Source organism: Paenibacillus macerans (assembly GCF_050565405.1).
GTDB classification, from domain to species: Bacteria; Bacillota; Bacilli; order Paenibacillales; family Paenibacillaceae; genus Fontibacillus; species Fontibacillus macerans_B.
In genome coordinates, this window is record NZ_JBNYYG010000008.1 from 57,672 (window position 1) to 140,286 (window position 82,615).

The following is an 82,615-nucleotide window of genomic DNA, read 5'->3' on the forward strand; positions in this document are numbered from 1 at the left end:
CATGGAGGAAATATTTTCGATATTGCCCGAAGCATTAAAGGAACGCTGCAAAATCCAGTTTTGCGGACCGACCGGGGCCGATGCGGTCGAAGCCGCGATCAAATTGGTCAAGCATGCGACGAATGGCCGGTCCATACTGGCCTTCCAAGGCGGATATCACGGTTCGACGCAGGCGGCGATGGCGATGAGCGGCAACCTGGATAAGAAACAGCATTTGCAGAGCCTGTTGCCCGATGTGCATTTTTTGCCTTTTCCGTATGAATACCGCTGTCCGTTCGGGATGGGGGGCGGCATGACCGCAAAGCTGAGCGCGCGGTATATCGAGAACCTGCTCGATGACTGCGAAAGCGGCATATCCGCGCCGTGCGGCGTCATCGTGGAGACGGTGCAGGGCGAGGGAGGAGCGATCCCGGCCGATCTGGAGTGGTTGAGAGAGCTGCGGCGCATGACGGCGGAAAGAGACCTGCCGCTTATCATCGACGAAGTCCAGACGGGGATCGGACGCACGGGAAGGATGTTTTCGTTCGAGCACGCGGGGATCATTCCGGATGTTATCGTCTGTTCCAAAGCGATCGGCGGAGGCCTGCCGATGTCCCTCGTAATCTACAAGGAGGAGCTGGATGTATGGCCGCCGGGCGCGCATACGGGAACGTTCCGCGGCAATCAGCTGGCTATGGCCACAGGATTGGCGACGCTTCGCTACATCCGCGAGCATGGGGTGCTCCTTAACGTGCGGGAACGCGGCAAGCAGTTCATGGAGAGGCTTGGCAAACTGAAAGAGCGATACGAAGCGATCGGCGATGTTCGCGGGCGCGGGCTGATGATCGGGGTGGAAATGGTCAACACCGCCGGCCGCAAGGATGGCCTGGGCCACTATCCGCCGCATGGAGAACTGGCAGCGGCCATTCAACGGAGCTGCTTCCAAAACGGTTTGATCGTGGAGCTCGGCGGCCGCAGGTCCGCCGTCGTCCGCTTTCTGCCGCCGCTCACGATCACCGAACGCGAAGCGGAGGACGTGCTCGATATCTTCGAGCAATCGGTGGCGGAAGCTCTGGAAGGAGCGTCCATAGCGTCCACTCCATGTTGAGCGGTGCTGGAATAGCGGGATATCCGATTTTATCTTCATAGCGAAAGAAGGTTGGCATCATTGTTGGGGACGGAAAGCAAGCTTCGGCCGGAGAGCCTGACGCAAGCGAACGCGCATACGTGCAAGCTGCTGCTTAACTGTTATATCCGCGAGTTGGGACGGGAGAAAAGCAGGCATATCCAGCTGAATGCCCGCACGCTGGACTATGCCGTTGCTTTCCCCGCCAGCGGGATTACGGTTTTCGGCAAACTTGCTTATCATTCGGCCATGGGGGAGCATGAATACGGCAGCATGCGCTGGTTCGGCGGAAACGGGGAAGAAGGCGCCGTCGAGTACGGCGCGCTGATCCGCTGGGTCGCCGGCGAATTGACCGACGAAAGTACTTTGGCGGGCGGAACCCCGGTAACGGACGCCCAGCTCCTCGACTTTACGGGAAAAGTGGACAATAGTTGCCGCAACCTGGCGTTATTTATCGAACGGGCGGCGGAGCATGACCTGACCGACTACCGCTCATCGGAGCAAGCATTGATCTACGGGCACCCGTTTCATCCCTTTCCTAAAAATACATCGGGTTTCTCCGGTCAGGACGTCTGGAACTATAGTCCGGAGCTGCGCTCCTCGTTCCGGCTCGGCTATTTTGCCGTCAGGAGGGACGTGTACCGGGAAGAGTGGGTGTCGGACGACGGCAAAGTGCCGCCGCATGAAAGCGTGCAGGCCCATCTGCGGCATATCCTTGGCGACAGCAGCGGCGAATACGCTCCGCTTCCGGTCCATCCTTGGCAATACAATCACGTGCTGGGTCTCTCTATTGTCCGCGATTATATCCGCGAAGCGAAATTGATTCCATTGGGCAGACTGGGGCCGACCGCCTATCCGACCACTTCTGTGCGCACGGTTTATATCCCCGATATGAACTGCAATATCAAACTGCCGCTCAATATGCAAATTACCAATCTGGTCCGCACCAACAACGACGAGCAAATGCGCAGAACGCTGGACGCTTCGCGTTATTTGCTGCGGCAGAGCGGCTTCGGCCCGGACTCCCCGGCCAGGATCGCTTATGAAACGGGCATCGGCACTTGCCGTTTCGAGGAGGAGGCATTGACCCGTTTGTTTACGGTTTTCTACCGTCCAATTGAATTCGACCCGGCATGCACCTACGTGATGGCCAGCCTGGTGGAAGCGCCGCGGCCGGGAACGCCGTCGCGCCTCATGACGATGCTCGGCGCCGGGACATTACCGATCGAAAGCTGGTTCGAGCGTTATCTGGAGTTGTCGCTGCTGCCGATCGTGCGCCTGGCCTGGGAGAAGGGCATTCATTTCGAAGCCCATTTGCAAAATACGCTGCTGACGCTGCGGGACGGCATGCCGGCCTCCTTCTTCGTTCGCGACTTGGAGGGCGTCAGCGTCGAAATCGGCAAAGCGGAAGCAATTGGTGCGGGGGTCAAGGCGGAAGCTGAAGAACCGCCTCCGTTCAGCCCCTTGTTCTATCCAAAGGAGCAGGCCTGGGCGAGGACAGCGTATTATTTTTTCGTCAATCATTTGGGATCGCTCATTCATTCCATCGCCCGGGACGCCAATGCTCCCGAAGAGCGGTTTTGGGGAATGGCGAGCGAGATGCTGGTGCGGGAATACGGGAGGAGCGCCAATGCCTTCGTCAAACATTTGCTGTCGGCCGACGCCTTCCCGGCCAAGCGTAATATGGTTAGCTGCCTGGGAGGAAACGGCGAAACGCCGTCTTACGCGCAAGTCGCGAATTTATTGAAAAGGAAGGAGTGTGAGGAAATTGGGGACCAAAGCTAGTTTGACGAACCGGATACCGGCCGGCTACGCCGACGTGGCGGAGAGAATCATGCGCCAGACGCTTGAAGCTTTATGGTTCGAAGGCATTCTCGACCGCTCGATAGCCGGCCGGACTTGGCTGACGCACGGTATCGGCGCGGACGGTCGACCGGTCGCTTACTCCTGCGAAGCGGAAGAGAAATATGCGTTCGGCCGGGTGAAAATCGTCAAGGGCTCCCTGCGAAGGGAAGGGGAACTTTGCAACGATTTGTATCTGTTTCTGGAGGAATTGCTGCTGGGCAATCTGCAGGGGGAACGGGTGGATTCTTTCATCCGGGAGCTGCTGGAAACGCTGGCCAAGGACAGCCAGTGCCGGGAAGCGCTGCCGGATTGCATCCCGGACGGCGACAGGCACTACGATCCGTTGGAAAGCCACATGACGGACGGGCATCCTTACCACCCCAGCTACAAGTCCAGGCTCGGCTTTACGCTGAAGGACAATCAGGCGTACGGTCCTGAATTCGATCGAGACATCCGACTGTTCTGGGTTGCCGTCAAACGGGAGATGACCGATTCAAAACTGGTTCCAGGTTTCACGGCGGAAGAGATGTACAGGGAGCATTGGACGGAACAAGAAGCTCGGCATTTCCACCGTCTTCTGGAGGAAGCAGTCGATGGAAGTGCGTATGTGCCGATCCCCGTCCACCCCTGGCAGTGGGAGCACCGGATCGAACCCGTTTTCACCCGCCAGCGGCTGAACCGCGAGCTTATTCCGCTCGGGTTCTCGGACGGCGCGTACAGGGCGCAGCAGTCAATCCGCACGCTGTCGCACAGAGAACGTGCGCAGGCTCCCTATATCAAATTGTCGCTTGGCATCACCAATACCTCCACCGGCCGCATTCTGGCGCATCATACGACGCAAAACGCCCCATTGATCAGCGAATGGTTGGATGGCCTTATCCGCAAGGACGAACTGCTGCAGCGGGAGCGGTTCGGCATTCTCAAAGAAATCATGGGTGTATCCTTCCGATATGACGGGCTGCCGGCAATTCAGCGCGACAGCGCTTACGGCTCGCTTGGAGCCATTTGGCGGGAGAACGTTACCGTTCATCTGAAGCAAGGAGAGGAGGCCTGGCCGCTAAATGCGCTGACGCTGGTACAACAAAACGGCGTGCCCTTTATCCGGGACGCCGTCCTCCGGTACGGGGTCCAAGCATGGAGCGAAACGCTGGTCCGCACATTGACGCTTCCCATGATCCATCTGCTGTACGCGCACGGCATCGCCTTGGAGGCGCATGCGCAGAACATCGTCCTAGTTCTGGAGGACGGTCTGCCAAAGCGGATCATCGTCAAGGATTTGCACGACGGAGTGCGTTTCGTTCCGGGCAAGCTGCGTCATCCGGACCGGGCGCCGAAGCTGCATCCCGAGCCGGAAGCGCACCGCAGATTCAACCGGTATTCGTTCATCCATGCCGAAGCGGCGTCGGAAGTAAGGGATTATGTGTACGACGCGTTCTTTTTTATCTGCATGACCGAGATCGCCTTAACACTGGAAACGTTCGGTCTTGCAGAGCGGGAATTCTGGAGCCTGTGCGCGGCGGTTATCGTCCGATATCAGCGGCAATTTCCCGAGTACCGGGAACGGTTTGAGGAATACGATCTGTTTGCCGACGACGCGTTGATCGAAGAGATGACCAAACGCCGGTTGTACGGCGATGGAGAGCTGTATTTCCGCAAAACGAGCAACCCGCTGCGGTCTGCGAGGGAGAGTCTGGCGCCGTCATGAGACCCAATATGCTGAAGGCGAAAATAAAAAGCAAGCAGCCGGTGTTCGGTTTATTCGTCTCCATACCGCATCCCGTGATCGTGGAGCTGATCGGACATGCCGAATATGATTTTGTCATTATCGATTTTGAGCACGCATCTACCAACATGGAGAGCGTGGAGGAACTGGTCCGCGCCGCCGAGCTAATGGAGGTGACCCCGCTTGTCCGCGTTTCGGGCGTAAACCGGTCCGAAATCCTGAAGGCGCTGGATTGCGGCGCGCAGGGCGTCGTCATCCCCCATGTCGAGCGGAGAGAGCAAGTCGAGGAAGCCGTCCGCTGGGCGTATTACCATCCGCTGGGGAACCGCAGCCTAAACAGCGGCCGGCCGGGCGCGTTCGCCAAATATTCGCTGACGGATTATATCCGGGAGGCCAACGAAACCGTCATGGTGGTGCCGATGATCGAAAGCGTGGAAGGGATCGGGCAATGCGAAGCCATTTTGTCCCATCCGCAGATCGCCTTTGTGCTTGAAGGGGCGGCAGACCTGTCGCAATCCCTCGGTTTGCCGTGGCAGGCCGGGCATCCGGAGGTACAGCGGCAGTTGGAACGGCTGCATGCGGCCGCGCAGAGCTGCGGGGTTCCGTACGCCGCCGTCGCGAGAAGCAGGGAGGATATGCGGCCCTTGGCCGAGCGCGGCGTGTGCATTTATGTGTTGGGTGACGACAGAAACACGGCGTTTCGCGCTTACCTGCAAAAGCGGAACGACTACCGGGATATGGGTGGATGGACATGAAATCACACGTATGGCAAGCGATCCGCAGGCTCGAAGCGGAAAGCCGGGAAGAACCTCTTTGCGCTTATCTGTACGACCTGAGCGGCATTCAGGCGCATGCACGGGAAATGCTGAAAGTCCTGCCGGAACGGACGGGGCTGTTTTACGCGATCAAAGCCAACCCGGACCGGCGCATCATCGAAGCGCTGTTGCCGTTGGTCGATGGATTTGAGGTGGCCTCCGCCGGAGAGCTGCTGAAGGTCAGGGAGGTGAGCCGCAGCGTCCGGATCCTGTTTGGAGGACCGGGCAAAAAGGATGCGGAGTTGGAGGCGGCCATTCGACACCATGTAACCTATATTCACGTGGAGAGCCTGCTGGAGCTGAGGAGGCTCATCCGCTTGGCGCATGGAAGGAGCGAGCCGGTCCGCATTCTGCTGCGCATGAATCTGAGAACGGGCACGCTGCCGCAGACCGGAATAACGATGGGCGGCCGGCCAACCCCTTTCGGGCTGGACGAGGAACTGCTCGAAGAAGCGGTCGCCGCCGTTCGGGAAGAAGGCCGTGGCACGGTCCGGTTATGTGGCTTTCATTTCCACTCGTTGTCGAACAACTTGCGGGCGGATCTGCATGCCGAGATGGTCGAGCTGTATTTGCGCAAAGCGGAAGAGTGGATGGAACGTTACCAACTGGACCTTGAGGTCATCAATGCGGGAGGCGGCTTTGGCGTCCCCTACGACGCTACTCCGGCGTTCGACTGGCCGCTGTTCGCTTCCCTGATCGCGCGGAGCGAAGCAAGGAAAAGGCTAGCCGGAGCCCGGCTGTGGTTCGAGCCGGGCCGGTTTATCGTGGCGGACCACGGTTATTACGCGGCGGAGGTCATCGACATTAAACCTTCGCATGATCGGAGGTTTGCCGTGCTGAGGGGAGGAACGCACCATAACCGGTTGCCGGCTTCCTGGGGCCATAACCATCCGTTTGTCGTCATGCCGGCGGACCGGTGGGCGTACCCTTTCGCTAGGCCTGAAATCCGGCGGGGTAAGGTGACGCTGGTCGGCGAGCTCTGCACGCCTAAAGACCGTTTGCATGCGGATGCCGACGTCGAGCATTTGCGCGTCGGCGACATCGTCGTGTTCGAAAAGTCCGGCGCTTATTGCTGGACGATTTCCCATCACGATTTTCTGGGGCATCCGCACCCGAAATTTTATTATTTGGCGGAAGGAAATGATCATGCACACATGGACGATTGAATCCGGCCGGAAGGCGGCGGAATCCCGGATTACCGCAGATTTGATGAACGCTTTTTTGAGCGAGCGTTTTGTTCGGTTGGACGACGATGCGTTCGGGCCGATATCCGCTGCTCCCGTACAAATCCGGCAGTTATACGGCGGCTATGAAGAACATTCCCTGGTCTATGCCGGTGAAATGGCATTTTTGATTGAGAATCACCCGAGGAATGGTGTTCAGTGGGTGCAGGGTTCCCCGATTTTCAAACGGGAGGGCGGAAGTTGGACGTCCATCGGCGCACCGGAAGAGCTGGCGGAAACCGCGCTGCATGCGGCGTTGTCGGAGGAGGATTACAACCACCCGGGGGTCACGGATTTTTTGGCCGGCGTAAAGGCGGCGGTCCGGCAGCTTGCGCTTAGTTTGACTCCGGCCCGTTTGGACGGGCTGCTGGCGTTTGCGCCGGCTTCGCCTTACGAATGGTTTATCAAAGGGGAACGAATCGCCGCGCTGCGCGACCGCCCGTTCCATCCGTCGGCCAAAGCAAAGGTCGGCTTTACCGATCAGGACTGCTTGAGGTATTCGGCGGAGTTCGGAGAACCGATCCGCCTTCGATGGGTGGCGGTACGCGCGGATTCGGTCGAACGGGGCTGCGCGGAAGGAAGGCTGTCCTGCCTGGGTCTGCTCGCCGCCGAACCGCGGGCCGAGTTGGAGAAGGAGCTGAGCCGGCGGGGATTGGCGCCGGACGAATACGTGCCGTTACCCGTGCATCCCTGGCAGCTGCAGCAAGTGATTTTGCCCCGTTTCACCCGGGAGATCGAGGAGGGAACGATCGTTGTGCTGGATGCGGAGGCCGGCGATTTCCTGGCTAGCTCCTCCCTTCGATCTTTGGCTCCGCAATCCGTGTTGGGTACCGGAATCTCATCGGACATCCATCAAGTGGCGATGCTCAAGCTGCCGGTCAGTGTGCTATCGCTGGGCGCCGCCCGCTACTTGCCGGTTGTGAAGCTGCTTAACGGCCTGGCGGGGGAGAAACTGCTGCGCCAGGCCGTCGCTTGCGACGGAACGCTGCAGGGCCGGGTTTTCTTATGCGAGGAGCGGCACTGGTGGGGATACATGCCGGCAACGATGGGGTTGTTCGACGACCATCCGCGCCATTTAGCCGCCCAGCTTCGTCTCTACCCGCAGGAGCTGTTCGAAGAAGACTGCAAGGTGATACCCATGTCCGCGTTGGGCGTCCATCAGGGAAGATGGCACATGCTGTCGGAGATCTTGGGAAAGGTGCTTTCCGGCGAGGAGGTATTAAGTTTCTATGCCGACCTGGCGCACTTGTTCTATGATGTGGTGATGCGCCTGTTCAAGATTGGGGTGGTCCCGGAAATTCACGGGCAGAATTGCTGCCTGGTCATGGAGGGCAAACGGGTGAAGGGATTGCTGTTCCGCGACCATGATTCGGTACGCCTTCATCAGCCGTACCTGGATCGGCATGGCATCGCGGATCCGGGTTACCGCATTCGGCCCGGTTACTCCAACAGTCTGTACAATGAGACGATTCACAAGCTGGTTTTTTACGTCCAATCGCTGGGGACGCAGGTCAATCTGGCTTCGATTATGGAAGCCTTGTCCAGCGTGTACGATCTTCCGGAGTCCCGCTTGTGGGAGGTCACGGAGCAGGCATGGAAGGAAGCGCTGCAGGGCGCAAGGCTGCCGGAGGCCGATCGCGACGAACTGTATCGGGCGATATTCGAGAGCGGGGAATGGCCGGTGAAGCTAGTCGTCCGTCCGCTGCTGGAAGCGGATGGGGTGCCGGGGGCGATGCCGTCGGGCAAGGGTAAAGGACACAACCCTTTTTGGACGCAAAAAAAATCGGAACTTGACAAGAAAATGGAGTAAGTAAGTCAACATCATAACGGACCGTAGAGACGTTATTTACCTATTTCCCGATCATTTCCCGTTGTAACGGACTCCATAGACTTTATTTGGCGCAAACGTCGGCCATATTGAAGGTTTTGGCCCAAATAACGGCTCTGAGGTCCGTAAGAAATCGGGCATTCCGCGTTTCGGGGCCATTAGGATCTCTGGAGTCCGTTAGCGCACGGGCGTAAGCTCGACCGGCCGGGCGGACGTCTCGGGGCGAGCGTCCTGACAGTGGGCAGCCTCGATCCTCGCCCCGACTCACGACCAGGCTCTTGAACCCTAGTCTCACGCTCGTCAATCCGCTCTCAAGCGCCGATGTTTAGGTAGAGTACTTTTTTGGTGAAGAACAAATTTTCCTTGACAAATAACGATGAGATGAATTAAGCTGATGAAAATTTAGGAAAACGAATGAAAGGAGCGTGAACGGGGATGAAATTAGCGGTGTATCCAATCGAGAATAAGAACCTTTTATCCTCGTCATGCGGCCGTTTCAGCATATCCAAACATCCACTTCATAAGGGATGAATGTAGACAAATAGCGTTATTTGTAACGTTATGGTTTGTTCGGATATAAGACCGCTGGGGAATCTCGGCGGTTTTCTTTTTTTATTGCTTTGGATGAATGTTCAAAAAAAGAGAAAAAAAGGGTTGACATCGCCAAGACCGAGTGATAAGATCATAAACGTAAATGAGGTAAATCGTTAAAGCGTTAACGTGACGATGCAATCCGTAAATCTACGCAGAAAGGAAGGGATAGGAAATGAAACAGCGCATTATAATTGATTTACTGGAGAAAAGCTATAACCAACCGTCAGATCTTTGGCGAGAGAACGGCAAATCATCCTGTCTCGATCCGATCGTCAGAAGCTTTTACGTACCACGCGTAGTCCGTCATATCCTTAATGGAGGAGGAGCGGTACTAGCGTGATTGTGAATCGCGGACCGTTTCGTCGATACATATACAGTACGTAAGAGGCTACTTGTACCTGGCAAGTGGTCCATTCGTGTTTGTCCATGCCGAGAGGATTGGGCTAGGGCAAGTCCTATGAATGGTGCCGCTTTGGGGAGGTAGTCTTTTTTGATCCATAATAACGAACGTACGTTTCGTTTTGTTTAGCATGGCCCCTTATCCAAGCGTGTAAGGCATCGGTCTTTGCAGCCGCGATCCCAGGTTCGAGTCCTGGAGGGGCAGCTTCCCAAGTACATAACTTTACGGTTCGCAAAGTGTGAGTGGGGCACTCGGCAGGGTTCAATATTGTGGTCCAACGAAACACAAGCTATAAAAAATCGGTGGGAGATTCACCCCCTCTTAGCAAGGATTTACCGTGTCCAATTCTGATGTCAGTATGGCCCGTCCACGTCATCTTTTTCATCCTGTGTGATCAAGCAGCGGTGATGAAGACATATTATGAAAAGGGAGCTTACCGGCTTTTTATTAAGCCGGATTCCGGAAAAATCTCAAAATGAAAGGAAGAAGCCAAGCTTGCAGTACAGGTGAACCCCATGAAAAGTAAAAGACGACAGTACCCATTGATTCATGAGACAACATTTCGGAATACGACGGAACAGAATCTTGAGTTTAGCGATGTGATGGAGCGGATATCCCGGTTCATCGCGAGCGATCCACGGGGCGCGTACGACCTCGTCATTACGACCGACGCGCAGACCCACCCGGGCCATACCAAGTTCGTCAGCTACATTGTGGCGTATCGTGTAGGAAGAGGAGCATGGCTGTGCAGCCGACAAGTGATTCTCCCCAGGGAAATTTATTCGGTTCGGGAAAAATTGTCTTTGGAAACGTCATACAGCCAAGAAATTGCCGCGCAATTCGGTTTGGCCGAACGGATCAGCCTCGAAAACCTGATCCTTCCTTATCTCGATCAAGGGGCGGAAATTCGCTTTATGGTCGATATTGACGGCGGCCGCGAGGCCAAGAACCAGACGGCAGCCTATCTTTCGGAAATGGTTGGTCGAATTGAGGCGATGGGTTTAATCGCAAGGGTTAAGCCTGAATCGGTGATGGTCAGCGTAGCCGACCGCGAAACCAAGAAACCGTACCCGTTAAGGGCGGCTTCAAATTCGTGAACGCTAAACAAAATAAAACGCGATGAAGTGGAGGCGGGTGAACCCCGCTTCTTTTTTTCGCGAAAACGAGGAATAAGAATGTGTGTTCCCCCTTAGGGCTTTTGTAGGTAGGGATGAATGCGATTCTTAGGTATTATATAGAAGAAAGACTTATATGATAATTTTGGTAGAGGCGTAAATTTACCTCTGGGGGAGGGGAACTACGTTTGATTGAGATTACGGAATCTTGGATTGACGCATTGGCGCCAAACAGCGCGGCGATTAAGAGCGGTCAGGAGTTGAACAGAAAAGGCAAGTATATCGAGCTGCACCGGTCCGAGGATGGGCAGGTGCTGTTTGGATTGTGCGCGGGGAGCGGGAAGACGCCTTACGCGCCGTCCGCGGATTTCGCCGCTGCGGACAAACCGGTCATGCGCTGCAGCTGTCCGAGCCGGCAGTTCCCGTGCAAGCATGTGCTGGGTCTCTTGTATGCCTATGCGGAAGGGAAGCCGTTCCCGGCGGCGGAGGTGCCTGAAGATTTGGCGGCCAAACGGGAGAAGGCCGGGAAGAGGGAAGAGAAGAAAGCCCAGGAGACCGCTGCCGGAGCCGAGGCCAAGCCGAAAAAAGTCAATAAATCCGCGCTCAAGAAAAAAATCATGGCCCAGCTGGATGGGCTGGAACTGCTTGAGAAGTTAACGCAATCTTTGATCCGGCGCGGGCTCGGGACCCTGGATACCAAAGATTTTAAGGTGCTCCAGGAGCATGTGAAGCAAATGAGAAGCCACTATTTGACCGGCGCGCAAATCCAGCTCAGCAAGCTGCTGCTGATCTTATCCGAGCGGCAAAATACGGAGCAAGCCTATGCTTTGGCTGCCGAACAGCTTGCCGTCCTTCATGCCTTCATTAAAAAAGGCAGGGCGCATCTGTCCGCAAGGCTGGAAGATCCCGAGCTGGCGCTGGATCATGAGTCTTCCATCGAAGAGTGGCTTGGGCATGCCTGGCAGCTGACCGAACTGAAAGAAGCGGGATTGGCCGCTCCGGGGACCGAGCTGGTTCAGCTTGCTTTTTGGAGTTATGACGATGCCGCCCGGCAGGAGTACGTCGACTGCGGTTATTGGATTCAGCCGGATAACGGGGAAATTCACTATACGGCCCAATACCGCCCCTATAAAGCGGCGAAATTAATGCGTGAAGAAGACAGCTTTTTCGAGGTTTCCGCCGTGCCGGAGCTATACCGCTACCCCGGCGATCTGAACCGGCGCGTCCGCTTCGAATCCATGACGGCAAGAGCCTTGGAAGCGAAGGATTTAGGCCAAATTCGCCGGTCTGCGGCTTCATCCTATACCGAGACGGTCAAACGGGTCAAGAACCAGCTTAAAAATCCGCTGGGCGACCCTAACCCGGTCGTCCTGCTGTCTGTAGAAAAGGTGGTCACCGATGCGGAAGGCCGGCTGTTTATTGCCGACGCTCAAGGGGATACGCTGGAGCTTCGCGACGTACTGGACGGCGGAACCGTTCATCTTATGACCTTTTTGCCGGCGGAGAGTCTTCAGGATATCGCTATGCTGGGTATGTTTCACCATGATTCTCCAAGCGGTCGGCTAGCGGTTCAGCCGCTCAGTATTTTAAACCGGCAAGAGCTGGTACGGTTGCTTTACTAGTCCGAGTGAACAATCTCTGCTACGAATAAGCCGAATTGGAGGAACTTACCTAATGAGTCAAGCCCTACTGTTTGAGCTGAACGAAGAAATCCGCCGTCTGTATATTGCCGGGAGCGACCTGGCGTCCGGGGATTATCGCTTGAAGCGGATGGTTCCGACTTTCCAACAGCTGGGAGAGCGGGCGCCGGTATTTAAAAAGCTGGCCGAAGGGATCGAATCGTTGATTACCGGAGATGGCGAAGCGGATTCGGCCCAGCGGCTGCAGGATATCAATTTGCTCCTTCAGTCGGTATTGCGCACCCAGGGGAAAGGGGCCGCGGAAGGTGAGACGGTCATGCTGCAGAACAAGCCCGTGTCTTTGAAAACGGGCCGCTCCTACCGCAAGCTGTCCCCTGTTCGAACCGCTTTGACCTCCCGGGGCGGCGGCCGGTATGAAATCATCGCCGAAGCCTACCGCGAGGGATTGTTTCAGGATCTTCGCCTGCTTCCGTTCGCCATGGAAGCCTTGAACGACCCTTATGCGGAAATTGCCGATTTTGCGATGACGTATATTTTGCCGTCCTATGACTCAGCCATCGTGCCTCATCTGACCCGCAGCTTTGAGCCCGCCGGGGGGAAGACTGAAGCCCGCAAGCTGACCGTCATTGCGATGTGCGGCGGCGAACAAGCGCTGCCTGTCCTTTATGAGGCCGCCGTATCGGGTTCCGACGAGGTGCGGACGACGGCGATTCGCCTGCTTGCGGGGCACGCCGAATATGAGCAGGCCCTGCTCGATTTCAGCCGCGACAAGAAGAAAAGCATTCGCGAAGCAGCATACCAAGCGTTGGCGGACAGCCACTCTACAAGCGCAGCCGAGCGCTTGTATGAAGCTTCCCAAGGGAAAGACAGCGAACTGGTCGGCCCGGCGTTAAACCGTAGCCAATCGGAACCCTTAAACGGATGGCTGGCCCGGGATTTTGCGGAGTTGATCCGTTCCGTGGAAGCGGGCGTGCCGGATAAGGAGCAAGCACAGGAAATTTCCATGCGGGCGAGACGCTATTTCTGGGTGCTTCAGCACAAGACGCTCCCTGCGCTGGAGGAGATCCATTTAAGCGTTCTGCGGAACTATACACACTACGCTTTTACGCTCGGTTGGACCTATTTAACGAACGAAGCGATGCAATACATACAAAAGACCGAATCCGCAGAAGGGCGTCAGCTGCTTGAAGTTGCGGTGGAAATTGAAATAAAAAAAACGGCCGGCACGAACGCATATGTGCGCGAAACCTTTGAAAAGGCGCAGTCGGCGCTGGCTCCGGAACGTCTGTATGAGGCGTTTGCCGGCATTTTGCGGGACCGGCTAAATGCTTCAGCCTTAAGCAAAAGCGCCAATTACTGCAAGCAATTGCTCGATACGATGGAGAACTTGATTACCCGCCGCAGCTATCAGGATGTGACGTCGGTATGGACGAATGAACGAAAAGGCTATGTCTATCAGGTGGATATGCCGTCGCCCGCGGAAATCGCCGCAAACTGGGACCCGCGCTGGCTGGATCATTTCATTGCCCTTGATCACTTGGCTTTGGTCAGTGCTTTCGCCCGGCCGGGACATGAGGGGGCCGCTTCCTATTTGCTTTCCAAGCTGAACAAATCGCCGGAATTTCGCAACCGTTTTGCCAATTTGGCGGTCATGGGGCTGGTTCGCGCGGGAATCCCGGAGAAAGAGCTTCATGAAGCGCTCGTCCGGGCTTTGGAAGACGAGCGGAATACGGAATGCCACGAAATCGAACCGTTTCTGTTCGATCAGCTATGCCTTCTTCCCGCCGCTTATGCGGACCGCATCCGCAAGGCCCTGCCCAAATTTGTCAACATCGGCGTAGAGCAGCTGGGACATATTTTGAAAATGATGGAATTAAAGGAGTGAAACGGTGATGAGTACGGAATCCACGATGCAGGAGATTATGCGCAAACCGGCGGAGCTGTTGTACCGGGAAGAATTGGAGGTATTGATCCGCGAAGATCAAGGCAAAATCCCGACCGGGTGGCAAATGTCCCCGCAGTCGGTGCTGAAATTTATCGTCGGCGGAACCGCAGGGAATCAGGTGATCACGCCGAAATATATCGGGAACCCGCGCCTGGTTGAAATGGCCATTGCCACGCTGGTGACTGACCGAGCTTTGCTGTTGATCGGCGAGCCAGGAACGGCCAAATCCTGGCTGTCGGAAAATTTGGCCGCGGCCATTTACGGCAATTCCGGGCTGGTTGTGCAAGGGACGGCGGGGGCGACGGAAGAGCAAGTCCGCTATTCCTGGAACTATGCGATACTGCTCGCGCAAGGGCCAACGCCGGAAGCGCTGGTAAAAAGCCCGATAATGCGTGCCATGGAGGCGGGCGGCATCGCCCGTTTCGAGGAAATTTCCCGCTGCGCCTCCGAGGTGCAGGACGCCCTGATTTCGATTTTATCGGAGAAGACGATTTCCATTCCCGAGCTTGGCAAGGAACTGAACGCGCGCAAAGGCTTCAGCCTGATCGCGACGGCCAACACCCGCGACCGGGGCGTCAACGAAATGTCGACGGCGCTGAAACGCCGCTTTAACATGATCGTGCTGCCCGCGCCGGCGGACCTTGAAACCGAAGTGGAAATCGTCAAGAAACGCGTCGGCGAAATCGCCGCGTCCTATGACCTGCAGGCGGCTGTTCCTGCGGACGAAGCGCTGCAAAAGGTTGTGACCATTTTTCGGGAGCTGCGCAGCGGCATGACGCTGGACAAAAAAGAGAAGGTGAAATCCCCGGCCGGGGTCATCTCCACGGCGGAAGCTATTCTGCTCACGAGCAGCATGGCGCTAGCGGCCAGCTTTGGCGGCGGAGAGATGACCGATGAGGATTTGGCCGCAGGACTGCAGGGGGCGATCGTGAAGGATGACGACAAAGACCGTCTGGTTTGGAAGGAATACCTGGACAATGTGATGAAAAAGCGCGGGGCAAGCTGGCGCGGCCTTTACAACGCCTGCAAGGAGATGAATCAATGAAGCCGGCTAGCGGCGCTGGAGTGCAACTCTTTGGCGTCCGGCACCTTTCTCCGGCCGGCGCTTATCATGTGGCCGAATTCCTGGATCGGGTCAAGCCAACGGCGGTGCTGATCGAAGGCCCTGCGGACGCTTCCGCCGAAATCGCGCATTTGACGAATGCTTCGACCAAGCCGCCCGTCGCGATATTGGCCTTCACCGAAGATGTGCCGGTCCGGACCGTGCTCTGGCCTTTCGCCGTGTATTCGCCGGAATATCAGGCCATGCTTTGGGCCCGGCAGCATGGAGCACACTGCGCTTTTATCGATTTGCCTTCGTCCTCCGCCGTTTGTTTGCAGGATGCCCGCGGCGGCGCGAGCTCGCGTCAGGAGGAAGAAGCTCGCGAACCGGAGGGGAGCGATGAGCCGGATAGCTCCTTATACGACAGGATCGCGGAAATCGCCGGCGAGTACGAATATGACGCTTATTGGGAACGCAGCTTTGAGCACAATTTACGTCCGGATGCGTATCGGCAGGCGATTCTGGCCTACTCCGGACAGATGCGGGAGCTGACGGAGGAGCGGGAGCAGCGCGGCCAAAGGCTCGAATACGCCTATAATGCGGTGCGCGAAGCGTATATGTGCCGGCAAATTGCCGATACGATCGCAGCAGGGCATACTCCCGAGCAAATCGCGGTTATTTGCGGGGCGTATCACGCTTCCGCTTTGCAGGACCTTTCCATCGCCATGGACGATGGAGAAATGGCGCAGCTCCCCTTCCGCAAGACCAAGCTGACGCTGATGCCGTATTCCTACTTGCGGCTCTCGTCCTTAACCGGGTATGGGGCGGGGAATATCGCGCCGTACTATTTTGAAATGATGTGGGAACAGATGCGGCGGGGCAAGCTGGAGGAGCTGCCTCATCGCTATCTGGCTTCCGTGGCCGGGGACTTGCGAAGAACGGGAACGCACCGCTCCACGGCGGAAGTGATCGAGGCGGTCAGGCTCGCCGAGTCCCTGTCGGCCCTGCACGGCGGCAGCGCGCCGACGCTGATGGACCTGAGAGACGCGGCCAAAACGCTCCTGGGCCATGGAGAACTCGCCGTGGTCGCCGAATCGTTCGCGCGAACGGAGGTGGGGACGGCGATCGGAGCCCTGGCCGAAGGCGTCAGCCAGACACCGATTCAGGACGACGTGAACCGCCAGTTGAAGCGGCTGAAGCTGGAGAAATACAAAACCGCGGTTGCCCAGGATCTGATCCTGGACCTGCGGGAAAACCGGCGGGTGAATTCCGAGGAAGCGGCCTATCTCGATTTGGACCGTTCTATCTGGTTCCATCGTTTGAAGCTGCTCGGCATTCGTTTTGTGAGAAATCAGGCCAGGTCCGCCGACCAGGCGGTTTGGTCGGAGCGTTGGGTCGTTCAGTGGTCCCCGGAAGTGGAGATCGAAGTCGTGGAATCGAATTTGCTGGGCGAAACCGTAGAAACCGCCGCGGCCTTCGCGCTGCAGCAGCGGCTGGAGGAATGCTCCACGATCAAGGAGGCTTCCGCGCTTATCTCCGTCGCCTATGAGTGCGGGATGATTCAGCAGATGGAAGCCGGCCGAATGGCCATGCAAAGCCTGGCGGTCGAGAGCCAGAACGTCGTCGAGATCGCGGCTGCGGCGAGAAACCTGTCTCAGCTGATCCGCTTCGTCGGCATTCGGAGAATCGATACGGCCCCGTTGATCCCGCTGCTTCAACAATTGTTTTTGCGCGCCGCTTTGTTTCTGCAAGATGCGAGCAGATGTAATGAGGAATCGGCGCAGGCCATGGCGGAAGCGATGAATGAGCTGAACCATATCGCTGCAGAACATAGCGACGAGGTAGATGAAGCGCTGTGGGTGCAGGAGCTGATTGCACTATCGGACAGGGATGATGCCCACCCCCGGCTGTCCGGTCTGGCGTGCGCGATTCTGCTTGAACGGGGGGAACTGACGGGCGAGCAATGCGCTGCCGAGGTTTCGCGCCGGCTCTCGCCGGGGATTCCGGCCGACCTGGGCGCCGGCTGGTTCGAGGGGTTGGCGATGCGCAACCGCTACGCGCTCTTGTCGCGGATGAGCCTATGGGAGCAGCTTAACGAGTATATCAGCGCGCTGGAGGATCACGAGTTTGTGCGGTCGCTGGTCTTTTTGCGCCGGGCCTTCAGCGTCTTCAGCCTGAAGGAAAAAACGATGGTCGCCGAGCTGCTCGGGGAATTGTGGGGCGTGGAACCCGAGCAGGCGGCCGAAGTCATGATGAATGAGCTTAAGGAGGATGAAGCCCGGATGCTGGACGAATTGAATGATTTTGATTTTGAGGATTTATAGACGATGGCGGGAACGGTAAAGCAAGCGGCTCTCACCCGCTGGCGGCTTATCCTGGGTGCGGCCGCCGAAGGGGAGCTTGGCCGGTACGGCAGCGGCGGGCAGGTGGGGCTCTCGGACGATGAGTTGATTATGGATCGGGCGCTCGCCGCCATTTACGATCAAACGGCAGAGGGCGGGGAAGGTAGCGGGAACGGTGCGGGGGCACGCGGCGCGGGCCACGGAAAATCCGCGCCCCGCCTCGCGCAGTGGCTCGGCGACGTACGGACTTTTTTCCCGGAAGACGTGGTCTCCGTGATCCAAAACGATGCGATGGAGCGCAAAGGCTGGAAGCAGCTTCTGTTCGAGCCGGAGGTGCTGGTCACCGTCAAACCGGATATCCACCTCGTCGGAACGCTGCTGTCGCTCAAAGGGAAAATTCCGGAGAAGACGAAGGACACCGCGCGTATGCTTGTGCAGGCGGTGGTGGATGATCTGGTCAAGCGGATGAGCCAGGAGCTGCGGAGAGCGGTCACCGGGGCGTTAAACCGCCGGCAGCATACACCGCTGTCCTCCCTGAGCGGCATCGACTGGAAGCGGACGATTCAGCGGAATCTGAAGCATTACGATACGGAGCGCAAACGGATCATCCCGGAAAGGTTCTATTACTTTGATCGCGCGAAGCGGAGCAAGGAATGGACGGTCATCGTCGATATCGACCAAAGCGGCTCCATGGCGGAATCGGTGATCTGGGCGTCGGTGGTCGGGTCCATTTTTGCCAGTATTCCCGTCCTGGATACCCGCGTGGTCGTCTTCGATACCGAAGTGGTCGATCTGACCGAACAATGCGCGGGCGATCCGGTGGATATGCTGTTCGGCATCCAACTCGGCGGAGGCACGAATATCGACAAATCGGTCGCCTATTTCGAACCGTTTATTAAAGAACCGAAGAAGACGCTGTTTATCCTGATCTCCGATCTTTACGAGGGGGGCAATCAGTCCCGTTTGATCCGGCGAATGCGGGAGATGAAGGAAGCCGGCGTCAAGACGCTTTGTTTACTCGCCTTATCGGATGAAGGGAAACCTTTTTACGATGAACGGTTGGCCAAGGCTTTTGCCAAAGACGGAACCCCTTGTTTTGCCTGTACGCCTGCGATGCTGCCGCAGCTGGTAGAAGGGGCGCTGCAAGGAAAGGAACTGTCGGAGCTGGTGAAACGGTTGGACAACAAGTGAAATAGAAAGAACCGGGAAGGTGAAGACCATATTAAGCGAGAACAATAAGAATAAGCTGAAGCGGACGGTCCGTGAACAACAATTTGAGCACATGCGATGGATTATTTGAAAGAGACGGTGCACCAGGGGATCCGCTTGTCCAAGAACGGAGCGGAAGATTACGCGGAAATTTGCTCGTCCCGCATCGGCGGAGATCCGGATCTGCCGCCGAACGCGGCATGGCCGCTGGATGAGGAACATGACTTTGTATTCCAGCTAGCCGGCGAAAATATGTATTCTTGGCCTTAAACAGCTATCCTAAGGAGGAGCAGGAAAATGACCAATAGCATTTTGAACTGGGAACGGGGACCTGGTTAAACCCGCCGTTGTCCGTCAGGCAGGAAGGGAATCATCTGAAGGTTATTCCGGAAAAAGGCAAGGATTTTTGGAAAAAGACGCTTTACGGTTTTGAATTTGAGGATGGCGCGGCTCTGCTGACCGATTGGCCCGTAGACAAGGCGGTGGAGGTGTCGTTTTTACTGACGACGTTCACCGGGCTATATGATCAAGCCGGCGTTCTGCTGTATCATGGACCCGGGCAATGGATCAAGGCAGGCGTTGAAATCAACGACGGAATTCCCCAGCTGTCCGTCGTAGTCTCGGACGGGTATTCAGACTGGTCCTTAACGGCTGTGCCCGAATGGGCGGGGGAAGAGGTAACCATCCGCGCTTCCATCATGAAGGATGCCGTCATTATACGGGCACGTACAAAGCGCCATGCCTGGCGTACCATCCGGGTGGCTCGGTTCCCTTCCCTTTCCGGGAATCAAGCAGGTCCCTTCGCGTGTTCGCCGACTCGGAACGGGCTGGAGGTTACGTTTACCCGCTGGGCTTATGCCGAGCAAGATCAGGATCTTCATACGGATCCGAAGACGGAATTTTAAAGTGAATGGATCAAAAATGCAGAAACGCATTTATATTTGATATGGATGTTGGATCATGGACTCATGTCGTTTATTGATATCTTCCGCGGAATATGATAAGATTCCTGTAACTTAAACGATGGGAGCTGAAAAGGATAATGGATTTTTCTTGCTAAGAATCATAAAACAGAAAAGCGAAAAATCTTCGCATGTTTTATCTTTCGTATGCAAGAAAGTTACTTATTCTTTTCACTCAAGCGGAATATTTCTGATCTGACTGACACGATACGTGGGTCGGATTTGCTGTATTTGAATTGAGCTGCGAGAAAGTAACTTTCTTGCGGCTCAATTTTTTTTGCAGGAGGATTGCTTCATGTCATTAATTAAAGTAGCGAACCTGACGTTCGCTTACGACGGCAGCTACGACAACATTTTCGAGGACGTCAGCTTTCAAATCGATACCGATTGGAAATTGGGTTTTACCGGGAGGAACGGACGGGGGAAGACGACGTTCCTTAATCTGCTGCTGGGCAAATACGAATACGGCGGGCATATTTCCGCGGATGTCGGCTTCGAGTATTTTCCATTCGAGGTCAAACACAAGGAATACAACACGCTTGACGTCGTGGAGGAAATCGTTCCGGACTACGCCCAATGGGAGCTGATGCGCGAGCTTTCTCTGCTGCAGGTATCCGATGACGTCTTGTACCGGCCTTTCGATACCTTATCCAACGGGGAGCAGACGAAAGTGATGCTGGCGGCTTTGTTCCTGAAGGAAAACAGCTTCCTGTTGATCGATGAACCGACCAACCATTTGGATATGGAGGGCCGGGAGCTCGTCAGCGCTTATTTGAACCGCAAAAGCGGTTTTATCCTAGTGTCCCACGACCGGGCATTTCTGGACCATTGCGTGGATCATATCTTGTCCATCAACAAGACCAACATCGAAATCCAGAAGGGCAACTTCTCCGATTGGCGGGAAAATAAACAACGCCAGGACAACTACGAGCTGGCCGAAAACGAAAAGCTGCGGAAAGACGTCAAACGCTTGTCGGAAGCGGCGAAGCGAACCAGCAACTGGTCACACGAGGTGGAAAAAACGAAAAACGGCACGCGAAATTCCGGTTCCAAGGTAGACAAAGGCTATATTGGGCACAAGGCCGCGAAAATGATGAAGCGCTCCAAATCGATCGAGCAGCGGCAGCAATCGGCTCTTGAGGAAAAATCGCAGCTGCTCAAAAACATCGAAACCTCGGAAAGCTTGAAGATCGCTCAATTGCCCTACCACAAGCACCAACTGGCCGAACTGGACCGAATCTCGATTTTTTACGGAGAGAAGCAAGTGTGCCGGGATATCAGCTTTACGATTGAGCAGGGTGACCGGATCGCGCTTATCGGCAGAAACGGCTCCGGCAAATCAAGCATCTTGAAGCTGATCCATGGCGAGGCGATTTTCCATACGGGGACGCTCCGTCTGGGAAGCCAGTTGAAAATTTCTTACGTCTCGCAGGACACCTCGCATTTACAGGGACATTTGACGGACTTTGCCGGAGATCACGACATCGACGAAAGTTTGTTTAAAGCGATTTTGCGCAAACTGGATTTTTCCCGGCTGCAGTTCGAGAAAGATATCGCGGATTACAGCGGCGGACAGAAGAAAAAGGTGCTGATCGCCAAAAGCCTTTGCGAAAAAGCCCATCTGCTGGTATGGGACGAACCGCTCAATTTCATCGATGTCATCTCCCGCATGCAAATCGAGGATTTGCTGCTGGAGTACTCGCCCACCATCCTGTTCGTCGAGCATGACCGGGAGTTTAGCGAAAATATCGCCACAAAAGTGATTCAACTGTAACGATAGACCTAAGAACGCCATTTATTTAGGAGGATGAAAAACATGAAGGACTTGTTGGTAATCGCAGATGATCAAGCGAACCTGTCAATCCGCTCGTGCGATGGCACGGTTCCACAACAAACCAATCGGAAACCGGAGCTTTATCCATCTATATATAGGGACACCTAGCAATTAATATAGTTGGTTAATGCAAACGCCAAGGAGCGCCGGTGGAACGGGCTTCTTTGGCGTTTTTTTCTCCGGTTCAAAGGAGAAAAGATCATGAAACCAACCTCCAAATATGAAAAGATCGGACAGATCCTCAAATACCTGGGGCAACCCGATTATCGATATCGGCAAATCGCCGATGCGATATTTAAACAGAGAGTCAGCCACTTTGAGCACATGTCCATGCTGCCGAAACGGCTGCGCGAAACTTTGATTCGAGAGCTGGGGAATCAGGTCTCCAGCCTGACGCCGGTACTGGAGAGAAGCTCTAGCCAAGTCAATAAAGTCTTATTTTCCATCCCCGGCGGCGAACGGGTAGAGGCCGTCAGATTAAGCTATAAACGCGGGTGGGAATCGTATTGCATTTCCTCCCAGTGCGGCTGCGGATTCGGCTGCCGGTTTTGCGCCACGGGAACGCTGGGCCTCAAACGGAACTTGACCGCGGACGAAATCGCCGACCAGTTGCTGCATTTCCATTTGAACGGACATTCCTTGGACAGCGTGTCTTTTATGGGAATGGGGGAGGCGCTGGCGAATCCGTATCTGTTTGAGGCGCTGCGCCTGTTGACCGACGCGGGGCTATTTGGATTAAGCCAGCGCAGAATCACGGTTTCGACGATCGGGATTTTGCCGGGTATGGAGCGCTTAAGGCAGGAGTTCCCGCAAGTGAACCTGACCTTTTCGCTGCACTCCCCGTTTGATGAACAGCGCAGCGGGCTGATGCCGATCAATGACAAGTTCCCGCTGCAGGAGGTGATGCAAGCGCTGGATCTTCATATCCGGGAGACGGGGAGAAAAGTATACATCGCTTATATCCTGCTTCGGGGGATCAACGATTCGGCGGAGCACGCGGAAGCGGTGGCTGATTTGCTAAGGGGAAGAGGGGAGTGGGAGCATCTCTATCACGTGAACCTGATCCCCTACAATTCGACCGACGCCACGCAGCAAAGTTATGGACAATCCGACCGAAACCAGGTCAACCGGTTTGTCCGGATTCTAAAGTCAAAAGGAATCCATGTCACGGTCCGAACCCAATTCGGGAGCGACATCAACGCCGCTTGCGGGCAGTTGTACGCGGCAGAGAAATAAAAGCCGGCAAGGCCGGCAACCTAATCTGTAGGCACGATAATTAACCGCGTTAATCGCGGTTTTTTTTTCGTTTTTCGCAATACCGATTGAATTTTGGAAAATGATCACGTAGTATATATGATAATGATAATCATTATCATATATAAGGTTACTACTTGATTTACAGAGGGGGTGAATTTTTTTGAATCACGAAGACACCAAAAAAAGCGGGATGGGCGGGTTCTATTACGCTTTTATGTTGTTGTTGATTTGCCTGATTCTGGTATCCGCCGTTTATTCCGTATCGATCGGTCAAGTCCGCGTTCCGTTCCGGCAAGCGATGGATATCATGGTCCATGGACTGACCAACGGCCATTGGGGATCCCTGGATCATGTCGACAGCGAGTCTTACTTAAACATTATTTGGCAAGTAAGAATGCCCCGCGTGATTTTTGCCCTGCTGATCGGCATGGGACTTTCTTTGTGCGGAGCCGTGATGCAGGCCGTCGTACAAAATCCGCTTGCCGATCCCTACATACTCGGCATTTCGTCGGGGGCTTCGCTGGGAGCTACGTTCGCCATTCTGGTCGGGTTCGGAAGCGGCGCGCTGTTATCCCAGTTCGGCGTAGCCTTCGGAGCGTTCGTCGGCGCCATGATCACTTCGATCGGGGTGCTTGTTTTATCCAGTATCGGCGGCAAAGCGACATCGGTGAAACTTGTTTTATCGGGGGTGGTCATCGGTGCCTTGTGCAGCTCTTTTTCGAGCTTGATCATTTATTTTGCCAATAATGCGGAAGGGATCAAAACGGTCACTTTTTGGTCCATGGGCAGCTTGGCTTCTTCCAATTGGGAGAAAGTCCCTATCCTGGCGGCGATCATTTTACTTGGATGCGGCATGTTTCTTTTTCAACACCGAGTCCTGAATGCGCTGCTGTTAGGCGACGAGTCGGCTGTAACCTTAGGCATCAATTTAAGCGCCTACCGCAAGATTTATATGATCGTTACCGCTCTGATTACGGGAACCATGGTTGCTTATGCCGGCATGATCGGTTTTGTCGGTCTGATCATCCCGCATATCACGAGGGGCCTATTCGGTGCGGATCATAAACAGTTAATGCCGGGTACGCTCCTGCTGGGAGGGCTGTTCTTAATCTGGTCGGACATTTTGTCCAGAACGTTGATTCATAATGTCGAATTGCCCATCGGGATCGTAACTTCCGTGATCGGTTCGCCCTTATTCATCTACATGATCGTTAAAAAAGGCTACAATTTCGGAGGCTAAACAAATGGAATTGACCGCGAATGAAATGGAAATCCGGATCGGTAAGAAAGAAATCGTCAAAAACGTTTCGATTTTCGTGAAAAACCAACAATTCGTAGGCCTGATCGGACCCAATGGATGCGGAAAATCGACGCTGCTAAAAAGTATTTACAAAAGCCTGGTTCCCCGAAAAGGCACCGTTTATTTGGGCGACATGGACGTGCTGAAATCCTCCGAAAAAAAAGTTTCCCAGCGCCTAGGCGTGGTTGGCCAATTTAATGAAATGAACTTTGATTTGACGGTGCAGCAAATGGTCATGCTGGGCCGAACGCCGCACAAAAAATGGCTGGAATCGGACAAACAGGAAGATTATGCGATCGTGGAGGAAGCGTTAAAGAAAACGAATTTGCTCGATTATCAAGACCGCAGTTTTCTATCTTTATCCGGCGGCGAGAAACAAAGGGTGATTTTGGCGAGAACCGTCGCCCAACAACCCCGGTTTATGATATTGGACGAACCGACGAATCATTTGGATATTCGTTATCAGCTTGAAATTTTGTCTTGCGTTAAGGAGCTAAACATCGGCGTGTTGGCGGCGCTTCACGATTTGGAAATGGCGGCCCATTACTGCGATTATGTCTATGCGATCAAACAGGGCGAGGTGTACGCTCACGGCACGCCGGAGCAAGTATTGACGCCGGAGACCATCGAGTCGCTCTATCAAGTCAAATGCCAGACCTATATTAACCCCGTGACGAACGGGTTAGGCTTCGCATATGGCATCTAAAAGGAGAGGAACCATTGTGAAAAAGAATCTATGGATAAGCATCGCTTTCGTTCTTATATTGATGTTAACGGCTTGCGGCGGTTCGGCGACAAGCGGCTCGGACGCACCGAAGGCTGAAGCGCAAAGCCATTATCCCGTAACGATCCAAAACTTTGCCAAGGCGGAAGGCGGCACGACTTGGGATAAGCAAGAGCAAATCTTTGAAAAAGCGCCGGAACGCGTCATGGCCAATACGAAACCGGCTGCAGAGTTGCTGCTGCATTTAGGTTTGGCGGACAAAATCGTCGGCGTTGGCGCCAATTTTGGCGCACCGGATCCATCGGTGGAAACCGAATACGCGAAATTGAACATTTTAAGTGACGAATACGTCGGTAAAGAAGTGACGTTGGGCACGAATCCCGACTTGGTGTTGGGGCGCGGCGGGTTATTCGATAATGCCGACTGGGGAGTAGGCACCGTGGGCGTGCTGAACGACATGGGGATCAAAACTTACGTGCTTGAATCTTCGGTTACCGGGGGAACGTATGACTCGATTTATAAGGATCTAGAGAATCTAGGGAAGATCTTTAGCGTGGAGGATAAAGCCCAAAGCTTTATTCAGGAGTTAAAGGACAGACAAGCCGCCATTGCCTCGAAATTGTCGAGCATTACCGAACAAAAAACATTCGCTTATTTGCATATGAGCGATCCCAACGAAGTGTATGTTTACGCGGCTCAAGACGAGACCTTCTTCAATGACGCCTTCCGGATGGTTAAATTGGACAATATTTTCAAAGAGGAAACCGGAGAGGTTAGCGTGGAAACGCTGATTGGAGCTGATCCGGACGTGTTAATCATTCCGAATTGGGACACTACCGACGGTGTTAGCGCAGATACAATTAAAGAGGCACTTTATTCGAATCCCAAATTATCCAGCATGAATGCGATCAAAAATAAACAGATTTATGCCGTCGATTACAACTACATGTTCGGATATAGCTACAACACGATCGACGGGATGGAGCTGTTGGCGAAAGAAATGTACCCGGACTTGTTCAAATAGAGGAGGCAAACGGATGTCGCAAGACTTGGAACTTTACGACGTTACGATTATTGGAGGCGGACCTGCCGGATTGTACGCGGCTTTCTACAGCGGAATGCGCGATATGAAAACGAAGCTGATCGAGGCAAAAGAGGAGCTTGGCGGCCGTACGCTGATTTATCCAGAAAAGATGATTTGGGACGTCGGCGGCGTTACGCCGATTCGCTGCGAGCGGTTGACGGAGCAAATGATCAAGCAAGCGATGACGTTTGATCCTATGCTCGTATTAGGACAGCAAATCTGCGAACTGGAGCGATTGGCCGATGGCACGATGATGCTCAAGGCAATAACGGGGGAACGGCACTGGACAAAAACGCTAATCCTTGCCTTGGGCCGCGGGGTGCTGAAGCTTGCGAAGCTGGACATCGAAGGGGCCGAGCGTTACGAAGTCGGGAATTTGCATTACACGGTACAGGAGTTGGAAATATTCCGCAACAAACGGGTGCTCATCTCCGGCGGCGGCGATTCCGCCGTGGATTGGGCGAACGAATTGGAACCGCTAGCCGCAAGCGTAACCGTCGTACACCGTCGCGAACGCTTTGGCGGGCATGAGCGCAACGTGAAGCGAATGCTGGAATCTTCGGTCCGCGTCCTGACGCCGTATGCCGTCAAACAGCTTCGCGGCAACGCCGGGGGTAAAGCGATCGAAGCCGTATCGATCGTGCGCGTGGATTCGGAAGGCGTGTTGTCGGAAGCGGTTGAATGGCTCGAAGTGGATGCCGTGATCGTGAATCACGGATTGCGCGGCGATTTCGGAAACATCGTCAACTGGGGATTGGAGATGGGGCAATGGGACATCCACGCGAACGAGAGGCTCGCGACCAACTTGCCCGGCGTATTCGTAGCCGGAGATGTGGCGCACCATGCCAGTAAGCTCCATTTGATCGCCGGCGCCTTCACCGATGCGGCGCTGGCGGTCAATAGTGCAAAATTGTATATGGAGCCTGATGCGGCAGCGGCAGCTTACGTTTCTTCCCATAATGCCAAATTCAAGGAGCGGAACATCGCGCTTGGAGTCGCGGAGGAGGACGCGTAAGGGGTGATTTTCAACAGCGCCACACCATTTTGGTGTGGCGCTTTTTAGATGGAACAGGTTATGATTCATAAATAAAAGCAGCTAAAGGAGCCTAAGCATGAAGTCTCAACTCTCTGACCGCATAAATATGCCACCAGGATTTTGGTCAGGATTACACCAATTAGGGATCGACGCTCGCGATGTAGCTTGCAAAGCCCGACTGCCGCTGACCATCATGTCTGAACCCGTCGTCACCAGCGCCCAATATTTTGCGATCTGGCAGGCGTATTCCGATCTCATGGGCGACGCTGCAACGGGAATCATCCGACTGGCCACCGCTTTTGAAACCGCCAAGTATCCGCCGACCGTCCTGGCGCCTTACCATGCTCGCGACTATCGCGACGCCCTGAACCGTATGGTGAGGTACAAAGGGCTTTGTCCTCCGGAAAGCTTAAGAATCAAGGAGGAGGGGGACGCTTGTGCCATCGACCTGGAATGGCAGGATTCCGGGCACTCAGGTCCGCCGCTGCTGATCGGGATCACACTGGCGTTTCTTTTGGAGCTTGGGCGCCGGGGCACGGGTCAGCCTTTGACGGCGCGCTTCGTCGAATTTTCGCAACCCATGGGCGATGTCCAGGCCCTTGAAGCCTACTTCGGCTGCCGTATCCGGATTGGCGGCAAAAGCAACAGGTTGATGCTGTATCGAAAAGATCTAGACCTCCCTTTTGCCTCGTACAACGAAGAATTGCTGGAGATCCTGACTCCCGCTCTGGACCGATCGCTTAATGAGCAGCAGCGCAGCCGTTCCATAACCGAGACGGTCAAATGGATCATGAAACGCGGCCTCACCGGAGGAAGCCCCGACATTCAGGCCGTCGCGAAGGAGCTTGGAATGAGCGACCGGACCTTGCAGCGCAGGCTTACTAATGAAAACACGAGCTTTAAGCATCTGTTGAAGCAAGCTAGACATGAGCAAGCACGGGAGTACTTAGCGGATCCCTCCCTCGATATTAAAGAAGTGGCTTTCCTAATCGGATATGAGGACCAGAACTCGTTCTATCGTGCCTTCCGCCTGTGGGAAGGGGATACGCCTTCGAATTGGCGTACTGGGCATTTATGTCAATCTCGAGATCAGAAGGACGGCTAGGAATACCGACGATTTATTAACTAAATTGGCGGGTTAAGCTAGAACTTTGGCGCAATAGGCTAGTTACTCAACCATTCAGACAAGGTAATATAATCCCTATCCGAAGTACAAGATTAAAAGGAGAAATGGATCATGGATATGGGATTAAACCATAAAACGGCTTTAATTACAGGATCAACGAAAGGGATAGGGAAAGCCATCGCCATTGAGCTTGCCAAAGAAGGCGTGAATGTACTCATTAACGGACGCCATGTTGCTGAGGTAGAACGAACGGTGCGAGAAATAAAATCAGATTTTCCGGCCACCTCTCCTCAAAATGCAGCAGCCGATCTTGCAGATGTCAAGCAAAGGGAAGCTTTATTCAATAAATATCCTGATATCGATATTTTGGTTAACAATATGGGGATTTATGAAATGATGGCCTATGAAGACGTTACCGATGAGGTATGGGAAAAATACATCCGTACGAATGTTCTTGCGGCAAATGGTCTATCGAAATTCTACTTGCCGAACATGCTCAAAAACGATTATGGCCGAATCATCTTCATTGCGAGCGAAGAAGCCGTGATGCCTTCAGGCCAAATGCCTCAGTATGCGATCACCAAATCCATGTTATTATCCTTGGCAAAAAGCTTATCCAAATTAACGAAAGGCACGGAAGTTACCGTCAATACGATCATGCCGGGACCCACCCTCTCCGAAAATGTGCAGCACATCATTGAGGGAATATACCCGGATAAAGAGTTGACCTTTTCCGATAAAGAGAAAGCATTTTTGGCGGCAAACTTGCCTCAATCCGAAATACAGCGGTTCATCAAGCCTTTTGAAATAGGCCGATTAGCCGCATTTGTATGCAGCCCTCATGCATCCGCGTTTAAGGGTTCTCCCATTCGCATGGATGGGGGGATGGTGCCGACGATTTTTTGATAACCCGAATATTTTGCCTGAGATCGTATCAACCTATCGGGATGGAAACCAACTTTCCAAACAAGACGAAAGGAGGCCTCCCATGACCCGATCCAAAAAAAGAGAAGCCAATGTAGCGAAAAGCCGAAAACAAGTCCAACACCCGCATGGTCCGATCAAATCCCTTGAGGAGTTATCGAACGAATACGATAGTGAGCATTCCGGGGCAAAGTCCGAGTAGCAGACAAATAAAAGCAGACCCTATGCCCGACATCAAGGCTTGGCGGTCTGCTATTTCTAATTTTAACGGAACTGGGCAAATCAGCGTTTGACCCACGCATGCTTTAGATCCATCTCCCGGATGCATTCATCCGCTGCTGAAGCACAACCGGCATATGCTGCGTTGGGCTAATGTTATAGCGGTTTCTATAGTAGTACATGACCCGTTCAATCTGAAAATGCTCCTGAACCTCCGGCAAGTCGGTCGCCATGGAGAAGCGTTGGCACATGAAACATCAGCCTCCTTTTTACACCATAGTGTTTGTCAAAGGAGGAAATTTATTCTTTAAGGTGTATTTTCGAGACTGCCGTACATTTTTTGAGCCAACTCCGGATCATCGTAAATCGCGATTTTCGAATCGATGAGCTGAAGGTTTTTCGTCAATTCCTCAATCTGCCTGACGACATGCTTGCGATGTTCGGAGAGCATTGTTTTTCGCTCATCGATCGTTTGCATCCCCTGCAAGCACCAATCCGCGTACCGCTTGATTTCTTTGATGGACATCCCCGTATCTTTCAGGCAGCATACCATGGCCACCCATTTGAGATCCGTATCCGTGAACGCCCGGTTGCCGGATTTATCCCTGCCAATAAAGGGCATGAGGCCTTCTTTATCATAAAAACGCAGCGTGTGAACGGACAGTCCGAACTTGTTCGCGACCTCGTTAATGGAATAATTCATTTTTTTCACCCTACCCCTTGACCTAGAGTTAACTCGAAGTACTATACTCACTATAGACCACGAAAACCAAGTTATCAAGTGGCTAAAAACGATATAAAAAGGAGACGGGATCGATGAATTCAATGCAAAAAATCGCGCTTGTAACCGGAGGCAGCCGCGGGCTTGGCAGAAATGCCGCTATCGCGCTCTCCCGCAAAGGAATAGACGTTATCATTACGTATCATACCCGGGAAGAGGAGGCGGACAAAGTCGTTAAGGAAATCGAAAACAACGGCCAAAAAGCCGCAGCGTTGCAGTTGGATACCGGGAACGTATCTTCTTTCGATGCATTTGTCTCACAATTGACGGACGTGCTGAACAACAAGTGGAGTCGGGAGCAAATCGACATTTTGGTCAATAACGCGGGATTCGGAGTACATGCTTCGGTTGCGGAAACGACAGAGGAGCAATTCGACAGCATGATGAATGTGCAGTTCAAGGGTGTGTTTTTCCTGTCGCAAAAGCTGTATCCCCGCCTAGCCGACAACGGAAGAGTCGTCAACATCTCAACGGGCTTGACCCGGTTCGTGATTGAGGGCTTCGGAGCCTATTCGGCGATGAAAGGTGCAATTGAGGTTTTGACGAAGTACATGGCCCAAGAATGGGGGAAACGAGGGATTCGCGTTAACGTGGTAGCCCCAGGGGCAATCGCTACGGATTTCGGCGGGGGGGCTGTCAGGGACAATCAACAGATGAGGGAGTTTGTCGCCTCGAAAATTGCGCTAGGCCGGGTCGGTGAAGCTGACGATATCGGCGGAGTTGTCGCCTCTTTATGCACGGATGAGATGGGCTGGGTGAATGGGACGCGCCTTGAAGTGTCGGGCGGACAGCTTCTCTAAAACTTTTCCAAAGCGCGCTGCGATCAGCGCGCTTTTCTCATTAAAGCCCCTCATCTCCAGGCATCTCCCCGCATAGATTTATTACATGATTTATATAAGGGAGTACATAAGGGAGGATTAGATTGCGGACACGGTTTAGCCTGGGAACGTCCAAAGCGATGGGCAGGTCTTCTTCGCGATTTCATCCGTAATGCAATCCCAAAAGAGGATGTAGTATAATAACCATAATCTTTCGCGGGTCCGATTATATTTTCAGTGAGGGGATTGGTGCATGCCATGAATTTTAGCGAATATCCATATGAGCGTCCGGATGTCAAAGCTTTCGAACAAAAGTTCAAGGAGCTCCTGAACGTATTTAGCTCTGCGGCTACTTATGAAGATCAGGATCGGGCCATGACGGGAATCAATAAGCTGCGGAGCGAGTTTGATACGCTTCAAGAAATCGCCAGCATCCGGCACACGATCGATACCAACGACGAGTTCTATAAAGCGGAGCAGGACTTCTTTGACGAGAGCGGTCCAATCGTACAGGAGTATATTACGGATTACTACCGGGCGTTGGTCGGCTCCAAATTCCGCGAAGATCTGGAGAAGAAATGGGGGCGCCAGCTATTCCGGCTTGCCGAGCTTTCGCTGAAAACGTTCAGCCCCGAGGTCATCGGGGATTTGCAGCGGGAGAACAAACTGACGACCGAGTATGCGAAGCTGATCGCTTCCGCAAAAATTCCGTTCGAAGGCGAAGAACGTACATTATCTCAGTTGATTCCGTTTCAGCAATCTACGGATCGGGATGTTCGCAAACGCGCGATGGATGCCTCAAGCGGTTTTATGGCTGAACATGAGGAGACCTTCGATCGAATCTATGATGATCTGGTCAATGTCAGAACGAACATCTCGAAGAAGCTCGGATTCAACACTTTCGTCGAGCTCGGCTATGCGCGGATGGCGCGTACGGATTACGATGCCCAAATGGTGGCGAACTTCCGGAACCAAGTGCTTGAGCATATCGTGCCTGTCGCCACGAAGCTGAAAGAGCGTCAGAAGAACCGAATCGGCGTGGATCGCTTGCTGTACTTCGATGAGAACTTTGCCTTCCAGTCAGGCAACGCGACGCCAAAAGGCGATTCGGCATGGATTGTGAACAACGGGGCGAAGATGTACTCGGAGCTGTCTCCGGAGACGGACGAATTTTTCACCTTTATGAAGGAAAACGGCCTCATGGATCTCGTCGCGAAAAAAGGCAAGCGGAGCGGCGGCTACTGTACCTATATCAACGAATACAAGGCACCGTTCATTTTCTCGAATTTCAACGGTACGTCCGGCGATATCGATGTGCTGACGCATGAAGCCGGCCATGCTTTTCAGGTATATGAGAGCCGCAGCTTCGAAGTGCCGGAATACGCCTTCCCGACTTACGAAGCATGCGAAATCCATTCCATGAGCATGGAGTTCTTCACTTGGCCATGGATGGACCTGTTCTTTCAGGAAGAAGCCGATAAATATCGTTTCGATCATCTGGCAAGCTCGCTCATTTTCATCCCATACGGCGTAACGGTCGATGAATTCCAACATTACGTTTATGAGAATCCGGAGGCGACGCCGGCGGAGCGGAAGCAAGCGTGGCGGGAGATCGAGCGCAAGTATTTGCCTCACCGCAACTACGCGGACAACGAATATTTTGAGCAGGGCGGTTTCTGGCAAAAGCAGAGCCATATTTTTAATTCTCCATTCTATTATATCGATTATACCTTGGCGCAAATTTGCGCATTTCAGTTCTGGAAGAAGATGCACGAGAATCGCCAGGCAGCTTGGGCTGATTACTTGCATCTATGCCAGCAGGGAGGCAGCCGATCGTTCACGGAGCTTGTGCGGGTCGCCGGACTGATCTCGCCGTTTGAGGATGGTTGCGTGACCTCGGTCATCGGGAGCATTGAAGAGTGGCTAAATCGTGTGGATGATACTGCGTTATAACGGATCAGTAACAAAGCGGCAGTCCAGGACATGGTTCATTGTCCGGGACTGCCGTCTGTTGTGTGTGAAATGATTGATTTTACCCGCTCTACGCCGCTTAATAAAAAAGATCACGTTATGACTTGATATTAGTTCTATATAGTAATATCCTATATGGTATAAAAAGGATGGTGATTATGGTTAGAGAAACACGTGGCGGGTTTTATATTTCTCAAATTAAACAGTTGAGCGATAGAATCTTTGAAAAATTACTGAGAGAAAATTCTATCGAAGAATTCAATGGGGCACAAGGTCGGATCTTATACGTGCTCTGGCAGGAGGATCATTTAACGATTACAGAACTTGGTGAGAAAACATCACTTGCCAAGACGACTCTTACGAGTATGCTCGATCGAATGGCCGAACAAGGCCACATCAAACGCAATCCAGATCTAAAAGACAGAAGACAAACACGAATTACGTTAACATCCAAGGCTAAAGCACTTCATGAAACCTACGAAAAAGTCTCAGCACAGATGAATGAACTATTTTACAAAGGGTTTTCGGATGAGGAAATTGATCGGTTCGATCACATGTTAGGTATAGTTCTTCAAAATTTAAAACGAAATGAGGAGTAATTTTATGGAACAAGTTACGCTGGAGCAAATCATTTCTTTAGTAAACGATGCTCGTACCATTATTGTCAGTTCGATTGATGAAAATGGCTACCCAAACTCTAAGCAGATGTTTAAAACGGTACATGACGGTATGTAAAAGTTCTGGTTCTCTACGAATACGTCATCCATACGAACAAAACAGTTTTTGGCCAATCAAAAGGCAGGAGTTGAGGATCCAGACTATTGCGTTTATGAATTTACGGCTACAAGCGGTAATTATTACTATAATTTAGAGAAACATATCTTCGCGATCGAGGAGTTAGACAACAATGCCGTATGCTAAGTTCAGCCGGTGAGGGAAAAGTCCAACACGACTCGCGTCACTTGTTAAGGAATCAAAGTATCATGTTGTTCTGAACAGTAGTTATAAACACTATTTTTCATGGACCACACGTTTGCGGGCTAAAGGCCGGAGCGCGATCCAATAGATGAAGCTGACCGCCAAATTACAAATAGCCAAAATATAATGCAGCCAGGTTACCGTGATCCAGACCGGAAAGGCTAGGGCGATCCCACCCAAGGCCAGCGAGTGGCCAAGCATCATGACCGGCTCGATCAAAGCATTTACGCGACCCATATGCTGCGGAGGAACAAGCTCCGGCATCCAACTGCCAAGCGCGATATTAATGGGAGCTATGATGATTCCAGCCAACAATACAAACATAAAATAAACTTCAACCCGACCGGTAAAGCCTAGTCCGACGATAATCAGGCCGGATATGGAAAGACTGGCTATCAGGATCGGCGCTCTTGTGAATCGGCGGATCAAATGAGGGCCAAGGATGCTCCCCAGAAGAAAGCCAATGCCCAGAAAGACGGTTACGAGCGAAGAATGAACGACGTACTGATCGGGACTTAGCTTATATTTCATGGCAAAGATGGGGAGTACAGCAAACACGCCATTGACAATACCGAAGAACAAAAATCCGCTAAGCAGCACGAGAAGCAGCCGATTTCCCGCGATATAATGAAGGCCTTGCCCAAAATCCTTCAAGAGAAGCGATAACCGGAGTTCGCGAATTCGGCTTTTTCCGTTGGGAGTCCGCGTCTGTTCGGGAAAATCTCCCGAGGCAAGCAGCGCACCGGAGAGCAGGAAGCTTAGCCCATCGATCAGGATAGCGCCTTGAATACCGATGAAATGATAGGCGGCCGCTCCCAAACTCAAGCCGAAGAGCATAAATATCCCTGTAATCATCTGATTTAGTCCCGAGGCTTGCACGTACTGATTGGGATCGATACTTCCTTGCAGCAACCCCATTTCGGCGGGACCGAAAAATTTGGATATCGAACTGCGCAGAAAAAGAACCAGGAAGCAGAGGAAAAGCAAATCAAGGTGAACTGACAGCAGCAGGAGCAAGGTTAATCCCGCTCGGATCCAGTCGCTGTAGGCGGCAATACGCTTGCGGTCGAACCGGTCGGCGATAACGCCGACGATCCAGAACACCGCCAAGGTAGGTAGCGAATACATCAGTTCTGCCATAGTTGCCAACGACGGCTGTTCGCTGTATCGGTCCACCAAATAGTAAGCGAATGCCATGTTCCCGACCACCGATCCCAACTGGGAGGCAAATGTGGCAATAAACAGTTTGCAGAACGTCGGATTACGAAAAAGCGTGATCATTTGAATTCATCCCGGAGATCCGAATTTTCGCCAGGCAGCAGCATACTTTTTAAATATTGCAGGAGGGCTTTAAATTGCATTTCGCTATTCGTTTTCTCGACGCCTACGGCGATGGAATGGGTCATGATGCCTTCCTGATAAGCCGCGGCGATTCTGGAAATGTCCATAATTTCCATAACTGGAGAAAACTCTCCGCGCTCGACGCCGGTCCGAAGCAGATCCGCAAATTCCGAGATTCCCTTTTCATAGCGTTTCAGAAGCAACTTCCGGCGCGTTTCATCACGCCAACCGATCAGGAAGTATTCATAGAAGGCGGCCATCAAGCCGCCTGGGGGAGAACGGCGAAGCTCCGCGAGAAACTGGGCGTAAATCGATTGGATCACTTCCCATATGGATGGGGACGAAGCCGTAAGCTCTTCAATGAACCGTTCATGCTCCGCATCCAAATGATCCAAAAGAGCCTCGAAGATATCTTCTTTGGTTTGGTAATACAAGTAAATCCAACCTCGGCTCATGCCGGTCTCCTCGATAATATCCTTTAGCGTCACCGGACCGTAGCCCTTTTCGGAGAAAACCCGCTTGGCCGCGTGGAGGATTTGCAAACTCCTTTGCTCTTTTTTGTTGTCCGTCAGTTTTGGAGACATCTTCAGCACTTCCTTTCTGATCCTATAAAATGAATCGCCTGTCACTTTTATAATAATGACACGCGATTCATTTTTCAATATAAATTTACGGAATCAATAACCAATCTCTGACGGAGAGGTGAGGGAGAGCATAAAAGAACATTTATTTACTATTAATGATATTCTTGCACACACAATATCTTCATATATTCGCCTATTTTTAAGCTGATAGGGTAATAGTTATTGACTATGGGGGAGGACAGACCTAATATGAGGGGGAGTTTGGTACCAGTACATATTTTTAGGAGGTAGTTTTGTGAGAAAAAAGACTATGGTTTCTTTGGCTCTGATGCTCTCCGTCTTCATGTTGGTCTTTACTTCAATTCCTGCAATGGCTTCTGAGGTTCCTGCCGACAAGTATACCTATGCATTGTCCGGCGAAGTAGGCACTCAGTCGGATAAATTCGAACTTGAAGTCTATGATGACAACCAGGATTTCAGAGATATCCTTGCCGAAGAAAACTATAAAATCGTTCTCGTTAAAGACGGCGCGGAAATCAAATTTACGCCCAAAGAAAAAATGCCTGCTGTAGTACGTTACTATACTGCTGATGGAGCTTATGGCGGCTCTCTGTTCTGGACCATAGACGGTTCGGAACAAAGCGTTAGCGAAATCGAGGCGAATAAAACTGCGACCGCAAAACTTCACAAGAGTTATGGCGGCTTTACCGGTAATCTTTATTACGTATTTAGTTTTGGCGATGCGGATCAGACCAGTAAAATGATTTACCTGGTTTCCGGTGGCGGAGCCGCATCGACTCCGGATTCTGATGAACCAACCTCGGACCCGGTTGATTCGACTACACCCCCCGCTGCACCGACTTCAGACTCTGCTGTAAAACCGGCAGTAAAAACGGCACCGGCTACTCCTTCGGTTTCAAAGGTTTTAGTGAATGGCAAACAGGTTTCTTTTGAGGCATATAGCATAAACAATAATACCTATTTCAAGCTTCGCGATATTGCTATGGCCGTGAACGGAACCGCCAAGACCTTTGAAGTGGGCTGGGACGCCGAGCATAACGCCATAAGCCTGACATCGGATGAAGCTTATACCGCCCAAGGAGGAGAGCTGAAGGTATCCGCAAAGCCAACGGCCAAAAAGGCATCCTTATCGACTTCAAAAGTTTACCTGGATGATCAGGAGGTACAGCTCACTGCATATACCATTGATGGAAACAACTACTTCAAGCTTCGTGATCTCGCACAGGCCCTTGACATAACGATAGCATTTGATTCAAAAACAAATACGATCGGCATCGATGCAACTGAACAAGACAAATAAAAATACTGTGGTATCATGATGAACAAGTGATACTAATTTCCTCCAAGCCCGAGTGATTGCTATTCATTCGGGCTTGTTTGCGTCTGAATCGCCTGAATATCTATTTGTATACAACTTGGTGACATCTTGGTGAAACGTTCTCCACATCTCTGGTTTAAGATTGTGTTCAGGCAGGGATCTTCCAAAGCTAAAGTCCCTGTATCTCTATCAAGGAAACACGCGAGGAGGCAAAATGAGCAATCGCAGAGACCGCGAACGAAGTCACCGCAAAAGCGGAAAGCCCGTCAAAGGAGTCTATATTCTACTGATCTTATCCGTATTTTTATTAGGTATCAAATTGGCTTGGAGTTCGGGGACTTCCATTACAAAGTTTAGCCCTCAGCTGTCGGAGCAATCCGAACTCTATTTTGAACAATTAGCTCCGTATCACAATTCTCACTCTGAAGAATTCAAAGAGGTTCCGCCGAAATCGCTGAATCAGAATCAGCAACAAATCGAAAACAAGATTTATTTCAACGGTTCATCGAAGGACGGAAAGCAGGTGGCATTAACGTTCGACGACGGTCCGGATAGTATCGTTACCCCAAAAATCCTGGAGGTATTGAAGGAAAATCATATCAAGGCGACTTTTTTCATATTGGGAGAACAGGCCGAGGCCTATCCCGACATGGTTAGACGAATCGCAGAGGAAGGGCATGTGATCGGCAATCACTCCTGGTCTCATCCGAGATTCGATGACCTTTCAATGAATGAGGCGATGAAACAGGTCGAAGACACGCAAAAAGTGCTCGAAGACATGATCGGATATCGTCCTATCCTGTTTCGACCGCCTTATGGCGAGCTGGGCGAAGATAAACTGGACCGGATCAACCAAATGAATTTGGCGGTTGTCAACTGGTCGGTGGATACGATGGATTGGTCGGGGGTGTCCTCGAAGGAAATTATGAGGCTGGTCCGTAAGGAGTTAAGTCCCGGAGGGATCGTTCTGCAGCACACCGCCAATGGAAAAGACCATCTTTCAAACACCATCGAAGCGTTGAAGCAAATGATTCCGGAATTGAAAGAGGAGGGATACTCCTTCGTGACGGTTCTCGAACTGCTGCACTTGCCAGCTTCGCAGCCTGAATGATGCGACTAATGAAGGGAAAATAAAAAAAGAACCTGGGCAACTTTACCAGGTTCTTTTGTATTGCGCGCAAAAAGGCGCGATGATATAATCAAATCACGACTGTTTCTCGCCAAAATGGCATAAATATCTTATCCTACACTTTAATAATACCATGCCGGTGAGTTCCTGTCAAATGTTTTTCTCAAATTAATGGTTAGGAGAGATGTTGAATGGGTTCGTTGGTTCTCGGCCTCCAGGAAATCGAAAAAACGCTGCTTCCGCTCGTTGGCGGAAAAGGGTTAAATTTAGGGGAATTATCAAAAATCGAAGGCATACAAATACCCGAGGGATTTTGCGTGACAACCGCGGGATATCAACAAGCCATCGAACAAAACGAAACGTATCATGCTTTGTTGGGTCAACTAACCAAGCTAAAAGCGGAAGATCGAGATCAAATTGGCGAAATCGGCGGGAAGATTCGGCAAACCATTTTGGAAGCAGAAATTCCTTCCGATGTTGTGAAAGCAGTGACTCATTATCTCTCCCGGTTTGGTGAAGAACTTGGCTTTGTCGTTCGTTCCAGCGCGACTGCCGAAGATTTGCCGCATGCCTCTTTTGCCGGTCAACAAGACACCTATTTAAATATCATCGGCGTCGATGCCATCTTGCAGCATATCCGCAAATGTTGGGCATCCCTGTTTACGGATCGCGCGGTCATCTACCGTGTGCAAAATGGATTCGACCACCGGCAGGTTTATTTATCCGTTATTGTGCAAAGGATGGTTTTCCCCCAGGCATCGGGAATTTTATTTACCGCCGATCCGATGACCGGAAACCGAAAGCTGCTATCCATCGATGCCGGTTTTGGGCTTGGGGAAGCGCTGGTGTCCGGCTTGGTATCCGCCGATGGTTATAAAGTACGGGAAGGGGAAATCGCCGAGAAGAGGATCGCAACCAAAACATTGGCGATCTATGGACGAAAAGAAGGGGGAACAGAGACAAGGCAGATCGATCCTGATCGGCAAAAGACGCAAACCCTTACGGATGAGCAAATTTTACGGCTGGCGGGCATCGGAAGACGGATCGAGGCTTATTTCGGCCAGCCGCAAGATATTGAATGGTGTTTGGCTGACGGCACTTTTTATATGGTCCAGAGCCGTCCGATCACGACTTTATACCCGATCCCTGAAGCGAAGACCCAAGAAAATCACGTCTATCTCTCTGTCGGTCATCAACAAATGATGACAGATCCCATCAAACCATTGGGATTGTCTTTTTACCTGCTAATTACTCCTGCACCTATGCGTATAGCCGGCGGGAGGTTGTTTGTTGATGTTGCACCCAGGCTGGCTACATCTGTCGGCCGGGAAGCTTTATTAAACACCCTGGGATCCGATCCGCTCATCAAAGGGGCACTCATGACCCTAATCGAACGAGATTTTATTAAATTGTTACCAAATGAACAAACAGCACCGGTTCTGAGCAGAAGTCATACAGATATGCTGGCACAATTCGAGAACGATCCGACCATCGTTTCCGATTTGATTAAGCGTTGTCAAGCCTCGATAGAAGAGTTAAAACAAAACATCCAAGCGAAATCGGGAGCGGATTTGTTTGATTTTATCCTGGAGGATATCCAGCAGCAATTAAAGAAGATCTTATTTGATCCGCAAAGCACGGCTGTGTTTATGTCTGCTATGGAGGCTTCATCATGGATCAATGAAAACATGTACAAATGGTTGGGCGAAAAAAACGCGGCAGATACGCTTTCTCAATCTGTACCGGGCAATATTACTTCGGAAATGGGTCTGGCGCTATTGGATGTCGCGGATGTGATTCGCCCTTATCCGGAAGTCATTGATTATTTACAACATGCAAAAGAGGATAATTTTTTGGATGAGCTGGTTAAGTTTAAGGGCGGACAGGAAACCCGTGACGCGATCCATGATTTTCTCGGCAAATACGGAATGCGGTGTACCGGGGAAATCGATATTACGAGAACCAGGTGGAGCGAAAAACCAATCACACTTGTCCCGTTGATTCTGGGCAACATCAAAAACTTGGAGCCTCATGCCAGCCGTCGGAAATTTGAACAAGGGCGGCAGGAAGCTTTGGCAAAAGAACAAGAATTATTGGATCGATTGAAGCCATTGCCGGACGGCGAACAAAAGGCTAAAGAAACCAAACGAATGATCGATCTAATTCGGAATTTCATTGGGTATAGGGAGTATCCCAAATACGGTTATGTTAGCCGCTACTTCGTTTATAAGCAGGCTTTGCTGAAAGAAGCCGAACAACTCATGCTAGCGGGCGTTATTCGTGAAGAAGAAGATATCTACTATCTGACGTTTGAGGAACTTCATGAAGTAGTACGCACCAATCAATTGGATTACCGGATCATCGGCAAACGAAAAGACGAGTATAAATTATTTGAAAAACTGACCCCGCCACGTGTGATCACGTCGGATGCAGAAATCATTACAGGAGAGTACAACCGAGAAACTCTCCCCGCCGAAGCGATTGCAGGTCTGCCCGTTTCTTCCGGAGTTATAGAGGGAAGGGCGCGTGTCATCTTAACCATGGAAGATGCCGATCTGGAAGAAGGGGATATCTTAGTCACCGCCTTTACCGACCCTAGCTGGACCCCCTTGTTTGTATCCATCAAAGGCTTGGTCACCGAAGTCGGGGGACTCATGACCCATGGAGCCGTTATTGCACGGGAATATGGCTTGCCGGCCGTTGTCGGGGTAGAGAATGCCACCAAACTCATCAAAGACGGGCAACGAATTCGTGTGCATGGAACGGAAGGGTATATTGAAATATTGTAGCTAAATGGCGAAGCCATCATGTAATCTGCGCAGGCAGTAAGCGTTCATGGCGAATTCGCGGAGCTCCTCGAGAATGATGTAGTTCGCCCATGCGCCAGCTCCGGTTCCGGCGCCTTCGGCAACCGCCATTTTTTGGTACAGGGCAAACAACTCTTTCGCTTCTTGATAGGCAGACTCCAGTTCCGGTGTGCACTGTACCGAACGGCTAGGCGTATATTCCGCGCCGAATAACGCCGTGCGCACGATCGATCGTATGGTGGTCGTCATGATGCTGTGTACCTTCGGGGGAATGTCCAGAATCGCATAGAAGGATGCCAGGTTCTGAGGCAAGGGATGGCAGCATGAATAAAATAATTGGGAAGCGTAAAATTTTCATTTCCATTAGTATATACGAAAGGGGAATGGAATAATGAAAAAACGGGTAATAACTCATGAAGCGCGTACGGACTAACACTAGAAAGGCGTGATCAAACGTGTATCAAAAATATTTAGCTTTCATGATGAAAATCTCGATTTTCGTCATGGTACTATCGCTTACAGCATGCTCAGGAGCAACTGAACCTTCCGTCAGCCCTGAAACTTCAACACCGGCTAATGAGGCGGTCACGGCTCCTGCGGCTGAGAACGAGAAAGCTCCCGAAGTGACGCGTCCCCAGATCGAAAATTTTGATATGATGACGGGCGAAGGGAACCAAACACTCACGGCCACGTTGCATCAAGGTGAAGACTTCTCCTTATACGTTTTCGAAAAGTTTGCATTCGACGCCGCCGAAGGACGTCTCTTTCTTAGCAGTAATCCGGAATACGAGGTCAAAATCGAATCGCTACCTGCAAATTATGATCTAGCGCAGCTTGAAACCGAAGGAAGAGAGGCATTGGAAAAGTTCGGCGAAGTATCCGATTTTAGTGGCGAGCTTGTCGAGCATCCCCTGGGTTCCGCTGAGCTCTATCTTCAATCCTCGAGCGGTGAAGGGATTAACGATTATATCGTATGGCTGTCAGAAACAGGTGACGCTTTCCTGTTCCGTCTTCACAATCCAAAAGGCGAGGAAGCTGCGGATTTTGCCGGTCCGGTCCTCGTCTCGTTATCAACGGTTCAAGTTGATTCATAATGGGCGAGGTTTTAGTGCCGAATGTCCGACTCCTCTTGCCTCCATAGTATCTATCAAAAGAGACACCTTAATCGGTGTCTCTTTTGATATTCATATTGTAGGTTTACCCACTAAAGTCAAGACAGTTAAGGAAAGGAATTTTATTATGTGGGTTGCTCAATTAGATCCTTTGAGGTTTGGTGGATTTCGGGATTGATACAAGCAACCCCTTTATAACTCAAATTAAGCGATAAAGGGGTTGCTTTATTTTTATATAATTTTTTTAACCAGCTGTTACTTGCCAGTCACTGGATCCGTATTAGGATCCCAGTTTGCAAGAGGATCCATCCGGAAACGCGTCAGCTTCATACTACTGATTTTCCAAACGCCGTTTATTTTTCTGTACGTTTCGCGGTATTGGCCATACCCGTTATGGCCTGGGTATGCATTCTCCGCATCAGGGAAGGTCAACAAATCCTCCATAGCCCAAACTGCCTCGGCATTTTCCTTGTCGATCATTTGAATTTCAGGCATATGTCCGTGGTGGACCGAAGGCGCTTTACCCACAAGGCCCGCTATCATTTTAGCAAATGCTTCCCCTCCTCCTGGATATTCAGCTCCGTCAGCTTCAATATGGGTATCCGTCGTAAAAAGAGCCGCAAAATCAGACCATTTCTTCTCATCGGTAAAACGGAAATAGCGCGCTTTTAATTGTCTGATCTGCTCCATGTCTTCCAAACGTTGATATTTTTCTTCAAGTTCAGCGACTTTCGCTGCTAGCTGTTGATCTGTGTATACTGACATTCTGATCACGTCCTTTATTAAAATGATTTAAAGTATGGTAATAATTCCTAATACCCACCATCAGCTGAAGTGCATATTGAAATAGGTCAATGGAACATTCGTTTTCTCATCCTAGACGTAGTTTCTTCCTTACTTGAATTTTTATGTGAATTGAAAACCATAGCCTTTACGTTATTCTTTCCCTAATGTAAATTACTTTCCGTGTACCTACATAATGATAACAACCTCTTCCCGTTTAGGTTGGTAATTGAAGATTCAATTGCCTCGAGCCCTACTATAACAGGTATAATTTCTTTTCAAAAGAAGGCATTTTTTTTATATATGCTTTAAAAATGTAAAGTCTTGATCCAGCTTTTAAGGAAGGGGAGGGATGCTGAATTTTATAAGGGTATGACTTCGAATGAACATAACTTTCATTTTCTAAAGCATATTAAAAAAAATATCCTTCTTATAATAAATATCATTACCTGCTATAGTTGGCCTCGAGGCACTATCTATTAGAAAAATAAGGGAGGATGAAGCATGAAAGTAGAAGTATGGACAGATATGGTATGTCCGTTTTGTTATATCGGCAAACGTCGTCTTGAAGCAGGATTAGAAAAGCTTGTCCATCCCGAGGCCGTGAACATGGTTTATCGAAGCTTCGAGCTGGATCCAGATATGGAGGTGAATCCCTCGGACGATGTTTACGGGTTGGCTGCTGCTAAACAGGGATCGACCCGAGAACATATGAAGGCCATGCAGGAGACGATTTCAAAACGTGCTGAACAGGTTGGTTTAAAATTCAACTACGATACAGCAAAGCCCACCAATACGTTTAACGCTCATCGCCTTCTGAAGTATGCTATGACGTTTGGCAAAGGGGATGATTTGTTGGAAAGGCTATATCAGGCCTATTTCACGGATTCTCTGCATCTGGGGGATGTGAATACCTTGGTGGATCTTGCTGTACAATCCGGTTTGGATCGCAGCGATACGGCTGCGATGCTGGAGAGCGACCAATATGGTGATGAGGTAAGGGCTGACGAGTTGGAAGCAAGTCGATTAGGGATACGAGGAGTGCCTTTTTTCGTGATCAACGATAAATATGCCATCTCCGGTGCACAACCCGCAGAGGTATTTGCGGAAGCGTTACAGCAAGCCTGGAAAGAGGAAAACCCGTTGATTCCATTTAAATCCTCCTCCCTCGATCCTGATGCTTCCCTATGTGAAGATGGTTCGTGCCAATTACCCAATAGCTCACACGACTGAAGATAACTAGAGTAAAGACAATTATATTAGAAAGCGGGAGAACAAATGGATGTCACTCTAAGAAAAAAAGAATTGTTAGAAACCTACTATTACCGTCATGCGACCAAAGAATTTGACCCGGACAAGAAAATCTCCGAAGATGATTTTCAATTTATTCTAGAGGCTGGCCGGTTATCTCCCAGCTCGGGGGGGAATGAGCCTTGGAAATTTGTTGTTGTACAAAGCCCCGAATTTAGAAAGGAATTAGCTCCGCATGTATCAGGAGGTGTGCGTCAGCTTCCTACATCAAGTCATTTCGTTTTGATATTAGCTCGAAAGAATCTTACCTTTGATTCTCCTTATTTGGTGGAACATCAAACTCAAGCCTTACAGATGCCTTTGGAGATATTTCAAAAAATGAAGCCTGCATATGGGCAATTTTATGAGGAGCTGCACTTGGATTCCGAAAGAGCTTTGTTAGACTGGGCCTCCAAATCGACCTATATTGCTCTGGGAAATATGACCACGGCTGCGGCGCATATTGGAATTGATTCATGCCCTATTGAAGGGTTCAACCTGGATGCCGTCAATGATCTTCTTCAGAAGAAAGGTTTGCTGGGAGACGATGAATATGGCTTAAGTGTCATGGTGGCCTTTGGATATCGCGTTCGGGAAGGGCGCCCTAAGAGAAGAAAGCCAGTTAACGAAATCGTACAGTATGTTTGATGGATTTAAGCTTTTCGTTCGTGAATAACGGAACCCCCGATTAATCAACGATTAATATGTATTAGCCGTCAAACGTTCAGCTAGTTTGACGGCTAAATCAAACAAATCCTTTAGGAAGTTTTTTGGACCGAAGAATCCCATTCGCTTTTCCATCGATTGATTTGTTCAAACACTACTGAAAATGCTTTGCCTTTTTCAGTAATGGAATATTCGACTGTTACGGGTACTGTCGGGAACACTTGACGTTTTATCATTTGTTGCTCTTCTAAATTTCTTAGAGTATCTGTTAACCCTTTTGTATTGACGTTATCTAAATTTCGTCGCAGCTGATTAAACCGCTGAGGCTGTTTTAGAAGTTCGGTTAGGACTAGAAAAGTCCATTTTCCTGAAAGAAATTGCAGAACTTCAGAAATGGATTCAATACAATGACTTTCAAACTCTACTTGTTCCATTGTTTATCAGCTCACTTTCTTTGTGTTATTCAGAATAAAAAATAAAGTTAGTTTCTTATTTAAAGCATATAAGAAAATGTTTGTAATGTCACTGGAAATATTATCCATTCGTTTATTGCTTGCATTGTTGCTTGTCGCAGGATTGTTGTTTGGGAGGTTTATTTATTTTGTCTACGGCATGGTTTTACTGATAGGTCCACGAGGATCCCCATGTAAACAATGAACCTAATGTTTTATTGAATTTTTGACTAATAGGAGTGAATTTAATGAGTACGTTCGTACTGGTACACGGATCGTGGCATGGTGCATTTTTTGCCGATTGTTCCGAAGAGGATTTCAAAAGCGCTTATGAAAAGCTTTGTTTAGAGCCGCTCATACCGTCGGTAACGCCTGTCCAACTGTCTGGCGAGAAATTCGGATCGGTACCTCGTGTATATATCGAAGGACTTAAAGATAGAGCAATTCCAATCCAATTACAACGTGGGATGTATTCGCAAACGCCTTGCGAACAAGTTATTACCTTGGATTCGGATCACTCGCCATTCTTTTCCCACCCGGAAGAATTGACTTCTCATTTGTTAAAGCTAACCCATTAAATAAACTAACGAACCTTAAGGAGAATGAAGATGAAAATGACTAACGACCACTTATCCGGAGCCGTCGTTACTTATGCCAAGGAACTTAAATGGTTCGACACAATGCCGGGAGAACAAATGGCTATTCGGATCCACAGCAACCAAGCGGGTGGAGCGGTAACCGTCATTGAAGCACGTGTACCGGCTTTGTCAGGACCTCCAAAGCACATTCATAAGGAAAGGGAAGAGATATTTGAAATTCTTGAAGGAACGTTTCTTTTCCAATGCGGGGACACAGAATTTGAGGCGACTCCCGGAACGAGCGTTGTGGTTCCTCGCGGCGTTCCTCATGCGTGGGCAAATGTTGGAACTGATACGGGCCGTATTCTTTTCACATTTGCTCCTGGAGGGATTGACGATTTCTTTCCTGAAATTAGCCGATATTCACTCGAGGAAATTGGAAAGATCGCTGAGCAATTTGACACTTGGATAATTGGGCCGCCCCTGGTTATGCAATCTTGAAAATTTAATAGTCTGATCCCAGGGGGGGGAATATTATGAAAGATGCATACAAACCTCTTTTTGAACCGCTTCGTTTAAAAAGCGGCAAAGAACTAAAAAATAGAATCGTTATGTCTCCAATGGGGCATTTAGGTTCGTTACCCGGCGGATTTATTTCCGAGGATGAATTAGCTTATTACGAGATGAGAGTTAAAGATGTTGGTATGGTCATTACATCGGCTACTACTATAAAAAAAGGGAGTCACTATCCGGGTTTGCCTGCAGCAGAAACAGACGAACATATCCCTGGACTGCGCAGGCTTAGCACTGTATTGAAATCATATGGAGCGGTTGCCGTTATGCAGTTATTCCATGAGGGTGCTAATGGAGCAGGTGAAGCGCCCAGTGCTGTTACAGCAGATAACTCCAATTTCCCGCTTCCGCGTGAATTATCGGATGGAGAAATTGAAGATATTATTAGGAAATTCGGAGATGCGGCAAGACGAGCCATTGAATCCGGTTTCGACGGAGTCGAAATTCATGGTGCTAACGGATTTCTGGTTCAGCAATTTACATCGCCTCATTACAATCGTCGTACTGATAGATGGGGCGGCACTTTAGAAAAACGTTTGGCTTTTCCACTCGCTGTAATAAGTGAAATCAAAAAAGTAGCGGCAGATAGCGGAAAGACGTTTATTATTGGTTATCGAATTTCACCGGAGGAAGCAGAATGGAATGGATTGACCATGGCGGATACCAAACAGAACGTTAATAGACTTGCAGATCAGGGGCTGGATTATATTCACGTTTCTCTTCATGATTTCTGGTCGAAGCCGCGTCGGGGTACTGATGATACCCGATCCAGGATAGAGATTCTTAAAGATGTCGTTGGAGAACGTACTGCTCTCATTGGCGTGGGTGAAATTAGAACTCCTGAAGATGCCGTCGAGGCTTTGTCTACCAGTATAGAACTCATTGCAATCGCAAGAGGTTTGCTTTTAGATCCACTGTGGGTTGAAAAGGTACGCGAAGATAAAGAAAACTTTATCAAGAAAAAATTGCACAGGGGCGATAACTCGGAACTGATGCTTCCTGAGGCCTTATGGGACATGATTGAAAATTATATTCCGTATGAGAATTAATCGTATATCAGGCAGCAGGTTCTTAGAGTATTGATAAAAGCTCGGGAGCCTCTGCCCAATTTTATCCCTTTCAATCAAAACAATTACGAATAACGAGAAACTCTAAAAAAGCCATTTGTCGCATTGTTTGAAAACAAAGCAGTAGGTTGTATTACAGCGGTACAAACAATGGCATATTGATTTGGGGTTGTTTTGTGTCATGGAGCAATCTTTGATAGATTATGATCTAGAGATATTTCCTGCAGTCTGTTAAATCCAATGTTAAATTTGTTAAAAGAGGGTTGAACGATGAGCGATAAAATACTTGTTGTGGACGATGAACGCGAAATTGCCGATTTGGTTGAGCTATACTTGAAAAACGAGAATTATACGGTTTTCAAATTCTATACTGCCAAAGAAGCGTTGGAATGCATCGACAAGACCGAGCTTGACCTTGCCATACTGGATATCATGCTTCCCGATTCGAGTGGCCTTACGATCTGCCAAAAGATACGGGACAAGCATACCTATCCGATTATCATGCTGACCGCGAAAGATACGGAGGTAGATCAAATTACAGGGTTAACCATCGGCGCGGACGATTATATAACGAAGCCCTTTCGCCCGCTGGAGTTAGTTGCGCGGGTCAAGGCGCAATTGCGCCGATACAAAAAATACAATGGAGTAACGGAGCGGTACGAAGATGTTATCGTCCACTCCGGCCTTATAATAAATAAAAACACGCATGAGTGTTTTCTGAACGAGAAGCAGTTATCCCTTACTCCCACCGAGTTTTCACTCCTGCGCATCCTCTGTGAAAACAAGGGGAATGTGGTTAGCTCCGAGCAGTTATTTCATGAGATATGGGGCGACGAATATTTCAGCAAGAGCAACAACACCATCACCGTGCATATCCGGCATCTACGCGAGAAAATGAACGACACCCTTGATAATCCGAAGTATATAAAAACGGTATGGGGGGTTGGCTACAAAATTGAAAAATAAGAATAAAAAAACCGATTATTCCAAACTAAAACGAAAACTCTACCAGTATATCGTTGTGGTTGTTATGGCAGCCGTTGTATTCGTGTTGTTTTTGCGTTTATTTATCAGGGGGACACTTGGGGAGTGGATCGTACGTTTTTTGGAAAACAGTTATAACCTGGAGCGTCAGGACGCGATGATCATATATCAGTATACGATACGGAACAATATAGAAATCTTTATTTATGTGGCGATTGCCATTAGTATTCTTATTCTATGCCGCGTCATGCTTTCAAAATTTGCAAAATACTTTGACGAGATCAATACCGGCATTGATATACTTATTCAGAACGAAGATAAACCCATTGAACTTTCTGCGGAAATGGAGTTCATGGAACAGAAGCTGGGCACATTAAAACGGACTCTGGAAAAGCGAGAGCAGGATGCAAAGCTGGCCGAACAAAGAAAAAATGACGTTGTTATGTACTTGGCGCACGATATTAAAACGCCCCTTACATCCGTTATCGGTTATCTGAGCCTGCTTGACGAGGCGCCGGACATGCCGGTAGAGCAAAAGGCGAAGTATGTGCATATTACGCTGGGCAAAGCGTATCGCCTCGAACAGCTAATCGACGAGTTTTTTGAGATTACGCGATATAACCTCCAAACGATAACGCTCACGAAAAAGCACATAGACCTATACTATATGCTGGTGCAGATGACCGATGAATTTTATCCGCAGCTTGCCATGAATGGAAAACAGGCGGTTATCCATGCTTCCGAGGATTTGACCGTATTCGGCGACCCCGATAAGCTGGCAAGGGTCTTTAACAACATTTTGAAAAACGCCGCTGCATACAGCGAGAAGGGCAGCGTCATTGACATTACGGCGGGCCTCTCCGGGGATAGGGTGTCCATCGTTTTCAAGAACGCCGGAAGCATTCCCAAAGATAAGCTCGCTGCCATATTTGAAAAGTTTTACAGGCTGGACGATGCCCGTTCTTCCGATACGGGCGGCGCGGGACTTGGACTCGCGATTGCCAAAGAAATCATTGTTCAGCATGGCGGGCAGATTTACGCGGATAGCAGTGATAACTGCACGACGTTCACGGTAGAGCTTCCGGCCTTGCCGGACTTGGGTGATACAAGGAGTTCCTAAAATCCCCCCACAAAGTGGGGCTTTACTTCGAAGCTTACTCAGGTACTTTGCGGGGACCCCGGGAACTAATATTCGTTTCTTAGGAAAATCTCAAGGTTATCTTTACTTTTTCTTAGGAAATTAACAATTTAATTTTAAAAAACGGCTCGTTCTTATGCGGTAGACTTAAACCGTAAGAACGAGCTTTTTTGTTTCGGCAGAGAAAGGAATGGTCTTCATTATGAAAAACATCGGCATAACCGTTTATGGATGCGGGCAGGACGAGGCAGATGCATTCCGTGCCCTTTCGCCGCGCTTTGGCGTTACGCCCACGATCATTAACGCCGACGTATCGGAAGAGAGCGCCATATTAGCCCCCGGCAATCCATGTATCAGCGTGGGACACAAATCCGAGGTTTCCGCGTCGATTCTTCTTGCGCTGAAGAGAGCCGGCGTGAAATATATCTCTACCCGAAGCGTCGGCTGCAATCATATCGATACAACTGCCGCTAAGAGAATGGGCATCGCTGTTGGCAATGTGGCGTATTCGCCGGATAGCGTTGCCGATTATACCGTCATGCTGATGCTTATGGCGGTACGCAATGCGAAATCTACTACGCGCTCTGTGGAAAAACATGATTTCAGGCTGGGCAGCGTCCGTGGCAAGGTACTGCGCGATATGACCGTCGGCGTGCTGGGAACCGGCCAAATTGGCCAAGCGGTGATTGAGCGGCTGCGGGGATTTGGATGTCATGTGCTTGCCTTTGACCGTAGCCAAAGAGTAGAGGCAGACTATGTTCCTTTTGATGTGTTGTTGCAAAATAGCGATATCATTACGCTTCATGTGCCGCTGGGTGCGGATACGCGCCATATCATCGGCCACGAACAAATGAGGGGAATGAAGCAAGGCGCGTTTATTATCAATACAGGGCGCGGTGCGCTTGTGGATACGGATGCGCTGGTTAAAGCATTGGAAACCGGAAAACTGGGCGGCGCCGCATTGGATGTATTGGAGGGAGAGGAAGGGTATTTCTACTTTGATTGCACACAAAAACCAATTAATCATCCATTTTTATTGAAACTTCAAAGGATGCCGAACGTGATCATCACGCCGCATACGGCTTATTATACCGATCAGGCGTTGCGTGATACCGCCCTAAAAACAATCAAAAACTGTTTGGATTTCGAAAGGAGCCTAGCACATGGATAAAGTAAAAGTTGCAATCCTGTTTGGCGGTTGCTCGGAGGAGCATGATGTGTCGGTAAAATCGGCAATAGAGATCGCCGCTAACCTTGACAATGAGAAATACGAGCCGATCTACATTGGGATTACGAAATCCGGTGAATGGAAAATGTGCGAAAAACCGGTCACGGAATGGGAGAAAGGCAATTGCTGCTCAGCCGTGCTCTTACCGGATAAAAAAATGCACGGATTGCTTATTATAAAAAACCATGAATATGAAATTCACCACATTGATGTAGCGTTTCCGGTTTTGCACGGCAAGTTGGGCGAAGATGGAGCCATACAAGGTTTGTTTGAATTGTCCGGCATCCCCTATGTGGGCTGCGATATTCAAAGCTCCGCGATTTGTATGGATAAATCGCTGGCCTACATCATTGCGAGAAACGCTGGCATAGCTACTCCCGAATTTTGCGTTATTCATAAAGACGATCGGCCGGCGGCAGAGGCGTTTCCCTATCCTGTTTTTGTCAAGCCGGCGCGTTCAGGTTCATCCTATGGCGTAAAAAAAGTAGGTGGCGCGGACGAATTGGACGCCGCCATTGAATCGGCGGGGCAATATGACAGTAAAATCTTAATTGAGCAGGCTGTTGTGGGCAGTGAAGTCGGGTGTGCCGTATTGGGAAACAGTTCCGAGTTGATGGTTGGCGAGGTGGACGAAATCAGGCTGCAGCACGGGTTCTTTCGCATACATCAGGAAGCTGAGCCGGAAAAAGGCTCTGAAAACGCGGTGATAACCGTTCCCGCAGCTCTGCCCTCCGAGGAACGAGGGCGAATACAGGAAACGGCAAAACAAATCTATATGGCGCTTGGCTGTAAAGGTCTTTCCCGTGTTGATATGTTTTTACAAGATAACGGCCGCATTGTGCTTAACGAAGTCAATACCTTGCCCGGGTTCACGTCATACAGCCGTTATCCCCGTATGATGGCCGCTGCGGGCATAACGCTTCCCGAACTGATTGACCGCTTGATCGTATTGGCGTTAAAGGGGTGAGAAGCATGGAACAGGGATTTGTTTTTTTGGATGAAATATTGCACGGCGTTCGCTGGGACGCCAAATATGCCACGTGGGACAATTTCACTGGCAAACCGGTAGACGGGTATGAACTCAATCGTATCGTGGGAACACATGCCCTCGCCTTTGCGTTGCTGGAGGTACAAAGACAAGCGTCGGCACTTGGGTACGGATTGCTGTTATGGGACGGGTATCGGCCCAAACGCGCGGTAGATTGCTTCCTGCGTTGGTCCGAACAACCGGAAGACAACCTCACAAAAGAAAGATTCTATCCGAATATCGAGCGATCCGAGATGTTTGCAAAAGGATATATCGCGTCACAATCAAGTCATAGCCGCGGAAGCGCTATTGATCTTACGCTTTACCGCTTAGATACGGGGGCGCTTGTTTCCATGGGAGGCGGCTTCGACTTTATGGATGAGCGTTCACATCATGCAGCAAAAGGGATTGCCAGCGTGGAATCGAAAAATCGCAGACTTTTGCGTTCCATCATGGAAAACAGTGGGTTTGAACCCTATAGCTTCGAATGGTGGCACTATGTATTGAGAAACGAACCATACCCCAATAGCTATTTTGATTTCCTTGTTTTATAGGGAAAGGACAAATCGACATGTGTGGAATCGTCCGTTGACCGCATGGTACAAGCTCACCTGGCCGGCCGGAGAGAATTGTGGGTGCTATACATCTTTAGCCTCTGGCACGAAATGTATATCAAGTAGTAGTGTGCAGGGCTTTCAAATGACGCGGTTTACGAGTTGCAGTAAGGAGTTGTTTTGTGTGGTACGAAAAGGAAAAAGGAAAAAGTCAGGAATACGCATATCCGTAGCACTTGTGCTGATGGTTGTCATTGCTGCTTTTGGTTACAAATCCATCATTACTCCAGGAAACCACCAAATATTCGAGAAGGAATATGACTATAAAACAATACCAGATCCATCGCCGAAGCTAGAACCTGAACCCTCTGTTTTCATATCTCCCGGCGAGCTGAACAGTCCCAATGCGATCCTGATGAATTTAAAAGATCATGCCATTCTGATGCAGAAAAACAGTGAAGATCAAATCTATCCCGCTTCGTTAACAAAGATGATGACAGCCATTGTCGCAATAGAAAACTTGCCTGATTTGAAGGAAAAAATCACACTTACCCATTCTGTGTTTCAGGGTCTGTCAGAAGCAGATGCCTCTATGGCAGGTTTCCAGCCGGGTGAGAAGGTAATGGCGATTGACCTTTTATATGGGGCTCTGCTTCCTAGTGGGGCAGAGTCTTGTATTGGGCTTGCCGATTACATTGCAGGGTCGGAGAAGAACTTTGTAGGGATGATGAATCAAAAAGCGGCAGATCTCGGCATGCATAATACACATTTTGAGAACTCAACTGGACTTCACAATGAAAACCATTACTCTACAGTAAAAGATCTGACTATTCTGCTAAGCTATGCTTTGCAAAATGATACTTTCCGGGAGATTTTCACTTCATCACGCCATTCCACACCGCAAACGAATAAGCACCCTGACGGGATAACCTTTTACAGTACTATGTTTAAAAAAACTTAACAATCAGAGCATTGCCGACGGGAAAATCTTAGGAGGGAAAACCGGCTACACCGATGAAGCGGGTCGATGTCTTGCGAGCCTCGCTCGAGTGGGGAAACAAGAATATATTCTGATTACAGTTGGTGCGGAAGTTTCGGAACAATATCATATTACCGATGCTGTAGTTGCATACAACAGTATAGGAAAATAGTAAGTTAAAGTATTAACGACACGGGATGGGGACGGATGACATGAGCCTGCAGCGGAAAATTTACGAAATCATCACGGATGAGCTCCGACGCATTATCGAACTGGATCTAATCAAGCCGGGAGAGAAGCTGGACACCATCGACCAACTGGCGGCCCAGTATCGGGTCGGAAAGTCGACGGTCCGCGAGGCGCTCAGCCAGTTGAAGGCGCTCGGCCTGATCGAATCGCGGCAGGGCGGCGGAACCTATGTAAAGAAGCCGGGCATCGAATCGTCGGCGGTGCTGGACTCGCTGCAGACGTCGAACGCCGAGCTTGCGCAAGTGCTGCAGGTTCGCAAGATACTGGAGGTCGGAGCCGCGGGGCTTGCCGCACAGTACCGTACGGATGAGGATATCAAGGAGATCGGCAAAATCATCGAGCAGATGAAGGATACTGTCGGCAACGAAGAAATCAGCGGATTTTACGATACGAATTTCCATTTCGCCATTGCCCGGGCGTCGCGCAATCTGATACTGGTGACAATGATGGCGCATATTGCCGACGCGATGCACCGGATGATTAAGGATAGCTGCAAGCTGTGGCTTTATAGCGGGAAGGAAACGGCCGACAAGTTGTTCGAAGAACACAGGAAGCTGTTCGAGGCGATTCGCGACGGGGACCCGAAAGCGGCGGCTGCGACGATGACGAAGCATCTCACCCAAGTTGAGAACGCTTTGCAATCGGCCAAATGACCTCGTCGGCGCCGGCTTGCAGCGCCTTGCTCCGTTTCGCCGAGGAAGACGTCAGGCCGAGCAATTGGGCGCCCTTTATTTATACGGATCGAATTAATCGTTGCGCGGGCTTTCGTTTCTTATCTAAAGTAAAAGAAAACCGTTCTTCGCCGGCAGGCCGGTGCAAAGAACGGGTGGTAGTAAGCTTACATCGATTGGTCTTGTTGCACGAGATTCATCCAGCCTACCAGGTCGTGGACGGCGATACCGCCGAACGAGCTTTGCGTTCCGCCCAATTGCTCCAACTGGACGAGCTGCTCATTCAGAACTTGGCTGCCTTCTTCGTAAAAAGTGATGTAATTCCCTTCGTTGGAGGGCTTGGTTTCCACACCGGTATAGATTTTCTTGTTCATGCTTTCGCCTTCGACAAACTCGGTTTTGGCCGTATCATAAATGGCCTTGGCGCTATCGCGGTAAGACATCAGGGTAACGAATTCGAAGCGCGAGATCATCCAGGAGCTCAAAGTTTGTTCGCTGCCCGGTACTTTATATTTATCGAGCCAGAAGGGAAGAGCCGCCGACAGCGGAAGTTCCAAGTCAGCCGCCTGTCGGGCCAACGCATCGACATTGCCTTGCCACTCAGTCACCAGGGTGTCGTAGTCCGTTTTCCAGATCGGAAGCAAATACGGCTCAATGTCAACATGAATTCCTTTTAGCTTCTCCTCCGGCGCGGCTTGCTGCTGGTAATCGTTAATCCATTTCATAAAAGCGTCCAATTTCGGACGGTTTATGGCGAGGGCCCAGTCCGGGGCTCCGTTTAGAGCATGAACCTCGATGCCCATTTCCGAGGCTTGGCGAATGAAGCTGCGGTAGGAGGGAAGATCCACTTTGGTACTAATTTGCAAGTATATAATTCCGACGCCTTGGGACTTGGTAAAGTTCAACAGCTCGGAGGACGATGATTGGATAAGAACGGTGTGCCATAACCAAGTCGTTCTGGTTTTGGAGACGGGTGCATCTTCAGTGCTGGCGGCCTTGGTGGCCGGATTGCCCAAAAGCGCCAATATCAAAACAAAGACAAGAATCATTGTGGGCTTGCGGAGGTAAGAGATGGTTTTCACGAAGATGTACACTCCTTTAAGTTAATATAAATGTGTGATTGCGGTTAGGTTTATCGGACGACACGATTAGGGATCATATGAAACTCCAGGCCTTACCTCCCGCGTAGTGATGTGTTCAATCTTTAGGTCGTAGATCCCTATTAACAGAAATGATCTGCGTCATTAGGATTGGGTATGATCATATTCTCGTCGGATTTGTCGAATTTTGAGATAGGTACAAAGGATCATTTTGCCATATAAATGGTAATAATTACAGCATAACCAGTTTAAGGTGGGTAAATCGGGGAATGTGCGTCAATGGTCCGGTCTGGTAAAATAATTCAAGAAACGGCTTCAAAGCGCAGCAGTTCGGTTGTGCATGGGAATAAGGGTTTAAAATGATCGGTGATGAATTTTGAAGATCATGATTACGCAAAGCGAAGCGGTGGAAAAAGGGGTTTGGGACCAGGTTATCATAAATACTTACCGCCTGTTACAGTGAGTGAGTGAGGGGGATATGGTGTTTGCCTTAGGATGGCCTACGGAAGATTATATTAAACACAGTAACATTTTTTTATTAGTAAACGATGATAGTTTATTATTGTAATAATCCCCATTATATCATTGACATTCCAAATTATGGTGTTTATAGTAGAGAGGTAAGTTATATTTTTCACATGAAAGGGAGGGTATATCTATGAAAAAGCTTCTAAGTTCACTAGTAGTTGCTTCGATGTTATTGGGAACGAGTGGTGTTGCATTGGCTAAAGATGTTACTGATGTTAAAGAAGTTATTAAAGAAGTTAAGGAAGTGTCTTCCGATTCACCCATATTCACACCATCAATGGCGTTTAGGGATGATTATTATCTAACAACTACATCGTGGGAACTGGTGGCTACGGAGCCAAATAACTGGCTAAAAGCCAATGTAAATGTTACAAATTTTTCTAGCAATAGTGGAGGTATTTATTTTTACATCGAAGACCATAATGGGAAAACATATAGCTCAACATACGTTGGGCCTGGGGAAATGAAAACTATAAAAGGTGTTGCTACAGGCGGATATGATGTGTATGCTAAAGCAGCAACTAAAGCAGGCACTTATGATCTGACTATTGATGATTGGCCAATCTAATTGTTGATATCTGAAATTATGGGTAAAGGCCCGCTAACCTTAATCGGTCGGCGGGCTTTCTTTCATTTAATTGGGGAAGTGATTTTGGAATAACCTTGCAAAACTATTAATCCTTAATTCGACAAAAAGATAGAGGGGAATAGGTGAGCATTTTTTAAACAGTTCCTTCAAATAATTTGATAAAATTTGTTTCATAGACGTATGTACAAAATACTATGTATTTTTCTTTATTAATGGTCCAATTTGCTGTACCTACAGATTCTCCGGCTGGATAGCTACGAATTGTTTGGAATGGAAGGGTATTCAAATTGAACGTAAGGATACGGGATGCTCTCGAGACGGGTTCCGATTCAAAGAGCAAGAGAGTCCGGTCTGTTCGGAAAACGGCGAGCCTGTGCAAATGTTGACTGCCGACATAGCTGTCCGTGGTGTAATGGTCCCTTGACAACGGAACGATTCCAAATTGCGCGGGAGCCTCGACAACCGTTTTATGGCAGCGAGTGGGACGTGCGCTTTGCGCACATCCGAAGATAAGGAGAGGACGAGCGGAACATGAATGTGGAAGTGTATACGTTAAATGCGTTTGCGAAAGGGGAGCGTGGCGGTAATCCAGCAGGCGTTGTCTTGGAGGATAACCTTTCGCTGGATGGTGCCGAAATGCAGCTCATAGCGAAGGAATTGGGCTTTTCGGAGACGGCCTTTATGGAAAAATCCTTGCTTGCGGATTACAAAATCCGCTATTTCACCCCCGCCAGCGAGGTTGATCTGTGCGGACACGCCACGATTGCTGCATTTGGACTAATGCATTCGCTGGGTTTGGCAAAGGAAGGGACCTCATATACGATAGAAACTAAGGCAGGGATTTTGGATGTCGATATTAGCTCCGAGGGTCTTGTTTATTTGTCACAGGCTTTACCACAATTTCTTGAAATGATATCCTGTGAGGAAATCGCCCCATCTTTGGGGATGGATGCCGAGGATCTGGAAACCGGGTTGCCCATCCAGATTGTTTCGACGGGGCTGCGGGACATTTTAATCCCGATCCGCAGCAGGAAGCTCTTGAATGAGGTTCAGCCAAATTTTGACGCCATAACCGCCATCAGCGAAAAATATGATGTGGTTGGATATCATCTGTTCACGATGGATACGCCAGACGATGCTGCTGCGGAATGCCGGAATTTTGCGCCGCTGTACGATATTCCTGAGGAGAGCGCGACAGGAACATCCAACGGTGCCCTGCTCAGCTATTTGTACCAACATGGCCAACGATCTTTTCGGGAAGTGGAGCACGTTATGTTCAGGCAAGGGTATTCGATGGATTGTCCTTCCGAAATCAAGGTAGGATTGCGCCTGAGCGAGAGCGGTGAAATCAACCAGGTTCGGGTTGGCGGTGCAGTGGTTGGCATTGAACGAAGACATATCAGGATATAGGCGGAATCAAAAAGCCTGTTTGCAGCCACCGTATCATAGGAGGCAAACGGGCTTTTTGTTATATTCATTAAAGAGACGGGCGCTTGCCTCGACTGGCTTGCTGACTGCCACTTTAGGTCATTAGAACAAGCAGCGTCGGGGTTCCCGGCGCTGCTTGTTTATTTGATTTGTTCGAATAGCTGGGCACGGGTTCTGTAAGGCTTCAACGTTTAAAAGGTGTATGACAGGAGGAGAAAGTAAAAACTGCATGCGAAATTCAAATGTGAATTCTATGCCAGTTCGTTGGCAGGTAACATTTGCAAAAAGGGCTATCTAAATGGATCATTCATGCGCAGCATTGTAATTTGTTTTTTGGAGAAAGTCCCCGCTAAAGGAAGAATATTTCTACTGTAATAATCTGTGCAGAACGATGGTGGAGTACTTTGCAGACCAAATTGTCAGACATCAAATGAGTGTATCGGGAGGTATCCATCCAAACAGTTTATTCTGGGTACTTGAAAAAATAGTGACTAAGTATAGTGACAATTTCTTTAAGGCGTGGTTGAGTATAGCAGGGGAGAGAAGTCAAGAAACTAGTGTTCCTCGCTGGGGCGATATCGAAAAAATGAGGGATTTGAGTTTTCCTGAGATAGCTTTTAAATACGCCTAGAAGAAAAAATGGCTCCTTAAGTTCCGTTGAATTTTACCATTTAGCTTCAGAACAATTAGTTAACCAATACAATTGTCCGTATCAGGATGAACTAAGCAAGGAAGCAATCCAATCTATGTTTTCATTTGCACCTTAGAAAATTGCAATGTTAGTTATAACGACTTGAATAATTCCATTATTGGTATTAATATTATAATTGGAAACAATGGAGGTGTAACATGTCAAAGGATATATATGATGTAATGATCAATCCTACGCGAATGAGAATTGTACAGATACTTGCTTCGCAAGAAAAAAAGACAGCTACCGAGCTAAGCGAAATAATAAGTGATGTTCCACGAACTACTCTATATCGGCATATCAACATCCTAATAGATGCCCATGTGCTGACAGTTGTTGAGGAAAGAAAAGTACGTGGAAGTGTTGAGAGGACTCTTTCGCTCAATACGGATGAATTGAGCAAGCAAAATACTATGGAGGACGTCCCAAAAAAGGTGTTTACGTTTCTTATGAACATCTATACAAAATTTGATAAGTATTTCAATCGAGAGAACTTTAAGCCGGGAAACAACAAGATATTTTTCAATAATACTATCTTAATGATGGACGATCGGGAATTTGACCAATTCCTTTTGGAACTACAAGGGTTACTCATAAAACACTCGCACGAAATGTCAGAAGGAAGAAGACCAAGAGATATTTCAATTATATTTGCACCCCCCGAAGAAAGTGAGATGAATAGAAATACGTAAACACATAAGAAATAAAAGGTGGAAGAAAAAAATGTTGACTATTCTTGCTGTTATCCTATGCATTATTGTATCGATAAACCTTATTAGCCTAATTATCAATCAGGTGTTTTTTTCCAATGAGTTAGAAAAAATTACACCATATGGAGAAATGGTTGAAGTAAATGGTCAAAACATGCACATCTATTCAATGGGTGAAGGAGAAAAAACAATTGTGCTACTACCAGGTTTTGGAAATCCGTTGCCCTCTGCTGATTTCGGGCCATTGATGCGAGAGTTGTCAAAAAATTATACCGTTGTCAGTGTTGAGTATTTTGGTGTTGGTTTTAGCGATGAAACAGAAGTGCCGAGGACGAATGAAAATGTTACGCAAGAAATAAGAACGGCTTTATCCGAAGCTGGTTATTCCCCTCCGTATTTACTAATGCCTCATTCCGGATCTGGCATTTACACTGAACACTACGCATCAACATACCCTGATGAAATATCCGGAATTATTATGCTCGACCCAACATCATCGGCTACGAAGGGACCTGATACACCCGGTTTTGCGTATGGGATAAGTAAGGTACAAGAGGCTATTGGGCTAGGTCGATATGTTAATCCTCTTATCGTATCATCCGTACTTTCCATGAAGGAATCCAATGGATATACCCAACAAGAAATTGATGATTACACCAAGTTTATGAACCATGTAAATAATGATAATCTCATAGATCAGATGAAGCGTCTAAATGATAATATTCTTCAAGTAATGGATATGGATTTTCCAGACAACATTCCTGTTTTGATAATAGGCGCTTCCAAAACAGGAGAGGAATATCACACAGAGCATTTGAAACGGCTCGGCCAGAACGCAGAATTAGCCATCCTTGAAGGATCACACTATATCTATCATTCCCAGCTTTCTGAAATACACAATGAAACCGACTTATTCGTTGAAACACGGATAAAGTAATAGCTGCACTTCGGGCAAAGTTAAACCGCACCGCCATGATGGCGATGCGGTTTTTGTTTAGACACCATTTCGGCGGTACCCCATAGTTCAGTCTTATTGACACTAACTTACAGATGATGTCGATGATGGGGAGTGTACAAACCTAAATACAAACGAAGACAGGTGCGGAAGTGTGCTAGAATTTTATATCGCAAATATAAAATTGTTAAACGTAAAAACGGGTAAAGAGACGAACTTATAAACTGCAGATTTGAGAAAGTCGTATATAATGTATGACATTATATACGAAAGCTTATGGAATAAGGCTTTATGCCGAATTATAGACATATGTACAAAATACTGGTTTTGTGAAAAAGTATTAAAAGAAACCAGGCGGAGCCTGATATTCGGTTTGTTCCGATCGTGTTTGCTAGGATTCCGTCACTTCATTTATCCATATTATTAACGGCTTTTCTCATCTCTTCATCCGTTAAATGCGTATAGATCATCGTCGTTTGGATCGATGAATGGCCTAATTGATTTTTGAGTCGCGGCACGTCGTTGTTCTCCTGGTGATAACGCGTGGCGAAGGAATGCCTTAACGAGTGAACCGTCAGTGCCGGCTTGCCGTAAGCTGCGGCGTATTTTTCGATCAGCTTTTCGATGGCTCTTGGCGTCAACCGCCGGCTTTTGCCTTTGCGTCCGATCGGCGCGGCCATAAACAAATCCGTCTCCGCTTTTTCCGGCTTATACCGGGCCTCGCGAATTTGCAGGTAATTTTGCAGATCCGCCATCGCTTGCTGGCTAAAATAAACGTATTGCTCTTTATTGCCTTTACGGATGACCCGTACCAAACCTTTGTTCATATCCAAATCCTCGATATTAATGCCGGCGACTTCCGATAATCGCAATCCGGATCCTAAAATCAGCGATACGATCGCCGTATCCCGTTCGCGATTAAACTCGTGGAAATGGTATAAACGCTTGTTATCCCGGTTTTGGGCGCCGAAATCGTGCGCGATAAATTGCCGGAACAACTCGAAATCATCGGCTCGAAGAATTTTGCCTTCAATGCGGCCCGCGATCGTTTCTTGGCTTTCTTTCACCGCGTTGAATTCGATTTTGGCCATCACGTTGCGCTCCAAATACGGCTTTAAATCTTCGGTTTCGGCTTTGTTTTGCAAATAATCGAACAGCGATTTCAAAGCGGACAATTTCCGATTGATCGTGAGCTTCGAGTTGCCCAGTTGATATTCCAAATACGTCAGGAAGTTTTCGATTTCCCGCACGGTCAGTTTCTCCAGCACCGATAATTCGATTTCCTGTCGGCTGGGAGCGGCGAATTTCTCGGCAACGAGCCAATCAAAAAAGATAATGTAGTCATGGCAATAATTCAGCAGCGTCGTATGCGACAATTTCCGTTTGCGCGTATCGATGTATTCGGTCACGTACCACGGCAGCTCGGCTAATTTATCATCAATGCGGCTCATATAATGAGATTTCGTAATTTTATCCATATCGGCGCACGCCTCCTTGTTTCTAGAATAATCCATTACTATTTATTCGTCAAATTATTATTTTACGTAATAATAAACTGCATAATGGGGAAGCTTCAAAGCAGCTTAATGGGATGAGCCGGCTTGCCAAGTATTTAGCATCTCTTGAGCTTTTTGCGGATCGTCCATGAGCAGAGTCCGATACTCCAGCATCTTGTTAAGGGTATCCAGCATTTGATCATATTCTTTCTTCTTGCTTTCGATCTCCTTTTTCTTGCCGCGAATCCAATCTATAATCTGCAGGTTCGTGTGCGCATTGGCGTCGTGGTCCTGCAGAACTTCCTTCAGTTCTGCCAGCGAACAGCCGATGGACTGGAACTTCTTAATGAGCTTCAACCGCTCGACAGCCTCTTCCGAATAATTGCGATAATTGTTACTTTCTCGCCCGACATGCCGATCATCAAGCAAGCCTTCCTTTTCATAAAAGCGGATCGTATGGATCGTTAATCCCATCTTGTTTGCCAGTTCCTGAATTTTCATAATCATTTCTCCTTTAGACTGCTTGCCCTAGAGTTCACTTCATAGTTTATACTTAACATGCTCAAGCAGTCAACTAATGAAGGAGGATATCATTATGCATGTTTTTGTTACAGGAGCAACTGGGTATGTCGGTTCCTCGGTCGTCCGGGAACTGATCAGCGCGGGACATACGGTGACGGGTCTTTGTCGTTCCGAAGAGAAAGCTGCGGGATTAAACACGGCGGGAGCCGAAGCGCTGTACGGCACCCTGGACGATCTCGACATTCTGCGTAGCGCCGCCGCGGCTGCGGACGGCGTGATTCATCTGGCGTTCACCAACGATTTTTCCGACTTTGAAGGTGCGCTGGCTCTGGATTTTCGGGCCGCCCAAGTCATGGGAGCGGCGCTCGAAGGCTCCGGAAAGCCGTTCATTACCACGGCTCACGCAAATGGACATACCGTGGATCATTCCGTGATCGCAATGGCAGAGCGGGGTATTCGGACATCCATCGTCACGCTTGCACCGTCCGTGCACGGTGAAGGCGATAAGGGCTTTGTGCCAATGATGATCAACATCGCCCGGGCGAAGGGCTTCGCAGCCTATATCGGCGACGGAACGAACCGTTGGCCGGCGGTGCATCGCCTCGATGCGGCAGTTCTGTACCGTCTGGCGCTGGAATCCGCCCCGGCGGGCTCACGGCTGCTTGGCGCCGGCGATGAAGGCATTCCGCTCCGCGAGATCGCCGCAGTCATCGGGCGGCAATTGAACGTGCCGGTGGTCAGCATAACACCTGAAGAAGCTGCCGCCCATTTCGGCTTCCTTGGCACCATTGCGGCATTCGACATCACCAGCTTGTACAACACAGCGCAAGCGAGTCTGGCCACACGGGAGCTTCTGGGCTGGAAACCGATGCGGCCCGGACTGATCGCCGATCTCGAATTAGGTCATTATTTTGCTTAAAAAGGAGACAATCTGCACCTACTCCCCATCCGCCTATAGAAAATGTCCAAGCAGCAAAAAACCACCGCCTAACCAAGGATGACCCCGGTTAGGCGGTGGTTGAAGCATTATACGAAAAGTCCAGTTATTTCATCGCGGACATGATCAACAGAACCAAATCGCTGCGTGTCACCGCAGCCTTGGCAACTAGTCCGGCCAAATCGGCATCCGTGCCGGATACGGCTGCTATGATATCCGACGCCTGTTCGGCGGTGATCGTACTGGACGGCAGGAAGGCTTGACCGATAACTCCCTCGAGAACACCGGCTGCCTTCAGCGAAGCGACCGCCGGCAAGGCCCAGGCCGGAATGCTGGAATCGTCGGCAAAACCGGCTGCGTCGGAGGATGCCGGAACTTCAAAGGCCCGGCTAACCATCACCGCAAATTCGGCACGCGTTACGGAAGCGTTCGGGCGAAAAGTTCCGTCCCCATTCCCTTGGACAATCCCGGCAGTTGCCGCCTCAGCGATCAACGCTGCGTTCGGATCGGCGGATACGTCCGAAAAGTCGCTTGCTTCCGTTCCCGGATTCGAGCCTTCGTCCGTTGGCTTAACTCCGGCCTCGGCCGGAAGCGCAGCGCCTTTCAAATCGGTAATCCGGCCTGGCGTGGCGGCTTTAACGGTTCCGATTTTATCGAGATACTCGCGGAACACTTCGTAATCCACGAGATTCAGTTCATAGAATCGTCCGTCGTCCTTAGCCTGCTTCATGGAAGCATAAAAGTCCCCGCCTCCGGCCATAAACGAGTTGGTCGCGACGATATAATAAGCTTTCGGATCGATATCGGCGAAGCTGCCGTTTTCGTTTTGGATTTGGACTTTAACGATGCGTTGCCCGGTCCGGGTTTTCTCCCCGGTGACATCGTCGATCGCTTCACCCGACTTCGTGGAGTCATAGTAGAAGCGCAGGCCCGACACCTGCGGGAAGCGCCCCTCCCCGTTTTCTACGCCGCTAACGCCGTTCTCCAAGGCCGCGATGATTTCCGCGCCGGTCATCTTAAGCGCCGTCAAATTATTCCCGAACGGCATCGTCGTCAGCAAATCGCCGAGCGTAATCTCTCCGGTACCGATCGAGGCGCGGATGCCGCCGCCGTTTTGAATCGTGACGTACCCTTTGACATCGGATTCTTTGACGATGCTCATGACTTTGGAGCGCATGCCGTCGGCGATCAGATCTCCAAGGTTCGTCTCCTGCTTGCGAACGCTGCCGCGCTCGCCGTCCAGGTCTACGTCCGTTTCCCCGATGACGGTTTGCTTTAATTCTTCCAGCGGAGCAGCATATTCCTTTAGCTTGGCTTCCGCGGCCGCATTGCCCTGAATCACGAATTTGTCGTTGGCGTCCTTCGCATCCAACGCAATGAGCTCGCCTTTCCAGGTCTTCAGCTTGCCCGTTTCGTCAAACGTCACATCCAGTTGCCCCAAGTTTTGGTTATATTCGCCCGTCTGCACGATCAGGGTCGGCTCGGCTTCGGCATGATGCACCTCAGGGGCGCTCAGCTTCGTGTGGGAGTGCCCGCCGACGATAATGTCGATGCCGTCCACGGCTTCGGCCAACTTCTGGTCTACCGTGTATCCGAGATGGGACAGCACGATGATTTTGTTGATGCCTTCCGCTTCCAGCGCGTCCACCTGTTTCTGCGCGCTTAGGGCTTCATCGGCGAATTTGATGCCCGGACCCGGAGAAGACAAAGCCGTCGTTTCCGGCGTGGTCAATCCGATGATGCCTACCTTATCCCCGGCGACGTCCTTCACGATGGCCGGATAAATCCGGCCGCTTTCGCCAGGCTTGCCGAGGCCTGCATGGCTTAATCCTTTCAGCGCAGACTCGGAGCTGAAATCGAGATTGGCGCTGACGAACGGAAATTGGGCTTGCTTAACGAATTCGGCCAGCGTCGCCGGCCCTTTATCGAATTCGTGGTTGCCGAACGTCATGGCGTCGTATTTCAGCTCGTTCATAAAATACAGATCGGCCAGACCGTTAAATTGATTGAAATACAGCGTCCCCGAAAAGACGTCCCCCGCGTCGAGCAGCAGCGTATGATCGTTTCTGGCCGCGTTAACCGCCGTCACACGGCGAGGGATGTTGTCCAGATGCGCATGCGTGTCGTTCGTATGCAGGACGCGCAGCTGAAACCCTTCCGTCCCCCCTGTCGTTTCAGCGGCGTTGGCGGTTGCGCCGATCGTCCCGGACAGGAGTCCGGCGGCGAGCACGCCTGCGGCGAACAGCTTTCCGACATTTTTATTGCTCCAATGCATCAAATCGATTCCTCCTCTACCATCTTTTGATGTATTACTCTCTTAAATATAAGTAGAATAGATTTGAAAGTAAATAATGGATCCCAAATAGGCGAATAACTTTGTTCCGATAAACGAAATTGGGGCAAACCGCATAAACCCCTCCCCCGTAGGACACGCTATCTTTTGTTAAAAACACGGTTCAGGAGGAATACGCATGAACAGCCAACGCGCCAAAGAAATCGTCGCCTCCCCTACGATGGTGGATGTCACGTGCAACGGGGTTCCGATCTACATTCAGCACGTCGACGATCAGAAGGAAACCGCCCGGATTTATCCGCTCGGTCAGCCGGAGAACGAACAAGAGGTCGCTTTGTCCCAACTTAACGAGCAATAAAAGAACAGGAGGCGATGCCAAGCGGCGTCCCTCCTGTTTTCATGCGATGAAATTAACACCTGTTAGTTTACATAACATTTGTTATGTTATTCGAGACATGCATATGTCGCTCCGCTTCGTCCCAGGGAACGGAATAAGCCTGCCCTTTCGAGCAAAATATCGACAACGAGGTGTAAGCCGGATCGGCATTTTTGTCGTACCGCCGCCGAGCGATGACCCCCTCTGTCTTGTGGCAGGATTCATACCCGCCGAACTTCAGCGACAACGCGCCTTTCCCGTGCGTCATGGAAGCCAGCTCCGTACTGTAATCCATGAACGTTGCTACGGGGACAACGCCTGTTATGACGGCTGAGGTCTCCGTGGTTTCCGGCGGTTCGAACCGGCCATGGGCTTGCTGGATATCGGTAAGAACCTTGCCGAGATATTCCGTGCCGACCTTAATTTTAAAATGGTACACGGGCTCAAGCAGCACGTTACGCGCCTTCTCAAGCCCTTGTCGCAGCGCGCGAAACGTTGCTTCCCGGAAATCGCCGCCGCTCGTATGCTTGTTGTGAGACCGTCCGGTAAGCAAGGTCACTCGCACGTCGGTCAACGGTGAGCCGGTAAGCAGACCGTTATGCTCCCGCTCCAGGACATGCTGGCCGATCAGATGCTGATAACCCGTAGCCAAATCATCGGCGTGGCAAGCGTTTACGAACGTAACGCCGCTGTTTCTGCCGACCGGCGTAAGCTGCAGATGCACTTCCGCATAATGCCCCAGCGGCTCGAAATGGCCGCAGCCGTATACCGGTTCGGCGATCGTTTCTTTGTACAATATTTCCGGTGGCCCAAACGTAACAGGCAGCCGAAACCGCTCCAGCAGCACTTGCTGCAAAATTTCCAACTGGATTTTGCCCATCACGTGGATATGGAGCTCCTGCAAGGTTTCGTCCCAGCGGGAACCCAAGGTCGGGTCCTCCGCGTCCAACTGCTGGAACACGCGCAGAACCTCCTTGATATGGACCGGCGGCTCAAACCGCACCTTCGACTGCAGCGTCGGCACCAGCTCCCGGCTGACCGTATCGTTTAGCGCCCCGACGCCTTCGCCGGCCGCCGCCGAGGTGAATCCCGTCACGGCAAACAGCTCGCCGGCGCGAACCGCCTCCGCCTGGACGAAGCGTTGGCCGCTATACTTGCGAATCGCGGTGATTTTCTCCGCCCGGCGATCCCCCTCCGGCCCATATTCCACTTCGTCCCGAACCTTTAGCGTTCCCTGCAGCGCCTTGATGAAAGTGATCCGGGTTCCCTGTTCATCATGGCGGATTTTATAAACCAGTCCGGCAAAAGGAAGCTGATCGTCATAATCGGTCACCGTCAACCGCTCCAGCACCTTCAGGAATTCGGCGATCCCACGATCGAGCAGCGCCGAGCCTTGCAGGCAGGGAAATACTTGGCTGCCGCGGATGAGCCGGATCATGTGCCCGTTCCATTCCTTTTCGGACAGCGTGCCTTCCAAATAAGGCTCCAGCAGCGCTTCGTCCCGCTCAGCGAGCCAAGCCTTTTGCGCTTCGTCCAACCGCTCTTCGCGAGTCCATCCGCTTAAGTCCAGCACATCCTCGGTCAACTCGCGGCGGATGTCCGCCAGCACCTTATCCGGGTCCGCGCCGGTCCGGTCGGTTTTGTTGATGAACAAAAACGTAGGAATCCCGTAAGCGCGCAGCAGCTGCCAGACCGTTTCCGTATGGCCTTCCACGCCTTCCACCGCGCTGATGATGATGACGGCGTAATCCAACACCTGCAGCGCACGTTCCATCTCCGCCGAGAAATCGACGTGTCCGGGCGTGTCCAGCAAATAATACGTGGAATCGCCGTATTTCATTTCCGCCTGGTCGGCGAATACGGTGATTCCGCGCGCTTTTTCGATAGCATGGCTGTCCAGGAAAGCATCGCGGTGGTCGACGCGGCCCCGGCTGCGTATCGTTTGAGTATGAAAGAGCAGCGCTTCGCCAAAGGTCGTTTTGCCGGCGTCCACATGGGCCAGCAGTCCGATCGTTTTATTCATGCCGGCCGCCGCCTAGTTTTTGAAGCTGTGGATCGGCGCCGGAATGCGGCCGCCGCGATTGATGAACGGGGCGCAATTAAACGAATTGACCGGCATGATCGGCGCGTAACCGAGCAGTCCGCCGAATTCGACGATTTCGCCGACTTCTTTACCGATAACCGGAATGATGCGCACGGCCGTCGTTTTGTTGTTGACCATGCCGATCGCCGCTTCGTCGGCGATAATGCCGGAAATCGTTGCGCTGCTCGTGCTGCCGGGAATCGCGATCATGTCGAGCCCCACCGAGCACACGCAGGTCATCGCCTCCAGCTTCTCCAGCGTCAGCGCCCCGCGCTGCACCGCTTCGATCATGCCGTGGTCCTCGCTGACCGGAATAAACGCGCCGCTGAGTCCGCCGACATACGAGGATGCCATAACGCCGCCTTTTTTCACGTTATCGTTCAATATCGCCAGCGCGGCCGTCGTTCCGGGAGCCCCCGCTTCCTCCAGGCCCATCTCCTGGAAAATCTCCGCGATCGAGTCGCCGATTTCCGGCGTCGGCGCGAGCGACAGGTCAATGATCCCAAACGGGACGCCCAGGCGCTTGGACGCTTCCTGCGCTACCAGCTGTCCCACCCGGGTGACTTTAAACGCCGTCCGTTTGATCGTTTCGCACAAGGTTTCGAAATCCTTGCCTTTCACTTCCTCCAACGCGCGCTTCACTACGCCGGGACCGCTGACGCCCACGTTGATGACGCATTCCCGTTCCCCGACGCCATGGAAAGCGCCGGCCATGAACGGGTTGTCCTCCACCGCGTTGCAGAACACAACCAGCTTGGCGCAGCCGATCGAACCCCGGTCGGCCGACCGCTCGGCAGTTCGCAAAATGATGTCGCCCATCAGCTTGACCGCGTCCATGTTGATGCCGCTGCGCGAGGATCCGACGTTCACCGAGGAGCATACCCGATCCGTTACGGCCAACGCTTCCGGGATGCTCTCGATCAGCAGACGGTCGCCGGTGGTGCAGCCTTTTTGCACGAGCGCGGAGAAGCCGCCGATAAAGTTCACGCCCACTTCCTTGGCCGCTTTGTCGAGCGCTTCGGCCACGGGCACGTACGTATCGGTTTTAAGCCCGCCGGCCGCGATCGAGATCGGCGTGACCGAGATGCGCTTATTGACGATCGGAACGCCAAATTGCTTCTCCAGATCCTCGCCGGTTTTGACCAGATTTTCCGCCGAGCGGGTGATTTTATCGTAAATTTTCCGATTGAATACGTTCATGTCTTCATGGGCGCAGTCCATCAGGCTGATGCCCATCGTTATCGTGCGCACGTCGAGGTTCATTTCCCGGATCATCGAATTCGTTTCCTGTACTTCTACGCGTGAGATCATTGGTGTCTCCCCCTTCTTAGATCCGGTGCATCGTATTAAAAATATCTTCGTGCTGCAGCTTGATCTCCACGCCGATGGACTTGCCCAGCTCCTGAAGCTCCTCTACGAGCCGCTCGAAGCCTTTGGCCGGCGCCGTAATATCAACGATCATCATCATGTTGAAATACCCTTGAATGATCGTCTGCGAAATATCCAGTATGTTGACGTTGTTGTCGGCCAGATACGTGCACACCTTGGCGATGATACCGACTTTGTCCTTGCCCAGAACCGTAATGATTCCCTTCAACGAAACTTCCCCCTTTGGATGCGACTCTACTGTAATGTGAGACGAGTCATCTGCTTCGCTTATTATGGCAAAAGAACGGGAATTGTTCAATAACGACGTTCACAGATGATTAGATCCGCTTTGACGGTACGGAAAAATAACTCATTTCCGCAGGCGAGACCGGTTTGGATTTCGATGTTCCCCTCGTTTCCTCGGAATTTCCGGTTTGGATTTCCTCCGGGCAGTCCTGGCGGTATTTCCTTTCTTCCAGCTTCCGATCGATAAAATCGACCACCTGCTGCAGCGAGTCGATTTGACGGATGATATTTTCCCGGTGCCGTTTCATAAAATCCACCAACTCGGGATAGTCCGCGGGATCGGCGTCGGCGGAAACTCGCAAGAAGGGGCGCATTTCTTCCAGCGGCATCCCGGTTTTCTTCAGGCAGCCTATCAGCTTGAGCGTTTCGATATCCTCTGGCCGATAGACGCGATGTCCGTTGTCCTTCCGCTCCGCTCGCGGCAGCAGCGAGATTTTCTCGTAATATCGGATCGTATCCTCGGAAATGCCGGATTGTTCGGCGGTTTGCTTAATCGTAAATGTTGCGTTTCGAGGCAAATTCATGCTCATCACGTTCCCTCCTATGTCCTTCCGGGACGGCTTTGTTAAGCATTATACAACTTGGATCTGGCTCCAAGTCAAGGAGGCTGGCGGCAGCAAAAAAACGTATTCCAACGCTTGACTTGGAGTCGGCTCCAATATATAAACTGTTCCCTATCGGCGGGAGTACGATCCCGCAAACCAATCTGGAGGGGAATTCACATGCATACGAATGAACGGGAAAACATCGCGCTGATCACAGGCGCAAGCTCCGGCATCGGGCTGGAGCTTGCGCGGAAATTGCTTGACGAGGGCTGGCAGGTGGTTGCCCTGAACCGCTCCGATGTGCCGGCGGGAGAGATGAAGCTCCATAAAGCCGTCAATACCGGGCAGTTTCGGATCTATAAGACGGCCGATCTTACCGACTATGCCAGTTTGCGGCGTACGCTGGAGGAGATCAAAGCCAAAGAGCCGCGAATCGACGTGCTTTTCAACAACGCCGGTCGCAGCTTTCCGGATCTGACCTATTCCAAGCAAGGCCGGGAAAATCATTACGAGCTGATGACCGTCGTTCCCTTCATCATTTTGATGGAGCTGAAGGAACTCCTGCTTAACGGAAGCCATAAAACGGTTATCAACACTTCGTCTTCCGCGTTGAAAATGACCAAGGCATTTAATCTCGATCAGCTCGAGCGTCCGAAAACGTTCCGCAAACTAATCGGACCTTACGCCACCTCCAAGCTGGCGCTTTCGTTATGGACGGGGGCGATCGCTCCGTTGCTCGGCCAGGAAGGCATCCTGATCCGCAGCGTCGATCCGGGCAGCAATAATACGCTGCGCAAAGGCAAATCATCCGGCTTGCCCATCTGGCTAAAGCCGGTCATGAAGTTCTTTTTCGCACCGCCTACCCATGGGGCCGGCCGGCTTTACGACGGCGCATTCGGAGAGCAGCGCGGCAAGACCGGCGTATTTTTGGTCAAGGGCCGGATCGCGGAAGTGAAATTCGGGGAACACGCACCGAACGTGCTGAAGCGAATAACGACGATTTACGAACGGGAGTTCCTGCAAGAAAGCCGATAAGGGCTATTTTCCTTACTCAGGTTTGACGGAAATCGGCTTCATCCGTTGGCGCCGGAGGGGTCGGTTTTTTCCCGATCTAGTAATTTTTCAATGATTTTTCTCGTTTGCCGTTCTTTTTGTTTGCGTACCGCCTCTTCTTCCTTCAACGCTTTAAGCAGCGAGACGCACATGCCGAGCATAATTACGGCAAATGGCAACGCGGCAACGATCGAAGCGGTCTGCAAGCCGTTTAAGCCGCCGCTGATCAATAAGATCAACGCCATCAGCGATTGCAGGATACCCCAAACGATTTTGACTTTATTGGATGGATTCAGGTTCCCTTGAGACGACAGCATCCCCAGAACGAACGTTGCCGAGTCGGCGGAAGTAATGAAAAAGGTGATGATGAGCATGGTAGCAATGGCCGTTACCAGCAGACCGAAAGGGAGTTGTTCCAACGTTAAAAATAAAGCCGTCGTTACGTCCTCCTGAACGGCTTTGGCGAGCTCCACATGATTGAACATTTCCAGGTTTAGGCCGGTGCCGCCAAATACAGAGAACCACAGAAATCCGAAAACGCTCGGGACGAGCAGCACCCCCAGCACGAATTCCTTGATCGTCCGTCCCTTCGAAACACGGGCAATGAAGGTGCCGACAAACGGCGCCCAGGCGATCCACCAAGCCCAGTAGAACAAAGTCCATAATCCAACCCAGGTTCCCTGCGTAAACGGAGTCAACCGCAAACTCATGACGATGAGGTTCTGCAGATATCCTCCCAGCGTGACGGTCAGCGTATCAAAAATAAACGAGGTTGGACCCGCAAATAACACAAACAGCATCAAAATTACCGCCATGACCAGGTTGGTGTTGCTCAAAATTCGTATTCCCTTATCCAGTCCCGTCGTCGCGGAGATCAGAAACAAGACGGTCACGACGCAAATGATCATCGCCTGAACCGTGATGTTATTGTCCCATCCGAACAGATGATGCAACCCTCCGCTGATTTGAAGAGTCCCGAGCCCGAGTGAGGTGGCAACGCCGAAAGCCGTGGCAATAACGGCCAACACATCGATGGTTTTACCGAGATAACCCTCGACGAGCTTCCTGCCCAAAAGCGGGATAAACGTCATGCTGATCAGTCCCTTGTAACCTTTGCGGAATTGGAAATAAGCCAAGGTCAGCGAGATGACGGTGTACACCCCCCAGGGATGGAGCCCCCAATGGAAAAACGAATACCGCATTGCCAATCGCGCGGCTAACGCAGTACCTCCTTTAGCCTCTTCCGGAGGAACGAGATAATGCGACAACGGCTCCGCTACGCCCCAAAACACCAGGCCGATCCCCATCCCGGCGCTGAATAGCATAGCAAACCAGGAGACCGTGGAATATTCCGGCTCGTCATCGTCCGACCCCAATTTGATTTGCCCGTATTTGCTGAAAGCCAAATAGAAGGAGAAACAAAGAAAGGCTAACGTCGCCATCAAATAGAACCACCCGAAATTTACGGTTGAAAAAGACAGGGCTTGTTCTGCGGATGCGGCCATTTGTTCCGGAGCTACCGCGCCCCATAGGACAAAAAGCAGGATTACCGCCAAAGAGATGTAGAATACCATGCATTACCCCCCCGCTCCACTATTACTCAGCAAGTCATAGTGAAATGGTTCGCATGTAAAGGCCGATCTATGCAAAAAAAAATTCAGCGGCCGGGCTTGGCGCCAAGATCGCAATTAACTACACTACACCAGCCGCCCGACGGCTGCCAGGATATCGTCGAACGTAAAAAAGAGATTTGTCTCCTCGCCTCTCAAGGCTACGCGGGAACAAATCTCTTCTTCATGGTTAACGGTGGAGTCCTTTATCGTATTGTTTCTTCAACAATGCAAACAGGACGGCATCCACAAATTGATCTTTCTCGAAAAAGCACTCTTTCAGATACCCCTCTTCGTGGAATCCCGTCTTCTCCAGCAAATAACGGGAACGGATGTTGTCCGGGTCGATATACGCTTCTATCCGGTTCAGCCCCAAATCTTCGAAGCCAAACCGCATGATCTCTTGCAATACCTCGGTCATCACGCCCTGCCGCCAATAATCCGGATTCAGTTCATAGCCGACTTCGGCCTTATAATGCCCCTGCGACCAGTTATGAAAACCGCAGGTGCCGATGACCCGGTCGCTTTCCGATTTGACCGTTATCGCCCAACGGAAGCCCCGGCGCTCCAAATATCGGCTGTTCCAATTCTGGATGAGCTCCTCGGCCTGCTTCAGCTCCACAAGCCGCTCCAGATCGTAATATTTGGTCACCTCGTCGTTCGAGAAGTAGCGGAACAGATCTTCGGCATCGTCCGAGGTTAGCTTTCTAAGGATAAATCTTTCCGTTTCCAACTGCGGGAACAGTTTCATCGCGACCGGTCCTTTCCTATAAAGTTTACGTAAATCTATTATAGGTGAAGGACCCGGCTGAAAGGAAGAGTCAATCCAGGGCCGCAGCCCTAACGAATGACGGCGCGATCAGCCTTGAATGGCCAGCTTGATGCCGATGCCGAAAGGGTCGGTTAGGCGAATTTCGCCGGCTTCCCGCTCATATGGCACCGCCGCTTCGATCAGACGGCTCTCCACCGCTTCAAGCGCCGGCGCGTCCGGCAGCGTCGTCGTGAAATAGCGCAGGCCGACCGCATCCTCCGGCGCCGGTGGCGCTCCCGCGCCGGCCCACAGATTCAAGCCGATGTGATGATGGTAACCGCCCGCGGATACGAACAATGCCGCCCCGCCGTAGTGGGCGGTGATTTCGAATCCGAGGATCCGGCAGTAGAATTGCTCCGCCTTGCGCAAATCGCCGACGTGAAAATGCACATGCCCGATCCGAGTCCCTTCCGGAAGTCCTCTCCATTCCGCTTTCGCCGACAAGGTCAGCAAGCTTTCCACATCGACCGGATCCGTGGACATGACGTATTCTCCCTGCGCGTCTCTTTGCCACGTCTCACGCGGGCGATCGGCGTAGATTTCAATCCCGTTCTGATCCGGGTCATTCAAATATAACGCTTCGCTGACGAGATGATCGCCTTGGCCTACCGGAATCTGATGTTTGATCAAATTGCGCAGCGCGAGCCCCAGGGAATTCCGGTCCGGCAGCAAAATCGCGAAATGGTATAATCCCGATACCGATCTTTCGGGCATGACGCGAAACTGCTCATTGGCTTCCAGAAACAGCAAAGGTCGTTGTCCGTCGGCGCTCAGCTCGGCCGTATGGCCGCTTTGCCGCAATACTTGGAAGCCGATCACCTCGCGATAGAAAGCGAGAGATTTCCCAAGATGGCGCACCTTCAGCCGTACGGCGCCGATTTGCGCGGCGGGATGAATGGGCAATGGATGAGTCATGGATAAATTCCTCCTTGTTAATGAGGGAACGGCCGAACCAGGTCCGAGACGCCCCGCAAAGGTAACGTTCAAATGTAACAACTCTAGTTACATCGACTATTGTAATCAGTATAGTTACAGGCTTGGGGATTGTCAATGGCTCGCAAGCTGGTTTGATCTTGATCTAAAAAACGACGCATAACAAAAAAAGCCCCAATAAGGGGCTTATATCGTAGCTAGCGGTTAAGTCCATAAAACGCCTATTTAAACGGCTTCCGAATTGGCCGAAATGTCGTCCACGATATCTTGAAGCGTTACGGCCGCCAGCGTCTTTTCCATCGCTTTTTGCGCCACGGAGAAGATCGGCTCGATCGCCGCCTGAATATTGCGCCCGACCGGGCAATCCGGATTGGGACGGTCATGCATCGCAAACAGGCCGTCTTCCTCCACGACGTGCACCGCGCGGTAAATATCGAGCAGCGTGATATCGCCGAGTTGGCGCGACAGCTTCGTCCCGGCAACGCCCGGCCGAACCTCCACCAACCCCGCCTTGTTCAGCATGCCCATGATCCGGCGGATGACCACCGGGTTCGTGTTGACGCTGCCGGAGATATACTCCGAAGTACTGACCCCGTCCTTGTTGATTTCAAGCAGGGACAAAATGTGAATGGCCACGGAAAATCTGGAGCTGATCGTCATAACGGCATATCCCCCTTTCCATCGTCTTGTAACAATATTAGTTACATAAGGAGCGGAATGTCAATAGCATTTCTCTCCTGCAGTGTCCCTTTGATTGGATTATCTTCCGTCCAGCAAATTGCCGAGACCGCCCAAAATGCTGCCCTCGTCCTTGCGGCCGGAATAACGCGAAGCCGACAGCACTCGGTCCGCCAAGCGGCTGAACGGCAGCGATTGCACCCAAACCTTGCCTGGACCACGCAGCGTGGCGAAGAACAGTCCTTCCCCGCCGAACAAGGCGGTTTTTACGCCCTTCACGAATTCGATATCGTAATCGACCGAAGCGGTCATGGCTACGAGACAGCCGGTGTCAAGACGCATCACTTCGCCGGGAGCCAAATCTCTTTCGATCACGAGGCCGCCGGAATGCACGAAGGCCAGACCGTCGCCTTCGATCTTCTGCATGATGAAGCCTTCCCCGCCGAAGAAGCCGGTACCCAGCTTGCGCTGAAACTCGATCCCGACCGATACGCCTTTGGCCGCGCAGAGGAACGAATCTTTTTGGCAGATGATTTTGCCGCCGAGCATCTGCAGGTCCAGCGGCACGATTTTGCCGGGATAAGGAGAAGCGAACGTAACGCCTTGCCGGTTGTAGCCGGCATTGCTGAACACGGTCATAAACAAACCTTCGCCCGTCAGCAGGCGTTTGCCGGCCCCCATCAGTTTACCCATGAGCCCGCCGCCGCCTTGGTTGCTGCCATCGCCAAAAATCGTCTCCATCCGGATATCCGGGTCCATCATCATGAAGCTGCCGGCTTCGGCCACGACGCTTTCCCCCGGGTCCAGCTCAATTTCCACGCACTGCATTTCATTTCCGATGATGCGATAATCGATTTCGTGAGCATTCATACGAACAACCTCCGCTTATTAAAATTGAAGTATGTAATTCCGTGAAGCGAGTCAGGAGTTCTGCAGCAACGCCCGCAGCACGGCATAACTGATAAGGCTGCGATCCCGGTATACCATGCTCACCGAGTCGGCGTGCTCGCCCAGAATGCCTTTCTGCAAAATAGCCGCGCCGAAACCTCTTTCCAGCGCCCCGTTGAACGTGAACGTTACGCAGTATTCGGCGGCGAAACCGCAAACCACGACGAAGTCGGTGTCATGCTCCCGCAGCAGTTGCTCCAGGTCGGTCTTCCAGAATGAATTGTTCCAGGCCTTTGTCAATTTCAGGTCCGATTCGGCCAGCTTAACCTCGGGAATCACCTCGAACCCCGGCGTCCCTTCTCCCCCGTCCAGGTCTTGAACGGCCACGACCGGACGCCCCGCCTTACGGAACATATCGGCGACGGCATTAATGTACTCGCAAACGCCAGGCACCTCGGTTTGAATACGCGGATCGGTCAGAAAAGCTTGCTGCATATCAATGATCAATAAAGCCGGCTTCATAGAATACCTCCTTGTCGACTTCCCCCGCCCGGGGGCATTCTCATACGCTTTCCATTATACACGGGCTTTAGCTGCCAGGCATCAGATTTTGCTCAACCGCAAGCGCAAATTTCCCGTTGACCCTCACATTAGTGTCAGGGTTTATAATGAGATCAAGAAGGCAGGTGAAGCAAGGGATTATGAAAATCGGCGAATTGTCCAAAGCGACCGGCGTCAGCATTCGCTCGCTTCGTTATTACGAAGAACAGGGGCTGATTACCTCGCAGCGGCTCGCGAACGGCTACCGCGATTACCACAGCTTCTCCGCTGAGCAGGTCAAGACGATTCAGTTTTATTTGAGCTTGGGTCTGACCACGCAGCAAATCGCCGGGTTCCTGCAATGCGTGATGACCAGCAAGGAAGCGTTTTGCCGCGAAGTCATGCCGGTGTACCGCAACAAGCTGAAGGAGGTCAACGAACAGATCGAGCTGCTCCAGGCGATCAAATCCAATCTGGAGGAACGGATTCAATACATTTTAACGGAAAATCCCGAAATGGAGATGAATGATGATGACGATGAAACGCATTAATAGCGAAACCGATTTTTCTGAGGCCGTTCATGCCCCGGGCATGACGCTGGTCGATTTCGATGCGCCGTGGTGCCCACCCTGCAAAGTGCTGGCGCCGATCCTGGAAGAGCTGCACGGGGATTTCGGCGGCAAGGTCAACGTGCTGAAAGTGAATTGCGACGAGTTGCCCGGCCTGGCTTCGCAATACGGGGTCATGTCGATGCCGACGGTGATCTTCTTTCATCATGGCGAACCGGTAGAGAAACTGGTCGGCTTGCGGCCGAAGGAAGCCTATGCGCGACTCATCGCGAAATACCCGGCACCATCGCAACCGGCGTGATGGTAGCCTATTACATTAAGAAGCAAGCAAGCGGCATGCACGCTTAGAGCGGAACGCCGCTTGCTTGCATTTTACGGCTTGAGTACGACCTTGATGCAGTCTTCCTGTTTTTCGCTGAACACTTTATAGCCGTGTTCCCCTTCGCTGAGCGGCAGCCGGTGGGTAATGATATCGGTCGGATCGAAGCGCCCGGATTCGATTTGGCCATACAGCTCGGGAATGAGGTGAATGACGGGCGCTTGTCCCATCTTCAGCGTGATGTTGCGTTCAAACAGTTCGCCGAGCGGAAATAGGTTGTAGGTCAGCCCGTAGACGCCGGTAAGTTGGATGATGCCGAACTTGCGCACCGTCTTGACGGCGAGCTGGAAGGCTCCGAGCGATCCCCCCTGCAGCATAAGCGCGGTCTCCACCCTTTCCACCACCGATTTCTTGGCATCCAGGCCAACGCAATCGATCACCACATCGGCCCCGCCGCGGGTGATTTCCTTCAGGTGCCCGGCGAGGTCCGGGTGCTTCTCAAAATTGAAAACCTCCAAGTTATTCGTTCGTTTGGCATGCTCCAGGCGGTAATCGAGATGGTCCACGGCGATGACGCGCTTGGCTCCTTTTTGCCAGGCGAACTTTTGCGTCAGCAGGCCTACCGGACCGCAGCCCAGGATGATCACCGTATCTCCCGGTCGAACCCCGCCATTCTCCACGCTCCAGTAGGCCGTCGGGATGATGTCGGATAGGAACAGCAGCTTCTCGTCTTCGATTTCCGCCTCCTTCGGCACGACGAACGGCACGAAATTCCCGTAAGGCACGCGCAGCAGCTCCGCTTGTCCTCCGGCGTAATCTCCATATCGGGACGAATAGCCGAAATATCCGCCGGTATCGCGATTCTCGTTGGCATGGTCGCATTGGCTTTCCATCTGATGCCGGCAGAAAAAGCATTCCCCGCACGCCACGGTAAACGGCACGATGACTCGATCCCCTTTCTTGACGCGCGTAACGTCCGGCCCGACGTCTTCGACGATGCCCATCGGCTCGTGTCCGATCACGTAATCATCGTACATCCCCGGGATTTCGCCGTTATAGATATGCAAATCCGATCCGCAAATCGCGGTGGACGTGATGCGGACGAGCACATCGTCTTTCTTTTGCAGCTTGGCGTCCGGCACCTCTTTGACTCTGACGCTTTTTTTCCCTTGATAGGTAATGGCTTTCAAATCGAGCGCCCCCTTTCATCGATAGCTACATTTTGCGTAGCGGGCGCCCGATTTATGAAGTCCCGATAAAAAAAAGATACCGCCCAGCCGGGAATCGTCCTCCCTAGGCTGGCGGTATCTTTGGTTTCAGTCATACACATGAATGTCGCGAATTTGCTTGGCTTGATCGATATACGGCCCTTCCGACAAGTTATTGAAGGCTAAGTGGGTAGCTCGCAAGCTAAGCAGTTGATCTCCCGGCTTCAGGCCAAATTGCTTCCAGGTTTGAATCGGCAGCGTAAAGTAACGTTTGCTGTTCAAATTCACCCAACAGAAAGTACGTTCCTTAAACGTGATGGTCTCACCTTCGGGGATGGCGAATTGCTGAAGCTGGGGAATGCTGGCGAAAATCGACGCGAGCGGCGAATTTGCAATCAATTCTTTGCAGACGACGCTGAAGCCTTTGACCGTATTCCGGCCCGTCATCAGTATGATCCTGGAGTCCGGGCTAATATGGTACTCATGCAGGGCTTGATCCGGAAGGTAAAACGATCCGTCAGGAAGTATTTTGCTCCATGCGTAAAAGTACTTCCCGCCTTTGGCATTGACTGCCATATCTATCATCCCCCGAGCGTATTGAATATCTATTTATTAGATTTATCATCGCGCAATTTCGGGGGCTGGAGATATGATAATAATCACGATATCCGGGAATTGGAATTAAATTGGCAATTTCACTCGATCAGTTCCTCGATTTTCTCCGCGAAATGGAGTTTATGCGCTTTAATTACGATGATCTTCAGCATCATGTACACCGGGATGGCCAATATCATCCCCAGGATCCCGGCAAAATCGCCGGCTACCAGCAACAGGACGATCGTCGTGAGCGGATGAATGTTGATCGTCTTGCCGTAGATGTACGGAGAGATCAGGTTCCCTTCGATCTGTTGGGCGATGACTACGATGACGATGACCCAGAACACCATGGACGGCGAGACGGTAAACGCCACGATCACGCACGGAATCGCCCCCAGCAGCGAGCCGAAATAAGGAATGAAGTTGAACAGCGCCCCGACGATGGCCAGCAGCAGCGGGTACGGCAATCCGATCAGCCAAAACCCGATGAAGCTCATGAACGCCAGCAGCACGGCGCTGATCATCCGACCGGCGATAAACCCCTTCAGCATATTGTCGATATCATGAATGACGTTCGCTCCATCCCTGCGATAACGGCCCGGCAGCATCCGCACCAGCGATGGCGTGACCCGCTCGTCTTCCTTCAGCATGTAATACAGGAAGATCGGCACGGTCCCCACCACGATGACGAAGTCATTCAAGAAGGTGAAGAAATGCGATAAGTAACCGGAGATCGCCTCCATCGCGGAGTTCAGGTACTCCGTCACCTTGTTCATCAGCTCGGGGCTCGTTTCATTCGTCACCATGGAGAAATACCGGTTATTGCGGATATCGTTCATCTGCTTCTGGATGCTGTCCACCAGTTTGGGCACATTATTCATGAACTCGACGATCTGTTTCTCCAGCGGCGGCCAGACGACGATAAAAAAAATGGTCACCACCCCGGCGAACAGCAGATAAATGAGCAGAATGGACAACACCCGGTTCAGCTTCTTCTGCTCGAGAAATTGCACGATCGGCCGCAGCAGGTAATAAAGGAACCCGGAGATGACGACCGGCACGATCAGAATCTGCACCAGCGTGACCAGCGGATTAAAGATGAAACTGACCTTCGCCAATAAATAAATGATCGTCAGCAGCAAAATGATCCCCAGCGACGTCCGGTAAAAAGGATGTTGCAACAATGGTTTCCCCCTCCCTTCCTCCTTTTTCATGCATTCGGCCTTTTCCTTGGTCCGACCGGCCGAAGCCGGCCGATCAGTCTTGCGGAAGCGTGTTCATAGCCGCATCCAGGAGCGCATCAAACCAGGCATCGTCTTCCTCGATCCGGGCATCCACTTCAAGAAGCTGCTCCTCAACCCCGGGTTCGCCGGCATAATGCAGGCTGTAATCCCAATCGCGGCCTTTTTTGCTGAAAAACGTAATTTCGTAGCCTGCTTTGTGCGAGCTGATTTCAAAGACGGTTTTGCCGATAAAAGTACCGTCTTCCTGCGGGTTCATTTCCGCATGGATAATGTTCAATTCGGTGATTTGCATCGTGATTCCTCCATCGTAAATCCAGATTTCGGGCGAGTCCCATAATTTGAAAACTTGTACAGCCTTCCTGCAATATCGTACCATGTTTTGGGTCAATATCAATACGAAGAACATGCATTACAATTTCATTCCGGATTGGTGTATGATAGAACAATAAATTATTTCCAAAGTATGGAGGAGACCGTAAATGTCCGATTTTCAAACAAAGCTGGAAAAATACGCAGAACTGGCCGTAAAAATAGGCGTAAACGTCCAGCAAGGCCAGAACCTGATCATTAACGCCACCATTGATTGCGCGGAGCTCGTTCGCCTTATCGTGAAGCAAGCCTATGAAGCCGGCGCCCGGTTCGTCAAGGTCAACTGGAGCGACGACATCGTCACCCGTCTTCGGTACGATCTGGCTGCGGAGGAATCGTTCCTGGACGAGCCGAAATGGTACGCCGGGGAAATGCTCGAATACGTCGAGAACGGCGCAGCCGTCCTGCACGTTATCTCTTCCGATCCGGATTTGCTCAAAGGCGTTTCCACCGAACGCTTGACCAACCATCAGAAAACCTACGGCAAAGTGATGAGCAAATATCGCGAGCTGCAAATGTCCGACAAATTCAGCTGGTCGATCGTGGCGGTCCCTTCCCAGGTGTGGGCGGATAAGGTATTCCCCGATCTTCCGCAGGATCAGCGCGTCGATGCGCTATGGAAGGCGATCTTCCGCACGGTGCGCCTGGATCAGCCGGATCCGATCGAAGCCTGGAAGCGGCATATCGAGAACCTTACGCAAAAATCCGATTATTTGAACGCGAAACGCTACAAGAAATTGCATTACCTGGCGCCCGGCACCGACTTGACCATTGAGCTTCCGGAAGGTCATCTCTGGGTGGCCGCGGAAAGCATCAACGCGCAGGGAAACACGTTCTTGGCCAATCTTCCGACGGAGGAAGTATTTACGGCACCGCTCAAAACCGGAGTGAACGGCACGGTTACCAGCACGAAGCCGCTTAGCTACCGCGGCACGATCATCGACCGTTTCTCGCTCACCTTCGAGAACGGACGCATCGTGGACTATAAAGCCGAACTGGGTGCCGATGTGCTGAAGCAGCTTGTGGAGCTGGATGAAGGCTCGCATTACCTGGGGGAAGTGGCGCTCGTACCGCATAACTCTCCGATCTCGCAATCCGGGATTTTGTTCTACAATACGCTGTTTGACGAAAACGCCTCGAACCATTTGGCCATCGGCAACGGGTACGCCTTTAATCTCGAGGGCGGCAAATCGATGTCCCAAGAGGAACTGGCCGAACACGGACTGAATTCCAGCTTGGCGCATGAGGACTTTATGGTCGGCTCCGGCGAGATGGATATTTACGGCATTACGGCGGATGGCAAGGAAGAAGCGATCTTCGCCAAAGGAAACTGGGCGTTCTGATCGATCCCTTAAGCTGGAAAAGGGCTATCCCCTGCGTAGATGACAATCTACTGATATGCTCCCCATACGGTAGACAGGTGAAATAATAAAACCTGTTACTGTAGGGGGAGTATTTTTTATGTCCAAAAAAGAACA

77 protein-coding genes, 1 tRNA gene and 1 pseudogene (1 of these 79 running past the window's edge) are annotated in these 82,615 nt (G+C 50.9%); 54 read left to right on the forward strand and 25 right to left on the reverse strand.

Features of this window, described 5'->3' with window-relative positions; all coding sequences use genetic code 11:
* The 24 genes from ACQ4N8_RS08070 to ACQ4N8_RS08185 form a co-directional block, all read left to right on the forward strand.
* Nucleotides 1–1,087 carry the 3' portion of a diaminobutyrate--2-oxoglutarate transaminase gene (locus ACQ4N8_RS08070; protein ID WP_430703830.1) on the forward strand. 287 nt of this gene lie to the left of the window's left edge, so only the last 1,087 of its 1,374 coding nucleotides appear in the window; its start codon lies beyond the left edge, outside the window; the stop codon is at nucleotides 1,085–1,087.
* A 60-nt stretch (nucleotides 1,088–1,147) separates the two neighbouring features.
* Entirely contained in the window at nucleotides 1,148–2,890 is a 1,743-nt protein-coding gene (locus ACQ4N8_RS08075; RefSeq protein ID WP_430703831.1) for an IucA/IucC family protein, read from the forward strand.
* On the forward strand, nucleotides 2,865–4,655 hold the full coding sequence (locus tag ACQ4N8_RS08080) for an IucA/IucC family protein (protein ID WP_430703832.1): 1,791 nt from the start codon (nucleotides 2,865–2,867) through the stop codon (nucleotides 4,653–4,655). Before ACQ4N8_RS08075 ends, ACQ4N8_RS08080 begins: the two co-directional genes overlap by 26 nt.
* Nucleotides 4,652–5,428, forward strand: a complete 777-nt coding sequence (locus ACQ4N8_RS08085) for an HpcH/HpaI aldolase family protein (protein ID WP_430703833.1) — start codon at nucleotides 4,652–4,654, stop codon at nucleotides 5,426–5,428. Before ACQ4N8_RS08080 ends, ACQ4N8_RS08085 begins: the two co-directional genes overlap by 4 nt.
* Nucleotides 5,425–6,654: a type III PLP-dependent enzyme gene (locus tag ACQ4N8_RS08090; RefSeq protein ID WP_430703834.1), complete on the forward strand. Its 1,230-nt coding sequence runs from the start codon at nucleotides 5,425–5,427 to the stop codon at nucleotides 6,652–6,654. The genes ACQ4N8_RS08085 and ACQ4N8_RS08090 overlap by 4 nt, the downstream gene beginning before the upstream one ends.
* Nucleotides 6,635–8,521 (forward strand): IucA/IucC family protein, encoded by a 1,887-nt coding sequence (locus tag ACQ4N8_RS08095; protein ID WP_430703835.1) that lies wholly within the window; start codon nucleotides 6,635–6,637, stop codon nucleotides 8,519–8,521. The genes ACQ4N8_RS08090 and ACQ4N8_RS08095 overlap by 20 nt, the downstream gene beginning before the upstream one ends.
* 1,143 nt (nucleotides 8,522–9,664) lie before the next feature.
* Nucleotides 9,665–9,737, forward strand: a tRNA-Gln gene (locus ACQ4N8_RS08100).
* A 311-nt stretch (nucleotides 9,738–10,048) separates the two neighbouring features.
* On the forward strand, nucleotides 10,049–10,630 hold the full coding sequence (locus ACQ4N8_RS08105) for a ribonuclease H-like YkuK family protein (RefSeq protein ID WP_430703836.1): 582 nt from the start codon (nucleotides 10,049–10,051) through the stop codon (nucleotides 10,628–10,630).
* Between the two features lie 206 nt (nucleotides 10,631–10,836).
* Entirely contained in the window at nucleotides 10,837–12,270 is a 1,434-nt protein-coding gene (locus ACQ4N8_RS08110) for an SWIM zinc finger family protein (RefSeq protein WP_430703837.1), read from the forward strand.
* 52 nt (nucleotides 12,271–12,322) lie between these two features.
* Complete coding sequence (locus ACQ4N8_RS08115; protein ID WP_430703838.1) at nucleotides 12,323–14,173, forward strand: HEAT repeat domain-containing protein; 1,851 nt, start codon at nucleotides 12,323–12,325, stop codon at nucleotides 14,171–14,173.
* A 7-nt stretch (nucleotides 14,174–14,180) separates the two neighbouring features.
* Complete coding sequence (locus tag ACQ4N8_RS08120) at nucleotides 14,181–15,278, forward strand: ATP-binding protein (protein WP_430703839.1); 1,098 nt, start codon at nucleotides 14,181–14,183, stop codon at nucleotides 15,276–15,278.
* The gene (locus ACQ4N8_RS08125) at nucleotides 15,275–17,599 is read left to right on the forward strand and encodes a DUF5682 family protein (RefSeq protein ID WP_430703840.1); all 2,325 of its coding nucleotides are present in this window, start codon (nucleotides 15,275–15,277) and stop codon (nucleotides 17,597–17,599) included. Before ACQ4N8_RS08120 ends, ACQ4N8_RS08125 begins: the two co-directional genes overlap by 4 nt.
* A 3-nt stretch (nucleotides 17,600–17,602) precedes the next feature.
* A complete protein-coding gene (locus ACQ4N8_RS08130; protein WP_430703841.1) occupies nucleotides 17,603–18,808 on the forward strand; it encodes a VWA domain-containing protein in 1,206 nt (401 codons plus the stop codon).
* Between the two features lie 96 nt (nucleotides 18,809–18,904).
* The gene (locus tag ACQ4N8_RS08135; RefSeq protein WP_430703842.1) at nucleotides 18,905–19,096 is read left to right on the forward strand and encodes a hypothetical protein; all 192 of its coding nucleotides are present in this window, start codon (nucleotides 18,905–18,907) and stop codon (nucleotides 19,094–19,096) included.
* A gap of 77 nt (nucleotides 19,097–19,173) precedes the next feature.
* Entirely contained in the window at nucleotides 19,174–19,731 is a 558-nt protein-coding gene (locus ACQ4N8_RS08140; protein ID WP_430703843.1) for a DUF1349 domain-containing protein, read from the forward strand.
* A gap of 352 nt (nucleotides 19,732–20,083) precedes the next feature.
* Nucleotides 20,084–21,562, forward strand: coding sequence for an Lsa family ABC-F type ribosomal protection protein (locus tag ACQ4N8_RS08145; RefSeq protein ID WP_430703844.1), 1,479 nt, complete (start codon nucleotides 20,084–20,086; stop codon nucleotides 21,560–21,562).
* A 261-nt stretch (nucleotides 21,563–21,823) separates the two neighbouring features.
* Nucleotides 21,824–22,858 carry a Cfr family 23S rRNA (adenine(2503)-C(8))-methyltransferase gene (locus ACQ4N8_RS08150; protein ID WP_430703845.1) on the forward strand — a complete coding sequence of 345 codons (1,035 nt, stop codon included), beginning with the start codon at nucleotides 21,824–21,826 and terminating at the stop codon, nucleotides 22,856–22,858.
* A gap of 211 nt (nucleotides 22,859–23,069) precedes the next feature.
* A complete protein-coding gene (locus ACQ4N8_RS08155; protein ID WP_430703906.1) occupies nucleotides 23,070–24,119 on the forward strand; it encodes a FecCD family ABC transporter permease in 1,050 nt (349 codons plus the stop codon).
* Nucleotides 24,120–24,123: 4 nt separating this feature from the next.
* The gene (locus tag ACQ4N8_RS08160) at nucleotides 24,124–24,885 is read left to right on the forward strand and encodes an ABC transporter ATP-binding protein (protein WP_430703846.1); all 762 of its coding nucleotides are present in this window, start codon (nucleotides 24,124–24,126) and stop codon (nucleotides 24,883–24,885) included.
* A 16-nt stretch (nucleotides 24,886–24,901) separates the two neighbouring features.
* Nucleotides 24,902–25,927, forward strand: coding sequence for an ABC transporter substrate-binding protein (locus ACQ4N8_RS08165; RefSeq protein ID WP_430703847.1), 1,026 nt, complete (start codon nucleotides 24,902–24,904; stop codon nucleotides 25,925–25,927).
* A 13-nt stretch (nucleotides 25,928–25,940) separates the two neighbouring features.
* Complete coding sequence (locus ACQ4N8_RS08170) at nucleotides 25,941–27,002, forward strand: NAD(P)/FAD-dependent oxidoreductase (protein ID WP_430703848.1); 1,062 nt, start codon at nucleotides 25,941–25,943, stop codon at nucleotides 27,000–27,002.
* Between the two features lie 97 nt (nucleotides 27,003–27,099).
* Nucleotides 27,100–28,128: a helix-turn-helix domain-containing protein gene (locus tag ACQ4N8_RS08175; RefSeq protein ID WP_430703849.1), complete on the forward strand. Its 1,029-nt coding sequence runs from the start codon at nucleotides 27,100–27,102 to the stop codon at nucleotides 28,126–28,128.
* A 132-nt stretch (nucleotides 28,129–28,260) separates the two neighbouring features.
* Entirely contained in the window at nucleotides 28,261–29,055 is a 795-nt protein-coding gene (locus ACQ4N8_RS08180; protein WP_430703850.1) for an SDR family NAD(P)-dependent oxidoreductase, read from the forward strand.
* Nucleotides 29,056–29,137: 82 nt separating this feature from the next.
* The gene (locus ACQ4N8_RS08185) at nucleotides 29,138–29,275 is read left to right on the forward strand and encodes a DUF6254 family protein (protein WP_430703851.1); all 138 of its coding nucleotides are present in this window, start codon (nucleotides 29,138–29,140) and stop codon (nucleotides 29,273–29,275) included.
* Nucleotides 29,276–29,408: 133 nt separating this feature from the next.
* On the opposite strand, the pseudogene ACQ4N8_RS08190 reads toward ACQ4N8_RS08185, so the two are convergent.
* Both ACQ4N8_RS08190 and ACQ4N8_RS08195 read right to left on the reverse strand, forming a co-directional pair.
* Nucleotides 29,409–29,543: pseudogene (locus ACQ4N8_RS08190) on the reverse strand (SOS response-associated peptidase family protein); the annotation flags it as partial.
* Between the two features lie 56 nt (nucleotides 29,544–29,599).
* On the reverse strand, nucleotides 29,600–29,995 hold the full coding sequence (locus tag ACQ4N8_RS08195; protein ID WP_430703852.1) for a MerR family transcriptional regulator: 396 nt from the start codon (nucleotides 29,993–29,995) through the stop codon (nucleotides 29,600–29,602).
* Nucleotides 29,996–30,108: 113 nt separating this feature from the next.
* Here ACQ4N8_RS08195 and ACQ4N8_RS08200 point away from each other — a divergent pair, with 113 nt between their 5' ends.
* The 4 genes from ACQ4N8_RS08200 (at nucleotide 30,109) to ACQ4N8_RS08215 (ending at nucleotide 33,597) form a co-directional block, all read left to right on the forward strand.
* Complete coding sequence (locus ACQ4N8_RS08200) at nucleotides 30,109–30,873, forward strand: SDR family NAD(P)-dependent oxidoreductase (protein WP_430703853.1); 765 nt, start codon at nucleotides 30,109–30,111, stop codon at nucleotides 30,871–30,873.
* A gap of 276 nt (nucleotides 30,874–31,149) precedes the next feature.
* Nucleotides 31,150–32,844: a M3 family oligoendopeptidase gene (locus tag ACQ4N8_RS08205; RefSeq protein WP_430703854.1), complete on the forward strand. Its 1,695-nt coding sequence runs from the start codon at nucleotides 31,150–31,152 to the stop codon at nucleotides 32,842–32,844.
* 176 nt (nucleotides 32,845–33,020) lie between these two features.
* Nucleotides 33,021–33,461 (forward strand): MarR family transcriptional regulator, encoded by a 441-nt coding sequence (locus tag ACQ4N8_RS08210; RefSeq protein ID WP_430703855.1) that lies wholly within the window; start codon nucleotides 33,021–33,023, stop codon nucleotides 33,459–33,461.
* A 4-nt stretch (nucleotides 33,462–33,465) separates the two neighbouring features.
* Nucleotides 33,466–33,597, forward strand: coding sequence for a hypothetical protein (locus ACQ4N8_RS08215; RefSeq protein WP_430703856.1), 132 nt, complete (start codon nucleotides 33,466–33,468; stop codon nucleotides 33,595–33,597).
* Nucleotides 33,598–33,873: 276 nt separating this feature from the next.
* Here the strand turns inward: ACQ4N8_RS08215 and ACQ4N8_RS08220 are convergent, their stop codons facing one another.
* Nucleotides 33,874–35,121: an MFS transporter gene (locus tag ACQ4N8_RS08220; RefSeq protein ID WP_430703857.1), complete on the reverse strand. Its 1,248-nt coding sequence runs from the start codon at nucleotides 35,119–35,121 to the stop codon at nucleotides 33,874–33,876.
* Nucleotides 35,118–35,765: a TetR family transcriptional regulator gene (locus tag ACQ4N8_RS08225; RefSeq protein ID WP_430703858.1), complete on the reverse strand. Its 648-nt coding sequence runs from the start codon at nucleotides 35,763–35,765 to the stop codon at nucleotides 35,118–35,120. Before ACQ4N8_RS08225 ends, ACQ4N8_RS08220 begins: the two co-directional genes overlap by 4 nt.
* Nucleotides 35,766–36,060: 295 nt before the next feature.
* Between ACQ4N8_RS08225 and ACQ4N8_RS08230 the strand changes: the two genes are divergently transcribed.
* The 3 genes from ACQ4N8_RS08230 (at nucleotide 36,061) to ppsA (ending at nucleotide 41,022) form a co-directional block, all read left to right on the forward strand.
* Nucleotides 36,061–37,086: a stalk domain-containing protein gene (locus ACQ4N8_RS08230; protein WP_430703859.1), complete on the forward strand. Its 1,026-nt coding sequence runs from the start codon at nucleotides 36,061–36,063 to the stop codon at nucleotides 37,084–37,086.
* A 232-nt stretch (nucleotides 37,087–37,318) separates the two neighbouring features.
* Complete coding sequence (locus ACQ4N8_RS08235; RefSeq protein ID WP_430703860.1) at nucleotides 37,319–38,215, forward strand: polysaccharide deacetylase family protein; 897 nt, start codon at nucleotides 37,319–37,321, stop codon at nucleotides 38,213–38,215.
* A gap of 209 nt (nucleotides 38,216–38,424) precedes the next feature.
* Nucleotides 38,425–41,022, forward strand: coding sequence for a phosphoenolpyruvate synthase (gene ppsA / locus ACQ4N8_RS08240; protein ID WP_430703861.1), 2,598 nt, complete (start codon nucleotides 38,425–38,427; stop codon nucleotides 41,020–41,022).
* Here ppsA and ACQ4N8_RS08245 read toward each other — a convergent pair whose 3' ends face one another.
* Nucleotides 41,023–41,352, reverse strand: a complete 330-nt coding sequence (locus ACQ4N8_RS08245) for an EcsC family protein (protein ID WP_430703862.1) — start codon at nucleotides 41,350–41,352, stop codon at nucleotides 41,023–41,025.
* Nucleotides 41,353–41,495: 143 nt separating this feature from the next.
* Between ACQ4N8_RS08245 and ACQ4N8_RS08250 the strand changes: the two genes are divergently transcribed.
* Nucleotides 41,496–42,134 (forward strand): hypothetical protein, encoded by a 639-nt coding sequence (locus tag ACQ4N8_RS08250; protein ID WP_430703863.1) that lies wholly within the window; start codon nucleotides 41,496–41,498, stop codon nucleotides 42,132–42,134.
* A 273-nt stretch (nucleotides 42,135–42,407) separates the two neighbouring features.
* Here ACQ4N8_RS08250 and ACQ4N8_RS08255 read toward each other — a convergent pair whose 3' ends face one another.
* Complete coding sequence (locus tag ACQ4N8_RS08255) at nucleotides 42,408–42,917, reverse strand: nuclear transport factor 2 family protein (protein WP_430703864.1); 510 nt, start codon at nucleotides 42,915–42,917, stop codon at nucleotides 42,408–42,410.
* A 522-nt stretch (nucleotides 42,918–43,439) separates the two neighbouring features.
* On the opposite strand from ACQ4N8_RS08255, the gene ACQ4N8_RS08260 reads away from it, so the two are divergent.
* Together ACQ4N8_RS08260 and ACQ4N8_RS08265 are read left to right on the forward strand one after the other, a co-directional pair.
* Nucleotides 43,440–44,168 carry a DsbA family oxidoreductase gene (locus tag ACQ4N8_RS08260; protein ID WP_430703865.1) on the forward strand — a complete coding sequence of 243 codons (729 nt, stop codon included), beginning with the start codon at nucleotides 43,440–43,442 and terminating at the stop codon, nucleotides 44,166–44,168.
* A gap of 45 nt (nucleotides 44,169–44,213) precedes the next feature.
* Nucleotides 44,214–44,873 (forward strand): NAD(P)H-dependent oxidoreductase, encoded by a 660-nt coding sequence (locus ACQ4N8_RS08265; RefSeq protein ID WP_430703866.1) that lies wholly within the window; start codon nucleotides 44,214–44,216, stop codon nucleotides 44,871–44,873.
* Between the two features lie 110 nt (nucleotides 44,874–44,983).
* Here the strand turns inward: ACQ4N8_RS08265 and ACQ4N8_RS08270 are convergent, their stop codons facing one another.
* Nucleotides 44,984–45,325: a winged helix-turn-helix transcriptional regulator gene (locus ACQ4N8_RS08270; protein WP_430703867.1), complete on the reverse strand. Its 342-nt coding sequence runs from the start codon at nucleotides 45,323–45,325 to the stop codon at nucleotides 44,984–44,986.
* A 266-nt stretch (nucleotides 45,326–45,591) separates the two neighbouring features.
* Here ACQ4N8_RS08270 and ACQ4N8_RS08275 point away from each other — a divergent pair, with 266 nt between their 5' ends.
* The 10 genes from ACQ4N8_RS08275 to ACQ4N8_RS08320 all read left to right on the forward strand — a co-directional run bounded on the left by ACQ4N8_RS08275 (nucleotide 45,592) and on the right by ACQ4N8_RS08320 (nucleotide 54,373).
* Nucleotides 45,592–45,921, forward strand: a complete 330-nt coding sequence (locus ACQ4N8_RS08275; RefSeq protein WP_430703868.1) for a hypothetical protein — start codon at nucleotides 45,592–45,594, stop codon at nucleotides 45,919–45,921.
* Between the two features lie 30 nt (nucleotides 45,922–45,951).
* Complete coding sequence (locus ACQ4N8_RS08280) at nucleotides 45,952–46,422, forward strand: cupin domain-containing protein (protein WP_430703869.1); 471 nt, start codon at nucleotides 45,952–45,954, stop codon at nucleotides 46,420–46,422.
* A 35-nt stretch (nucleotides 46,423–46,457) separates the two neighbouring features.
* Nucleotides 46,458–47,543 (forward strand): NADH-dependent flavin oxidoreductase, encoded by a 1,086-nt coding sequence (locus ACQ4N8_RS08285; protein ID WP_430703870.1) that lies wholly within the window; start codon nucleotides 46,458–46,460, stop codon nucleotides 47,541–47,543.
* A 288-nt stretch (nucleotides 47,544–47,831) separates the two neighbouring features.
* The gene (gene vanR-A, locus ACQ4N8_RS08290) at nucleotides 47,832–48,527 is read left to right on the forward strand and encodes a vancomycin resistance response regulator transcription factor VanR-A (protein ID WP_430703871.1); all 696 of its coding nucleotides are present in this window, start codon (nucleotides 47,832–47,834) and stop codon (nucleotides 48,525–48,527) included.
* Nucleotides 48,517–49,665 carry a vancomycin resistance histidine kinase VanS gene (gene vanS, locus ACQ4N8_RS08295; protein ID WP_430703872.1) on the forward strand — a complete coding sequence of 383 codons (1,149 nt, stop codon included), beginning with the start codon at nucleotides 48,517–48,519 and terminating at the stop codon, nucleotides 49,663–49,665. The genes vanR-A and vanS overlap by 11 nt, the downstream gene beginning before the upstream one ends.
* A gap of 220 nt (nucleotides 49,666–49,885) precedes the next feature.
* The gene (vanH, locus tag ACQ4N8_RS08300; RefSeq protein WP_430703873.1) at nucleotides 49,886–50,854 is read left to right on the forward strand and encodes a D-lactate dehydrogenase VanH; all 969 of its coding nucleotides are present in this window, start codon (nucleotides 49,886–49,888) and stop codon (nucleotides 50,852–50,854) included.
* Nucleotides 50,847–51,878, forward strand: coding sequence for a D-alanine--(R)-lactate ligase (gene vanA / locus ACQ4N8_RS08305; protein ID WP_430703874.1), 1,032 nt, complete (start codon nucleotides 50,847–50,849; stop codon nucleotides 51,876–51,878). Before vanH ends, vanA begins: the two co-directional genes overlap by 8 nt.
* Before the next feature lie 5 nt (nucleotides 51,879–51,883).
* Nucleotides 51,884–52,492 carry a D-Ala-D-Ala dipeptidase VanX gene (gene vanX / locus ACQ4N8_RS08310; protein WP_430703875.1) on the forward strand — a complete coding sequence of 203 codons (609 nt, stop codon included), beginning with the start codon at nucleotides 51,884–51,886 and terminating at the stop codon, nucleotides 52,490–52,492.
* A 184-nt stretch (nucleotides 52,493–52,676) separates the two neighbouring features.
* On the forward strand, nucleotides 52,677–53,453 hold the full coding sequence (locus ACQ4N8_RS08315; protein WP_430703876.1) for a D-alanyl-D-alanine carboxypeptidase family protein: 777 nt from the start codon (nucleotides 52,677–52,679) through the stop codon (nucleotides 53,451–53,453).
* A gap of 230 nt (nucleotides 53,454–53,683) precedes the next feature.
* Entirely contained in the window at nucleotides 53,684–54,373 is a 690-nt protein-coding gene (locus ACQ4N8_RS08320; protein ID WP_430703877.1) for a FadR/GntR family transcriptional regulator, read from the forward strand.
* 185 nt (nucleotides 54,374–54,558) lie between these two features.
* Here ACQ4N8_RS08320 and ACQ4N8_RS08325 read toward each other — a convergent pair whose 3' ends face one another.
* Nucleotides 54,559–55,473, reverse strand: a complete 915-nt coding sequence (locus tag ACQ4N8_RS08325; RefSeq protein ID WP_430703878.1) for a hypothetical protein — start codon at nucleotides 55,471–55,473, stop codon at nucleotides 54,559–54,561.
* Between the two features lie 676 nt (nucleotides 55,474–56,149).
* On the opposite strand from ACQ4N8_RS08325, the gene ACQ4N8_RS08330 reads away from it, so the two are divergent.
* The 4 genes from ACQ4N8_RS08330 (at nucleotide 56,150) to ACQ4N8_RS08345 (ending at nucleotide 60,374) form a co-directional block, all read left to right on the forward strand.
* Nucleotides 56,150–56,587 carry a hypothetical protein gene (locus tag ACQ4N8_RS08330; RefSeq protein WP_430703879.1) on the forward strand — a complete coding sequence of 146 codons (438 nt, stop codon included), beginning with the start codon at nucleotides 56,150–56,152 and terminating at the stop codon, nucleotides 56,585–56,587.
* Between the two features lie 552 nt (nucleotides 56,588–57,139).
* Nucleotides 57,140–58,018 (forward strand): PhzF family phenazine biosynthesis protein, encoded by an 879-nt coding sequence (locus ACQ4N8_RS08335; protein ID WP_430703880.1) that lies wholly within the window; start codon nucleotides 57,140–57,142, stop codon nucleotides 58,016–58,018.
* Nucleotides 58,019–58,885: 867 nt separating this feature from the next.
* Nucleotides 58,886–59,419: a helix-turn-helix domain-containing protein gene (locus ACQ4N8_RS08340; protein WP_430703881.1), complete on the forward strand. Its 534-nt coding sequence runs from the start codon at nucleotides 58,886–58,888 to the stop codon at nucleotides 59,417–59,419.
* Between the two features lie 31 nt (nucleotides 59,420–59,450).
* Nucleotides 59,451–60,374, forward strand: a complete 924-nt coding sequence (locus ACQ4N8_RS08345) for an alpha/beta hydrolase (protein WP_430703882.1) — start codon at nucleotides 59,451–59,453, stop codon at nucleotides 60,372–60,374.
* A gap of 425 nt (nucleotides 60,375–60,799) precedes the next feature.
* Here the strand turns inward: ACQ4N8_RS08345 and xerS are convergent, their stop codons facing one another.
* Nucleotides 60,800–61,870 carry a tyrosine recombinase XerS gene (gene xerS, locus ACQ4N8_RS08350; protein ID WP_430703883.1) on the reverse strand — a complete coding sequence of 357 codons (1,071 nt, stop codon included), beginning with the start codon at nucleotides 61,868–61,870 and terminating at the stop codon, nucleotides 60,800–60,802.
* Nucleotides 61,871–61,975: 105 nt separating this feature from the next.
* Nucleotides 61,976–62,389: a MerR family transcriptional regulator gene (locus tag ACQ4N8_RS08355; protein WP_430703884.1), complete on the reverse strand. Its 414-nt coding sequence runs from the start codon at nucleotides 62,387–62,389 to the stop codon at nucleotides 61,976–61,978.
* A gap of 94 nt (nucleotides 62,390–62,483) precedes the next feature.
* On the opposite strand from ACQ4N8_RS08355, the gene ACQ4N8_RS08360 reads away from it, so the two are divergent.
* Complete coding sequence (locus tag ACQ4N8_RS08360; protein ID WP_430703885.1) at nucleotides 62,484–63,329, forward strand: SDR family oxidoreductase; 846 nt, start codon at nucleotides 62,484–62,486, stop codon at nucleotides 63,327–63,329.
* 124 nt (nucleotides 63,330–63,453) lie between these two features.
* Here ACQ4N8_RS08360 and ACQ4N8_RS08365 read toward each other — a convergent pair whose 3' ends face one another.
* Nucleotides 63,454–65,622 (reverse strand): 5'-nucleotidase C-terminal domain-containing protein, encoded by a 2,169-nt coding sequence (locus ACQ4N8_RS08365; protein ID WP_430703886.1) that lies wholly within the window; start codon nucleotides 65,620–65,622, stop codon nucleotides 63,454–63,456.
* A gap of 196 nt (nucleotides 65,623–65,818) precedes the next feature.
* On the opposite strand from ACQ4N8_RS08365, the gene ACQ4N8_RS08370 reads away from it, so the two are divergent.
* Nucleotides 65,819–65,998 (forward strand): small acid-soluble spore protein H, encoded by a 180-nt coding sequence (locus ACQ4N8_RS08370; RefSeq protein WP_430703887.1) that lies wholly within the window; start codon nucleotides 65,819–65,821, stop codon nucleotides 65,996–65,998.
* A gap of 67 nt (nucleotides 65,999–66,065) precedes the next feature.
* Here ACQ4N8_RS08370 and ACQ4N8_RS08375 read toward each other — a convergent pair whose 3' ends face one another.
* The 4 genes from ACQ4N8_RS08375 to ACQ4N8_RS08390 all read right to left on the reverse strand — a co-directional run bounded on the left by ACQ4N8_RS08375 (nucleotide 66,066) and on the right by ACQ4N8_RS08390 (nucleotide 70,303).
* Entirely contained in the window at nucleotides 66,066–68,039 is a 1,974-nt protein-coding gene (locus ACQ4N8_RS08375) for a GTP-binding protein (protein WP_430703888.1), read from the reverse strand.
* Between the two features lie 12 nt (nucleotides 68,040–68,051).
* Nucleotides 68,052–69,407 (reverse strand): PFL family protein, encoded by a 1,356-nt coding sequence (locus tag ACQ4N8_RS08380; RefSeq protein ID WP_430703907.1) that lies wholly within the window; start codon nucleotides 69,405–69,407, stop codon nucleotides 68,052–68,054.
* A gap of 19 nt (nucleotides 69,408–69,426) precedes the next feature.
* A complete protein-coding gene (locus ACQ4N8_RS08385; protein WP_430703889.1) occupies nucleotides 69,427–69,696 on the reverse strand; it encodes an ACT domain-containing protein in 270 nt (89 codons plus the stop codon).
* Nucleotides 69,697–69,805: 109 nt separating this feature from the next.
* Nucleotides 69,806–70,303, reverse strand: a complete 498-nt coding sequence (locus tag ACQ4N8_RS08390; RefSeq protein ID WP_430703890.1) for a MerR family transcriptional regulator — start codon at nucleotides 70,301–70,303, stop codon at nucleotides 69,806–69,808.
* Between the two features lie 192 nt (nucleotides 70,304–70,495).
* On the opposite strand from ACQ4N8_RS08390, the gene ACQ4N8_RS08395 reads away from it, so the two are divergent.
* Entirely contained in the window at nucleotides 70,496–71,353 is an 858-nt protein-coding gene (locus ACQ4N8_RS08395; RefSeq protein WP_430703891.1) for an SDR family NAD(P)-dependent oxidoreductase, read from the forward strand.
* A 38-nt stretch (nucleotides 71,354–71,391) separates the two neighbouring features.
* Here the strand turns inward: ACQ4N8_RS08395 and ACQ4N8_RS08400 are convergent, their stop codons facing one another.
* From ACQ4N8_RS08400 to ACQ4N8_RS08425, 6 genes are all read right to left on the reverse strand, one after another.
* Nucleotides 71,392–72,945: a glycine betaine uptake BCCT transporter gene (locus ACQ4N8_RS08400; protein ID WP_430703892.1), complete on the reverse strand. Its 1,554-nt coding sequence runs from the start codon at nucleotides 72,943–72,945 to the stop codon at nucleotides 71,392–71,394.
* 226 nt (nucleotides 72,946–73,171) lie between these two features.
* Nucleotides 73,172–73,732, reverse strand: a complete 561-nt coding sequence (locus tag ACQ4N8_RS08405; RefSeq protein ID WP_430703893.1) for a GNAT family N-acetyltransferase — start codon at nucleotides 73,730–73,732, stop codon at nucleotides 73,172–73,174.
* Nucleotides 73,733–73,840: 108 nt separating this feature from the next.
* Complete coding sequence (locus tag ACQ4N8_RS08410; protein WP_430703894.1) at nucleotides 73,841–74,707, reverse strand: VOC family protein; 867 nt, start codon at nucleotides 74,705–74,707, stop codon at nucleotides 73,841–73,843.
* Between the two features lie 243 nt (nucleotides 74,708–74,950).
* The gene (locus tag ACQ4N8_RS08415) at nucleotides 74,951–75,385 is read right to left on the reverse strand and encodes an Rrf2 family transcriptional regulator (protein ID WP_430703895.1); all 435 of its coding nucleotides are present in this window, start codon (nucleotides 75,383–75,385) and stop codon (nucleotides 74,951–74,953) included.
* A 99-nt stretch (nucleotides 75,386–75,484) separates the two neighbouring features.
* Nucleotides 75,485–76,273 (reverse strand): TIGR00266 family protein, encoded by a 789-nt coding sequence (locus ACQ4N8_RS08420; protein ID WP_430703896.1) that lies wholly within the window; start codon nucleotides 76,271–76,273, stop codon nucleotides 75,485–75,487.
* 51 nt (nucleotides 76,274–76,324) lie between these two features.
* On the reverse strand, nucleotides 76,325–76,813 hold the full coding sequence (locus ACQ4N8_RS08425; RefSeq protein ID WP_430703897.1) for an isochorismatase family protein: 489 nt from the start codon (nucleotides 76,811–76,813) through the stop codon (nucleotides 76,325–76,327).
* Between the two features lie 179 nt (nucleotides 76,814–76,992).
* On the opposite strand from ACQ4N8_RS08425, the gene ACQ4N8_RS08430 reads away from it, so the two are divergent.
* Both ACQ4N8_RS08430 and trxA read left to right on the forward strand, forming a co-directional pair.
* Nucleotides 76,993–77,382, forward strand: a complete 390-nt coding sequence (locus ACQ4N8_RS08430) for a MerR family transcriptional regulator (RefSeq protein ID WP_430703898.1) — start codon at nucleotides 76,993–76,995, stop codon at nucleotides 77,380–77,382.
* Nucleotides 77,363–77,701, forward strand: a complete 339-nt coding sequence (trxA, locus tag ACQ4N8_RS08435) for a thioredoxin (RefSeq protein ID WP_430703899.1) — start codon at nucleotides 77,363–77,365, stop codon at nucleotides 77,699–77,701. The genes ACQ4N8_RS08430 and trxA overlap by 20 nt, the downstream gene beginning before the upstream one ends.
* A gap of 71 nt (nucleotides 77,702–77,772) precedes the next feature.
* On the opposite strand, the gene ACQ4N8_RS08440 is transcribed toward trxA, so the two are convergent.
* The 4 genes from ACQ4N8_RS08440 to ACQ4N8_RS08455 all read right to left on the reverse strand — a co-directional run bounded on the left by ACQ4N8_RS08440 (nucleotide 77,773) and on the right by ACQ4N8_RS08455 (nucleotide 81,060).
* Nucleotides 77,773–78,909 (reverse strand): zinc-dependent alcohol dehydrogenase, encoded by a 1,137-nt coding sequence (locus tag ACQ4N8_RS08440; protein WP_430703900.1) that lies wholly within the window; start codon nucleotides 78,907–78,909, stop codon nucleotides 77,773–77,775.
* Between the two features lie 126 nt (nucleotides 78,910–79,035).
* Nucleotides 79,036–79,503 carry a hypothetical protein gene (locus tag ACQ4N8_RS08445; protein ID WP_430703901.1) on the reverse strand — a complete coding sequence of 156 codons (468 nt, stop codon included), beginning with the start codon at nucleotides 79,501–79,503 and terminating at the stop codon, nucleotides 79,036–79,038.
* Nucleotides 79,504–79,622: 119 nt separating this feature from the next.
* Nucleotides 79,623–80,708, reverse strand: a complete 1,086-nt coding sequence (locus ACQ4N8_RS08450) for an AI-2E family transporter (RefSeq protein WP_430703902.1) — start codon at nucleotides 80,706–80,708, stop codon at nucleotides 79,623–79,625.
* A gap of 73 nt (nucleotides 80,709–80,781) precedes the next feature.
* The gene (locus ACQ4N8_RS08455; RefSeq protein WP_430703903.1) at nucleotides 80,782–81,060 is read right to left on the reverse strand and encodes a hypothetical protein; all 279 of its coding nucleotides are present in this window, start codon (nucleotides 81,058–81,060) and stop codon (nucleotides 80,782–80,784) included.
* 187 nt (nucleotides 81,061–81,247) lie between these two features.
* On the opposite strand from ACQ4N8_RS08455, the gene ACQ4N8_RS08460 reads away from it, so the two are divergent.
* Nucleotides 81,248–82,480: an aminopeptidase gene (locus tag ACQ4N8_RS08460; protein WP_430703904.1), complete on the forward strand. Its 1,233-nt coding sequence runs from the start codon at nucleotides 81,248–81,250 to the stop codon at nucleotides 82,478–82,480.
* Nucleotides 82,481–82,615 lie beyond the last annotated feature (135 nt).

Excerpts from the sequence above, each read along its gene's own strand:
- ACQ4N8_RS08085 (WP_430703833.1), top strand. The coding sequence starts at position 4,652 with ATGAGACCCAATATGCTGAAGGCGAAAATAAAAAGCAAGCAGCCGGTG.
- ACQ4N8_RS08090 (WP_430703834.1), top strand. The coding sequence starts at position 5,425 with ATGAAATCACACGTATGGCAAGCGATCCGCAGGCTCGAAGCGGAAAGC.
- ACQ4N8_RS08095 (WP_430703835.1), top strand. The coding sequence starts at position 6,635 with ATGCACACATGGACGATTGAATCCGGCCGGAAGGCGGCGGAATCCCGG.
- ACQ4N8_RS08105 (WP_430703836.1), top strand. The coding sequence starts at position 10,049 with ATGAAAAGTAAAAGACGACAGTACCCATTGATTCATGAGACAACATTT.
- ACQ4N8_RS08115 (WP_430703838.1), top strand. The coding sequence starts at position 12,323 with ATGAGTCAAGCCCTACTGTTTGAGCTGAACGAAGAAATCCGCCGTCTG.
- ACQ4N8_RS08120 (WP_430703839.1), top strand. The coding sequence starts at position 14,181 with ATGAGTACGGAATCCACGATGCAGGAGATTATGCGCAAACCGGCGGAG.
- ACQ4N8_RS08125 (WP_430703840.1), top strand. The coding sequence starts at position 15,275 with ATGAAGCCGGCTAGCGGCGCTGGAGTGCAACTCTTTGGCGTCCGGCAC.
- ACQ4N8_RS08130 (WP_430703841.1), top strand. The coding sequence starts at position 17,603 with ATGGCGGGAACGGTAAAGCAAGCGGCTCTCACCCGCTGGCGGCTTATC.
- ACQ4N8_RS08135 (WP_430703842.1), top strand. The coding sequence starts at position 18,905 with ATGGATTATTTGAAAGAGACGGTGCACCAGGGGATCCGCTTGTCCAAG.
- ACQ4N8_RS08145 (WP_430703844.1), top strand. The coding sequence starts at position 20,084 with ATGTCATTAATTAAAGTAGCGAACCTGACGTTCGCTTACGACGGCAGC.
- ACQ4N8_RS08150 (WP_430703845.1), top strand. The coding sequence starts at position 21,824 with ATGAAACCAACCTCCAAATATGAAAAGATCGGACAGATCCTCAAATAC.
- ACQ4N8_RS08155 (WP_430703906.1), top strand. The coding sequence starts at position 23,070 with ATGGGCGGGTTCTATTACGCTTTTATGTTGTTGTTGATTTGCCTGATT.
- ACQ4N8_RS08160 (WP_430703846.1), top strand. The coding sequence starts at position 24,124 with ATGGAATTGACCGCGAATGAAATGGAAATCCGGATCGGTAAGAAAGAA.
- ACQ4N8_RS08170 (WP_430703848.1), top strand. The coding sequence starts at position 25,941 with ATGTCGCAAGACTTGGAACTTTACGACGTTACGATTATTGGAGGCGGA.
- ACQ4N8_RS08175 (WP_430703849.1), top strand. The coding sequence starts at position 27,100 with ATGAAGTCTCAACTCTCTGACCGCATAAATATGCCACCAGGATTTTGG.
- ACQ4N8_RS08180 (WP_430703850.1), top strand. The coding sequence starts at position 28,261 with ATGGATATGGGATTAAACCATAAAACGGCTTTAATTACAGGATCAACG.
- ACQ4N8_RS08185 (WP_430703851.1), top strand. The coding sequence starts at position 29,138 with ATGACCCGATCCAAAAAAAGAGAAGCCAATGTAGCGAAAAGCCGAAAA.
- ACQ4N8_RS08195 (WP_430703852.1), bottom strand. The coding sequence starts at position 29,995 with ATGAATTATTCCATTAACGAGGTCGCGAACAAGTTCGGACTGTCCGTT.
- ACQ4N8_RS08200 (WP_430703853.1), top strand. The coding sequence starts at position 30,109 with ATGAATTCAATGCAAAAAATCGCGCTTGTAACCGGAGGCAGCCGCGGG.
- ACQ4N8_RS08205 (WP_430703854.1), top strand. The coding sequence starts at position 31,150 with ATGAATTTTAGCGAATATCCATATGAGCGTCCGGATGTCAAAGCTTTC.
- ACQ4N8_RS08210 (WP_430703855.1), top strand. The coding sequence starts at position 33,021 with ATGGTTAGAGAAACACGTGGCGGGTTTTATATTTCTCAAATTAAACAG.
- ACQ4N8_RS08215 (WP_430703856.1), top strand. The coding sequence starts at position 33,466 with ATGGAACAAGTTACGCTGGAGCAAATCATTTCTTTAGTAAACGATGCT.
- ACQ4N8_RS08220 (WP_430703857.1), bottom strand. The coding sequence starts at position 35,121 with ATGATCACGCTTTTTCGTAATCCGACGTTCTGCAAACTGTTTATTGCC.
- ACQ4N8_RS08225 (WP_430703858.1), bottom strand. The coding sequence starts at position 35,765 with ATGTCTCCAAAACTGACGGACAACAAAAAAGAGCAAAGGAGTTTGCAA.
- ACQ4N8_RS08235 (WP_430703860.1), top strand. The coding sequence starts at position 37,319 with ATGAGCAATCGCAGAGACCGCGAACGAAGTCACCGCAAAAGCGGAAAG.
- ppsA (WP_430703861.1), top strand. The coding sequence starts at position 38,425 with ATGGGTTCGTTGGTTCTCGGCCTCCAGGAAATCGAAAAAACGCTGCTT.
- ACQ4N8_RS08255 (WP_430703864.1), bottom strand. The coding sequence starts at position 42,917 with ATGTCAGTATACACAGATCAACAGCTAGCAGCGAAAGTCGCTGAACTT.
- ACQ4N8_RS08260 (WP_430703865.1), top strand. The coding sequence starts at position 43,440 with ATGAAAGTAGAAGTATGGACAGATATGGTATGTCCGTTTTGTTATATC.
- ACQ4N8_RS08265 (WP_430703866.1), top strand. The coding sequence starts at position 44,214 with ATGGATGTCACTCTAAGAAAAAAAGAATTGTTAGAAACCTACTATTAC.
- ACQ4N8_RS08270 (WP_430703867.1), bottom strand. The coding sequence starts at position 45,325 with ATGGAACAAGTAGAGTTTGAAAGTCATTGTATTGAATCCATTTCTGAA.
- ACQ4N8_RS08275 (WP_430703868.1), top strand. The coding sequence starts at position 45,592 with ATGAGTACGTTCGTACTGGTACACGGATCGTGGCATGGTGCATTTTTT.
- ACQ4N8_RS08280 (WP_430703869.1), top strand. The coding sequence starts at position 45,952 with ATGAAAATGACTAACGACCACTTATCCGGAGCCGTCGTTACTTATGCC.
- ACQ4N8_RS08285 (WP_430703870.1), top strand. The coding sequence starts at position 46,458 with ATGAAAGATGCATACAAACCTCTTTTTGAACCGCTTCGTTTAAAAAGC.
- vanR-A (WP_430703871.1), top strand. The coding sequence starts at position 47,832 with ATGAGCGATAAAATACTTGTTGTGGACGATGAACGCGAAATTGCCGAT.
- vanH (WP_430703873.1), top strand. The coding sequence starts at position 49,886 with ATGAAAAACATCGGCATAACCGTTTATGGATGCGGGCAGGACGAGGCA.
- vanA (WP_430703874.1), top strand. The coding sequence starts at position 50,847 with ATGGATAAAGTAAAAGTTGCAATCCTGTTTGGCGGTTGCTCGGAGGAG.
- vanX (WP_430703875.1), top strand. The coding sequence starts at position 51,884 with ATGGAACAGGGATTTGTTTTTTTGGATGAAATATTGCACGGCGTTCGC.
- ACQ4N8_RS08320 (WP_430703877.1), top strand. The coding sequence starts at position 53,684 with ATGAGCCTGCAGCGGAAAATTTACGAAATCATCACGGATGAGCTCCGA.
- ACQ4N8_RS08330 (WP_430703879.1), top strand. The coding sequence starts at position 56,150 with ATGAAAAAGCTTCTAAGTTCACTAGTAGTTGCTTCGATGTTATTGGGA.
- ACQ4N8_RS08335 (WP_430703880.1), top strand. The coding sequence starts at position 57,140 with ATGAATGTGGAAGTGTATACGTTAAATGCGTTTGCGAAAGGGGAGCGT.
- ACQ4N8_RS08340 (WP_430703881.1), top strand. The coding sequence starts at position 58,886 with ATGTCAAAGGATATATATGATGTAATGATCAATCCTACGCGAATGAGA.
- ACQ4N8_RS08345 (WP_430703882.1), top strand. The coding sequence starts at position 59,451 with ATGTTGACTATTCTTGCTGTTATCCTATGCATTATTGTATCGATAAAC.
- xerS (WP_430703883.1), bottom strand. The coding sequence starts at position 61,870 with ATGGATAAAATTACGAAATCTCATTATATGAGCCGCATTGATGATAAA.
- ACQ4N8_RS08355 (WP_430703884.1), bottom strand. The coding sequence starts at position 62,389 with ATGAAAATTCAGGAACTGGCAAACAAGATGGGATTAACGATCCATACG.
- ACQ4N8_RS08360 (WP_430703885.1), top strand. The coding sequence starts at position 62,484 with ATGCATGTTTTTGTTACAGGAGCAACTGGGTATGTCGGTTCCTCGGTC.
- ACQ4N8_RS08365 (WP_430703886.1), bottom strand. The coding sequence starts at position 65,622 with ATGCATTGGAGCAATAAAAATGTCGGAAAGCTGTTCGCCGCAGGCGTG.
- ACQ4N8_RS08370 (WP_430703887.1), top strand. The coding sequence starts at position 65,819 with ATGAACAGCCAACGCGCCAAAGAAATCGTCGCCTCCCCTACGATGGTG.
- ACQ4N8_RS08375 (WP_430703888.1), bottom strand. The coding sequence starts at position 68,039 with ATGAATAAAACGATCGGACTGCTGGCCCATGTGGACGCCGGCAAAACG.
- ACQ4N8_RS08390 (WP_430703890.1), bottom strand. The coding sequence starts at position 70,303 with ATGAGCATGAATTTGCCTCGAAACGCAACATTTACGATTAAGCAAACC.
- ACQ4N8_RS08395 (WP_430703891.1), top strand. The coding sequence starts at position 70,496 with ATGCATACGAATGAACGGGAAAACATCGCGCTGATCACAGGCGCAAGC.
- ACQ4N8_RS08400 (WP_430703892.1), bottom strand. The coding sequence starts at position 72,945 with ATGGTATTCTACATCTCTTTGGCGGTAATCCTGCTTTTTGTCCTATGG.
- ACQ4N8_RS08405 (WP_430703893.1), bottom strand. The coding sequence starts at position 73,732 with ATGAAACTGTTCCCGCAGTTGGAAACGGAAAGATTTATCCTTAGAAAG.
- ACQ4N8_RS08410 (WP_430703894.1), bottom strand. The coding sequence starts at position 74,707 with ATGACTCATCCATTGCCCATTCATCCCGCCGCGCAAATCGGCGCCGTA.
- ACQ4N8_RS08415 (WP_430703895.1), bottom strand. The coding sequence starts at position 75,385 with ATGACGATCAGCTCCAGATTTTCCGTGGCCATTCACATTTTGTCCCTG.
- ACQ4N8_RS08420 (WP_430703896.1), bottom strand. The coding sequence starts at position 76,273 with ATGAATGCTCACGAAATCGATTATCGCATCATCGGAAATGAAATGCAG.
- ACQ4N8_RS08425 (WP_430703897.1), bottom strand. The coding sequence starts at position 76,813 with ATGAAGCCGGCTTTATTGATCATTGATATGCAGCAAGCTTTTCTGACC.
- ACQ4N8_RS08430 (WP_430703898.1), top strand. The coding sequence starts at position 76,993 with ATGAAAATCGGCGAATTGTCCAAAGCGACCGGCGTCAGCATTCGCTCG.
- trxA (WP_430703899.1), top strand. The coding sequence starts at position 77,363 with ATGACGATGAAACGCATTAATAGCGAAACCGATTTTTCTGAGGCCGTT.
- ACQ4N8_RS08445 (WP_430703901.1), bottom strand. The coding sequence starts at position 79,503 with ATGGCAGTCAATGCCAAAGGCGGGAAGTACTTTTACGCATGGAGCAAA.
- ACQ4N8_RS08455 (WP_430703903.1), bottom strand. The coding sequence starts at position 81,060 with ATGCAAATCACCGAATTGAACATTATCCATGCGGAAATGAACCCGCAG.
- ACQ4N8_RS08460 (WP_430703904.1), top strand. The coding sequence starts at position 81,248 with ATGTCCGATTTTCAAACAAAGCTGGAAAAATACGCAGAACTGGCCGTA.